The organism is Nocardia elegans NBRC 108235 (assembly GCF_001612845.1).
Classification (GTDB): domain Bacteria; phylum Actinomycetota; class Actinomycetes; order Mycobacteriales; family Mycobacteriaceae; genus Nocardia; species Nocardia nova.
In genome coordinates this window covers 57672-172468 of record NZ_BDBF01000002.1, presented here as the reverse complement: position 1 = coordinate 172468, position 114797 = coordinate 57672, and the positions used below count along the sequence as shown (strand labels likewise).

Annotated in this window: 107 protein-coding genes and 3 tRNA genes (1 of these 110 only partly in view); 58 read left to right on the top strand and 52 right to left on the bottom strand. The window is 67.9% G+C overall.

Annotated elements, in window-relative coordinates; translation table 11 throughout:
• Positions 1-517 carry the 5' end (the start) of an MFS transporter gene (locus NE2_RS37590; protein ID WP_084493714.1) on the bottom strand. The gene continues 662 nt to the left of window position 1, outside the view, so the window shows 517 of its 1179 coding nt (coding positions 1-517); it begins with the start codon at positions 515-517; the stop codon falls past the left edge of the window.
• Here NE2_RS37590 and NE2_RS02865 point away from each other — a divergent pair.
• Positions 461-1282, top strand: coding sequence for a class II glutamine amidotransferase (locus NE2_RS02865; protein WP_063023602.1), 822 nt, complete (start codon positions 461-463; stop codon positions 1280-1282). The genes NE2_RS37590 and NE2_RS02865 overlap by 57 nt on opposite strands.
• Before the next feature lie 135 nt (positions 1283-1417).
• Here NE2_RS02865 and NE2_RS02860 read toward each other — a convergent pair whose 3' ends face one another.
• From NE2_RS02860 to NE2_RS02850, 3 genes are all read right to left on the bottom strand, one after another.
• On the bottom strand, positions 1418-2569 hold the full coding sequence (locus NE2_RS02860) for a carboxylate-amine ligase (RefSeq protein WP_063023815.1): 1152 nt from the start codon (positions 2567-2569) through the stop codon (positions 1418-1420).
• A 667-nt stretch (positions 2570-3236) separates the two neighbouring features.
• Positions 3237-3309, bottom strand: a tRNA-Ala gene (locus NE2_RS02855).
• 89 nt (positions 3310-3398) lie between these two features.
• Positions 3399-4115 (bottom strand): uracil-DNA glycosylase, encoded by a 717-nt coding sequence (locus NE2_RS02850; RefSeq protein ID WP_063023813.1) that lies wholly within the window; start codon positions 4113-4115, stop codon positions 3399-3401.
• 460 nt (positions 4116-4575) lie between these two features.
• On the opposite strand from NE2_RS02850, the gene NE2_RS02845 reads away from it, so the two are divergent.
• From NE2_RS02845 to NE2_RS02820, 6 genes are all read left to right on the top strand, one after another.
• Entirely contained in the window at positions 4576-5019 is a 444-nt protein-coding gene (locus NE2_RS02845) for a GyrI-like domain-containing protein (RefSeq protein ID WP_030515188.1), read from the top strand.
• Positions 5016-5447: an effector binding domain-containing protein gene (locus NE2_RS02840; RefSeq protein ID WP_063023601.1), complete on the top strand. Its 432-nt coding sequence runs from the start codon at positions 5016-5018 to the stop codon at positions 5445-5447. Before NE2_RS02845 ends, NE2_RS02840 begins: the two co-directional genes overlap by 4 nt.
• 554 nt (positions 5448-6001) lie before the next feature.
• A complete protein-coding gene (locus NE2_RS02835) occupies positions 6002-7816 on the top strand; it encodes a putative bifunctional diguanylate cyclase/phosphodiesterase (protein WP_063023811.1) in 1815 nt (604 codons plus the stop codon).
• 9 nt (positions 7817-7825) lie between these two features.
• Positions 7826-8881, top strand: coding sequence for a GAF domain-containing protein (locus tag NE2_RS02830; RefSeq protein WP_063023599.1), 1056 nt, complete (start codon positions 7826-7828; stop codon positions 8879-8881).
• 98 nt (positions 8882-8979) lie between these two features.
• Positions 8980-10107, top strand: coding sequence for a glycosyltransferase (locus NE2_RS02825; protein WP_063023597.1), 1128 nt, complete (start codon positions 8980-8982; stop codon positions 10105-10107).
• Positions 10108-10191: 84 nt separating this feature from the next.
• Positions 10192-11088: an SDR family oxidoreductase gene (locus tag NE2_RS02820; protein WP_063023595.1), complete on the top strand. Its 897-nt coding sequence runs from the start codon at positions 10192-10194 to the stop codon at positions 11086-11088.
• Positions 11089-11095: 7 nt separating this feature from the next.
• Here the strand turns inward: NE2_RS02820 and soxR are convergent, their stop codons facing one another.
• A complete protein-coding gene (gene soxR / locus NE2_RS02815; RefSeq protein WP_084493711.1) occupies positions 11096-11665 on the bottom strand; it encodes a redox-sensitive transcriptional activator SoxR in 570 nt (189 codons plus the stop codon).
• Positions 11666-11812: 147 nt separating this feature from the next.
• Here soxR and arcA point away from each other — a divergent pair, with 147 nt between their 5' ends.
• Both arcA and NE2_RS02805 read left to right on the top strand, forming a co-directional pair.
• Positions 11813-13039 carry an arginine deiminase gene (gene arcA, locus NE2_RS02810; protein WP_051755928.1) on the top strand — a complete coding sequence of 409 codons (1227 nt, stop codon included), beginning with the start codon at positions 11813-11815 and terminating at the stop codon, positions 13037-13039.
• 6 nt (positions 13040-13045) lie between these two features.
• On the top strand, positions 13046-13411 hold the full coding sequence (locus tag NE2_RS02805) for a GntR family transcriptional regulator (protein WP_063023593.1): 366 nt from the start codon (positions 13046-13048) through the stop codon (positions 13409-13411).
• Positions 13412-13423: 12 nt separating this feature from the next.
• Here NE2_RS02805 and NE2_RS02800 read toward each other — a convergent pair whose 3' ends face one another.
• Positions 13424-15085, bottom strand: coding sequence for a dolichyl-phosphate-mannose--protein mannosyltransferase (locus NE2_RS02800; RefSeq protein ID WP_063023591.1), 1662 nt, complete (start codon positions 15083-15085; stop codon positions 13424-13426).
• 173 nt (positions 15086-15258) lie between these two features.
• On the opposite strand from NE2_RS02800, the gene rsmI reads away from it, so the two are divergent.
• Entirely contained in the window at positions 15259-16104 is an 846-nt protein-coding gene (rsmI, locus tag NE2_RS02795) for a 16S rRNA (cytidine(1402)-2'-O)-methyltransferase (RefSeq protein ID WP_063023589.1), read from the top strand.
• A gap of 76 nt (positions 16105-16180) precedes the next feature.
• On the opposite strand, the gene NE2_RS02790 is transcribed toward rsmI, so the two are convergent.
• Positions 16181-16828: a TetR/AcrR family transcriptional regulator gene (locus NE2_RS02790; RefSeq protein WP_063023587.1), complete on the bottom strand. Its 648-nt coding sequence runs from the start codon at positions 16826-16828 to the stop codon at positions 16181-16183.
• Between the two features lie 17 nt (positions 16829-16845).
• Complete coding sequence (gene metG / locus NE2_RS02785; protein ID WP_030515200.1) at positions 16846-18408, bottom strand: methionine--tRNA ligase; 1563 nt, start codon at positions 18406-18408, stop codon at positions 16846-16848.
• 113 nt (positions 18409-18521) lie between these two features.
• On the opposite strand from metG, the gene NE2_RS02780 reads away from it, so the two are divergent.
• On the top strand, positions 18522-19358 hold the full coding sequence (locus tag NE2_RS02780) for a TatD family hydrolase (protein WP_063023585.1): 837 nt from the start codon (positions 18522-18524) through the stop codon (positions 19356-19358).
• Between the two features lie 196 nt (positions 19359-19554).
• Positions 19555-20682 carry a resuscitation-promoting factor gene (locus NE2_RS02775; protein WP_030515202.1) on the top strand — a complete coding sequence of 376 codons (1128 nt, stop codon included), beginning with the start codon at positions 19555-19557 and terminating at the stop codon, positions 20680-20682.
• Here NE2_RS02775 and NE2_RS02770 read toward each other — a convergent pair whose 3' ends face one another.
• Positions 20683-21444, bottom strand: a complete 762-nt coding sequence (locus NE2_RS02770) for an SDR family NAD(P)-dependent oxidoreductase (RefSeq protein WP_063023809.1) — start codon at positions 21442-21444, stop codon at positions 20683-20685.
• 220 nt (positions 21445-21664) lie between these two features.
• Here NE2_RS02770 and NE2_RS02765 point away from each other — a divergent pair, with 220 nt between their 5' ends.
• The 5 genes from NE2_RS02765 (at position 21665) to NE2_RS02750 (ending at position 25666) form a co-directional block, all read left to right on the top strand.
• Positions 21665-22822, top strand: coding sequence for an alpha/beta fold hydrolase (locus NE2_RS02765; protein WP_063023583.1), 1158 nt, complete (start codon positions 21665-21667; stop codon positions 22820-22822).
• A 22-nt stretch (positions 22823-22844) separates the two neighbouring features.
• Positions 22845-23726 carry a 16S rRNA (adenine(1518)-N(6)/adenine(1519)-N(6))-dimethyltransferase RsmA gene (gene rsmA / locus NE2_RS02760; protein ID WP_063023581.1) on the top strand — a complete coding sequence of 294 codons (882 nt, stop codon included), beginning with the start codon at positions 22845-22847 and terminating at the stop codon, positions 23724-23726.
• Between the two features lie 99 nt (positions 23727-23825).
• Entirely contained in the window at positions 23826-24146 is a 321-nt protein-coding gene (locus NE2_RS34670; RefSeq protein WP_062995510.1) for a type VII secretion target, read from the top strand.
• Positions 24143-25309: an amidase domain-containing protein gene (locus NE2_RS02755; protein WP_063023579.1), complete on the top strand. Its 1167-nt coding sequence runs from the start codon at positions 24143-24145 to the stop codon at positions 25307-25309. Before NE2_RS34670 ends, NE2_RS02755 begins: the two co-directional genes overlap by 4 nt.
• Positions 25310-25351: 42 nt before the next feature.
• Positions 25352-25666 (top strand): hypothetical protein, encoded by a 315-nt coding sequence (locus tag NE2_RS02750; protein WP_063023576.1) that lies wholly within the window; start codon positions 25352-25354, stop codon positions 25664-25666.
• Here the strand turns inward: NE2_RS02750 and NE2_RS02745 are convergent.
• From NE2_RS02745 to NE2_RS02725, 5 genes are all read right to left on the bottom strand, one after another.
• Positions 25633-26334, bottom strand: a complete 702-nt coding sequence (locus tag NE2_RS02745) for a VOC family protein (protein WP_063023574.1) — start codon at positions 26332-26334, stop codon at positions 25633-25635. The two genes, NE2_RS02750 and NE2_RS02745, sit on opposite strands and share 34 nt — an antisense overlap.
• Before the next feature lie 99 nt (positions 26335-26433).
• Positions 26434-26841: a hypothetical protein gene (locus NE2_RS02740; RefSeq protein ID WP_063023573.1), complete on the bottom strand. Its 408-nt coding sequence runs from the start codon at positions 26839-26841 to the stop codon at positions 26434-26436.
• Positions 26842-26991: 150 nt separating this feature from the next.
• Positions 26992-29229: a heavy metal translocating P-type ATPase gene (locus NE2_RS02735; RefSeq protein WP_063023571.1), complete on the bottom strand. Its 2238-nt coding sequence runs from the start codon at positions 29227-29229 to the stop codon at positions 26992-26994.
• Positions 29226-30107 (bottom strand): DUF8832 domain-containing protein, encoded by an 882-nt coding sequence (locus NE2_RS02730; protein ID WP_063023569.1) that lies wholly within the window; start codon positions 30105-30107, stop codon positions 29226-29228. The genes NE2_RS02735 and NE2_RS02730 overlap by 4 nt, the downstream gene beginning before the upstream one ends.
• A complete protein-coding gene (locus NE2_RS02725; protein WP_030515214.1) occupies positions 30108-30314 on the bottom strand; it encodes a heavy-metal-associated domain-containing protein in 207 nt (68 codons plus the stop codon).
• Between the two features lie 285 nt (positions 30315-30599).
• On the opposite strand from NE2_RS02725, the gene NE2_RS02720 reads away from it, so the two are divergent.
• Positions 30600-31526, top strand: a complete 927-nt coding sequence (locus NE2_RS02720; protein WP_063023567.1) for a 4-(cytidine 5'-diphospho)-2-C-methyl-D-erythritol kinase — start codon at positions 30600-30602, stop codon at positions 31524-31526.
• 71 nt (positions 31527-31597) lie between these two features.
• Here NE2_RS02720 and NE2_RS02715 read toward each other — a convergent pair whose 3' ends face one another.
• The gene (locus tag NE2_RS02715) at positions 31598-32542 is read right to left on the bottom strand and encodes an LLM class flavin-dependent oxidoreductase (protein ID WP_228831343.1); all 945 of its coding nucleotides are present in this window, start codon (positions 32540-32542) and stop codon (positions 31598-31600) included.
• A 636-nt stretch (positions 32543-33178) separates the two neighbouring features.
• On the opposite strand from NE2_RS02715, the gene NE2_RS02710 reads away from it, so the two are divergent.
• Entirely contained in the window at positions 33179-34981 is a 1803-nt protein-coding gene (locus NE2_RS02710) for an ABC-F family ATP-binding cassette domain-containing protein (RefSeq protein WP_063023565.1), read from the top strand.
• A 79-nt stretch (positions 34982-35060) separates the two neighbouring features.
• On the opposite strand, the gene NE2_RS02705 is transcribed toward NE2_RS02710, so the two are convergent.
• Positions 35061-35999, bottom strand: a complete 939-nt coding sequence (locus NE2_RS02705) for an Abi-alpha family protein (RefSeq protein ID WP_233429632.1) — start codon at positions 35997-35999, stop codon at positions 35061-35063.
• Positions 35996-37318 (bottom strand): DUF445 domain-containing protein, encoded by a 1323-nt coding sequence (locus NE2_RS02700; protein WP_082856617.1) that lies wholly within the window; start codon positions 37316-37318, stop codon positions 35996-35998. Before NE2_RS02700 ends, NE2_RS02705 begins: the two co-directional genes overlap by 4 nt.
• A gap of 493 nt (positions 37319-37811) precedes the next feature.
• Here NE2_RS02700 and NE2_RS36855 point away from each other — a divergent pair, with 493 nt between their 5' ends.
• Both NE2_RS36855 and NE2_RS02690 read left to right on the top strand, forming a co-directional pair.
• Complete coding sequence (locus tag NE2_RS36855) at positions 37812-38684, top strand: DUF4393 domain-containing protein (protein WP_030515219.1); 873 nt, start codon at positions 37812-37814, stop codon at positions 38682-38684.
• A gap of 89 nt (positions 38685-38773) precedes the next feature.
• The gene (locus tag NE2_RS02690) at positions 38774-39334 is read left to right on the top strand and encodes a nuclear transport factor 2 family protein (protein ID WP_063023563.1); all 561 of its coding nucleotides are present in this window, start codon (positions 38774-38776) and stop codon (positions 39332-39334) included.
• Positions 39335-39360: 26 nt separating this feature from the next.
• Here the strand turns inward: NE2_RS02690 and NE2_RS02685 are convergent, their stop codons facing one another.
• Together NE2_RS02685 and NE2_RS02680 are read right to left on the bottom strand one after the other, a co-directional pair.
• On the bottom strand, positions 39361-40980 hold the full coding sequence (locus NE2_RS02685; protein ID WP_063023561.1) for a peptide chain release factor 3: 1620 nt from the start codon (positions 40978-40980) through the stop codon (positions 39361-39363).
• A gap of 137 nt (positions 40981-41117) precedes the next feature.
• A complete protein-coding gene (locus NE2_RS02680; RefSeq protein ID WP_063023559.1) occupies positions 41118-41498 on the bottom strand; it encodes a TetR-like C-terminal domain-containing protein in 381 nt (126 codons plus the stop codon).
• A gap of 49 nt (positions 41499-41547) precedes the next feature.
• On the opposite strand from NE2_RS02680, the gene NE2_RS02675 reads away from it, so the two are divergent.
• The 4 genes from NE2_RS02675 (at position 41548) to NE2_RS02660 (ending at position 44418) form a co-directional block, all read left to right on the top strand.
• A complete protein-coding gene (locus NE2_RS02675) occupies positions 41548-41784 on the top strand; it encodes a lysophospholipid acyltransferase family protein (RefSeq protein WP_084493709.1) in 237 nt (78 codons plus the stop codon).
• A 279-nt stretch (positions 41785-42063) separates the two neighbouring features.
• Complete coding sequence (locus NE2_RS02670) at positions 42064-42672, top strand: 50S ribosomal protein L25/general stress protein Ctc (protein ID WP_063023558.1); 609 nt, start codon at positions 42064-42066, stop codon at positions 42670-42672.
• A 35-nt stretch (positions 42673-42707) separates the two neighbouring features.
• Positions 42708-43286, top strand: coding sequence for an aminoacyl-tRNA hydrolase (pth, locus tag NE2_RS02665; RefSeq protein WP_063009329.1), 579 nt, complete (start codon positions 42708-42710; stop codon positions 43284-43286).
• A 25-nt stretch (positions 43287-43311) separates the two neighbouring features.
• Positions 43312-44418: an ADP-ribosylglycohydrolase family protein gene (locus NE2_RS02660; RefSeq protein WP_063023557.1), complete on the top strand. Its 1107-nt coding sequence runs from the start codon at positions 43312-43314 to the stop codon at positions 44416-44418.
• A gap of 3 nt (positions 44419-44421) precedes the next feature.
• Here NE2_RS02660 and NE2_RS02655 read toward each other — a convergent pair whose 3' ends face one another.
• The 3 genes from NE2_RS02655 to NE2_RS02645 all read right to left on the bottom strand — a co-directional run bounded on the left by NE2_RS02655 (position 44422) and on the right by NE2_RS02645 (position 47974).
• Entirely contained in the window at positions 44422-46068 is a 1647-nt protein-coding gene (locus NE2_RS02655; RefSeq protein WP_063023555.1) for a fatty acyl-AMP ligase, read from the bottom strand.
• Between the two features lie 148 nt (positions 46069-46216).
• Positions 46217-47404, bottom strand: a complete 1188-nt coding sequence (locus NE2_RS02650) for an aminotransferase class V-fold PLP-dependent enzyme (protein WP_063023553.1) — start codon at positions 47402-47404, stop codon at positions 46217-46219.
• Between the two features lie 18 nt (positions 47405-47422).
• A complete protein-coding gene (locus NE2_RS02645) occupies positions 47423-47974 on the bottom strand; it encodes a TetR/AcrR family transcriptional regulator (RefSeq protein WP_063023551.1) in 552 nt (183 codons plus the stop codon).
• 142 nt (positions 47975-48116) lie between these two features.
• Here NE2_RS02645 and NE2_RS02640 point away from each other — a divergent pair, with 142 nt between their 5' ends.
• From NE2_RS02640 to egtD, 5 genes are all read left to right on the top strand, one after another.
• On the top strand, positions 48117-49091 hold the full coding sequence (locus NE2_RS02640; protein ID WP_063023549.1) for a zinc-binding dehydrogenase: 975 nt from the start codon (positions 48117-48119) through the stop codon (positions 49089-49091).
• Between the two features lie 202 nt (positions 49092-49293).
• Positions 49294-50580: an ergothioneine biosynthesis glutamate--cysteine ligase EgtA gene (egtA, locus tag NE2_RS02635; RefSeq protein ID WP_063023547.1), complete on the top strand. Its 1287-nt coding sequence runs from the start codon at positions 49294-49296 to the stop codon at positions 50578-50580.
• Between the two features lie 70 nt (positions 50581-50650).
• Positions 50651-51988, top strand: a complete 1338-nt coding sequence (gene egtB / locus NE2_RS02630) for an ergothioneine biosynthesis protein EgtB (protein ID WP_063023545.1) — start codon at positions 50651-50653, stop codon at positions 51986-51988.
• Positions 51988-52833 (top strand): ergothioneine biosynthesis protein EgtC, encoded by an 846-nt coding sequence (egtC, locus tag NE2_RS02625; protein ID WP_063023543.1) that lies wholly within the window; start codon positions 51988-51990, stop codon positions 52831-52833. The genes egtB and egtC overlap by 1 nt, the downstream gene beginning before the upstream one ends.
• Positions 52830-53801, top strand: a complete 972-nt coding sequence (egtD, locus tag NE2_RS02620) for an L-histidine N(alpha)-methyltransferase (protein ID WP_063023541.1) — start codon at positions 52830-52832, stop codon at positions 53799-53801. The genes egtC and egtD overlap by 4 nt, the downstream gene beginning before the upstream one ends.
• Before the next feature lie 27 nt (positions 53802-53828).
• On the opposite strand, the gene NE2_RS02615 is transcribed toward egtD, so the two are convergent.
• From NE2_RS02615 to NE2_RS02595, 5 genes are all read right to left on the bottom strand, one after another.
• Entirely contained in the window at positions 53829-54464 is a 636-nt protein-coding gene (locus NE2_RS02615; RefSeq protein ID WP_063023539.1) for a DUF2461 domain-containing protein, read from the bottom strand.
• Between the two features lie 61 nt (positions 54465-54525).
• The gene (locus tag NE2_RS02610) at positions 54526-54840 is read right to left on the bottom strand and encodes a hypothetical protein (RefSeq protein WP_051043132.1); all 315 of its coding nucleotides are present in this window, start codon (positions 54838-54840) and stop codon (positions 54526-54528) included.
• Positions 54841-55110: 270 nt separating this feature from the next.
• Entirely contained in the window at positions 55111-56091 is a 981-nt protein-coding gene (locus NE2_RS02605; protein ID WP_030515237.1) for a ribose-phosphate diphosphokinase, read from the bottom strand.
• A complete protein-coding gene (glmU, locus tag NE2_RS02600) occupies positions 56088-57578 on the bottom strand; it encodes a bifunctional UDP-N-acetylglucosamine diphosphorylase/glucosamine-1-phosphate N-acetyltransferase GlmU (protein WP_063023537.1) in 1491 nt (496 codons plus the stop codon). Before glmU ends, NE2_RS02605 begins: the two co-directional genes overlap by 4 nt.
• Before the next feature lie 184 nt (positions 57579-57762).
• A tRNA-Gln gene (locus tag NE2_RS02595) sits at positions 57763-57833 on the bottom strand.
• 351 nt (positions 57834-58184) lie between these two features.
• On the opposite strand from NE2_RS02595, the gene NE2_RS02590 reads away from it, so the two are divergent.
• The 4 genes from NE2_RS02590 (at position 58185) to NE2_RS02575 (ending at position 64286) form a co-directional block, all read left to right on the top strand.
• Positions 58185-58799, top strand: coding sequence for a TetR/AcrR family transcriptional regulator (locus NE2_RS02590; protein WP_063023535.1), 615 nt, complete (start codon positions 58185-58187; stop codon positions 58797-58799).
• A 216-nt stretch (positions 58800-59015) separates the two neighbouring features.
• Positions 59016-59663, top strand: coding sequence for a TetR family transcriptional regulator (locus NE2_RS02585; protein ID WP_040721767.1), 648 nt, complete (start codon positions 59016-59018; stop codon positions 59661-59663).
• Positions 59664-59907: 244 nt separating this feature from the next.
• Positions 59908-63522 carry a transcription-repair coupling factor gene (mfd, locus tag NE2_RS02580; protein ID WP_106958575.1) on the top strand — a complete coding sequence of 1205 codons (3615 nt, stop codon included), beginning with the start codon at positions 59908-59910 and terminating at the stop codon, positions 63520-63522.
• A gap of 95 nt (positions 63523-63617) precedes the next feature.
• Positions 63618-64286 (top strand): nucleoside triphosphate pyrophosphohydrolase, encoded by a 669-nt coding sequence (locus tag NE2_RS02575; RefSeq protein ID WP_084493741.1) that lies wholly within the window; start codon positions 63618-63620, stop codon positions 64284-64286.
• Positions 64287-64320: 34 nt separating this feature from the next.
• Here the strand turns inward: NE2_RS02575 and NE2_RS02570 are convergent, their stop codons facing one another.
• The 7 genes from NE2_RS02570 to NE2_RS02540 form a co-directional block, all read right to left on the bottom strand.
• Positions 64321-64620 (bottom strand): MTH1187 family thiamine-binding protein, encoded by a 300-nt coding sequence (locus tag NE2_RS02570; RefSeq protein ID WP_036505153.1) that lies wholly within the window; start codon positions 64618-64620, stop codon positions 64321-64323.
• 5 nt (positions 64621-64625) lie between these two features.
• Complete coding sequence (locus NE2_RS02565) at positions 64626-65102, bottom strand: pyridoxamine 5'-phosphate oxidase family protein (RefSeq protein ID WP_030515243.1); 477 nt, start codon at positions 65100-65102, stop codon at positions 64626-64628.
• Positions 65103-65235: 133 nt separating this feature from the next.
• The gene (locus NE2_RS02560) at positions 65236-66630 is read right to left on the bottom strand and encodes an MATE family efflux transporter (RefSeq protein ID WP_063023533.1); all 1395 of its coding nucleotides are present in this window, start codon (positions 66628-66630) and stop codon (positions 65236-65238) included.
• 28 nt (positions 66631-66658) lie between these two features.
• Positions 66659-67705: a PLP-dependent cysteine synthase family protein gene (locus NE2_RS02555; RefSeq protein ID WP_063023531.1), complete on the bottom strand. Its 1047-nt coding sequence runs from the start codon at positions 67703-67705 to the stop codon at positions 66659-66661.
• Positions 67706-67740: 35 nt separating this feature from the next.
• The gene (locus NE2_RS02550) at positions 67741-69117 is read right to left on the bottom strand and encodes a type III PLP-dependent enzyme domain-containing protein (protein ID WP_218018548.1); all 1377 of its coding nucleotides are present in this window, start codon (positions 69115-69117) and stop codon (positions 67741-67743) included.
• Between the two features lie 187 nt (positions 69118-69304).
• Positions 69305-70294 (bottom strand): ornithine cyclodeaminase family protein, encoded by a 990-nt coding sequence (locus NE2_RS02545; RefSeq protein WP_174553901.1) that lies wholly within the window; start codon positions 70292-70294, stop codon positions 69305-69307.
• Between the two features lie 25 nt (positions 70295-70319).
• The gene (locus NE2_RS02540) at positions 70320-71417 is read right to left on the bottom strand and encodes a TauD/TfdA family dioxygenase (protein ID WP_063023529.1); all 1098 of its coding nucleotides are present in this window, start codon (positions 71415-71417) and stop codon (positions 70320-70322) included.
• 224 nt (positions 71418-71641) lie between these two features.
• Here NE2_RS02540 and NE2_RS02535 point away from each other — a divergent pair, with 224 nt between their 5' ends.
• The 7 genes from NE2_RS02535 to NE2_RS02505 all read left to right on the top strand — a co-directional run bounded on the left by NE2_RS02535 (position 71642) and on the right by NE2_RS02505 (position 77903).
• Positions 71642-72379, top strand: coding sequence for a lytic transglycosylase domain-containing protein (locus NE2_RS02535; protein WP_373862208.1), 738 nt, complete (start codon positions 71642-71644; stop codon positions 72377-72379).
• 221 nt (positions 72380-72600) lie between these two features.
• Complete coding sequence (gene eno / locus NE2_RS02530) at positions 72601-73890, top strand: phosphopyruvate hydratase (protein WP_063009361.1); 1290 nt, start codon at positions 72601-72603, stop codon at positions 73888-73890.
• Between the two features lie 126 nt (positions 73891-74016).
• On the top strand, positions 74017-74664 hold the full coding sequence (locus NE2_RS02525) for an FtsB family cell division protein (RefSeq protein ID WP_084493740.1): 648 nt from the start codon (positions 74017-74019) through the stop codon (positions 74662-74664).
• Positions 74661-75254 carry a DUF501 domain-containing protein gene (locus NE2_RS02520; RefSeq protein WP_084493707.1) on the top strand — a complete coding sequence of 198 codons (594 nt, stop codon included), beginning with the start codon at positions 74661-74663 and terminating at the stop codon, positions 75252-75254. Before NE2_RS02525 ends, NE2_RS02520 begins: the two co-directional genes overlap by 4 nt.
• Positions 75247-76194 (top strand): Ppx/GppA phosphatase family protein, encoded by a 948-nt coding sequence (locus tag NE2_RS02515; RefSeq protein WP_063023527.1) that lies wholly within the window; start codon positions 75247-75249, stop codon positions 76192-76194. The genes NE2_RS02520 and NE2_RS02515 overlap by 8 nt, the downstream gene beginning before the upstream one ends.
• A gap of 103 nt (positions 76195-76297) precedes the next feature.
• Entirely contained in the window at positions 76298-77773 is a 1476-nt protein-coding gene (locus NE2_RS02510) for a peptide MFS transporter (protein ID WP_063023525.1), read from the top strand.
• A 56-nt stretch (positions 77774-77829) separates the two neighbouring features.
• Positions 77830-77903 (top strand) — tRNA-Leu (locus NE2_RS02505).
• Between the two features lie 55 nt (positions 77904-77958).
• Here the strand turns inward: NE2_RS02505 and NE2_RS02500 are convergent.
• The gene (locus tag NE2_RS02500; protein WP_228817181.1) at positions 77959-78378 is read right to left on the bottom strand and encodes a hypothetical protein; all 420 of its coding nucleotides are present in this window, start codon (positions 78376-78378) and stop codon (positions 77959-77961) included.
• 625 nt (positions 78379-79003) lie between these two features.
• On the opposite strand from NE2_RS02500, the gene NE2_RS02490 reads away from it, so the two are divergent.
• From NE2_RS02490 to NE2_RS36165, 3 genes are all read left to right on the top strand, one after another.
• Positions 79004-79672: a TetR/AcrR family transcriptional regulator gene (locus NE2_RS02490; RefSeq protein WP_228817183.1), complete on the top strand. Its 669-nt coding sequence runs from the start codon at positions 79004-79006 to the stop codon at positions 79670-79672.
• Positions 79669-80172 (top strand): DUF5994 family protein, encoded by a 504-nt coding sequence (locus NE2_RS02485; protein ID WP_063023519.1) that lies wholly within the window; start codon positions 79669-79671, stop codon positions 80170-80172. Before NE2_RS02490 ends, NE2_RS02485 begins: the two co-directional genes overlap by 4 nt.
• A gap of 743 nt (positions 80173-80915) precedes the next feature.
• Positions 80916-81338, top strand: coding sequence for an endonuclease domain-containing protein (locus NE2_RS36165; protein WP_167356693.1), 423 nt, complete (start codon positions 80916-80918; stop codon positions 81336-81338).
• Between the two features lie 167 nt (positions 81339-81505).
• On the opposite strand, the gene NE2_RS02475 is transcribed toward NE2_RS36165, so the two are convergent.
• On the bottom strand, positions 81506-82081 hold the full coding sequence (locus NE2_RS02475; RefSeq protein WP_063023515.1) for a hypothetical protein: 576 nt from the start codon (positions 82079-82081) through the stop codon (positions 81506-81508).
• A 293-nt stretch (positions 82082-82374) separates the two neighbouring features.
• Between NE2_RS02475 and NE2_RS02470 the strand changes: the two genes are divergently transcribed.
• Positions 82375-83142 carry an alpha/beta fold hydrolase gene (locus NE2_RS02470; RefSeq protein ID WP_233429631.1) on the top strand — a complete coding sequence of 256 codons (768 nt, stop codon included), beginning with the start codon at positions 82375-82377 and terminating at the stop codon, positions 83140-83142.
• A gap of 241 nt (positions 83143-83383) precedes the next feature.
• Positions 83384-83764 (top strand): DoxX family protein, encoded by a 381-nt coding sequence (locus tag NE2_RS02465; RefSeq protein WP_063023511.1) that lies wholly within the window; start codon positions 83384-83386, stop codon positions 83762-83764.
• Between the two features lie 334 nt (positions 83765-84098).
• Here NE2_RS02465 and NE2_RS02460 read toward each other — a convergent pair whose 3' ends face one another.
• Positions 84099-85316 (bottom strand): acyl-CoA dehydrogenase family protein, encoded by a 1218-nt coding sequence (locus tag NE2_RS02460; RefSeq protein WP_063023510.1) that lies wholly within the window; start codon positions 85314-85316, stop codon positions 84099-84101.
• Positions 85317-85542: 226 nt separating this feature from the next.
• Here NE2_RS02460 and NE2_RS02455 point away from each other — a divergent pair, with 226 nt between their 5' ends.
• Positions 85543-86760, top strand: a complete 1218-nt coding sequence (locus NE2_RS02455; RefSeq protein WP_084493705.1) for a cytochrome P450 family protein — start codon at positions 85543-85545, stop codon at positions 86758-86760.
• Positions 86761-86811: 51 nt separating this feature from the next.
• On the opposite strand, the gene NE2_RS02450 is transcribed toward NE2_RS02455, so the two are convergent.
• The gene (locus NE2_RS02450) at positions 86812-88281 is read right to left on the bottom strand and encodes an MDR family MFS transporter (RefSeq protein WP_063023506.1); all 1470 of its coding nucleotides are present in this window, start codon (positions 88279-88281) and stop codon (positions 86812-86814) included.
• Positions 88282-88519: 238 nt separating this feature from the next.
• A complete protein-coding gene (locus NE2_RS02445) occupies positions 88520-89524 on the bottom strand; it encodes a phosphatase PAP2 family protein (protein WP_063909249.1) in 1005 nt (334 codons plus the stop codon).
• 269 nt (positions 89525-89793) lie between these two features.
• Here NE2_RS02445 and NE2_RS02440 point away from each other — a divergent pair, with 269 nt between their 5' ends.
• Complete coding sequence (locus NE2_RS02440) at positions 89794-90675, top strand: hypothetical protein (protein WP_063023503.1); 882 nt, start codon at positions 89794-89796, stop codon at positions 90673-90675.
• A 6-nt stretch (positions 90676-90681) separates the two neighbouring features.
• On the opposite strand, the gene NE2_RS02435 is transcribed toward NE2_RS02440, so the two are convergent.
• Positions 90682-91536 (bottom strand): DUF1266 domain-containing protein, encoded by an 855-nt coding sequence (locus tag NE2_RS02435; RefSeq protein WP_063909255.1) that lies wholly within the window; start codon positions 91534-91536, stop codon positions 90682-90684.
• A gap of 123 nt (positions 91537-91659) precedes the next feature.
• Here NE2_RS02435 and NE2_RS02430 point away from each other — a divergent pair, with 123 nt between their 5' ends.
• Complete coding sequence (locus NE2_RS02430) at positions 91660-92484, top strand: alpha/beta fold hydrolase (RefSeq protein ID WP_063023500.1); 825 nt, start codon at positions 91660-91662, stop codon at positions 92482-92484.
• A gap of 22 nt (positions 92485-92506) precedes the next feature.
• On the opposite strand, the gene NE2_RS02425 is transcribed toward NE2_RS02430, so the two are convergent.
• Positions 92507-93370, bottom strand: coding sequence for an N-acetyltransferase (locus NE2_RS02425; RefSeq protein ID WP_063023498.1), 864 nt, complete (start codon positions 93368-93370; stop codon positions 92507-92509).
• Positions 93371-93506: 136 nt separating this feature from the next.
• The gene (locus NE2_RS02420; protein WP_084493704.1) at positions 93507-94811 is read right to left on the bottom strand and encodes a glycosyltransferase 87 family protein; all 1305 of its coding nucleotides are present in this window, start codon (positions 94809-94811) and stop codon (positions 93507-93509) included.
• An 84-nt stretch (positions 94812-94895) separates the two neighbouring features.
• Here NE2_RS02420 and NE2_RS02415 point away from each other — a divergent pair, with 84 nt between their 5' ends.
• The 3 genes from NE2_RS02415 to NE2_RS02405 all read left to right on the top strand — a co-directional run bounded on the left by NE2_RS02415 (position 94896) and on the right by NE2_RS02405 (position 99032).
• The gene (locus NE2_RS02415) at positions 94896-96260 is read left to right on the top strand and encodes a purine-cytosine permease family protein (RefSeq protein WP_063023494.1); all 1365 of its coding nucleotides are present in this window, start codon (positions 94896-94898) and stop codon (positions 96258-96260) included.
• A 47-nt stretch (positions 96261-96307) separates the two neighbouring features.
• A complete protein-coding gene (locus tag NE2_RS02410) occupies positions 96308-97417 on the top strand; it encodes a phosphotransferase enzyme family protein (RefSeq protein ID WP_063023492.1) in 1110 nt (369 codons plus the stop codon).
• A gap of 88 nt (positions 97418-97505) precedes the next feature.
• Positions 97506-99032, top strand: coding sequence for an amino acid permease (locus NE2_RS02405; RefSeq protein ID WP_063023792.1), 1527 nt, complete (start codon positions 97506-97508; stop codon positions 99030-99032).
• On the opposite strand, the gene NE2_RS02400 is transcribed toward NE2_RS02405, so the two are convergent.
• The 3 genes from NE2_RS02400 to NE2_RS02390 are packed head-to-tail and all read right to left on the bottom strand — an operon-like array spanning position 98930 to position 102082.
• Positions 98930-99583, bottom strand: a complete 654-nt coding sequence (locus NE2_RS02400; RefSeq protein WP_063023490.1) for a hypothetical protein — start codon at positions 99581-99583, stop codon at positions 98930-98932. The genes NE2_RS02405 and NE2_RS02400 overlap by 103 nt on opposite strands.
• An 11-nt stretch (positions 99584-99594) precedes the next feature.
• Positions 99595-100830: a PucR family transcriptional regulator gene (locus NE2_RS02395; RefSeq protein WP_063023488.1), complete on the bottom strand. Its 1236-nt coding sequence runs from the start codon at positions 100828-100830 to the stop codon at positions 99595-99597.
• A 22-nt stretch (positions 100831-100852) separates the two neighbouring features.
• Positions 100853-102082 (bottom strand): PucR family transcriptional regulator, encoded by a 1230-nt coding sequence (locus NE2_RS02390; RefSeq protein WP_063023791.1) that lies wholly within the window; start codon positions 102080-102082, stop codon positions 100853-100855.
• 188 nt (positions 102083-102270) lie between these two features.
• On the opposite strand from NE2_RS02390, the gene NE2_RS35425 reads away from it, so the two are divergent.
• From NE2_RS35425 to NE2_RS02375, 3 genes are all read left to right on the top strand, one after another.
• Positions 102271-103401: an esterase/lipase family protein gene (locus NE2_RS35425; RefSeq protein ID WP_063023486.1), complete on the top strand. Its 1131-nt coding sequence runs from the start codon at positions 102271-102273 to the stop codon at positions 103399-103401.
• Positions 103398-104744: a lipase family protein gene (locus tag NE2_RS35420; protein WP_063909248.1), complete on the top strand. Its 1347-nt coding sequence runs from the start codon at positions 103398-103400 to the stop codon at positions 104742-104744. The genes NE2_RS35425 and NE2_RS35420 overlap by 4 nt, the downstream gene beginning before the upstream one ends.
• A gap of 201 nt (positions 104745-104945) precedes the next feature.
• On the top strand, positions 104946-105233 hold the full coding sequence (locus tag NE2_RS02375; protein WP_030518181.1) for a hypothetical protein: 288 nt from the start codon (positions 104946-104948) through the stop codon (positions 105231-105233).
• 131 nt (positions 105234-105364) lie between these two features.
• Here the strand turns inward: NE2_RS02375 and NE2_RS02370 are convergent, their stop codons facing one another.
• The 3 genes from NE2_RS02370 to NE2_RS02360 all read right to left on the bottom strand — a co-directional run bounded on the left by NE2_RS02370 (position 105365) and on the right by NE2_RS02360 (position 107280).
• Positions 105365-106006, bottom strand: coding sequence for a DUF305 domain-containing protein (locus NE2_RS02370; RefSeq protein WP_063023484.1), 642 nt, complete (start codon positions 106004-106006; stop codon positions 105365-105367).
• Between the two features lie 84 nt (positions 106007-106090).
• On the bottom strand, positions 106091-106636 hold the full coding sequence (locus NE2_RS02365) for a DUF6153 family protein (protein WP_146165385.1): 546 nt from the start codon (positions 106634-106636) through the stop codon (positions 106091-106093).
• 53 nt (positions 106637-106689) lie between these two features.
• Positions 106690-107280 carry an AMIN-like domain-containing (lipo)protein gene (locus tag NE2_RS02360; protein WP_063023480.1) on the bottom strand — a complete coding sequence of 197 codons (591 nt, stop codon included), beginning with the start codon at positions 107278-107280 and terminating at the stop codon, positions 106690-106692.
• Between the two features lie 72 nt (positions 107281-107352).
• Here NE2_RS02360 and NE2_RS02355 point away from each other — a divergent pair, with 72 nt between their 5' ends.
• A complete protein-coding gene (locus tag NE2_RS02355) occupies positions 107353-108504 on the top strand; it encodes a class I SAM-dependent methyltransferase (RefSeq protein ID WP_063023478.1) in 1152 nt (383 codons plus the stop codon).
• A 128-nt stretch (positions 108505-108632) separates the two neighbouring features.
• On the top strand, positions 108633-109484 hold the full coding sequence (locus NE2_RS02350) for a Bax inhibitor-1/YccA family protein (protein WP_063023476.1): 852 nt from the start codon (positions 108633-108635) through the stop codon (positions 109482-109484).
• Positions 109485-109591: 107 nt separating this feature from the next.
• Here the strand turns inward: NE2_RS02350 and NE2_RS02345 are convergent, their stop codons facing one another.
• From NE2_RS02345 to NE2_RS02330, 4 genes are all read right to left on the bottom strand, one after another.
• Positions 109592-109927: a DUF1330 domain-containing protein gene (locus tag NE2_RS02345; RefSeq protein WP_063023474.1), complete on the bottom strand. Its 336-nt coding sequence runs from the start codon at positions 109925-109927 to the stop codon at positions 109592-109594.
• Positions 109928-110214: 287 nt separating this feature from the next.
• Positions 110215-111435 carry an acetyl-CoA C-acetyltransferase gene (locus tag NE2_RS02340; protein WP_063023472.1) on the bottom strand — a complete coding sequence of 407 codons (1221 nt, stop codon included), beginning with the start codon at positions 111433-111435 and terminating at the stop codon, positions 110215-110217.
• Between the two features lie 78 nt (positions 111436-111513).
• Positions 111514-112386: an SGNH/GDSL hydrolase family protein gene (locus NE2_RS02335; RefSeq protein ID WP_063023470.1), complete on the bottom strand. Its 873-nt coding sequence runs from the start codon at positions 112384-112386 to the stop codon at positions 111514-111516.
• Between the two features lie 168 nt (positions 112387-112554).
• Positions 112555-113007 (bottom strand): hypothetical protein, encoded by a 453-nt coding sequence (locus NE2_RS02330; RefSeq protein ID WP_227462953.1) that lies wholly within the window; start codon positions 113005-113007, stop codon positions 112555-112557.
• 106 nt (positions 113008-113113) lie between these two features.
• Here NE2_RS02330 and NE2_RS02325 point away from each other — a divergent pair, with 106 nt between their 5' ends.
• Positions 113114-114508 (top strand): cystathionine beta-synthase, encoded by a 1395-nt coding sequence (locus NE2_RS02325; RefSeq protein WP_063023468.1) that lies wholly within the window; start codon positions 113114-113116, stop codon positions 114506-114508.
• Positions 114509-114797 lie beyond the last annotated feature (289 nt).

Sequence of the window (114797 nt, the reverse complement as noted above, 5' to 3'; positions counted from 1 at the left end):
GCACCAGCATCGCGAGCACGATCAGTATCGCGCTCCACCGTAAGTCGTTGTCGGCGGCGAGGATTCCGAGCACGAGTAGGACGAGTCCGGCTGCGGACAGGAGCTGGAGTGCTACCCGTGGACCGCTCGGGGTGTCGACCGTGCCGCGGGCGCTGAACGTCGACTCGGGTGGGGCCTGCGCCGACTTGTCACACGCGCGGTGGCCAGGCCGGTGAGTGCATTTGCGTGAATATCGCGGGCGCTCGAGTCGGCGTTGAGTGCGGGTGCCGCCGATGTGGCCGGCAAGCGCGGATTCTGGCGAACCGGCAGGACCGGCATTCCTGTTGCGAGGGCGGTAGCGCACGATTTGCGGTGAACGGCTCGAGAACGTCCCATTCCACTGGAGTAGGACGGTTATCCGGCGCCCGAGGGCTATCGCAGATGGTGTCGACTCTGTTTGAATCAATGTATGTGCCGGTGGATGGCGTACTGGGGTGAGCCGATCCTCGTCGAGGATTTGTTGTTCCGCCCTGAACATTCTCTGATCGATCAGAGTTTGCACTCTCGTCTGGGAGAGACGACCACTAATGGTGACGGTTTCGGTATCGGCTGGTACGGCGAGGGTGCCGAACCTGCGGTGTACAAGGGGATCGAGCCGGCCTGGAACGACAGGAATTTGCGGGAGATCGCCGGTCAGGTGCGCACGTCGAGGTTGCTCGCCCATGTGCGGGCTTCGACCGGGACCGCGGTCCAGCGCAGCAATTGCCATCCGTTCCGGCACGATCGATGGTTGTGGGTGCACAACGGCGCGCTGCGCGGCTTCCCTGAAATCAGGCGCGACTTGTTGATGGCAGTGGATCCGACGCTGTTCTCCGACATCGAGGGCTCAACGGACACCGAAGCTTTGTTCTACCTGGCCTTGACCTTCGGTCTGGCCGATGATCCACTCGGTGCCGTGGCTCGCGCGGTCGGTTTCGTCGAGGACGTCGGGCACGCGAACGGAGTTGAGCATCCGGTTCAAATGACAGTCGCGACGACCAACGGTGAAAGTCTGTGGGTTTTGCGTTATTCCAGCGAGCGCCGATCGCGGTCCCTGTTCTTCTCCACCCGGCTCTCCCAGTTGCGGGCATTGCACCCCGAAGTCGAGGTTTTGCGCGAACTGGGCGGTGAGACGCGCTTCGTGGTGTCGGAGCCGCTGCGCGATCTCGAGGGGGCGTGGAACGAAGTGCCGGAATCCTCGGTTGCGGTAGTGGGATCCGGCGCCGACGCGATCTGGCCCTTCTTGCCGATCTCACCTGTCTGAGGTCGACACAAGTGCCGATGAGCGTCTACGGCGCGGTTGCCGTTTCGCGTGGCTTCTCGCCCCACATCCCGGCATGAGCGGGTGCCGAATGCCGACGTCGAGGGCGGAGTCCGGCGATGGTGTGCAATCCGGCCGTCAGGCCGGCTGACGGTCCTCGGTGGCGGCGCACCCTTCGGCGGTCAATCGTGACATCTGTTTCAAGACCTGAGTGGGGCCTCCGAGGCGCAGTGCTTCGCGTTGTCGAACTGCGCCGTTGCCGTCCCGCAGAACTGCCGCCAGCGTGCCGCGCGTGAATTCGTAGTCGCCGGACTGTTCGAGAGCGGGGCGGATATGGGAGAGCAGGTGTGCAATGGAGGCCTGCTCGGGAACGGAATGCGCAGTTGCAGTGCGAAATTGCGGGCCGGACAAGCCGTCGCGGGCCGCGCGCCGGCATGCCGCCCGTAGGTGTGCCAGGTCGACTGGGTCGGAGGGCCGCCCGCTGTCTACTGCCGCGACGGAGGTGGTGACCAGTGCCCGGACGAGGCTCGCGAAGAGTGCCGTTTCCTCTACCGTGGCCGGAACGTCGCTGATGCGGATTTCGATCGTGGGCAGATGCGAGGACAAGCGCACATCCCAATAGACCATCGCTGTGTCGAGGATGTGGCCTTCCTCGGCAAGCTTGGTCACCGCGTCGTCGTATTCGGCGGCGGATCGCAGGTACGGGGGAGGTCCGGCGCTGGGCCATCGTGCCCACAGCAGGTGGCGCCAGCTGGCGTATCCGGTGTCGGCACCGCCTGTGATCGGGGAATTCGCCGTCAGCGCCAACAGGGCCGGCAGCCATGGCCGAAGGTGGTTGCTGACCTGCACCGCGACGTCGCGGTCGGGCACGCAGACATGGACGTGGCAACCGCAGATCACTTGCTCGGCCAGTTCGCCGAAATGCGCGGCCATGAGCCGGTACCTGGGTGTGTCGGTTATGCACCGGGTCGCCGGTCCCCAGATCGGCACACCGACCGCCAGTGCCAGCGCCCCTGCGCGTGCCGCCGCCCGCGTGACCGAGAGTCGAGCCCGCCGAAGTTCGCGGTGCAACTCCGGAATGCTTGCGCACACCGGCGTGCAGGTCTCGACCTGGCACTGAGATAGTTCCAGTTGCAGTGCGGCATCCGGGGAGCGCGCCGCGACGATGGTGTTGTTCAGCGAGGGGAGGCCGGTGGCCGGATCGACAAGAACGAATTCCTCTTCCACGCCGACGGTGAATGGGCGAATACTTTTGCCGTGCAATGGATCACGTGGCTCACTCGACACCATGGACGTCACGGCCACCTCCCGGGTTGTTGCTGGTCGAGGCATGCGCGCTCGCCGAATTCGCGCATCGTTCGGTGCCGACAGCTCGTATGTTGGTGGAACAATCTTTTCCTGATTCTCCGAGTGCGGTCTGTAATGCTACGAAGTTCGGTTGAATGGGTGGTTGAAATGAGTCTTGAAGCTATTTCTCCGATTCGTCGATCAGCATGACAGCCACGCTGGTCGAATTTTGTTTCCGGATCCAGAATGTGAGTTACATGAAGTTTACCGGAAAATTGCCCACTAAACATGGCGTTGGTGAAGGTCTTGTGGTTTCCTCATCGACCTCGACTCGACTCCATCCTGCCGGCGTTCGGAGGGCTGCCGGGCGCGCCGCGGGGTCGCCAGCGGTGCGGGGTGGACATCTCCAGGGCCGGTCGACGGCGTAGATGATGTTCGACAGGACGACACAGCCGTGCTCAGCGCCCTTGGAGTCGAGTCGGCCATGCCGCAATGCCACTACATGGCCCGCGGCCGCGCCCACGGGGCAGCTGCGGATGCGCCGGACCGAGCCGTCAGCGGACAGTTCTGACACACCACGCGCAGTGAATTAGTTGGGACTTTGTTGGAAGATCCGACCAACGAGGTAGGTATTCGGGCGGAGAAAACCCGCCCTGACCTGCGATCAAAGTGGAGCTAAGGGGAATCGAACCCCTGACCTTCTCGATGCGAACGAGACGCGCTACCAACTGCGCCATAGCCCCGTGGCTCGTTTCCGGGCCAACGGAGGAGAACTTTAGCAGGTGGGGGCCGGAGATTCCGAATCGGCTGGTCGATGTGGGGAAATGCGGGGTCAAGTGGGTTCGGGGGCCGGTGGGGTGAGGTGGAGGCCGGCGCTGGTGGCGGCTTCGCTGAGGACCGTGCGGAGCATGGCGGGGGTGAGGCGGCCGGTGAAGGTGTTCTGCTGGCTGACGTGGTAGCTGCCGAACAGTTCGAGGCGGTGACGGCCGGGCCGGGCGGGGTCGATCGAATAGTGGACGCCGTGGCCGAATCGGGGGCGGGGGCGGGGGACCTGCCAGCCGGCCGCGGTGAGGGCGGGCATGAGCGCCTGCCAGCCCCAGGCGCCGAGGACGACGACGGAACGGACAGTGGGGGCGAGTAATTCGAGTTCGTTGATCAGCCAGTGCCGGCAGCGGTCGCGTTCGTCGATGGTGGGTTTGTTGTCCGGGGGCGCGCAGTGTACGGGGGCGGTGATGCGGGTGCCGAGCAGCCGGAGACCGTCGTCGCGGCGGGTGGCGGTGGGCTGGGTGGCGGCGCCGATGGCGTAGAGGGAGGCGAAGAGCACGTCGCCGCTGCGGTCGCCGGTGAACATGCGGCCGGTGCGGTTTCCGCCGTGGGCGGCGGGGGCGAGGCCGACCAGCAACATGGCGGCGTCGGCGGGGCCGAAACCGGTGACCGGGCGGCCCCAGTAGGTTTCGTCGCGGAAGGCGGCCCGCTTCTCGCGGGCGACCTGTTCGCGCCAGACGACCAGTCGCGGGCAGGCGCGGCATTCGGTCAGTGCCGTATCCATGGCCTCGAGGTCGGGATAGTCGGCGGATGCCGCCGCGCCGGCGTTCGGTGGTTCGCTGTGGCTGGTGCGACGCGCCATCGGTCCTCCGTTCGGTCGATGCCCCTGCGAGTCTGCCCGTTCGGTGGCGGTCGTGTCACACCTACCGCTTCCGATAGCTGACCATTTGCTATCCCCGCCACGCCGTCCGGTATCTGCTGATTCGTGGCATGTGGGCGATTCGTTCGATCCGGCGCGAGGTGTTCGCGGTGGCGACGAGAATCCCCAATTGCCGGGACGGAAGCCGCTGTCGGTCGAAAAGCCGACAGGTCGCTGGTATCGAACCGGTCGGATGATCAGCTGTCCCGGCAGCAGACGTGCAGGTCCGTAGCTTTCGATGTTGATAGCATGGCGTTTCCAGCCGGACGGTCCGCCGCAGCACCGGTTGCGCGGCCCAACGCGATCACATCGAGAGAGTTCTTGCATGCAGTTCGAAATCGTCGAGCGGGACGAGACGTGGGTCGCCGGGCTACCGGTGCGCAGTCCGAAACGTGCCCTCGGAGAACTGCGCGATCGTGATCTCGAGGCCGCCTGGGCCGCAGTCCTGCATCAGGAACTGGGCGGCCCGCTGGCCTGCTCCTATACCGATTACGCCCACGATCTGGGCACGTTCAACACCCAGATCGTCGGCTACGAATGCCTCTCGTTCGACCGGGTGACGCGCGGGCATATCGTGTCCCGTCTGCCCGCCGGCGCCTATGCGCGTTTCTCCGCTGTCGGCAATTTTCCGCAGATCATGACCGACCTGTGGACCCAGATCGCCTACGCCGAGGAACACAATCAGATCAAACGCACCTTCACCGGGGATTTCGAATGCTATCCGCACGCGTACAAGATCGATCTGTACCTGGCGGTAGACCCCCGATGACGTATTCGATCGTGGTCCGTGACGCGGCCATCTACGGCGGTCTGGTGGTGCCGCGGGTCCGGCCGAGTTTCAAGGTCAGCAACAGCGAACTGATCGAATTCCTGCGGGACAGGCTGCGCGATCGTGAGATCGGCGGTCCGCTCCACACCGTGTACGTGCCCGACCCGGCCGGAAATTACAACGTGCTGGTCAGCTACGAATATCAGGCGCCGAAAGAGGTGCCGGTCGGCGATGTGATGATTCGCGTCCCGAAGGGCGTATATGCCCGATTCGAACCCAACGGTGATTATCACGATCCGGTCGAGGACGTCTGGGCTCAGGTCGACGACGCCACCGCGTCGGCCGAGATCACCCGCGCTTATCGCGAGGAGATCGAGGTGTGGCGTGGTCCCGACCGGCTGGAGTTGTTCATCTCAATTCTGGTGTGATTTTCGGTTGCCAACGGGTAACCAATTGGGAACCGGGCGGTCTTTTTGTTCTGTGCGGTGTATGACACCGACTGGATGACCTCGATCGATACCGCGCACCACGCTCAGGTTTCGGAAGATTTGCCGGACGTCTGGTCAATTCCGGAGGGATGACGGATACTTCCCTAGGTGGCCATACCCGACACCGGCGGTACCGCATGCCGAGCGGAGGTGGCCGAAAGATCGCGCCGCGCCGCGCAGCAACAGAGTAGGAACCGTATGACTGGGCTGGATGTCGCACCGGAGGCGCTGCGACGATATGGCTGCTGACCACCCTGTGCGACCCCGCCGAACGGGCCCCGCTGCGGCCCTCGGCGAATTCCCCGCCGCACCTCTCCGCGAACTCGCCGCGATTTCATCGCAATACGTCGATACACTAGCGTCGGTTCAGGGCGAATTCATCGACGCTCGGGGCGTGGACGTCCTTCCCTCGACATGCCGTGGATAGCGCGATCGGAGACAAGGTGCCTCGGCGAACACTCGACTCGTTGGTGACCCAGGTCGCCGCGGAGTTGATGGGTGTCGACGCCACGACGATGGTGGCGGCGACCGAACGAGTGCTGGCCAAACTGGTCGACTACTTCGACGTCGATTTCAGTTTCGTCCGCCATACCGACCGGGAACGCCGGGCGACGGTGCTGGTCGCCGAATGGCCGCAACGGCAGGACGTGCCCGACCCCGACCCGCTGCGTGTGGTGTATTTCGAGCAGGCCGATTCGGTGTTCCGAGCCGTCGAACACGCCACCGAGCCGATGATCGCCCGCCCGACTCCGGAATTCTCCGACTATCAGGAGACGATTCGCCGTTCCGGATTGAGCGATGTGACGACCGCGACCGTTCCGTTGGTGTCGCGCGGTGAGCCGACCGGACTGCTCGGATTCATGAAACGGGGCGACCGGGAGTGGAGCACCCGGGAGATCAACGTCCTGAAGGCGATCGCGGCGCTGCTGGCGCAACTGCAGGCGCGGGTGGTGGCCGAGGAACGGCTGCGCTACATCGCCCTGCACGACGACCTCACCGGACTGGCCAACCGTCGCGCCCTGCTCGAACATATGGAGGAGCGGCTGCGTCCGGGCAGTTCGGGACCGGTCGCCGCATTCTTCCTCGACCTCGATCGGCTCAAGGCGCTCAACGATTTTCTGGGGCATACCGCCGGCGACAATTTCATCCGCACGCTGTCGTCGCGGCTGAAGGAACACCTCGATCCGAACGATATGATCGCGCGGCTGGGTGGCGACGAATTCGTCATCGTGCCGGCCAAACCCGTGGACCCGGTCGCGGCCGAACTCGAGGCGACCCGGATTCAGCAGCTGATCACCCGCCGGGTGTCGGTCGGCGGGGAAACGGTGAGTCGCGGCGCGAGTGTCGGTGTGGCGCTGGGGATGCCGGGCGAGACCACCGTCGCGGATCTGTTGCGCCGCGCCGACCATGCGCTGCTGTCGGCGAAATCCGGCGGGGGCAACGGGGTAGCGGTGTTCACCGATGCCATGCGCGCGCAGTTCGAACTCCAGGACGATGTCGAGTTGAATCTGCGCGGCGCCGTCTCGGACGGTTCACTGCTGCTGCACTATCAGCCCGAGGTGGATCTGCGGACCGGGCGCATCGTGGCGCTGGAGGCGCTGGTGCGCTGGCAGCATCCCACCCGCGGGCTGCTGCCGCCCGGTGCGTTCGTCGGGGTGGCCGAGGCGACGAATCTGGCCGGTGAACTCGGTCGCTGGGTATTGCGCACGGCCCTGTCGCAATTCGCGAAATGGCGGCGCGCCGGGCTGGCCTCGAACGTGGTGATCCGGATCAACGTCTCGCCGGTGCAGTTGGTGAGCCTGGACTTCGTGGAATGCGTCGAGGATGTGCTGCGCCGGCACGGAATAGACGGCAGTTCGGTGTGCCTGGAGATCACCGAGCACGTCGTGGTCTCGGATCTGACCCGCACCCAGGTGACCCTGCGTGGACTCAAGCGCATGGGAGTGCAGATCGCGATCGACGATTTCGGCACCGGCTACAGTTCGCTGTCGCATCTCAAGGCGCTGCCGGTGGACGCGGTGAAGATCGACCGTGGTTTCGTGCAGCGGCTCGGCGCCAGTACCGACGATCTGGCGATTGTGAAATCCATTGTGGGACTTGCCGGTTCGTTCGGCCTCGGGGTGGTCGGTGAAGGGGTGGAGACGGCGGTGGCCGCTCGCACCCTGGTCGGCCTGGGCTGCTACCGGGCGCAGGGCTTCCTCATCGCGCGGCCGATGCCCGCCGACGAGGTCGAACGGCATCTGGCGGAGGGGCGGATCCCGCTCGACCTCGAACTCCCGCGGGTTTCCCGTGGGGCGCATCGGATCTGATTTTTCGGTATGGCAGGCGCCGAATCCGTGGGTTCGCCATGGCTCCTGGTGGAAACGCTCGCGCCCGCGAGTGGTCCGACCATCGTCGCCGACGGGTCGCGGGTCCGGGAATGGACGAGTCTGTCGCGCGCCGGGCGCTCGCTCGGGGCGGGTGCCTCCGCGCTGGCGGCCGTCACCGTCGATACCGCGGCAGCGGCCGTTCCGGCCGCGACGTCGGGGGCGGTCACGGCCGACGGCCGGATCGTGTTGTCGGAAGGCGGCTGGACCGCGATCGCGGTGCCGGTCTTCTGCTCGTTCGGGGCAGTGCACGGGGTGCAGCTGTGGGTCGGCGCCGAGGGACGCCAACCACCGCCGCGGCGCGCGGTCGCGGCATGGGACTGGGATTCCGATACCGAACTCGCCCATCACGGCCCCGGCCTGGAGGAACTCGCCTTCGCCCGCGCCCGCGACCAGGTGCGGGTGGTGCGCACGCCGCCGGAGGTGTTCGGTCGGATGGTGCGCTTCGACGAGCGGATGGCCTACACCGCGGTGGTGGCGGGCACGGACCCTGCCGGGCGCTGGCAGGGGGAGCTGGCGATTCGCGGTGACGACGAGATGGTGCGCAACTTTCAGCTGGTGATCCGGGTGCATCGCGAGGATCCGCATCTGGCCGGCGCGACCCGCACCGCGCATGTCACCCGGGCGCTGCTGCACGAGATCACCGACGTCAGCCCGCCGCGCCCGGATACCGATCTGGCGATCACCCGGGCGGTGTCGCGGTCGGCCGATGCCGGTGTCGGCTTCGTCGAACTGGCGATGGGGCTGGTGTACGAGTGGGTCAGTCCGCCGCCACCGCCGCTGGAACGGTGGAGCACCGAACGGCCGGTCGTGCATCCGGATGATCAGCGGGACTACCGGGCGGCGTTCGCGGCCGTATTCGCCGGCGAAATCGACTCCCCGGCAAGAAGACTCGTGTTTCGGCTGCGGTTCGAGGACACCGAATGGATTCCGGTGCGCGCCGAGCTGTCGCGCCTGGGGTCCGAGCGCGCGCACGGCATGATCCGGGTCCGGCCCGCCGCTGGGTGACGCGTGGTGACAGGGCGGTGCGGGCGGTTGGCGCATCCTTCGGCGAGCATTCATCCGGTGTTCGTCCCGCCGGTTCGCGGGGCGGGGACGATCGGCGCGTGCGCATCGCTCAGCTGGCGAACTTCTACGGGCCGCGTTCGGGCGGGCTTCGCACCGCACTGCATCATCTCGGCGCCGGATATGTGGCGGCCGGGCACGAGGTCGTGCTGATCGTGCCGGGCGCGCGCCAGGACGAGGAGGTCCTGCCCAACGGTGTGGTGCGGATGACCGTGCCGGCGTTGGGGATTCCGTGGACGGGCGGATATCGCGCGGCCGAACCCCGTCGAGTCGCCGATCTGCTGGCGGGCCTGGCGCCGGATGCGCTCGAGGTGTCGGACCGGCTGACGCTGCGCGGGTTCGGGCGGTGGGCCCGCCGCCGGGATATCGCGTCGGTGATGATCTCGCACGAGCGCCTCGACCGGTTGCTCGGCCAGGTGCTGCCCACCTCGGTCGCACGGCGGGCCGCCGACGTCGCCAATCGTCGCACCGCGGCCGATTACGACATGGTGGTCTGCACCACCGCGTTCGCCCGCGCGGAGTTCGACCGGATCGACGCTCCGAATGTCGCGCTCGTCCCGTTGGGTGTGGATCTGGAGCTGTTCGCGCCGCATCGCCACGATCGGGCCCTGCGCGCGCGGCTCGGGGGTTCGCATCTGGTGGTGCACTGCGGGCGGCTGTCGGTGGAGAAGCGGGTCGATCGCAGTATCGAGGCCGTGGATCAGCTGCGCCGGGGCGGGGTGAACGTGCGGCTGGTGGTCGCCGGAGACGGGCCGCGCCGCGACGCGCTGGTCCGGCAGGCGCGCGGTGTGGCCGCGCTGCCCGACGGGCGTCCGGGCGTGCATTTCGCCGGATTCATCGACGACCGAACGCATTTGGCGACCCTGCTGGCCAGTGCGGATATCTCGCTCGCACCCGGGCCGCATGAAACCTTCGGGCTGGCCGCGCTCGAGGCGCTGGCCGCCGGTACCCCGGTGGTGGCCAGTCGTTCCTCGGCGCTGGCCGACATCGTGACCGCCGAATGCGGGGCCGTGGCCGCCGATCACCCGTCGGCCTTCGCCGAGGCCGTCACCGATGTGCTGGCCCGTCCGGCAGCGCAGCGACGACGCGCCGCGCGCTCACGGGCCGAACAATTCCCGTGGCCGGTCGCGGTCGCCGGGATGCTGTCGGTATTGCGCGGATTGTCGTAGCCGTGACGTGCCCGTGCGGCCCGGTACGGATGCGGTGTGTCGGGGAACACGTATGCTCCAGGGCAACGGAGATAGTCAGTCCGGATGCCGGCACAGCACCGACATCACACCGCAGAGCATTCGAGGAACGGCGTGCGTGATCGCTTGAAGTCCGTGAGCGGCAAGAAGACTCTGGTCACCGGCGCGGCCAGCGGAATCGGTCGGGCGACCGCGATCGCCGCCGCCGCGCAGGGGGCCGAACTCGTCCTGACCGACATCGATGCCGCCGGACTCGCGGACACCGTCGAGGAGATCGGGCGCACCGGCGGCAAGGTGCTGGAATCGCGGGCTCTCGACATCAGCGAGTACGAGGCGGTCGCCGCCTTCGCCCGGGACGTGCACGCTCGGCACGGCAGCCTGGACGTGGTGATGAACGTGGCCGGCATCTCGGCCTGGGGCACGGTCGAGAATCTCGAGCACCGGCACTGGCGCTCGATGGTCGACGTGAACCTGATGGGCCCGATCCACGTCATCGAGAGTTTCGTGCCGGAGATGGTGCGCGCCGGTCGCGGCGGGGCGCTGGTCAACGTGTCCTCGGCGGCGGGGCTGCTGGCGTTCCCCTGGCATGCGGCCTACAGCGCCAGCAAGTACGGGTTGCGCGGCGTATCGGAGGTGCTGCGTTTCGATCTGGCCCGGCACGGGATCACGGTGCATCTGGTGGTGCCCGGCGCGGTGAACACCCATCTGGTGCAGACCGTCGAGATCGCCGGTGTGGACCGCGACGATCCGCGAATCCAGCGGTATGTGAAGCGTTTCCAGTCGCACGCGGCCTCGCCCGACCAGGCCGCGCGCGCCATCTTCCGCGGCATCGAGAAGAATCGCTTCCTCGTCTACACCTCGTTCGACGTGCGCTTCGGCTATTGGTGGGCGCGAAAGTTCGCCTGGCCCTACGAGTTCACGATGCGCCGCGCCAACGACCAGTTCAACCGCTTCCTGCGCTGAGCGGGACTCACCCGCACATCTTTTCGGCGCACCCCGTCACGGCGGCCTCCTCGGCCTCCTCGGCCACGTCCGCACGGCTCGCCGAGGTCGGGTTCTCGCATCCCTCGCCTTTCGTGCAGTCGATGCTCACATCCAGCGTGCGCGCGCCCGGGCCCTCGTCGCCGAGCCGGTCGTGATAGTTGACGATGCGGCAGCTGCCCAGTGACAGGCAGCCGCAGCCGATGCAGTCGGTGAGGCTGTTGCGCAGCCGGGTGAGCTGTTCGATGCGCTGATCGAGGTCGGTGCGCCACGTTACCGACAATCGTTCCCAATCCTTGCGATTGGGGGTGCGCCCCTCCGGTAGGGTGTCGAGAGCCTTGCGAATTTCGCTGAGCGGAATTCCGACGCGCTGCGAGATCCGGATGAATGCCACTCTGCGCAGCGTTTCCCGTGAGTACCTGCGCTGGTTTCCGCTGGTGCGGCGGCTGGCGATCAGGCCCTCGCGTTCGTAGAAATGCAGTGCCGACACCGCGACGCCGCTGCGTTCCGACAGTTGCCCGGGGGTGAGCTCCTTGGCTTGCCACGTCGTATGCTGCATACCTCAATGTTACTTCAGGTTTTTGGGGGCCGGGCGAGAACCGGGAACTTCGCCGCCGCGCAGCGGCCGATATCGTCGGGCGCCGGATCCGGCCCGGTCGGCGAACAATTCCGTGCCAACCCGGCGGCGGCCCATTACGGTCGGGATATGGGACCAGAGGCTGTGCCCCCGGCGCGACCGTTTTCCGTGACGACCGAGGTCGGGACGCTGCGCGCGGTACTGCTGCATCGCCCGGGCGATGAGCTGCGCCGACTCACGCCGCGCAACAACGATCAACTGTTGTTCGACGCCATCCCCTGGGTGGAGCGGGCTCAGCAGGAACACGAGATCTTCGCCGACGTGCTGCGCGGCCGCGGTGTCGAGGTGCTGTTGCTCGCCGATCTGCTCACCGAGACGCTCGCGGTCAGCGGCGCCGGACGCAGTATGGGCATCACCGCGGCCGTCGACGCCCGCCGCATCGGTTACGCCCTGGCCGAGGATCTGAAGACCTATCTGCGCGCGGTGCCCGCACCGGATCTGGCGCGAATACTCATGGCCGGCATGACCTTCGACGAATTGCCCTTCGAACCGGATGCCGCCTCACTGGTGCGGCGCATGCACCAGGGCACCGATTTCGTCATCGATCCGCTGCCGAATCTGCTGTTCACTCGCGATTCGTCGTTCTGGGTGGGGCCCAAGGTGGCCATCACCTCACTGGCGCTGCCGGCCCGCGCCCGCGAAACCTCGCTCACCGATCTGGTATACGCGTTCCATCCGCGCTTCCTCGGCGTGCGCCGCGCCTACGAATCGCACACCGCGCCGATGGAAGGCGGTGACGTCCTGCTGCTTTCGCCCGGTGTGGTCGCGATCGGAGTCGGGGAGCGCACCTCGCCGGCGGGTGCGGAAGCCCTGGCGCGCAGTCTCTTCGACGACGCCCTGGCCCATACCGTGCTGGTGGTGCCGATCGCGCAGAACCGGGCCACCATGCACCTGGACACGGTGTGCACCATGGTCGACCGCGATGCGGTGGTGATGTACCCCGGTGTGCAGAATTCGTTGCGCGCGTTCACCATTCGTGCCGACGGCGATTCGGTGCGGATGAGCGGGCCGGACCCGTTCCTGCCCGCCGCGGCCGAGGCGATGGGCATCGACAAACTCCGGGTCATCGACACCGGGCTGGACGGGGTGACCGCCGAACGGGAACAGTGGGACGACGGCAACAACACCCTCGCACTGGCGCCCGGGGTCGTGGTGGCCTATGAACGCAACGAGAATACGAATACACGGCTGGCCGACGCGGGCATCGAGGTGCTGACCATTCCGGGATCCGAACTGGGTTCCGGCCGGGGCGGGCCCCGCTGCCTGTCCTGCCCGCTGTCGCGTGACGAGGTGTGAAAGCCGATGCTGGATATCCCGGTCGACCATCAATCGACGGTGCCGCCGTACGAACAACTGCGGCTGGGCATCGTGGCCCGGGTGCAATCCGGCGAACTCACCGCCGGAACCAAGATTCCGACCGTGCGCGCGCTCGCCGCCCAACTCGGCTTGGCGCCGAACACCGTCGCACGCGCCTACCGCGAACTCGAACAGGACGGTGTGCTCGAGACCCGGGGCCGGCTCGGGTCGTTCATCGCCTCCTCCGGGGATCCGACTCGCGACGCGGCCGGTCGCGCGGCCACCGAATACGTTGCCGCGGTGCGCCGATTGGGTCTCGACGACGAGGCGGCGCTGCGCTACGTGCGGGCCGCGCTGGGCGAGACACCGTAGCCGGATCGAGCCTCAGCGCCAGCTGGGCAGCCAGAGGTGGTCGTGCCAGTTGCTCGGCGTGATCGGCAGGGCGGTGAGGATGGGCCACAGCCAGATGAAGTTGGCGATCACCAGACCCAGATACAGGCATACCAGGAGTAGTCCGAGGCTCCGGCGCTCGCCGGCCAACGCGAACCATCGTCCCGACCGGGCCCGCACGAGCGGTGCCGGGCCCAAGATGTCACCGAGCGTCAGGGCCAGACCCATCACCAGGAACGGCGCCATCGGAACCGCGTAGAAGTAGTACATCTGCCGGTCCAGGTCCGCGAACCACGGCAGCAGCCCGGCGCCGTAGCCGACCAGCATCGCCGCGTACCGCCAATCGCGCCGGGTCGCGGTGCGCCACAACGCCCAGGCGAGCATCGGCAGCGACAACCACCACATCGCCGGTGTGCCGATCAGCATCACGGCCTTCACGCAGACCGACTGCCCGCATCCGGTCACGCCGTTGTCGGCGTAGTAGTACAGCATCGGGCGCAGGCCCATCGGCCACGACCACGGCTTGGATTCCCACGGATGATGGTTACCGGCCGAATTGGTCAGGCTTTCATGAAATTTCAGCGATTCGGCCTGGTTGTGCCACAGCGAGCGCAACGCGTCCGGCACCCACGACCAGGTGCCGCCGGCGCCCACGGCATTGCCCACCGAATAGCGGTCGTAGCCGTCCTCGCTGGCGAACCAGCCCCAATAGGACGCCAGATAGACCAGCAGCGGAATCAGTACCAGCGCATACAGGGCAGGTCCGATATCGCGGACCGCCGTACCGACCCAGGGGCGCGGCACCCCGTAGGCCTTGCGCGCGGCCACATCGAAGCACACCGTCATCAGCCCGAAGAACAGGATGAAATACAGGCCCGACCATTTGGTTCCGCACGACAATCCCAGCAGCAGACCGGCTCCGAACCGCCACCATCGCACCCCCAGTCGCGGGCCGAAGGCGCTGAATGCGATGGCGGCGCTCCCGGTGCCCTCCGTGGTTACGCGTGCTGCCGCCTGCGGGCCCGCCGCTCGCGCCGCGGGCGCTATTCGACCCTCGGCGTCGGCCCGGGCGAGGCGCGCCCGCATCTCGTCGCGGTCGACGATCAGGCAGCCGAAGGCGCCGACGACGAAGACCGCCTGGAAGATGTCGAGCATGCCGATGCGCGAGGACACGAACGTCACCCCGTCGGCGATCAACAACACGCCCGCGATCGCGCCGATCAGCGTGGACCGGGCCATCCGCCGGGTGATGCGGATGACCAGCAGGACCAGCAGCGACCCGAAGACCGCCGCGGTGAAGCGCCAGCCCCAGCTGGTGTAGCCGAATATCGCTTCGCCCAGCGCGATCATCTGCTTACCGACCGGCGGATGGACCACCAGCCCGTAGGCCGGGTTGTCCTCGACCCCGCCCCCGGTGAGTATCTGCCAGGCCTGCGGTGCGTAATGCTTCTCGTCGAAGACCGGGGTGCCGGCGTCGGTCGGGTAGTTCAACATGGTGAACCGGGTGACCGCGGCGACCGCCGTCAGGAATATGGTGACCAGCCAGCCCCGGGCCCGGTCGGTCGGTCCGAAATCGGGTGCGGGGCGCAGCGGCGCCGGACTGGACAAGGCCGGGCCCGCGCCGATCGCCGGTCGCGTATCGGTCAGCTGGGTCACGCTCCGATCGTATGCGGTGTGCGGCGGTGGGTAGCGCGGCGGTGAGCCGACTCGCACGGCGCACCTGCGGACTCGGGCGCGGTCCGGTCCCCGGGTAGCGTTTGCCCGGACCGGGCGCGGGTGCGTGGTGGCGGCCGGCCCGGACGGGCCGGGCGGCGATGGAAAGGACGGCGATGGGCGAGCACGGCGGGCGGTTGGTGCTGGCGGCGACGCCGATGGGCGATATCGGTGACGCGTCGCAGCGGCTGCGCGACGCCCTGGCGAGCGCGGACGTCGTGGCCGCCGAGGACACGCGCCGGACCCGGACCCTGGCCAAGGCGCTCGAGGTGGAGATCACCGGACGCGTGGTGAGTTTCTACGATCACGTCGAGGCCGCGCGAATCCCGTTGCTGCTGGACGAGATCGAGTCCGGGAAGACAGTCCTGCTGGTCACCGATGCGGGGATGCCCTCGGTCAGCGACCCCGGCTACCGGATGGTCGCGGCATGTATCGAACGGGATCTTCCGGTGACGTGCCTGCCCGGCCCTTCAGCCGTCACCACCGCGCTGGCCTTGTCCGGATTGCCGATGGAACGGTTCTGCTTCGACGGCTTCGCCCCGCGAAAGTCCGGGCAGCGCAAGCAGTGGCTCGCGACCCTGGTCACCGAGCCGCGCGCGGTGGTGTTCTTCGAGGCCCCGCACCGGCTCGCCGACTGTCTGGCCGATGCGGCGGAGGTCCTCGGCCCCGAACGCCGGGCCGCGGTGTGCCGGGAGCTGACCAAGACCTACGAGGAGGTCGTGCGCGGCGGACTCGGTGAGCTGGCGGCATGGGCCGTCGAGGGTGCGCGCGGAGAGATCACGGTGGTGGTCGAAGGGGCGCAACCGGTTTCGGCCGACCCGGTCGATCTGGTGGACGAGGTGGAAGAACTGGTCGCCGACGGAATTCGCCTCAAGGACGCGTGCGCACAGGTCGCCGCGCGTGCGGGCGGGGTGTCGCGCCGCGAACTCTACGATGCGGTCCTGGCCGCCCGCGCGGAATAGTCCCGGGTCGCCCGGTTGCCGCGGTTCGGTGGCACCGTCGGCGCCGTGCCCGGCGCGGAAACAGAAGCCTCGCTCGCTACGCGTGCACCGGTGCCGGCGCCAACCCCAGCGCGGCGTTGGCGAATTCGATGAAGGTGGGCGCTAATTCGGGTACGCGCTGTGCGCCGTCGCGGACCAGGACACGGCGGGTGCGCTCGCCGATGGCATCGGGCACCAGCGCGATCAGCTCGTCCGACAGTTCCGGTATCGCGGGGTCGGCGGCGCGGGCCTTGTCGTGATATTTCCGGTACATGGTCGCGAACCGGTCCAGCGCCATGTCCCGGAAGTCGGTGCTCGCTTCGCCGACCAACAGAGATTCCACCAGGATCAGCCGCGCGAAATCCGGTTCGGACGCGATCACCGCGCAGAACGTGGTGATCACGGTGGCGATGCGGCAGCGCGGATCGGCATCCCGGGGCAGTTGTGCCAGTTCGTCGACGATCCGGGCGCGGATCATCTCCATACCCGTGTGGACAGCCTCGACGAAGCAATGCTCTTTGTTGCCGAAGTGTTCGTAGAAGGTGCTTCGCGATACGTGGGCACGGGCGACGATATCGGTGAGTGTCGTCGCGGAAAAGCCACGGGCGCCGACACATTCGACCATCGCGCCGATGAGTCGGCCCCGGGGGGTGCCGAGCGCCTGTGCGCGAACGCTGCGGTGGCGCTCGGCGAATTCCGCATCCATAACCAGGCTCCGGTCGCCTACTTCGGTTCGATGTACTTCGGGAACACCGGCTCCGGCGCGGGTAGGGCCAGTCCGGCCTCGATCGGCGTGGCGATATCGGCGAAGGTGCGCGCGGTCTGGCCGAGTTGGTCCAGAATCCGCCCGGCCGAACCCGGGATCACCGGCTGCACCAGGATCGACACGATCCGCAGCACCTCGAGGGTTACGTACAGCACGGTCGCCTCGCGGGCCACGTCTTCGGGCGTGCCCGATTTGGCCAGCGCCCACGGCTGCTGTGCGGAGAAGTACTTGTTCGTCTCGCCGAGGGTCAGCCAGATCGCCTCGAGCGCCAGATGTAGTTGCTGGCCGTCGAATTCGGTGCGGCAGCGCTCCAGCAAGCCGTTCGCGCGATCGAGCAGCTCCCGGTCGGCCTCGGTGAATTCGCCGGGAGTCGGGACGGTCGAATCGAAGTCGCGCGCCACCATCTTCAGGCTGCGCTGCACCAGATTGCCGTATTCATTGGCCAGGTCGGTGTTGATCCGCCCGACGATGGCGTCGTGGCTGTAGGAACCGTCCTGGCCGTAGGAGATTTCGCGCAGCAGGAAGAACCGCACCGCGTCGAGGCCGTACTGGTCGACCAGCGCCAGCGGGTCCACCACATTGCCGACCGATTTCGACATCTTCTCGCCCTTGTTGAACAAGAAGCCGTGCACGAAAACGCGTTTCGGCAATTCGATACCCGCCGACATCAGGAAGGCCGGCCAGTAGACGGTGTGGAACCGGGTGATGTCCTTGCCGATGATGTGCACATTCGCCGGCCAGAACCGTTGGAAGGCGGCCGAATCGGTATTCGGGAATCCGACACCGGTCAGATAGTTGGTGAGCGCGTCCACCCAGACGTACATCACATGCGCCGGATCACCGGGCACCGGCACACCCCAGTCGAAGGTGGTCCGCGAAATCGACAGATCCTTCAGGCCGGCCTTCACGTAGCTGACGATTTCGTTGCGCCGGGTGGCGGGCAGAATGAAATCCGGTGTGTTCTCGTACAGTTCGAGCAGCCGGTCCTGATATTTCGACAACCGGAAGAAGTAGTTCGACTCCTCGGTCCATTCCACCGGGGTCCGGGTTTCGGTCGCCAGTCGCGTCCCGTCCTCGGTGACGGTGGTCTCCTCCTCGGTGTAGAAGGCCTCGTCGCGCACCGAGTACCAGCCCGAATAGGTGTCGAGGTAGATATCGCCGTTGGCCTGCATGCGCTCCCAGATCGCGATGCTGGCGGCGAGATGATCCTCGTCGGTGGTGCGGATGAATCGGTCGTAGGAAATGTCGAGCGCCTTGTCCATGCGTTCGAACACATCCGAATTGCGCGCGGCGTATTCCTCCACGGAGACGCCGGCGGCGCGCGCGGCCTGCTGCACCTTCTGGCCGTGCTCGTCGGTGCCGGTCATGAAGAACACGTCGTAGCCGTCGAGCCGCTTGAACCGGGCCAGTGTATCGGTGGAGATGTACTCGTAGGCATGGCCGATATGCGGCGCGCCGTTGGGGTAGGCGATCGCCGTGGTGATGTAGAAGGCCGGTGACGTGCGTTCGGGTGCGCTCATGGTGTGTCCACTCTAATCCGCCGCCGATAATCCCTCGCGTCGATATCCCGTCGTCCACTCCTCGCTCCCGCCGGGTTCACCTGCCGTCGGTGCGGTGTGTCTAATCTGGTCCGATGCCCGGTAAACGACCCGCACCCGAGCCGCCCGAACCGCTGTCGCCGTTGATCGACGCGCACACTCACCTCGATGCCTGCGGCGCCGAGGACGCGGAATCGGTTGCCGCCATGGTGGATCGGGCAGCCGCGGTCGGTGTCGGCCGGGTGGTGACCATCGCCGACGACCTGGATGCCGCCCGCTTCGCCGTCGACGCCGCGCACTGGGATCCGCGTGTGTACGCCGCGGTCGCACTGCATCCGACCCGGGCGAACGCCCTGGACGATGCCGCCCGCGCCGAACTGGAGAAGCTGGCCGCCGACCCCCGCGTGGTCGCCGTCGGCGAGACCGGGCTCGACTACTACTGGCCCGGCAAACTCGACGGCTGTGCCGATATCGAGGATCAGGTGGAGGGCTTCCGCTGGCATATCGACCTCGCGAAACGGCTGGGGAAGCCGTTGATGATCCACAACCGCGAGGCCGATCACGACGTGCTGGCGGTCCTGCTGGACGAGGGTGCGCCGGACACGGTGATCTTCCACTGCTTCTCTTCCGACGCCAATATGGCGCTGGCTTGTGTGGCCGAGGGGTATCTGCTCAGCTTCTCCGGGACGGTGAGTTTCAGGAACGCGCACGAATTGCGCGAGGCCGCGAAGCTGGTGCCGGACGAGCAGATCCTGGTGGAGACCGATGCGCCGTTCCTGACGCCGCACCCGTTCCGGGGCGCGCCGAACGAGCCGTACTGCCTGCCTTACACCGTGCGCGCCCTGGCCGAACTGCGCGAACAGGATCCGGCTGTACTGGCCGAGATCACGACCGCCAATGCCGAGCGGGTCTACCGGCTGCCGCGGGGCTGAGGCCGCACGCGTGCGGTGCGTCACATAACTCGCGACCGGAATGCGAGGTGTGCTCCAGTTCACTTACGATTGCGCGGTCGTGATATTTCCGGATCGTCGATATCGAATCGTGATGTGGAAATCCCCTGTTCCACGGCATGTAGTTGCCAGGGACTGACCCCCTCGTTATCGTATTGTGACCATGCCGGAGTTTCGGATATCCGCTCTCCAGCGGATCAACACGTCGCGCTCGCCGCTGCTCTACGCGGCGATCGCCGCGATGCTGATCACCCTGATCATCGGGGCGAGTCTGGCGATCGTCAGCCGCAAGACCGTCATCCTGGTCGTCGACGGTCAGCGCACGACCGTCACCACCATGGCCGCGAGTGTGAAGGGTGTGCTCAAGGCCGGCGGCTACAAGCTGGCCGGTAAGGACTCGGTGTCGCCGTCCGGTGATGCCGACGTCGTCAACGGTGCGACCATCACGCTCAATCGCGCCCGGCAGCTCTCGCTGACCTTCGACGGCAAGACCAAACAGGTGTGGACCACCGCGTACACCGTCGCCGACGCACTGACTCAACTGCAGCTGCCCGGCGACGTTTTCGTCTCGCCCTCGCGTCCCACCCCGCTGCCGCTGCAGGGCGCCGCGCTGGCCGTCACCAGCCCGCGCACGGTGCAGCTGTCCGACAACGGTGAACCGATGAGCTACGTGCGGCTGGCGGCACCGACGGTCGGGGAGCTGCTGCAGGTACAGGGCGTACCGCTGACCGGCGAGGACACCGTGGAGCCGGTGGCCGTCACCCCGCTGCACGACGGTATGAAGATCACCGTCACCCGCAAGCACACCGAGAAGGTCACCGAACGCGAACCCCTCGACCCGACCGAGAACGTCATCGAGGACACCGACCTCAACATGAGCCGGACCGTCGTCGAGAATCCCGGCAAGGCCGGGGTGCAGGACGTCACCTACGCCGTCTCGATCGTCAACGGCAAGGAAACCTCGCGTGAGGCCGTCGGGCATACCGTCGTCGTCCCCGCCCAGCCCAAGACCGTCCGCAAGGGCGCCAAGCCCGGCACCGAAGTTCCGCCCGTGCGCGACGGCGCGGTCTGGGACGCGCTGGCCAAATGTGAATCCGGTGGCAACTGGGCCATCAATACCGGCAACGGGTATTTCGGCGGTATCCAGTTCGACCAGAGCACCTGGTCGCGGCAGGGCGGGCTGAAGTACGCCGAGCGGCCGGATCTCGCCACCCGGGAAGAGCAGATCGCCATCGCCGAGGTGACGCGGGCCCGGCAGGGCTGGGGTGCCTGGCCCGCGTGCACGAGTCGCTTGGGGATCAGCTAGTCACATCAGGGCGCCGCCGTCGACGCGGATCTCCGAGCCGGTGATGTAGCGGCCGTCCTCGGAGGCGACCATGGCGACCACGCCGGCGACGTCGGCGGGTTCGCCCAGGGCGCCGCCGTTGAGCCAGCCGGTCAGGCGGGAGAAGAGGTTCCAGTCGGCGTCTTCGGGGGTTTGCAGATTGTTGGTGATTCCGCTGGTGATTCCGCCCGGGACGATGTTCACCGCGCGCAGGCCCTTCTGTGAGTACTCCAGCGCGACCGCATGGGTCATCGCGTTCACCCCGCCCTTGGAGGCGGCGTAGGCGGCCATATACGGATTCGCGCCGAGTGCCGCGGTGGAGGAGAAGTTCACGATCACCGGATGTTCGGACTGCAGCAGCGTCGGGATGGCCGCCTGCATCATCAGGAAGGTGCCGGTGAGGTTGATGCCGATCACCTGATTCCAGCTGTCGAACGCCATCTCGTGGGTATGCGCGGTACGCATGATCCCGGCCGCGTTGACCAGCACGTCCAATCCGCCGAGATGGTCGACGGCCGCGGCGACGGCCGGGCGCACCGATTCCGGGTCGGCCACGTCGACGGTGACCGTATGGAGCCGCTCGCGATCCGCGCCCACCTCCGCCACGGTCTCCTTCAGTCCGGGCTCGGAAATGTCGGCGCCCACCACATGCGCTCCCTCGGCGAGCATGCGCACCACGATGCCCCGCCCGATGCCCGAGCCCGCCCCGGTCACCACCACCCGTCGTCCCTCGTGCCTGCGCATCATTGCGGCCGTCCTCTCCTGCTGCTTCGGGTGCGGTGAGACCTGATGTGCCACCGCCTGTTCCGCGAGTACACCGAAACTAGAACGTGTATCAATTGACGTCAACGCTCCGCGACGCCCCGGCCTGGGGATTTCCGGACCGTGCGGTGTGTGCACCGTAAAATCAGCAGATCCCAGATGATGTGAGGTGTCCATGCGGTTGTCGAAATGTTCGGCTCGGATGCGGCGGCCGCTCGTGGCCGCGGCCCTGTTCACCGCGTTGGCGGCCGGCTCGGCCGTCGCGGTGCCGGACGCCATCGCCGAGCCGGCCGGAACGACGATGTCGGTCACCGCGCAGCCGGACGGCTGGCACGGTATGACCGGGGCGGCGCTACTCGACTATCGGACGACGACCTCGCGCGGTGAGCCCGTCCCCGCCAGCGGTGCGGTGTTCCTTCCGCCGGGCGAACCGCCCGCGGGTGGCTGGCCGGTGGTGGCCTACGACCACGGCACGAGCGGGCTCGGCATGGGATGCAGCGGCATCTCGAATCCGGGTACCGCGCCCTACCCGTCCGGCCGGGCCAAGGAAGACCGCATCCTGCAGTACTTCCAGTCCAAGGGATTCGCGGTGGTCGCGCCGGACTATCTCGGGCTGGGCGCGTTCGACACCGGTCCACATCCGTATCTGGAACGGCAGTCCGAGGCGACCGCGACCATCGACCTGCTGCGGGCAGCGCGTGCGACCTATCCGCAGCTGTCGCGCACCTGGATCGCCGTCGGTGCGTCGCAGGGCGGTCAGGCCGCGCTGGGTACGGGTCATCTCCAGCAGAGCTATGCGCCCGACCTGGACTTCCGCGGGACCATCGCGGTCGACCCCGAATCGGATCTGGAGCACGTTCTGCCCATCGCCGGGCCGTGGGTGCCGAATATTCCGGAGATCGGCGACGGCAGCACCGCCTTCATCGCGGGAGTGCTCGTCGGAATGCGGGAAACCAGGCCCGATATCGACGTCGACAGCTATCTGAGCCCGCGTGGGCGCCAACTGCTCGACAGCATCGGCACCCTGTGCCTGGACGGGATGATCGCGCAGGTCAACGGCGCATCGCTGGGCGATCTGCTGTCGCGGCCGCTGGGCGACCCGCGGTTCACTGCCGCGCTCACCGACTATCTGGCCGTGCCCACGAACGGCTACGACGCTCCGATCCTGTTGCTGCTCAACGCCACCGACCGCACCGTGCCCTCGCCGCTGCACGCCGCGCTGGCCGCCCAGTTGGCCGCGAACGGCGTGGACGCGCAATCGGTGGTCGGCACCGGGCAGCACTGCGACCTGAATCCGCAGATGTGGGCGGCGATCGACGCGTTCGTCGCGCGGGTGCAGTCCACGCCGTACCGGCCCTAGCCGCACTGATACCTTGTCGGGCGTGTCCGAACCTGTGAGCGAAGCCCGTGGCCTGGCCGAACTGCTCGGCCCCGCCGAAGTGCGGGTGCTGGCGGAACGGTTCGGCGTGCGCCCGACCAAACAGCTCGGACAGAACTTCGTGCACGACGCCAACACCGTGCGGCGGATCGTCGCCACGGCCGGCGTCGGACGCGACGACGTGGTACTCGAGGTCGGCCCCGGGCTGGGCTCGCTGACGCTGGCACTGCTCGACGTCGTGGACCGGGTCGTCGCGGTGGAACTGGATCCGGTTCTCGCACAGCATCTTCCGGAAACCGTATCCGATCGCGCCGCCGGACTCGCCGACCGGCTGACCGTGGTGCCCGGCGATGCGCTGCGCGTATCGGCCACCGATATCCCCGGTGAGCCGACGGCGCTGGTCGCGAACCTGCCCTACAACGTAGCGGTACCCGTGCTCCTGCATCTGCTCGCCGAATTGCCCAGTATCCGAACGGCTTTGGTGATGGTGCAGGCCGAGGTGGCCGACCGGCTCTCCGCCGAACCCGGCTCCCGCATCTACGGCGTCCCGAGCGTGAAGGCCGGGTTCTTCGGCGCCGTCCGCCGCGCGGGAGCCGTCGGCCGCCAGGTGTTCTGGCCGGTTCCGCAGGTGGAGTCGGGACTGGTCCGCATCGAGCGCTACACCGACCCACCGTGGTCGCTCGACACCGCCCACCGCGAGCGCGTGTTCGCCGTGGTCGATGCCGCTTTCGCCCAGCGCCGCAAGACATTACGCGCCGCCCTGGCAGGGTGGGCGGGATCACCCGCCGAGGCGGAGCGGCGATTGGTCGCGGCGGGAATCGCGCCTACCGCGCGGGGGGAAACCCTCGACACGGCAGCCTTCGTGCGCCTCGCCGAGCAGGGGTGATCAGCTCGCAGCGGACTGCGAGGGCGTCTAGCGCACGGGGCCGCCACCCTTCGGCGGTGCTAGATTCAGCCGGTTCGATACTCACGAAGGGGGCGGGTCATGGATGTCGACCCGGAAAGCCTGCGTCAAGCCGCAGGTAAGATCAACAAGGTCGCTGACGACGTCGACAACTGGTGTCGTTTGGGCGGCAACGCAGCGGCCGCTCACCTCACAGGCCTCACCGCTGCGTCTTTGCTCGACTCGGCAGACAATGCCAGCCGGCAGGCGAAGGCTGTCCTCCAAGCTCGGATGCGGGAAATTTCTCTGGTACTGAGCATTTCGGCAACCGAATACAGTGATACGGACACCGATATCGCTGCGCGTCTGAGCCAACTCGGCGATCTCAATTCCGGAGATCCACACGCTGGAGCCCAGCGATGAGCCAGCCTGGCGAGCCGACGCTTCCCACGCGGGATCAGGTCACCTCCTGGGATATCGAAGGCCTTCAGGCCGTCGCCGCCAACGCCGCCGCTATTGCTGATTCGATCAAGGCGGCATCGGACACCGTCCACACCACGATCCACGATGATCTGCATTGGTCGGGTGACGCCAAGAACGCAGCCGACGATCGGGCAGATCGCGAACAGCGCGAAATGCGTGCGGTGGCGACCGCGTACTACGACCTGGAAGACGTGTACAAGAAGGTCTACCAAGCGATCGAATACCCGGTGGCACAAATCAAGTCGTTGGTGCGGCTGTACGAGGTGGAGCCCGTCGTGATCGGAAACGACGCAGCGTGGACCGTTCACAATATGGCCGACGAGGATGACGCTGCCGAGATCAGCCGGACTCTCGTGGGATACGCGACCACGATCGCGAATGCCGATGCGCAGTGGAAGCCGAAGATCGAAGCCGCGATCGACGAGATCCGCAAGATGGTTCCTCTGGCCAATTCGCAGGACGCAGCGATTGCGGGCGGAGGCCTCTCACCGGAACGGGCAGCAGCCGTCGCCTACGCGAATCAATGGGCGCTGGGACGTAATCCGGAGTATGACAACCACGGCGACGCCGACTGCACGAACTTCGTTTCGCAGTGTTTGCGTGCCGGTGGGTTCAAGGACGAAGGCGACGGTGGGGTGCCGTACATGCACCACGACGAATCCGGCCGGTGGTACTACAACCACCACGACGATATGCCTGATGACAATTCGTATTCATGGAGCGGCGCCCCTAATCTCCACGACTATCTTCTGCGAAACAATCCGGCACCGGGCACACCCAGTGGCACGGAGGTGCAGACCGGCACCATCGATTCGACAACCTCGCAGGCCGACCCGCTGGCGCTCAGTCATGCCGGTTTGAAGCCGGGCGACATCGTCCAGTACGAGCTGAGTAGTGGCGAACACTCGGGACAGATCAACCACACCGTCATATATGTGGGACAGAAGCCTGTCACTTTGCCCAACGGTCAAACGGTGATGGCCGATGTCGTCGACTACCACTCGCACGAGAACAAGCAGGTCGCCTGGTCGTTGCAGCAGGGCGATTGGACGTCGTTCCCGGTCAAATATCACATGATCAAAGTCAACTATCCCGGAGACTGAAGGCGAATCGGTATGCGTCGGAAATTGGTGTTTGCTGTCTGCGTGGCCGTCGTCGTCCTCGGTGCGGTGGACTTCTATTACTCCACGGTCCGGTACGAGGCGTGGACATGGATGTTCACGCCTCCGCCTCGTATCGACGGCACCGACTACGGTCGCGTTGCCGCGCCGGCCGACAGCGCCGAGCTCGACAAACTGCGGAACAGGTACGGAAAACCGCACGACAGCGGGCGCCGGTGGCCGCTTCCGTTCCGGATCGAGGAATCATCGCGGCATTGTGATTCCGAACCGTGGGTGTTGTACGTGCACGGATTCGACGGCAAGGTCTATCCGTACGTATTGAATTCAGGGTGTGTCTGAGCGCACTGGACGACGGCTTCGTCGGTCAGAGCGATCTTTTCGCTGTGGCCGGCGGATTCGATGCGGACCGATACCGGTCCGGTGGCGGGGACGTCTTCCTCTGTGGGGAACCAGATTCGGCCGGAACGGGCCAGGATGAGCAGCCCGTCGTGGCTGCCGATCGGGGCGAATTCGGATAGTTGTGGCGGGAAGGGTGGGAGTTCGAAGGCCTCGGCGAGGTGGCGTACGGCCTGGTGGACGTCGGGCACGCCGATGCCGACCTCGCTGATCGACAACAGGTGCGGGGTTTGGTCCGGGCTGCCCGGTGCCGCTCGATCGGCCTTGCGCGCAATCAGTTCCAGCAGAATTCCGTCCGGCCCCCGGAAATACAGCGATCGAGAATCCCATCCTTCCGGGCCGTCGATGATGTCGGAACCGCCGACCGTGAGCAATTCGGTCCGCTGCCGCAACCAACGACGGGCGAGGTCGAAGTCGTGTGGCGAGATGCCGAACGCGAGATGGTGCACGCCGTCGAAGACAGCGCCCGCGGTCACCCTCAATCTGCTGGAGCCGATCTCGACGACAACACCATCAGGCTGCGCGATGACCGGAAGCTCGAGCACGTCGCGATAGAACTCCGCCGTGGCGGCGAAATGTGTTGTGGTGAGCTCGACTTCGAGGATCTTCATCGCGGCGCCCTTCGGTGGGATACGGTCGCCTCCGACGCTAAAACCTGAACCGCGGTTAACGTCAAGGTCAGGCAGCGGACCCGGGCAAAGGTGTGGTGGTCACATGCGGCTCGGATCGTGTGGGCGAGAGTCCGCGGTCGGTGTGCGGGTCGGCAAGTCTTGTGACGGGGGTGCCGGCGCGGCGGTGGCGGCGGGGTTGTCGCTCGGCGGGGTGAACGGGATCGGCAGCGGTATCGGAGGAGTGGCGGGGCGGTGGCGGGTGATCAGGACCGAGTAGGCGCAGAGGGACGCCATCACGGTGAATCCGCCGCTGACCAGGATGTTCTTATTCATCGAATTGCCGCTGACGAAGGGCGTGCCGATGGCGAGGAGTATCGATCCCACCGCACACAGTGCCAGGCTCGCCCGGAAGACCTGCTGTCTGTGGTCGTCGAGGGCGCGTGCGAGAAACATCGCGGCGATGCTGACGAACCAGATCACCAAACCGATCCCGAACAGGATGCTCATGTGGTCCCTGCCTTGTCCTCGTGCGCGGCCGGTCGCTGGGAAACAGGCCGACGCGACAGCGCATTCTTCTCTTCGGACGGAAAGTATGGCGGACCGGGGCGGGAACGCCGAATGTCCCGTCCGATCGGACGGGACATTCGGCGGATTCGTTCAGTGGAAGCGCCGCAGGCGCAGGCTGTTGCTCACCACGAACACACTCGACAGGGCCATGGCCGCACCCGCGAGCATCGGGTTGAGCAGTCCGGCCGCCGCCAGCGGAATCGCCGCCACGTTGTAACCGAACGCCCAGAACAGGTTGCCCTTGATGGTGCGCGAGGTGGCCCGGGAGAGCCGGATGGCCGTGCCGACCGTCCGCAGATCGCCGCGGACGAGCGTGATGTCGCCGGCCTCGATCGCCACGTCGGTGCCGGTGCCCATCGCCAGGCCCAGGTCGGCCTGGGCGAGGGCGGCCGCGTCGTTGACGCCGTCGCCGACCATCGCGACGACCTTGCCCTGATCCTGCAGGCGCTTCACCACGTCGAGTTTGTCGGCGGGCAGCACCTCGGCGATCACCTCGTCGATGCCGACCTGATCGGCGACCGTGCGCGCGGTCGCGGCATTGTCACCGGTCAACAGCACCGGCGTCAGTCCCAGCGACCGCATGTCCGCGATGGCCTCGGCGCTCGAGGCCTTGATCGCATCGGCGATGACCAGCACACCGCGCGCCTGCCCGTCCCAGGCCACCACGATCACGGTGCGCCCGGCGGTCTCGGCTTCGGACTTGGCCTGCGCCAACGACTCCGGCAGCGGGATCGACCAATCCGCGAGCAGTTCGGTGCGGCCGATCACGACCGCGCGCTCACCGACCAGACCCTGCACGCCCTTACCGCCGTGGCTCACGAACTGCTGCACCGGCTCCTCGGCCAGACCCTGTTCGGCGGCGCCACGCACCACCGCCCGGGCCACCGGGTGTTCGGATCCGTGTTCCACCGCCGCGGCGACGGCCAGCAGCTCGTCGCGATCCTGGCCCTCGGCGGGGATGACCTCGGCCAGCGACATGGTGCCGGTCGTAACCGTTCCGGTCTTGTCCAGCACGACGGTGTCGATGCGCCGGGTCGATTCCAGCACCTGTGGCCCCTTGATCAGGACGCCGAGCTGGGCGCCCCGGCCGGTGCCGACCAGCAGTGCGGTGGGTGTGGCCAGGCCGAGCGCGCACGGGCAGGCGATGATCAGCACCGCGACCGCCGCACCGAAGGCCACCGCCACCGCGGCGCCGCTGCCGAGCCAGAAGCCCAGTGTGGCAACCGAAATCGCGATCACGATCGGGACGAACACGCCGGCGACACGGTCGGCCAGCCGCTGCACGGGCGCCTTGCCGTTCTGCGCCTCCTCCACCAGTGCGGCCATCTGCGCCAGCTGGGTGTCGGCGCCGACGCGGGTGGCCCGCACGGTCAGCACCCCGCCGGCGTTGACGGTCGCGCCGATCACCGGATCGCCCGGGCCCGCCTCGACCGGCACCGATTCACCGGTCAGCATGCTCATGTCGATAGCCGAATTGCCGTCGGTGACCACACCGTCGGTGGCGACCTTCTCACCCGGACGCACCAGGAACAGATCGTCGACGCGCAACTCCGACACCGGAATTCGGTGTTCGACGCCGTCGCGCAGTACCGCCACATCCTTGGCGCCGAGTTCCAGCAGCGCCCGCAGTGCCGAACCGGCCCGCTCCTTGGCACGGGTCTCGAAATACCGCCCGGCCAGGATGAAGACGATCACACCGGCCGCGACCTCGAAGTAGATGTTCGACGCCGACGCGGAGCGCTCGACCGCGAAGCTGAAGCCGTGCTTCATACCCGGCATCCCGGCATCGCCGAAGAACAGCGCGTACACCGACCACGAGTAGGCCGCCAGGGTGCCCAGCGAGATCAGGGTGTCCATGGTGGCGGTGGCGTGCCGGGCGTTGATCCACGCGGCGCGATGGAAGGCGGCGCCGCCCCAGAACACGACGGGCGTGGCCAGCGTCAGCGAAAGCCATTGCCAGTTCCGGAATTGCAGCGCCGGAATCATCGCCAGAGCGATGACCGGAAGCGCCAGCGCGAGGCTCACCAGCAGCCGATTCCGCAGTTGCCGTAGCGGCGAATCGGTGGAAACCTCTTCGGCCGCAGCGGTTTGCGCGGGACGCGTGTCGTGGACGGTGGCGGTGTAGCCGGTGTCGACGACACGTTCGATGAGTTGATCCGGCGTCACCGTTTCGGGGAAGCTGACCTTCGCCTTCTCGGTGGCGTAGTTGACCGTGGCGGTGACGCCCTCGATCCGGTTCAGTTTCTTCTCGATGCGTGCGGCGCAGGAGGCGCAGGTCATGCCACCGATATCCAGCTCGACGGAGCGCTCTGTCGTGGGCGCGCTCATTGGTGACCTCCTCCGTGCTCTCCGTTGTTGTGCTCGTTGTCGTGGTGCCCGCTCTGCTGCCCGGCTACCGCCTCGGCGGTGAATTCCGCCGTGTGAACCGCGCCGCCGTGGGCGAAGTCCAGATAGAGCCGGAAGGCGCCGGTACTGGGCGCTTGGGCGTGGAAGGCGACCCGCGGCCCGGCGGGTGTCGAGCCGACCTCTCCTTCGGGATGAACATGAAGGTAGGACAGATCGTTCCCGCGCAGTGCGACCAGATGCCCGTAGGCACCCAGATAGGGTTGCAGATCGGTGACCGGCCGCCCGTCGCGGGTGACGGTGAATCCCACCTCGCCGCCGCCGGTCGAGAGATCGCCGTCCATGCGAACCTGGTAGCCGTCGACGGTGGTGGTGCGTGAGACCGGCGGCAGGGGCCGATCGGCGGTCGCGCCGGTCACGGTGACGGTGCGGCTGAGCACCAGTTCATCCGGCGCCGCCGCGGGCCGGGAATCGGCGAAGATGCGATAGGTGCCCGGCTGGGCCCACGTCCAATCGATCGACCAGGTGCCGGTGGCGTCGCGGACCGGGTGCACGTGCCGGTATTCGGTGGTATCGGAGCGGACGGCGATCAGATGCAGGTCCCGCTCGTGCAGATCGGTGTACTGGGTGACCGGTGCGCCGTCGGGGCCGGTGATCCGGAATCGGAGGGTGCCGGGGGTGTGGGGTTCGGTAGGTGCGCTCACCTCGGAGAGGGTGTATCCCTCCTGGGTGGCCTGAAGTCCGGTGCCGTGGCCGGCGGCCGGCTCGGCCGGATCGCCCACCAGGGCGCCGATGCCGAGCGCGGCCCCGAACAACACGACCAGTCCGCCGCCGAATGCCGCGAACTTCAGTCTGTCGTTCATTCAGCTCGCCACCTGATATCCCGCCTCGTCGACGGCGGCGACGACCTCGGCGTCCGTCAGCGGTGCGGCGGATTCGACCTGGACGCGGCCGGAGGCGAGGTCTACGTCGACGCTGGTGACGCCGTCGATCTTGCCGATCTCCTTCTGCACCGACGCCACGCAGTGGCCGCAGGTCATCCCGGTGACGGTGTAGGTGCTGGTAGCCATGATCGCTTCCTTCGCTCGCTCTTATACGGTGAGGGGGTATCCCCTGACATCACTGAACATACCCCCCATGGGTACCTGACGCAAGGGGGACGACGGGGAATTTCGTCCGCCGTGGCGCGCATCTCCGGCGACACCCGTCTGCGCAGGTAATCGGCCTGGCGTTGGCCGGAAATTCGGCGTCGGCCGCCTGTCATGGCGGCCGGTGTCCGGCGAGTCCCCAGCTGCGGGAGCCCCGCGTCGCGCGGCAAACCGACCGTTTGCCGCGCGGACGGATAACCTAGCCCCGTGCTGTCTGTAGTACCCAGTTCCGTGGTCGTCCGCGCCCCCTCCAAGGTGAACCTTCATCTAGGGGTCGATGACCTGCGTAGCGACGGATACCACGAACTGACCACGGTCTTCCAGGCGCTGTCGCTGGCCGACGATGTGCGGATCGCTCCGGCCGGATCGCTGGCCGTGACCGTGCACGGGGAGGGCGCCGCCCAGGTGCCCACCGATCGCACGAACCTGGTGTGGCAGGCCGCCGTCCGGCTCGGACATCTGGCCGGCCGCGCTCCGCTGGTGGAGATCGAGATCGAGAAGGGTATTCCGGTGGCCGGGGGGATGGCCGGCGGCAGCGCGGATGCCGCCGCGACGCTGGTGGGGCTCAACGAATTGTGGGGGCTGGAGATGTCGCGCGACGAGTTGGCCGAGGTCGCGGCCGAACTCGGCAGCGATGTGCCCTTCGCGCTGCACGGCGGCACCGCACTGGGCCGCGGCCGTGGCGAGAAACTGCTCCCGGTGTTGTCGCGCAACACTTTTCACTGGGTGCTGGCATTGGCGAAGGAGGGGCTGTCGACGCCGAAGGTGTTCGGCGAACTGGACCGGTTGCGCGAGAACGGCGATCCGCCGCGCCTCGGCGACCCGCAGGAATTGCTGCAGGCCTTGGCCTCCGGCGACCCCACCCAGCTCGCGCCCTTGCTCGGCAACGATCTGCAGGCCGCCGCCCTGTCGCTGAATCCGGCCCTGCGCCGCACCCTGCGTGCCGGCGTCGAGGCGGGCGCCCTCGCCGGAATCGTCTCCGGCTCGGGGCCCACCTGTGCCTTCCTGTGCGGTAGCGAGGACGATGCGGTGGAGGTCTCGGCCGAACTCTCCGGCGCCGGGGTGTGCCGCAGCGTCCGCACCGCGACCGGTCCGGTGCCCGGTGCGCGTGTGCTGGCCGACGGGCGTCACTGACCGGACGTGACGAGCCGGCGCCGATCGGCTCGAGTGCGGGTCGGCGCCGGCCGGTAGCTACGTACGACCGTTCAGCTGAGGGTGTCGGCGAGGCGGTCGACCTGTTCCGGGTCTCGCCCGTAGCAGTAGAAGATCACTTCGTCGGCGCCCAGATCGGCGAATTGCTTTGTGACCGTGCGGATCTGCTCCGGTGTGGTGAGCATGCCCTCGACCATGTTCGCGCCGTAGTCGCTGAAGGCGTAGTACGCCGACATGGCGGCGCGGGCGTCGTCGATGACGTGCCGCGGACCCAGGGCCACGTTGACCTGCGCGACGATGCGCGGTGAACCCGGGCGATCGTATTCGCGCCAGAACCGCCGCACGGTGTCGAACAGGCCCGGCGCCCACGAGGGTGCGGCCGCGGCGAGGAATCCGCCGCCCCAGCGTGCGACGCGTTCCAGCGCGGCGGGCTGGAATCCGCCGAACAGCAGTTCCGGACCGCCGGAGGTGTGCGGCAGCGGGCCGATCGCGGCGCAACTCTCGCTGTAGGGTTCACCGGACCACAGCCGGCGCATCGTCGTGATCTGCTCGTCCAATCGCTTTCCGCGCGTGCGCAATTGCGTCCCGGACGCTTCATGGTCGTCGGCGCGGCCGCCGACACCGAGCCCCAGGGTGAATCGGCCGCCCGAGAGCCGGTCGAGGGTGGCGACCTGTTTCGCGAGCAACGCGGTCTCCCGCAGTGGTGCGAGGAGCACTTCGGTCTGCAATCGGATCCGCTGCGTCGCACCGGCCAGATGCGCAAGTGTCACAAGGGGTTCCGGATTGTCGTAGACCAGTCGATCGAGCAGCCCGAGGGTGGAGAACGGGCCCGATTCGGCCCGCTCGGCCCATGCGACGAGTGACTGGGGGTCGGCGATCGGCAGCCCGATGCCGACCTTCACACCGTGGGCTGTGCGCGGTGCTTCCGGCTGCCCGGAACTGTCGCCTGCACGGTCGCCGGACGACGAGGTGGCGATGGCAGATGACGAGTCGGTCATGAGAATCCTCCGAATGTGGGGTCGACAAATCAGCGCCGCCCACTCCGCGCCCTCACGAGGCGGGGCTCCCGCACTACGGCCATACTTCTGGAGAGCCCATTTGGATTGCCCGCAGAGTACCTATGCCTCAACCTTTTTCGCAACCGCGATCCATGTGGAGCCACGCGGTACCACTGCGGTTCGGTCCGTCGCAGAGGAGGTAAACGGCCGCATTGGGGTGGCTACGGGTTAACGCGAAGCCGAGATCTGCGTGCATGTGGTGACCGCGCCGGCGCCGGCGTGCGTGGCCTCGAAGTCGGCGTACGCGTGTGGCTGGGGGACCGGTCTGCGTGGGGCTCCGAGATCGGCATGCTGGTGTAGCCGGAGGCCGACCCGTGCGTGCGGTCCGCGTCTCCCGCGAGTTCCACGGAACGCACCACCGGTGGTCGCCGTCAGGGCGGCGTATTCGGAGAGCGCGGGCTCGGGCCCGGTTCACCCGCGCCGGAAGTGCGCACCCTCGTGCCGTAATCTTCACGGGTGAAGCCGACGGGCGTGGTCCCGCCGCTGCGGGAGCGCAGCCGGCGCGCGCGACGCGGCCGGATCCGCCGAGCTCGTGGCACACCCGGAGGCCCGCCATACTCGGAGAGGACTGACCCCTTGGCGAATCTGATCAATCTGGAGCAGGTCCACAAGAGCTTCGGAATCACCCCGCTGCTGGACAACGTGTCCCTCGGCGTGCAGGAGGGTGAGCGGATCGGGGTCGTCGGTCTCAACGGCGGGGGTAAGACCACACTGCTCGAGGTGCTGACCGGGCTCGAGCAGCCCGACAGCGGGCGGGTGAGCCGGATCAACGGCCTGCGCATGGCGGTGGTGACTCAGCGCGGTGTGCTGCCGGAAGGGGCCACCGTCGGCGAGGTGGTGCTGGCCGGGCTCGCCGAGGACGCGCGCACGGACGGTGTCGCCGAACACGAGTGGGCCGCCAACCCGCGCATCCGCAGCGTGCTCGACGGTATCGGCATCGCGGATCTGGGCATGGACACCTCGGTCGCGAATCTGTCCGGTGGCGAGCGTCGCCGTGTGGCGCTGGCCGCCGCGTTGGTGCGCGAACTGGATCTGCTGGTCCTCGACGAGCCCACCAACCACCTCGACGTCGAGGGTGTGCAGTGGCTGGCCGAACATCTGCTGGCGCGCCGCAGCGCACTCGTGGTGGTCACCCACGATCGCTGGTTCCTCGACACCGTCGCCACCCGCACCTGGGAAGTGGTGGGCGGCAAGGTCGAAAGCTATGAAGGCGGCTACAACGACTGGATCTTCGCCCGCGCCGAGCGGGCCCGCCAGGCCGATGCCACCGAGGCGCGCCGCCGCAATCTGGCCCGCAAGGAATTGGCCTGGCTGCGTCGCGGACCGCAGGCTCGCACCTCGAAGCCGCGCTACCGGGTCGAGGCCGCCGAGGCCCTGATCGCCGATGTGCCGCCGCCGCGCGACACCGTGCAGCTGGCCTCCTTCGCACGGAAACGCCTGGGCCGCGTGGTGATCGAACTCGAGGACGCCACCCTCACCACCCCCGACGGCCGCGAATTGGTGCGCGATCTGACCTGGCGGTTGGCGCCGGGAGAGCGGGTCGGCTTGGTGGGTGTGAACGGATCGGGCAAGACCACCCTGTTGCGCGCTCTCGCCGGTGACGCGGAACCGGCGGCCGGTAAGCGGATTCAGGGCCAGACCGTCCGGATCGGCTGGCTGCGGCAGGAACTCGACGATCTGCCCACCGATATGCGGGTGCTGGAAGCGGTGTCCGATGTCGCCGAGCGAACCTGGCTGGGAGACAAGGAGATCAGCGCCGGGCAGCTCGCCGAACGGCTCGGATTCACACCGGCCAAACAGCGCACTCCGGTCGGTGACCTGTCCGGCGGTGAGCGCCGCCGCCTGCAACTGACCCGCATCCTGATGAGTGAGCCGAACGTGCTGCTGCTCGACGAGCCCACCAACGACCTCGACATCGACACCCTGCAGCAACTCGAGGACCTGCTCGACGGCTGGCCCGGGACCCTGGTCGTGATCAGCCACGACCGGTATCTGATCGAGCGCATCAGCGACTCCACCTGGGCGCTGTTCGGCGACGGCAAGCTCACCAACCTGCCCGGCGGGATCGAGGAGTACCTGCGTCGCCGCGCGACACTCGCCGACACCGCACGCCGCCCCTCCGGAACCTCCGCGCCGACCGAAACATCCGCTCCCGCAACCGATTCCGCCGCCTACCGCGCCGCGCGCAAGGAGTTCGGCCGGCTGGAGCGGACCCTGGAGAAACTCGGCGAGCGGGAGGAACGCCTGCACACCGCACTGGCCGAAGCCGCCACCGATCCGGAGAAGCTGGTGAGCCTCGGCGCGGAACTGAAGCAGGTGCAGGCCGAGAAGGAATCGACCGAGATGCGCTGGTTGGAACTCGCCGAAGAGGTCGGCTGAGCCGGAGGTGCCTGCGCCCGCGCAGCCGGAACCGGTTCGTCGTAAGGCGGCCGGGACGAGCGGCCACGGCGTGGCAACCTCAGAGCGCGTGGCCCAGTGGTGGCACCGGCAGGCATGCAGAGGTGAAATCCGTGCCGAACGAGGTGAGCGCGATGCTGCGGTAGGCGACCTTGGTGCCGAACCCGCGCTTGAGCAACCGCCGCACCTCGGGCTGTGATTCGAGCAGCTGATAGCGGGCCGGGTTGTCCAGCTGATCGCCGTCGATGGTGATGAGTCCGAGGCGGCGCAGATTGGTCAGATAGGTGATCGCCCGGTCGGGGAAGCGCAGCGCCGCGGTCTCGCCGATCAGCGACATGCCGACCTCGATGCGCTGGGTGCCCGAACTCAACGGCCGCCCGGTGCGGATGTCGAGCGCCGGCTGCGGGCCGTCGAGGTAGAGGAAGCGCAGGATCCGGGCCTCGTCGGGAGCCAGTTCGGCGAGGATGCGCGCGAATGCCGGATGGTCGCTGTCCTCGCAGTGCACATCGGCTGAGCGGCGCAGCAGTTCGGCGCCGCGGTCGCGCAGGCTCGGCGCCGAGCCCGCGGGGGCGCCCGCGGGTGCGGCATCGATGCCGAGCGCCCGTCGCACCGAGTCGCGAACCTGCTCGCCGGCCTCGGAGAGCACATGCCGCGGCGGCTGTCCGGACATGCTGCCGCGCACCACCGTGGCCGTCACCCCTGCCGCGGTGCCCAGGCCCCAGGCCGCGGCCTCGGTCACCGCGGAGAGCGCCACCCGCACCACACCGGTCGTGGTGCGTACGGGACCCGCCCAGCCCGGGCGGGCATCCTCGGGCAGCATCAATTCGGCCGACCGGCGCGCGACGAGGTCGGTGGAGCGGGCGTCCGGGTCGGGGAAGACCGTCTCGATCTCGGTCGCACCGGTACCGGCCGCCGCGTCGGCGCCGGATTCGGCCACCACCTCGGCGTATTCGATCGAAAACTCGGCGCCGTCACCGGTTTCCGGCGCGGATCCGCTCACAGCCATACGTTCGCTACTTCCGTTCCGAAGATCAGAAGATGAGCGTAACCGGCGATGAGCCCCAGCACACCGCCATGGACGAACAAAAGCCACTCGTCCTGTTTGATCGCCGCGCGCAGCATGTCGACGAAGTCCGGCGGTTTCAGCGCCGCCATCTGCTTGGCGATGTACTGGCTGACCTGCCGGCTCTGCTGGGCGTTGAATCCGGGATCGGCGAAGGCGGCCGGTGCCAGCGATTTGGCCTCGTCGGTGAAGCGGTTCTGCAGGGTCGCGTAGTCGCGACTGCCGATCACGAACTTCAGCGCCCCGCGCATCGGCCCGAGCGCGCGGTCGGTGGCCGGGCGCAAGGTGTCCTCGAGCACCTGCATGGTGCGGTCCGAGCGCGGGCCGTTCAGCAGTTCGTCACCGACATTGGCGATCGTGATGATCTGGGTGGCCACCAATTCGGCATAGCCCTCGGTGATTTCGGGCTGTCGCTTGATCAGCAGACCCTGCCGCCACGGGCACCACCACTTCGGATAGGCGGGTTCGAAGATCATGTTGAGCCCGATCCAGTTGACCACCCAGCCGATGATCACACCGCCGACCGGCAGCACCACCAGCGGCGACCAATGCGTCAGATGCAGCACCGCGACGAGCACCAGACCCATCGGCGCGCCGAAATAGAAGCCGAAGTTCTGCATGAACCGCAACTCCTTGGCGCCCAGCACCTGAAATACGGTGTTGAGCAACTGCGGCCGCGATTGGAAATATCGGATCACCATCTGTTTGACATCGAGCAGTTGTTCGATGTTCGACCCGAGTTCGTCGGTCAGTTCCTTGAGGATATCCGGAAGTTGTTCCCGGACCCGCTCGTGTACCAACTCCCGGACCTGCGCGGGCAGGTTGTACCAGAGCTGTGGATGTTCCCGGCGGGCAATCTCCTCGACGATGTCGCGGATCTGCGACTGCGCCATATCGGTCAGATGCGCGGCCAGTTCATCGGGCTCTAGTTCGCGATAGAAGTCGGCGACGCTGCCGAGTTTCGAGAGCCCTTTGTCGACCGCGATCGAGGCCATCTTGTCCGCGCGCGAGGGCACGATTCCCTGCCAGCCCATGCGGCCGTCGTACTGCAGCAGCGGCAGCACCTGAATGCGCTTGGGAAGATAGGGGAACAACCATTTCAGACCCGGTACCCGAAACCCGTGAAAGCGTAGCGGCTTGAACAGCATCAGGATGCCGGTCCAGTTGGTGATATAGCCGATGACACCCGTGAAGAGGGGGATCGTGATCAGTTCCAGCAAAATCGTCGGGTGAAAACCCAGCAAACTATCCAGCACGACACCCTCCTGCCGACCCCTTACCGGTGACCGCCGTCACACCGGCACTACAACGTACCCCGTCGGCCAGGCGAACCTTACTGTGAATTCCGGAAACGGGTCCAATTGCGACCGGAGCGACGCGGCCGGAGACGCAGCGAGCGTAACCACGGAGGTCGCCGCGGAGGTCGCCATGCAATTCCGCGACTGTAGCGACGCGGCCGGAGGCGGCAGCCTGCGTAACCACGGAGGTCGCCGCGGAAGTCGCCATCCAATTCGGGTTGGAAGCCGCTACACGGTAGCGTATCGGCGGAGACTTCGATCACATCGTGCGATCGGAATGTCGCACCGGACAGCGGCAGCCGCAAGAATGACCGGAACCACATTGATGCCGCTATCGCTGTGCGGGTGTCGGCGCTCATGGCCGAGAGCCGCCGAACATGGCCGGTGGCCTTCGGGGTGCGGTAAGAATATGTGAGCGGATTCGTTCACCTGGCGATATTCGGAGAATGACGTGACAGACGACAGGACCGGACAGGATGTGGTCCGACCCGGTTCCCGCGCTGTGGAACGCAGCTCGGACGTGGAGAAGCGGCAGATCAGCAACGAAGCCCGCATGATCCGCGGCGTCTTCCGGGCTGCCGGCCTGGCAGCCGGGACCGCGGTCCGCGGCGGCCAATGGGCCGTCGGCACCGGTCTCGAGGTCACCAAGCAGATCGCCCAGGCCGCGCTGGACGGCGAATCCTCCACCGAGATCGCCGAACGCACCGGAGCCGCTCTGCAGTCCGTCGCCCGCAGCGTCCTCGGCGTCACCGAGGGGTCGGTGCGCGAGATCGTCAGCTACGTCCCCACCAACGGCCAGGCGCCCGGCCCGTCGACCGGCGGGCTGGTCCGCTCCTCGACCCTGGTCGATCTGCGCCGCCGCGGCGACAATCTGCTCGCGCGCTCGGCCGATGTGTACTTCACCGAGGAAGTCCATCCGGCCTACGACCGCATTCTCGATCAGCTGTCCTCGGACGAGGCGCGGATTCTGCGGTTCATGGCCATCAACGGCCCGCAGCCCTCGGTCGACGTGCGCACCAACCGGCCGCTGGGGATCGGTTCCGAGCTGGTCGCGGGAGATCTGACCTCGGTGCCGGAGCAGGCCGGCGTGCGGTATCCGGACCGGTCGCGGTTGTATCTGATCAACCTGAACCGGCTCGGTCTGCTGACCACTTCCGACGATCCGGTGGTGTTGAGCCGTTATATGGTGCTCGAGGTCCAGCCGATCGTGGAATCGGCGCTCAAGCAGGCCGGCCGGGTGCCCAAGATCGTGCGAAAGAGCTTGCGCCTCACCGAATTCGGCGAGGACTTCTGCAAGACCTGCTTCACCATCAACGGGTCCTGACCCGCGGCCGCCGGTCAACGCTGTGTAGCGATACGATACAGATTTTCCGATCTGCGCAGATTCGCCGGATCCGGTGGGATTGTTGAGGTATGGATTCCGATGCCGTCTCCGCGATCAGCCGGCTGAAGTTCCGGTACCTGAGAGCACTCGACACCAAATCGTGGGAAGACTTCGCCGACACGATGATCCCGGAGGCGACGGCGACCTACAGCGAGTACCTGCAGTTCGAGTCGCGTGATGCGTTCCTGGCGTTCATGCGCAATACCCTCGGGCCCCACGTCATCACCGAACATCGGTGCGACCATCCCGAGATCGATATCGACGGCGATTCGGCGACCGGCACCTGGTACCTGGCCGACACCGTGCTCATTCCCGGTCACAACATGCTGCTGCGCGGGGCCGCGTTCTACAACGACCGGTATGTGCGCTGCGACGACGGCCATTGGCGTATCGCCCACACCGGATACGAGCGGACCTACGAGGTGGTGCTGTCGCTGTCGGACCTGCCGAGTCTGCGGCTGACCGCCGGCCGGTGGGGCGTGATCACCGGTGAACCGGGTTCGGTGCCCGATATCCCGGCCGTGGTGTCGAATATCGAAGACACGCCGGGCGGGTCGGTCGAGGAAGAACCGGACGAGGCGATCGGCTGAGTTTTCGGCGTGGTCCGACCACGCGGTCAGTCCGCGGTCGCGACGAGGGGTTCCAGCGTCAGCTCAGGCATTTCCTTCTCGATGTACTGCAGCCGCCACTTGTCGCTGAACAAGGCCAGGATCACGCCGTCGGTGCGGGTGAAGACCTCGACGCCGCGCTGGCGGTCCAGCTCCGGCGAGGAGGCGGCGTCGGTGCGCCGGGCCAGCTGATAGGGCAGGAAGTCCAGCTGCGTTTCGACGTTGAATTCGGCCTGCATGCGGGCGGTGACCACCTCGAACTGCATCGGGCCGACCGCCGCCAGCACAGGAGAGGCGTCGCCGCGCAGATCGTTGCGCAGCACCTGCACCACGCCCTCGGAGTCGAGCTGATCGATGGCCTTGCGGAACTGCTTGTACTTGCCGGCGCTACGCGCGCGCAGGGTGGCGAAATGTTCCGGCGCGAAGGACGGAATCGGCGGGAACTCCACCTTCTTGTCCACGAACAGCGTGTGCCCGGGGGCGAGGGCGGTCGCGTTGACCAGACCGACCACATCGCCGGGGTAGGCGGTGTCGACGGTGGCGCGTTCGCGGCCGAAGACGGTGAGCGCGTATTTGGTCGCGAACGGGCGTCCGGTCTGGGCGTGCGTGACGACCATGCCGCGCTCGAATTCTCCGGAAACGATGCGCATGAACGCCAGCCGGTCGCGATGCGCGGCGTCCATACCGGCCTGCACCTTGAAGACGACGGCGCTGAACGGGTCGGCCGGCTGCCGCGGTGCGCCGTCGACGTCGGCGCGCGGGCCGGGCGGCGGGGCCAGTGCCACCAGGGTGTCGAGCAGTTGGCGCACCCCGAAGTTCAGCATCGCCGAGGCGTAGATGACCGGTGAGGTCTGCCCGGCGAGGAACAGTTCCTGATCGTGGTCCTGGCCGGTGGCCGAGAGCAGCTCGCTCTCCTCGGCCGCGGTCTCCCACGGTTCACCCTCGCGGGCGGCGGCCTGCTCGGGCGAATACGACTCCTCCGGCGCGATGGTCGCGCCACCCGCGGTCCGGGTGAAGTGGATGTATTCGGTGGCGGCGCCCTCGGGACCGCGGCGCAGCAGGCCGCGGAAATCACCCGCGATGCCGACCGGCAGGAACAGCGGCGTGGGGGTCAGGCCGATCCGCTCGCTGATCTCGTCGAGCAGTTCCAGCGGTGCCCGGCCCGGGCGGTCCCACTTGTTGATCACGGTGATCACGGGGATGCCGCGGTGGCGGCAGACCTGGAACAGTTTGAGCGTCTGCGGCTCCAGGCCCTTGGCGGCATCGATGAGCATGACTGCGGCGTCGACGGCCGTCAGCACCCGGTAGGTGTCCTCGGAGAAATCGGAGTGGCCGGGCGTGTCGACCAGATTGATCACGCACTCGCCGTACTCGAACTGCAGCGCCGTCGAGCTGACGGAAATACCGCGCGCCTTCTCCATTTCCATCCAGTCGGAAACGGTGGATTTCCGCCCGGATTTTCCGTGGATGGCGCCGGCCTCGGAAATCATCTTCGCGTGCAGGGCCAGGGCCTCGGTGAGCGTCGATTTACCCGCGTCCGGATGGGAGATCACCGCGAAGGTGCGCCGCCGTTCCGCCTCCTGCGCCACCCGCCCGGATGTGGTCGTGCTGGCTGAGGGGGAATTCACCGATCGGCTCCTCTTCGCGGGACAGGGCAAAGCATCAGAATACGGGAACAGGCCCGTCCGGCCCGCGCCGGGCGGCGAGTGCCGTGGGGAAAGCCGCCGGTCAGGGCCGGTGTGCTGGGCATCCGGCAGGTGCCAGGTCAGTCGGCCAGGTGTTGGGCGACCGTTCGCAGCGCCAGCCGGTTCGGATCGATGCCCGGCGCGATCAGTTCCACGCTCCCATTCGCGACCAGCGTCGCGATGCCGTGCAGATTCGTCCACAGTCCGAAGGCACGTTCTTCCGCACGGTCCGGCACGCAACCGGCGACCAGATCCGCCCACGACCGATAGATCGGAATCGTCTTGCGGCGCAGGTTCTCTCCGGATCCCTGCAGCAGATCGTGGCGGAACATGGGGGTGAACATCTCGGGCCGCTGCGCCGCGAAGTCGATGTACTCACCCGCCATGCGGTCGATCCGCACCCGCGGAATCTCGTTGTCGTGCACCGCGAAACGCGCGCCGAGATCGGCGAACCCGCGCACCGCGACCGCGGCCAGCAGGGTCTACTCCATCGTCGAAGGGTGTGCGCATGTGGTACCGGTCGTGCCGGTGGCATTGAGCGGCACCGATCGGGTGAATCGGCGTGGGCGGCGGCTGCTGCGCTTCGGCAAGGTTCGCATCGTCTTCGGTGCGCCTCGCACTTTTCCGCCTGTCGATCGCGCAGCGGTGCGTACCGCCACCGACGAGCCCATGGTGGAATTGGCGATGCGTTCCGGCCGCCGCTACGTGGATTGCTACGCCGCGCACTTCCGCGCCGGATCCGCCTGAACCGGCCCGGACCGAGGATGGACCGGTGTCCGGTTCGGCGTGCAATACCGCATCGGGGTGCTGCGCGGAAGCGTTTTCCGCTACATGCTATTGTTCTCAGGTTGTCTCGGCGAGGGTGTCGCACCCAGTGCACACCGTGATCGACGCGGCTCGGCTTCCGGCCGTTGTCGTGCGGTCATCGCCCGACGAGCAGACCCTTTCGTCAGGGCCGTCCGAATCAGGACAGTACCTGGCCAGCACACCGTCCGCCCCGGAAAGCCGTAGGAGAGTATTTCAGTCATGTCCGACGTCAGCGTCCTCGCAGCTCAGACCCGCACCGAATTCGGCAAGGGCGCCGCGCGCCGCACCCGTCGCGACGGCAACGTTCCCGCCGTCCTGTACGGCCACGGCGAGGCGCCGAAGCACCTGGCGGTCAACGCCCAGGCCTTCGCCGCGATCCTGCGTGAGCACGGCACCAATGCCGTCCTGAACCTCGAGATCGACGGCAAGAAGCAGCTGGCCATGACCAAGTCGGTGGTCGTCCACCCGATTCGCCGCTACATCGAGCACGCCGACCTGCTGATCGTCAAGCGTGGCGAGAAGGTCGTCGTCGACGTGCCGGTCGCGCTGGCCGGCGATGCGGGCCCGGGCACCCTGGTCACCCAGGAGGCCACCACCGTGTCGATCGAGGTCGACGCGCTGAACGTGCCCGAGTCCATCGAGGTCTCGATCGAGGGCGCCGAGGCCGGCACCCAGATCACCGCCGGTCAGATCGAGCTGCCGAAGGGCGCTGCCCTGTCCGGTGACCCGGAGGCCCTGATCGTCAACATCATCGTCGCTCCGGCCGCCGAGGCCGTCGAGGGCGAGGGTGCGGGCGAGGCCGAGGGTGAGGTCGAGAGCGCCGAATAATTCGGTCGCTCAACGGATTTCGATGACGGAATCTGATGACGGAATCTACTGCCCCCGCGCTCGTGGTGGGCTTGGGTAATCCCGGGCCCGAATACGAGCGCACCAGGCACAATGCCGGTTTCCTGGTCGCCGATGTGCTCGCCGAGCGCATCGGCGGCCGGTTCACCGTGCACAAGAAGTCGGGCGCCGATCTGCTCGAGGCCCGGCTCGACGGGCGCAAGATACTGCTGGCCAAGCCGCGTACCTACATGAACCTGTCCGGCCGCCCCGTCGCGGCGCTGGCCCGGTTCTTCTCGGTTCCGCCCACCGAGGTCATCGTCGTGCACGACGAACTGGATCTGCCCTTCGGCAGCATCCGGCTCAAACGCGGCGGCGGCGAAGGCGGTCACAACGGGCTGCGTTCGATCTCGAATGCCCTGTCCACCAAGGACTATCTGCGGGTCCGGTTCGGTGTGGGCCGCCCGCCCGGCCGGCAGGATCCGGCCGATTTCGTACTCAAACCGTTCTCCGCGCCCGAACGTAAGGAGGTTCCGGTGCTGGTCGAACAGACCGCCGACGCGGTGGAGTTGCTGTTGCGGGTGGGGCTGGAAACCGCCCAGAACCAACTGCATTGAGTGATCTCTGCGAAGATCGGTGGCCGTGCAGGACTACACGACGATTTTCGATCGGTATCGGGGCACGCTACTGGGCGGGGCGGTCGGCGATGCGCTGGGCTGGCCGATCGAATTCCTGAAGCTGGAACAGATCCGGGATCGGTTCGGTCCCGACGGGCTCACCGGATTCGCCCCGGCGGCAGACGAATCCGCGCCCAGGCAGATCACCGACGACACCCAGATGACGCTGTTCACCGCCGAGGGGCTGTTGCGGTGCGCGCCGGGCGCGGATCCGGCGCCCGCTCTGCGCGGCGCCTATCTGCGCTGGCTGCGGACCCAACGCGAACACGCGCCCGACGCACGCCCCGACGGCTGGCTGGCGAGTCTGTCGTATCTGTACGCGGTGCGCGCACCGGGCAACGCGTGTATGGGCGGGCTGAACCGGCAGGCGCGGAGCTATCGCGAACCCCATCCCTTCGGCGTCCCGGGTCCGGTGAACGAGGACTCCAAGGGTTGCGGGACGGTCATGCGGTCCGCCCCGTTCGGATTGGCCGCCCTCGGACCCGAGGCCGCCTTCCAGGCGTCGGCGCGGTGTGCCCAGCTCACCCACGGCCATCCCACCGGATATCTGGCCGCCGGCGCCTTCGCCGCGCTGATCGACCGGCTCGTCAACGGCGCCGATCTGCGAACCGCGGTGCAGGACACCACGAGTCAGGTGGAGGCGGTCGCCGGCGGTGCGGAAACCGCCGCCGCCCTGCGCAAGGCCGTGGCCATTGCGGACGCGGGACCCGCCACCTCCGAAGGGGTCGAACAGGTCGGTGCGGGCTGGGTGGCCGAGGAATGCCTGGCCATCGGCGTCTACTGCGCGTTGGACGCCGAGCGGACCGGGGACCTGCGCCGCGCATTCCTGTTGTCGGTCAACCACTCCGGCGACTCCGACTCCACCGGTTCCGCGGCCGGCAACATCCTCGGAGCCCGTCACGGCCTCGACGCGCTACCGCTGGATTGGTGCGGTGCGGTCGAGGGCCGCGACGATCTGGCCCGCGTCGCCGACGATCTGGTCGCCGCCTTCGTGTACCGCGACCGGACCCCGCTCGGCGACCGCTATCCGCTGGACGCCTCGGAAGATCCGGTACCGCAGCAACTATCGTGACGATCAGTTCAGGTGCGCCGCGGTGGCCGAGCGGCGCAGCTTCCCCGAGGACGTCTTCGGCAGCGCTCCCGGGCCCAGGACGGTGACGCTGCGCGGGCGGGCGCCGACCGCGCTGAAGACCTCGTGCACGACCTCGTGCTCGATCCGGCGCACCACCTCGGGATCCTGGAAGTCGTTGCTCTCCACCACGACCGCGAAACTCTCGCGCTTCTGCCCGGCGTCCAGGCGCACCGCGACCGCGTTGCCCGGCCGCACGCCGGCGACGCGCAGTGCGGCGCGTTCGATATCGGTCGGGAAGATGTTGCGCCCGCCCATGATGATCACGTCCTTGATCCGGCCGCAGACCACCACCGAACCGTCCTCGGTCACATAGCCGATATCGCCGGTGTCGAGCCAGCCCTCGGCGTCGCGCGCGGGCCGGAAACCGTCGACGGTCACATAGCCCGCGGTGACCGCGGGTCCGCGCACCTCGAGCACACCCACGGTTCGGGTCGGCAACGGCCGGTGCTCGTCGTCGACCACCCGGATCTCCAGATTGTCCACCGGCCGGCCGAGCAGAGGCAGGCGGCGCAGATTGCCGTGGTGGGCCGGCGCGTCCGTCACCGGAATCGCCTTGCCGAGCGCTTCGAGCAGATCCGCGTCGACGAGGTCGACGACCTGCCCGACGCCCGGATCCGGAATCGACACCGCCAGTGTCGTTTCGGCCATGCCGTACACCGGTGTGAGCGCGGACGCGCTGAGCCCGAAGCGTTTCCCGGCCGCGGCCAGGGCCTCCATGGTGTCGGGATCGACCGGTTCGGCGCCGTTCCACATGTACCGGACACTGCTCAGATCCACGCTGCCGTCCTCGGCGCGCGCCAAGCGGCGGGTCAGCAGCGAATAGGCGAAATTGGGTGCGGCGGTGACCGTTCCGCGGTACTTCGAGATCAGTTCGGCCCACAGGATCGGCCGCCGCAGGAAGTCCATCGGCGTCACACAGACCACCTCGGCGCCCAATTGCATCGGCACGCTGAGGAATCCGACCATGCCCATATCGTGGAACAGCGGCAGCCAGCTGACCATCACGTCCTGATCGAGCTGGAACTTCACCCGGTCGAACATGGCGTAGGCGTTGACATAGAAGTTCTCGTGCGTGATCCGCACCGCCTTCGGCGATCCGGTGGAACCGGATGTCAACTGCTGCAGGGCGATATCGGATTCCTCGGTCGGCACCGGATCGGTATCGGATCCGGCGGCCAGGTCGTCGGTCAGGACCACCGTGATACCGCGTTCGGCCAGCAGCGGCGCCGCCACCTCGAACGGCGCGCCCAGCACCACCGCGCGGGCCTCGATCATCCGCAGCACCGTCTCGGTGTCGCGGGCCCACAATTGCAGATCCGTGCGCGGCGTCGGCTGATGCAGCATGGTGATCGACGCCCCGCGCATCCAGATCGCCTGGCAGGCCGGCGCGATATCGGCGGGCATACCCGCCAGCACACCGACGGCGTCGCCGTGCTCGATCCCGGCCGCCGCGAGCCCGCCCGCCATTCGTCGCGCGAGGCGGTGGATCTCGTCCCACCCCCGGCGTAGCGGCGCCTCCGGCTCCCCGGTGATCAGCCCCCGGCGGGAACGTTGTGCGGTCGCGAACATTTCCTCGGTGAACCGGCTCACCCTCGAACTCCCGTCTCCACCCGACCGGCGGTCGGCACATCTGCACTATCTCGGTGCGCGGGCGCGGCGTTAGCCGGCGCCGGAGCGTGATCGTTTCAGCGTCGCACTACGAATAACACGATGAAAATCGGAACTCGGTTCGGCCGCCTCAGCCCGCGAGGCGGTCGACGGCCTCGAGGAAGCGATCGAGCTCCTCGACGGTGACGAAGCAATGCGGCGAGGCACGCACGACGGACTCGAGCCGCCGCGCGGACATGTCGAGCAGCGTCGAGCTACGGTAGCTGACCGTCACCGTGATGTCTGCGGCACGCAGGCTCTCGCGCACCTCGTTCGGATCGACACCGTCGACGGTGAACGAGACGATGCCGGAATGTTCGGTTCCCAGGTCCCGCACCGTGACTCCCCGGATCGACGGCAGATTCTCGCGCAGATGCCGCGCCTTGGCGGCCACGTCGGCGAAAACGTTCTCCGGCCCCAGATCCAGTAGATACCGCACCGCCGCGCCGAGGCCCAGTCGCGCCGCCACGTCGCATTCCCAGAATTCGAAGCGGCTCGCGTCGGGAGCCACGCGGTACTCCTGGGGTCCGGTCCACGCGGCGCTGTGCAGATCGAGGCGGCTGGGTTCGAGTTCGCGGCAGACGTCGGGGTGGACGTAGAGGAAGCCGGTGCCGCGCGGGCCGCGCAACCACTTGCGGCCGGTGGCCGACATCGCGTCGACGCCCAGCTCCGCGACATCGATATCGATCTGACCGGCGGATTGGCAGGCGTCCAGCAGTACCAGCGCACCGACGCGATGGGCGATGCGGGTGGCCTCGGCAACCGGGTTGACCAGGCCGCCGTTGGTGGGAGCGTGCAGTAGCGAGACGATCTTCACGCGGTCGTCGAGCATGGCGTCGAGGGCCACCAGGTCGATCTGCCCGGTGTCGTCGCTGGGAATCGTCTCGACGGTCGCCCCCGCCACCCGCGCCCGCTGCAGGGCCGCGATCACATTGCTGGCGTAGTCCGAACCCGAGACCAGAATGCGATCGTCCGGCCGCAGCGGTACGGCGTAGAAGAAATCCGACCAGGAACGCGAGGCACTGTCGCTCAGGGCGATCGCCGCGGCGTCGGTGTTGATCAACGACGCGATCGCGGTCTTGACCGCCGCCAGATCGTCGAGCCGTTCCGAGGCGGCGCGATATCCGCCGATCTCGGCCTCCCGCCGCAGATGCGCGACGACGGTATCGACGACGACGCGCGGGGGTAGTGAGGACCCCGCGCTGTCGAGGAAGACCGGCGGCGGTCCGGCGGTGTCGTAGGCGGGGATATCGGCGCGCAGGCGGTCGCTATCGAGCACCCTGTCGACGGTAGGCCATCACCAACCACCGCTGCCGGACGCCGTCCCGAGAACGGCCCGGATCAGGCGCGCGGACTCCGCGGCCATCTGTTCCGGCGGACACGGCCGGCCGTTGTCGAGCCACCACACGATCGACTGGACGAACATCGCCCCGACGATGCCGGGCACGAAATCCGTCGCGGACTGTCCGGGGAGATGTGCACTGGACATGGCCGCGAGGGTGGTGCGCATGCGGTCGGTGAACCACGGACTTCCCTTGCGGCCCAGCAATGCCGCGTACAGGCGGTGATAGCGGTCGATATGGGCGAAGAAGCCGGCCCAGCGCTGTTCGGGCGAGCGCTCGGCGTCCGGATCGCCGGCGGTCATCTCCGCCATCGCCTCGTCGAAGATCTGCTCGACGAGTTCGTATTTGTCGCGATAGTTGCGGTAGAACGCGGCCCTGCTGACCATCGCGCGCGTGGTGAGTTCCCCGACCGTGATCCGGTCGAAGCCCCGCTCTTCGATCGCCTCGATCAACGCCTGCCGCAGAAGGGTGCGAGTGCGCACGACGCGCACGTTCTGCTGAGACATTTTCGGCTCCTTGTCTGTTTCGGGACAGATCCGCCGAGATGAATCTTGTCGTGACACGGGAAGTTTCGGAGGCTGGACAGTGTGTTCGGAACGAGACAGGTTGTCTCGCCGAAACCCTACCTGCGAAACGAGAGAAGATGCCATGCGTGCTGTACGGGTGACGGAGTTCGGCGATCCCGAGGTGCTGGTTCCGGCGGAAGCCGCGGAACCGGAACCCGCTGCCGGGCAGGTCCTGGTGGAGGTCGAACGGGCCGGTGTGGCCTTCGGCGACGTGATCGTGCGATCCGGCCGGTATCCGCTACCGCTGCCGTGGATCCCCGGGCTGGAGGTCGGCGGGCGGGTCGTCGGCCTCGGTGCCGGCGTCGATCCGGCGCTGCTCGGCCGGACGGTGGTGGCGACGACGGTCGGCCAGGCGGGCGGATACGCCGAACTGGCCCTGGCCCCGGCGGCATATACCTTCCCGGTACCGGACGGTCTGCATCCGGAGGTCGCGCTCACCGTGTTCCAATCCGGCGCGGTGGCGCGCGGCCTGCTCGCGGCGATGGCGGTGCGGCCCGCGGAGACGGTGCTGGTCACCGCGGCCGCGGGCCGGATCGGTTCGATGCTGGTACAGACCGCGAAGGCGGCGGGCGCGCGGGTGATCGGCGTGTCGAGTGCCGCGAAGACGGCCGCCGTCGCGGAATTCGGCGCCGATCACGCCTTGGATTACGGGTCCGGGGACTGGGCCGAGGGGGTGCGCGCGCTCACCGGCGGCCGGGGCGTGGACGTCGTGCTCGACGCGGTCGGCGGCGCGGTCGCCGCGCAGGCCCTCGCGGCGGCCGCCGACGGTGCGGGCCGGATCGGCCTGTACGGCTTCGCCTCCGGCGACTGGGCGGCCCTCGACGCCCTCGGCGTGGCCCGGCGGGGACTGACGGTGACCGGTGCGCTCGGCGTCGTCATCCGCAAGTCGGATGCCGAACAGCGGGCGGACGCCGAGCAGGCCCTCGCCGCGGCGGTGCGCGGTGAACTCGTGCCCCGGATCCACGCCCGGCTGCCGCTCGCGGCGGCCGCGGCCGCCCATCGGGAAGTGGAACAGCGGCGTTCGGTGGGGGCGGTGGTGCTGGTGGTACGGCCGTGACCGGCATGTTCACCATTTCGACGGATTTTGTGTCGGTGCGCGCGGCTACCCTGGTTCGAGCGACGGAAGAACCGGGCGCGGTCTCTCGTTGCACTGCTACACGCAATACCGGCACCCGGTCGATGCGGCACTGTCGCCGACATGGGCTCAGGGTGAGCGGAACGCGGTGGGTGATCCCCCGCAGGCTCGAGCGGAGGTTGGCATGGCGGTAACGGTAGACAAGGCGCCGGCCGGGTTGGGTGCCGGTTTGTCTTCGCGCGCCGCGGCGGAGGCATATGTGGGAGGTGTCTGTTTCAAACAGGGCCCACCCGCGTTGATCGGTGCCGAACTGGAGTGGCTCACCGCTCGCGGGGAGCTGTCGGCGCCGGATTCGCGTCCGCGTTTGTCGATACTCGCGGATGCGTTGGGTCCTTATGCCCCGCAGTCTATTTCGCCCGATTCGCCCGCCAAAGTACTTCCCGGTGGCAGCCGGATCACCATCGAACCCGGTGGTCAGATCGAACTGTCCAGCGCCCCCTTCGCCGATGCCGCGCAACTCTGCGCCCGGCTGCTCGAGGATTCTCGCTTTCTCTCCGGCCTGCTCGAAACCCGATCCATCCGAACGTATTCCGCCGCCGCCGATGCCGGCCGGCGGGCCCGCCGGGTGCTTCGCCTGCCGCGTTATCGCGCGATGGAACGGGCCTTCGCGGGCGTGGGCCCGTACGGCAAGCTGATGATGTGCAATACCGCCGCCACGCAGGTCAGCGTGGACGCGGGTGCCGATCCCGCCGAGATCGCGGCCCGCTGGAACGCGCTGTACGCGGTCGGCCCGGCCCTGGTGGCGGCGTTCGCCTGTTCGCCGAGTCTGCACGGGGCTCCCACCGGCGTTTGGGCGTCGCAGCGGATGCGCACCTGGCTGCGGCTCGATCACACCCGCACCCGGCCGCCGGTGCGGAGCTGGGCCGATCCGCTCACCGAGTACGGCCGCTGGGCGCTGGACACCCCGTTGCTCTGCGTGCGGCGTGGCCCGGCCGAGGCGGATTGGACGGCGCCGCCGGGCGCGACCTTCGCCGATTGGCTGTGCGGTGCGCTCGACGACGAGATCGGCCGCCGCCCGGAGGTCGAGGATCTCGACTACCACCTGACCACGGTCTTTCCCCCGGTGCGGGCGGCCGGACATCTCGAGGTCCGCTATCTGGACGCACAGCCGGGTGATCAGTGGTCGGTGCCGATCCACGTCGTCGACGCGCTGATGTCGGCGCCGGCGGTCGTCGCGGAGGCCACCGCGCTGGCCGAGCCGGTCGCCGACGAATGGGCCTCGGCCGCCCGCTGCGGCCTGGCCGATCCCGAGATCCGTTCCGTCGCAGTCGAATTGCTGAGTCTCGCCGCCGAACACGCCCGCAGCGACGAGGCGGCCGAGCAGGTGTGGGCCGCGGTGCGGCGATGTCGCAGCGGGCGCATTCCGGACGGGGAGGTTGCCCGCTGCGCACCCGCCGAGACGGCCGAATGAGTACGACCGGCGGCGCGCATCTCGCTGCGGTGCGACGAGGCCGCCGGGCACGACCCTTGGGAGAGCACTGATGACCGTTCACACCGGAACCGATCACGCCGCGACCGAGCGATTACGCACACAGATCGCGGAGGTCCTGACCCGCGCCCGCGCCCGCACGACGGTGCTGACCGAGGCGGTCGACGAGGCCGAGCTGGTTGCCCAGCATTCGCCGCTGATGAGCCCGCTGGTGTGGGATCTGGCGCATATCGGCAACCAGGAGGAACTGTGGCTGGTCCGCGATGTCGGCGGGCGTGAGCCGGTGCGGGCCGATATCGACCACCTCTACGACGCCTTCCGGCACGCCCGCGCCGACCGTCCGGCGCTGCCGCTGCTGGATCCGGTGCAGGCACGCGGATACGTGGGCACCGTGCGGGACAAGGTGCTCGACGTCCTGAATTCCAGTCCGCTGCGGGGAAACCGTCTGGTGGACAGGGGTTTCGCCTTCGGCATGATCGCCCAGCACGAGCAACAGCACGACGAGACCATGCTGGCCACCCATCAGCTGCGCGCGGGCGTCGCGGTGCTGACGGCCGCGCCCGCGCCGGCCGCGCGCGTCGCGGTCGGCGACGAAGTCGTCATTCCCGCAGGCGAATTCACCATGGGCACCTCGTCGGACCCGTGGGCACTCGACAACGAGCGTCCCGAACATCGCGTCCAGCTGCCCGGATTCGCGATCGACGCGGCGCCGGTGACGAATGCGCAGTATCTGGCGTTCATCGACGACGGCGGCTATCGGCGGCCCGAGCTGTGGTCGGAGCGTGGCTGGGCCCATCGCGTGGAGGCCGATCTGGCCGCACCTCAGTTCTGGGAGCGAGACAGCGACAATCGCTGGTGGCGACGAGTTTTCGGCACCCTGTCGCCGGTGCGCCCGCAGCAGCCGGTGGTGCACGTGTGCTGGTTCGAGGCCGAGGCCTACGCCAACTGGGCCGGGAAGCGATTGCCCACCGAGGCCGAATGGGAGAAGGCCGCGCGATTCGATCCGGCCACCGGGCGGTCGCGGCGATATCCGTGGGGCGACGCCGAACCCGACGAGACCACCGCCAATCTGGGGCAGCGCCATCTGGAACCGGCCGATGTCGGCGCGTACCCGGCCGGTGCGTCACCGTCCGGGGTGCATCAGTTGATCGGCGACGTCTGGGAGTGGACCGCCTCGGGTTTCGAGCCGTATCCCGGATTCGCCGCGTTCCCGTACCGCGAATATTCCGAGGTGTTCTTCGGCGGTGACTACCGCGTCCTGCGCGGCGGATCCTTCGGCACCGACCCGGTCGCCTGCCGCAGCACCTTCCGCAACTGGGACCACCCGATCCGCCGTCAGATCTTCTCCGGCTTCCGCCTCGCCCGCGACCTGCGACCGGACGAGCGCTGATGTGCCGACATCTCGGCTATCTGGGACCGCCGGCTCCGGTCGGTGAACTGCTCACCCGTGGCACGCATTCGCTGCGCACCCAGTCGTGGGCGCCCGACGATATGCGCCACGGGGGAACCGTCAACGCCGACGGTTTCGGAGTCGCGTGGTGGACCGGGGCAGGAACCGCGAGCCGCTATCGCAACCCCGCGCCGATCTGGACCGACCCCGCGGTCGAGGAGGTGCTGCCGCAGCTGTCCTCGCCCGCGGTGCTGGCCGCGGTGCGTTCGGCCACGGTCGGTATGCCGGTGGAGCGAACGGCCTGTGCTCCGTTCACCGACGGCGGATGGGCGTTCAGCCACAACGGCGTGATCCAGAACTGGCGCACGGCATTGCCCGCGGTGGCAACGCGATTCGGGTCGCCGGATCTGCTGGATGCCGAATCCGCGACCGATTCGGCCGCGCTCTGGGTGGTGCTGCGCGCCGCCTTGGACGGAATCGGCGCGATGTCCTCGACCTTCGCAGGCCGGAGCGCGTCCGACGCCCGGCTCCGGGCGGTCGCCGCCGCGATGTCGGCGACGGTTCGCGCCGTACTGGCGCAGGCGCCGAGCGCTCGGCTGAACCTGTTGCTCGGGGACGGCGAAACACTTTGGGCCACAACCGTTCACCATTCGCTGTCGGTGCTCGTCGCCGACGATTTCGCGGTGGTGTCCTCCGAACCGTACGACGACGACCCGCGCTGGCAGGCGATTACCGACCGGCAACTGCTGACGGTGCGGCCCGGCCTTCTCGTGGTCGAGCCGCTGGACGCGGCACAACCTGTTCTCTCCGCAGGACCTGATGAATCCGAAAGGGCCCGTACATGATCGAACCGACGCTGGACATCCACCTCACCGACGACGATCTCGACGCAGCCCTGCGATCGGACGCTCGGACCGGACTCACCACGAATCCGAAAACGCTGCCGCCGAAGTGGTTCTACGACGCGCGCGGCAGCGAACTGTTCGAAGCGATCACCGAACTGCCGGAGTACTACCCGACCCGCACCGAGCGCGCGTTACTGGAGCGGGTGGTCGGCGAGATCGCGCGCACCGCTCAGGCCGAGGTACTGGTGGAGCTGGGCGCCGGCTCGGCCGCCAAGACACGCCTGCTGCTCTCGGCGCTGTTGTCCGAGGGGCCGCTGAAGACCTATGTGCCGCAGGATGTGTCGGTGTCGGCGCTGCGCGGTGCCGCCGAGCAGATTAGCACCGAGTTCCCGAATCTCGCGGTGCACGGGGTGGTCAGCGATTTCACCCGAACCCTGCACAATCTTCCGCGCGGCGGTCGCCGCATGATCGCCTTCCTGGGCGGCACCATCGGCAATCTGGTCCCGCAGGAGCGGGCCGAATTCCTGGCCGGTATTCAGCAGGTGCTCGAGCCGGGTGAGCAACTGCTGCTGGGGGCCGGCCTGGTCACCGATCCGGTCGTGCTGGTGCCCGCCTACGACGACGCCGCGGGAGTGACGGCCGAATTCAACCGAAACGTTTTGCACGTGTTGAACTCTCGATTGCATGCCGACTTCGACCCGGACGCCTTCGCTCATATCGCCCACTGGGACGCGGAGAACGAATGGATCGAGATGCGGTTGGCGGCAACCCGGGATATGACGGTCACGGTCGCCGACCTCGACCTGGTCGTGGACTTCGCCCAGGGTGAGCAGATGCGCACCGAGATCTCGGCCAAGTTCCGCATCGACGGACTCGGCCGGGAGCTGGACAGCGCCGGATTCGCCACCGAACAGGTGTGGACGGATCCGGACGACCGATTCGCCCTGGTCCTCGCCGAACGACGCTGATCGCCCGGCGCGGGTTCTGCGCCGAGGTCAGTTGCCGACGACCGCGGCCAGCCACTCGACGACCGGCCGCAGATCTTCCCAGGCGGCTCGGACTTCGGTCGCGGCGCGCGGTGTTTCCAGCCAGGGCGGTGCGCCGAAGTCCTTGTGGATCACGAGGGATTTGTGGCGCAGCAGGTCGATGCGCGGATGGTCGGCGGGGAAACCCTTGGGACGGGTCTTCAGTTGCTCCCCGCCGATCACATAGCCGACTGCCGCCAAACCGGCCAGCAGTCCCTGCAATTCGTAGCCGCGCACCTCGTCGTCGATGGTGGTGCGCAGCCGCGCGAGCTGCTCGGGCGTGGGCGCGTACACCCCACCGGCCACATACAGCCCGGGCGCGCCGATCTGGACGTACCACCCCGCTCCCGGGGCGGTACGGACCACCGCGCCCTGATGGTCCTTGTAGGGCGCCTTGTTCTTGGAGAACCGCACGTCGCGATACGGCCGGAAGATCTTCGCCGGTCCGAAGTCGTTCTCCAGTTCCGTGGTGAGCGCGATCATCGGCGCCCGCACGGACTGTTCGTAGACGTGTTTGTTGGCGGTCCAGAAAGCCTTCGAGTTGTCGGCTTCCAAATCCTCGTAGAAGTCGAGCCCGGCGAACGGGAACCCCGCGAATCCGCTCATACCGCCAACTTAGCGATCGCCGCGGACATGTTCCGCGGCGCCCGCTCCGACCGGCCGCCGCTCAGTCGCCCGGCTCGTCGACCACCTCGATGGCGGCGACTTCGGCGGGCCGCTCGTCCTCGTCGCGCAATTCCTGACGATGCCGGCGGCGGGTCCATTCCTGGTCGAGTTCGCTGCGAATCCCCAGGCGGCCGTCGTCGTCGTTCTCGTGATACCTGATTTCCAGGTCGTCGGGCGGATCGTCGATGTAGCGCTGATATTCGCGGATCTCGTCGGCCTGTTCATCGTCACCGAGGTCGTAATCCAGGTCTTCGCGCTCGTCATCGCCCATCTCGAACACCTCGTCCATCAACGGGTAAGTGTCGTCGTCGGCCATCCGTCGCCTACCTCTCTCGCAGGCCCGGCACACCCTCAACATTCGCGGTGCACCCTACAACCAACGCTACCGCTGATCCCGAAAGAAGAGGAGAGAACAATCCCCAGAACAAATCAGTCGCCCCGACGGATAGTCACCCGACGGAACGACTGATTTCACAAGAACATGGGTAACTCCCCGGGCACGCCCAAAAACCGACACGCACCCAAGGCGAGACCGACTGCCAACGCAACCGCAACCCCACGGCACGCTGAATACGCGGAGAGGCGGTTAGGCGGAGCCGTTGAACAGGCCGGTGACCGACCCGTTCTCGAAGACCTCGCGGATCGTCCGCGCCAGCAGCGGGGCGATCGACAGCACGGTCAGCGAGGGGAACTTCTTGTCCTCGGTGATCGGCAGGGTGTTGGTGACGATGACCTCCTTGGCGCCGCAGGAGGCCAGGCGCTCCGCCGCAGGGGAGGACAGCACGCCGTGGGTGGCGGCGATGACCACATCGCCGGCCCCGGCCTCGCGCAGCACGCGCACGGCCTCGGCGATGGTGCCACCGGTGTCGATCATGTCGTCGATCAGGATGCAGGTGCGGCCCGCGACGTCACCGACGGGACGATGCGACTTGACCTGGTTCGGCACCAGCGGGTCGCGGGTCTTGTGGATGAACGCCACCGGCGCGCCACCGAGCGCGTCGGCCCACTTCTCGGCCACCTTCACGCGACCGGCGTCGGGGGAGACGATGGTGACGTTCTCGGTGCTGTAGTGGTTGCGCACGTACTCCGACAGCTGGACCAGCGCGTGCATGTGGTCGACCGGGCCGTCGAAGAAGCCCTGGATCTGATCGGTGTGCAGGTCGACGGTGATGATGCGGTCCGCGCCGGCGGTCTTGAGCAGATCGGCGACCAGGCGGGCGGAGATGGGCTCGCGGCCGCGGTGCTTCTTGTCCTGGCGGGCGTAGGGGTAGAACGGCAGGACGGCGGTGATCCGCTTGGCCGAACCGCGCTTGAGCGCATCGATCATGATGAGCTGTTCCATCAGCCACTGGTTCAGCGGAGCCGGAAAGCTTTGCAGCACAAAGGCATCCGAGCCGCGTACCGATTCTTCGAAGCGAACGAAGATCTCGCCGTTGGCGAACTCGCGGGCGGTTTGCGGCGTGATCGCGACGTCGAGTTCCTTCGCGACCTGCTCGGCCAGCTCGGGGTGAGCGCGCCCCGAGAACAGCATCAGGTTCTTCTGGTTATCGGTGGAGAACGCGGTCACTCTGTGTTGCCATCCTTTTGCTCGGTTGCCTGACTCGCTCTGTCATCGGCCGCGATCGCCTCCGCCGCCGCCTGCGCCGCGGCCGTCCCGGGACGATACCGCTGCACCCAGCCCTCAATGTTCTTCTGCGCTCCGCCGGACACCGCCAGCGCTCCCGGCGGAACGTTTCTACGCAGCACAGTACCCGCTGCCGAATATGCGCCATCGCCCACGGTCACCGGCGCCACGAACATCGTGTCGCTGCCCGTGCGCACATGCGAACCCACGACGGTGTGGTGTTTCTTCACCCCGTCGTAGTTGACGAACACGCTCGATGCGCCGATGTTGCTGTATTCGCCGATCGTGGCGTCGCCGACGTAGGTCAGATGCGGGACCTTCGAATGCGCGCCGATCGAGGCGTTCTTGGTCTCTACGAATGCGCCGATCTTGCCGGACTCACCGACGATCGTCCCCGGTCGCAAATAGGCAAACGGCCCGATTGTGGCGGCGGCGGCGATGGTCGCGCCCTCGCCGTGGGTCCGGACCACCTTCGCGCCCTCACCGACGAGCACATCGGTCAGGGTGGAATCGGGGCCGACCTCGGCATCCTCGCCGATCACGGTATTGCCGAGCAGTTGCACGCCGGGGCGCAGCACCGCGTCGCGGCCGATGCGCACACTCGCATCCACCCAGGTGGTGGCCGGATCGATGACGGTGACTCCGGCGCGCATATGGCGCTCGAGGATGTAGCGGTTCAGCGTGCGGGCGGCCTGAGCCATCTGCACCCGGTCGTTGACTCCGGTGACCTTGGCGGCGTCGACCAGACGCGCGCCGTGCACCGGATTACCGGCCTCGCGCGCCAGCTTCAGGACATCGGTCAGATACAGCTCGTGCTGGGCGTTGGCGGTCGTCAGGCGGCTGATCATCGTCCGCAGCACGGCGACGTCGAAAACGTAGACGCCGGAATTGACTTCGTTGATCGCCGCCTGCTCCGGCGTGGCATCGGCGTGTTCGACGATCTCGAGCACGCCGCCGTCGGCGTCGCGCACGATCCGGCCGTACCCGTTCGGATCCTCCGGAACGAAGGTCAAAACCGTGACCGCGGAACGCGGTTGATAACTGCGATGCTCGTCCAGCAGGGCCGAGAGGGTGTGCCCGTCGAGCAGCGGCACATCGGCGGAGGTCACCAGCAGGTCGCCGGTGAAGTCCGCGGGCAGCGCCGTCAGGGCGCACTGCACCGCGTGCCCGGTGCCCAGCTGCTGTTCCTGCACCGCGGAGGTGATCTCGCGACCCAGTTCTGCCGCAACGGAATTCACCGCGGCGCCGACCTGTTCGCGGTCGTGGCCGATCACCGTGATCAGGGCGGTGGGGTCGATCTCGTTCGCCGCGTGCAGGGCGTGCTCGAGCATGCTGCGCCCGGCGAGCGAATGCAGCACTTTCGGTGTCTTGGACCGCATTCGAGTTCCGGCACCGGCGGCGAGAACGACGACGGCGGTCTGCTGTGGCATGGATCTCCCTCGGCTGCCTGTCATCGTGCTGGTACGCGCTGTCTTTGCCTGCGCCGGACCTTCGCAGATCCGGTCTGCGGCGGGCCCGGCGGCTGGCCGTCCGCCCACACCCTAGTCCACCCGGGCCCGGGCCCCGGCTCGGGGCTTCACTCGATATTCACGCAGGTCACAGCCCCATCGCCAGCTCCGCCGCCAGGACTCGAACCTGAACTAACTGAACCAAAATCAGTGGTGCTGCCATTACACTACGGCGGATCGTCGCACCGATGAACCCTGCGGGTCCACCGCTACGCACGGCATGCGCGCAATATCCTCGCACGTTTCCCCGCATCTCCGCGAATTGCGGGCAGATTTTCCCGCGCGTGGTCGCGGGTCTGCGAGATGGCCCGGTCGCGGTCGGGTAAATTTGCACAACGCAACATCTGATTTCGAAAGCACATGGGTAACTCGTCGGGCACGCCCTGACCGCAGGTACGCTGCCGACCGCCGGTCCGGCTGAGAAATCTCCAGGTACCTACGACCGGCAAGATTCCCGGAGAGGCGGGGGAGAGAGGCGGGGGAGCAGCGATGACTTCCGGTGATGCGGCGCGGGCGCCGCGCCCGCGGATGACCGGAACGCAGCGGCGCCAGCAGTTGATCGAGATCGGACGGGCGCTGTTCGCCGAACGCGGATACGACGCCACCTCCATCGAGGAGATCGCCCAGCGCGCTCAAGTCTCCAAACCCGTTGTGTACGAACACTTCGGCGGTAAGGAAGGGCTCTACGCGGTCGTCGTCGACCGCGAGATGTCGACGCTGCTGGACATGATCACCTCGTCGCTGACCCAGAACCGCTCCCGCGTCCGGCTGGAACAGGTCGCCCTGGCGCTGCTGACCTATATCGAGGAGCGCACCGACGGTTTCCGGATCCTGATGCGCGATCAGCCCGCCTCGGCCGCCGCCGGCACCTATTCCAGCCTGCTGAACGAGGCGGTCAATCAGGTCGCGCACATCCTCGCCGGCGATTTCGAACGCCGCGGCTTCGACACCAGTCTCGCCACCCTCTACGCGCAAGCCCTGGTCGGCATGGTCGCCACCGCGGCCACCTGGTGGCTCGACGAGCGGCAGCCGTCCAAAGAGGTGGTCGCCGCGCATCTGGTCAACCTGTGCTGGAACGGGCTCACCCACCTCGAGGCCGATCCGCAGCTGGCCTCCGAATGGCCGAGCGCGACACCCGGCTGACCGGCGGTGGCGATGCCGGGGGGTAATAGGGGACCGAACTGGACGGTTAGCCCATTGTTTGCGAAGGAGACTGGTCTTAATGCTCGATTCCGCTGGCGACGGCCGGTCGGATGGTACGGTTCACCCATCCTTCAAGTGCTGTTCGAGCTGTGATGTCGGTCAACTTCGGGATATCGGTCTACTTCAGGATGGCTGGTTTGAGGACAGGCGGATCTGATGGCTAGGCAAGCGCGTGCGGAAATCACCCGCGATTCGGTGCTGGCAGGCGCGGCCGACGTCTTTCTGCGACTCGGTTACGCGAATGCGAGCCTCAGCGAGATCATCTCGCAATCCAACGTCACCAAGGGCGCACTGTACTTCCACTTCGGATCCAAGGAAGAACTCGCGCGCGCCGTAGTCGACCAGGGCAACGAACGACTGCGCGGCGCCTGCCAGGGCTTCTTCGACCCGCGCGTGCCCGCGCTCGAAGCCGCCATCGGCATCACCTACGTCGTCGCCGACCTCACCATGAACGATCCGATGGTGGGCGCGATGCTCAAACTGACGCACCAGATCGGCGACTATCGCGGCGCCTCGGGCGAGAACATCACCAAGACCTGGGGTGAAACCCAGATACTGCTCGCCGAGCGGGCCATCGCCCAGGGCGACCTCAAACCCGACCTCGACCCCGAAACCATCGGCCTTCTCCTGCAGGAGATGACCGCCGGAGTCCACATCACCGCCGTCGGCACCGAATCCATCGACCAGATGGCGGTGCGCATGGAACGCATGTGGTACTTCCTGCTGCCCTCGATCGTGCCGGACGAGAAGGTGGCGTACTTCCGGGAATTCGCGGCGCGGAGGCTGCGTCGCTACGTGCCGTAATCGGTCGCGACGTCAGACGACGGTACCTGTGAACGCCGGAGCCCACATTTGCGAGATGTGCGCCCGAGTGGTTCTCGGCCGCCTCGATTTTGGACTGACGGAGCGAGGGAGCGCAGCGACTGAGCGGAGGAGGGAAAAACGAGGCCTGAGGGCCGAGAACCCCGCCGGAGCGAAGCGGAGGCCGAAAACATAGACTCGGTTGGTCGCTCTGAAATCGCCGATCTGTGCAGCGGGAGTTTCTTTCATGCCGAGCCATCGCCCACCTCTTGCGGGACTGGCCGAGGTGGCCGGTGCCGATGCCGCGCTGAGCCAGGTTCGGGAGTTGATCGGGCGCTCCTCGGTGCAACTGGTCGCGCCGTCGGCGATCCGGCCGTTCGTGGCGGCGACCGTCGCGGCCGCGCGGCCGCTGGTGGTGGTGACCGCTACCGGGCGGGAGGCCGACGATCTGACCGTCGAGCTGAGCGAGATCATCGGCGATCGGGTCGCGCTGTTCCCGTCCTGGGAGACGCTGCCGCACGAACGATTGTCGCCCAGCGCCGATACCGTGGGCCGGCGGTTGCAGGTGCTGCGGCGGCTGGCGCATCCGGAGGATCCGGGCCATCCGGAACCGCTGCAGGTGGTGGTGACCACGGTCCGGTCGCTCATGCAGCCGATGGCCCCCGGACTGGGCGAGATCGAACCCATCGTGCTGCGCGTCGGCGCCGAATTCGATTTCGACGAATTGACCACGCGGCTCGTCGAATTCGCCTACGAGCGCGCCGATATGGTCGGCAAGCGTGGCGAATTCGCGGTCCGCGGCGGCATTCTCGACATCTTCCCGCCCACCGCCGATCACCCGGTGCGCGTGGAATTCTGGGGCGACGAGATCAGTGAACTGCGCGCGTTCTCGGTCGCCGATCAGCGTTCGCTCACCGAGGTCGAGGTGGATCTCGTTGTGGCGCAGCCCTGCCGGGAACTGTTGCTGACCGAGGACCTGCGCGAGTCCGCGGCGAAGGTGGCCGCGGACAACCCGGCCGACGCGGCGCTGGTCGAAATGCTGGAGAAGCTGGCGCAGGGCATCCCCGTGGAGGGCATGGAGGCGCTGCTGCCGGTGCTGCGGCCGGGCGAGCTCCAGTTGCTCACCGATGTGGTGCCGACGCAGTCGCATGTGCTGCTGTGCGATCCGGAGAAGATCCGCACCCGCGCCGCCGATCTGGTCCGCACCGGACAGGAATTCCTCGAGGCGTCGTGGACGGCCGCCTCCTTCGGCGGTTCGGCCCCGTTGGGCGCGCACGGTCTGGATCTGGCGTCCTCGGCGTATCGCGGCCTGGATGTCGTGCGGGCCGGTGCCGAGTCGCGCGGATTGCCGTGGTGGACGCTGAGCCCGCTGGCCGCAGACGATCCCGCGGAGATCGTGCTGCCGGTGCTGTCGGCCCCGGCGGCGCGCGGCTCGGAGGAACTGGTCGCGACCGTCTTCGCCTCGCTACGCGCGCACGTGACCACCGGTGGGTGCGCGGTGATCGTGGTCGCGGGACACGGTACGGCGCAACGCATTCAGGAACGTCTCGCCGATGCCGAGGTTCCGGCCGCGGCGCTCGAGCCGGGCGCCGAACCGGTGCGCGGGCTGGTCGGTGTGCTGTGCGGTTCGCTGCACGACGGCATCGTGTTCGACGACGCGAAACTGGTCGTCATCGCCGAATCCGATCTGACCGGCAACCGCGTCACCGCGCCCGGCGAGGGGAAGAAGCTCCCCGCCCGCCGTCGCAATCAGGTCGATCCGCTGGCGTTGAGTTCCGGCGATATGGTCGTGCACGATCAGCACGGCATCGGCCGGTTCGTGGAGATGATCGAACGCACCGTCGGCGGCGCGCGGCGCGAATACCTGGTGATCGAATACGCGCCCAGCAAGCGCGGCCAGCCCGGCGACCGGTTGTACGTCCCGATGGACTCGCTGGATCAGCTCTCCCGCTACGTGGGCGGGGAGATGCCGAGTCTGTCCAAACTCGGCGGATCCGACTGGGCGAATACGAAACGCAAGGCGCGCAAGGCCGTTCGCGAGATCGCCACCGAACTCGTGCAGTTGTACGCCGCGCGGCAGGCCGCGCCCGGCCACGCGTTCGCCCCCGATACGCCGTGGCAGCAGGAGATGGAGGACGCGTTCGCGTTCACCGAGACCCACGACCAGCTCACCGCTATCGCCGAGGTGAAGGCCGATATGGAGCGCCCGGTCCCGATGGACCGGGTGATCTGCGGCGACGTCGGCTACGGCAAGACCGAGATCGCGGTGCGCGCGGCGTTCAAGGCCGTTCAGGACGGTAAGCAGGTCGCCGTACTGGTGCCGACAACGCTGCTGGCACAGCAACATCTGCAGACCTTCACCGAACGCGTCGCCGGATTCCCGGTCACGGTGAAGGGCCTGTCCCGCTTCACCGATCCGGCGGAATCGCGCGAGGTGATCGACGGTATGGCCACCGGTGAGGTCGACATCGTGGTCGGCACGCACCGGCTGCTGCAGACCGGTCTGCGGTGGAAGGAACTCGGCCTCGTGATCATCGACGAGGAGCAGCGGTTCGGCGTCGAGCACAAGGAACACATCAAGGCGCTGCGCACCCACGTCGACGTGCTGACCATGTCGGCCACGCCGATTCCGCGCACCCTGGAGATGAGCCTGGCCGGGATTCGCGAGATGTCGACCATCCTCACCCCGCCCGAGGAGCGCCACCCCGTCCTCACCTACGTCGGCGGCTACAACGACAAACAGGTGGCCGCTGCCGTGCGCCGCGAACTGCTGCGCGACGGCCAGGTCTTCTACGTGCACAACCGCGTCTCCTCGATCGACAAGGCCGCCAAGCGAATTCGCGATCTGGTGCCCGAGGCGCGGGTCGCGGTGGCACACGGCCAGATGAACGAGGACACGCTGGAGAAGACCGTGCAGGGCTTCTGGGAGCGCGAGTTCGACGTGCTGGTGTGCACCACGATCATCGAAACCGGTCTGGACATCTCCAACGCCAATACGCTGATCGTCGAACGGGCCGACACCCTGGGACTTTCGCAGCTGCACCAGCTGCGCGGCCGGGTCGGGCGCAGCCGGGAACGCGGATACGCCTACTTCCTGTACCCGGCCGAGAAGCCGCTCACCGAAATGGCGTACGACCGCCTGGCCACCATCTCGCAGAACTCCGATCTCGGCGCGGGTATGGCCGTGGCGATGAAGGACCTCGAAATCCGCGGCGCCGGAAACGTTCTCGGCGCCGAACAGTCCGGACATGTCGCAGGGGTCGGCTTCGATCTCTACGTGCGCCTGGTCGGTGAGGCGGTGGAGGCCTATCGCGCCGCCGCCGACGGCCGGCCGATCACGACCGAGGAAGAGGTCAAGGAGGTGCGGATCGACCTGCCGGTGGATGCGCACATTCCGCCCGACTACATCGCCAGCGACCGGCTACGGCTGGAGGCCTACCGCAAACTTGCTGCGGCACAGGACGATTCGGCGCTCGCGGCCGTGGTGGAGGAGCTCGTCGACCGGTACGGCCCGCTGCCGGTGGAGGTCGGCCGGTTGGTGTCGGTCGCCAAGTTGCGACTGCTGTGCCGCGAGTACGGCATCCAGGAGGTCGGTGTCACGGGCACCACGTTGAAGGTGTCGCCGCTGCAGCTGCCCGATTCGAAGCAGATGCGGCTCAAGCGGCTGTATCCGAGTGCGAACTACCGGCCCACCACGGGCATCGTGCAGTTGCCGCTGCCGCGGGTGGAGGACAGCGTCGGCGCGGCGCGGGTGCGTGATGTGCAGTTGTTGCAGTTCGTCGCCGATCTGCTGCTGGCGCTCGACGGCAAGCCGAAGGGCATGGTCGACCTCGCGATGGGCGCGGAGGTCGCGGTCGGGTGAGCGAGGACCAGGGCGAGCGCCCGTCGGGCGGAACCGGCGACGCCGCGGCTGATTCCGCACGGGTCGCGCACGGCCTGACCGAGGCGGTCGAGGTCATGGACCGGCTGTGGGATTTCGGTGGTTGGGAGGTCACCCAGACCCACGACTCGCTGCGGCCGTATCTGCTGGAGGAGACCTACGAACTCCTCGACGCCATCCAGCACGGCGACGCCGAGACCATCAAGGAGGAACTCGGCGATCTGCTGCTGCAGGTGCTGTTCCATTCCCGGATCGCGCAGGCCGCAGGCGAATTCACGGTCGACGATGTGGCCGCGGCGTTGGTCGCGAAACTGGTGCACCGCAGTCCGCATCTGTCGGATCCGGTCGTGGACGCCGGTGCGGATGTGGCCGCGAAGGTCGCCGCCCAGGAAAGGGCCTGGGAGGAACGTAAACTCACCGAGAAGGCGCGCCGCTCCTGCCTGGACGGGATCGCGATGGCGCAACCCGCGCTGGCGCTGGCGGAGAAGGTTCGCTCGCGCAGCGCGAAGGCGGGATTACCCGAGGATCTGGTCCCGGAGGAGCTGCGGACGATTCATCTGGGCGGACCCGAAAGTGCCGAGGAGCGGCTCCGCAAGGCCACGTTGGACTTCGCGGCGCGAATCCGGGCCGCCGAGGACGCGGCCGAGCGGACCCGCGGCGTACGCGGGCCGCTGCGTCCCGACGAGTGGCGCGCCCACTGGGAAACCTTCGCCGACTCGCTGGGGGACCGGCAGCGCCACGGGTGAGATCGCGGCGGCGCTGCTCGTTCGTGTCGGGTGGTCAGGAGCCTTCCGCGAGATAGCGTTCGACGGTCTCGACCTTCGAGGTCAACGCGCCGGTGACTCCAGGACGAATATCGGCCTTGATCACCAGGCTGCAGCGCGGCGCGACCGCGAGGACGGCGTCGGAGGCCTGCTTGATGACCCCCATCACCTCGTCCCATTCCCCCTCGAGCGTGGTGAACATGGCGTTGGTTTCGTTCGGCAGCCCGCTGGCGCGGACGATGCGGACGGCTTCGGCTACGGCGCGGCCCACATCGGCGCCGGTGCCGAGCGGGGTGACCGAGAAGGCGGCGATCATGGGCGTCAATTCTTCGCGTCGACCATCTGCTGCAGGGTGGCGACACGCGAGCGGAGGTATTCGAGTTCCGGTTCGTCGAGAACCGTGCGCTGGATGCCCGCCTCGACCTCGAACGCGCCCTGGCGGTGGTCGTCGATCACCTCGACATCGATGGCGACGGCCACATAGTCCTCGGCGCCGGGCATCGGATCGGCGATCACCCGCGCGCGACCGCGGGCGCACAGTGCCACATTGCCGCCGCCGAGGATCAGCAGCGCGACGTCGGGACGTTTGCGCAGCCGGGCCAGCGACCCACGATCGAACTTGAGGCTCAACAGGATTCGCCGATCGTCGGCGCGCACCGGCCAGCTCACGGGAATCGCGTGCGGCGACGGATCGGTGGTCACCAGGACGGCGATGGTGTCCAGCGGCCAGGTGGGCAGGATGTCCAGTTCGGGATGCTCGGTCGCGGGCTGCTGACGTTCTCCGGCACTGGCTACCATCTCGTCACCTCACGGTCGGCTCACGCGGCGGCATCGGCCGCGACTGGCACCCCAGTGTAAACCGTTGTGCCGCTTACTTGCTGGGGTGCGAGCCGCCGAGGTGAACCGCACTGGTGGTAGGGGTGCGTACGGATCAGTTGAGGCTGTCGGCCAATTGGCGGGGTTCGGCGACCTCGCGGTGATGCAGCAGCGAGAAGTATCGCCGCAGCATCAGTACGGCCGTCGCGGCCAGGCCCGCGGTCAGCCCCCACCACACGCCGCTCGCGCCCAGGCCCAGTGGGAAGGCGAGCAGCAATGCGGTCGGCAGTCCGACGATCCAATAACCCACCAGCGACAACCGGAATCCGGCCCGGGTGTCCTCGAGCCCGCGCAGCAGGCCGTTGCCGATGTTCTGCGCGGCGTCGAAGAACTGCAGGACGACGGCGATCAGCAGCAGGCTGTGCGCGAGCTCGACGGAGGCGCCGTCGCGGCCGGTGAGGAACGGACGCAGCACCAGATCGGGCGCCGCGACGTACAGGACGCCGACCACGGCGGCCACCACGGCCGCCTGCCGCAACACCAGCCCGGCCAGGTTCTGGGCGCGGCGGAACTCGTCGCGGGCCACGGCCCGGCTGACCAGGATCGAGACCCCGTGCGAGAGTCCCACCGCGACCTGGAACACGATGTAGACGAGCTGATACACCACGTTGTGCGCGGCCAGCGCCGCCGGGCCGAGCGTGCCCATCGCGAGGGCCAGCACCGAGAACATGCCGGCCTCGGAGCCGTAGGTGAGGGCGATCGGCGCGCCGAGCCGCAGTTCCGCGGTGACCGTTCGCCGGCGTACCGGCCACATCCGCATCGGCAGCGTCGGCCCCAGCGCGGCGTCGCGGCGCACCATCACCCAGAACACCGCGAAGGTGACGAGGAAGACGACCGAGGACGCCACGCCGACGCCGGTCAGTCCCAGGGCGGGCAGTCCGGCCCAGCCGTGGATCAGCGCCAGCGCGACCACCGCGTTCAAGGCCACCGAGCCGAGCGTCACCACCAGCAGTGCCTGTGGCTTTTGCATGCCGACGGTGTACTGGCGCAACACCTGGAACCACAGGCAGGGCAGCAGGCCGGGGGCGAGCGCCACCATCATCGGCCGGGCCGCGGCCAGCACCGCCTCGGCCTGGCCGAGCCACTGCAGCGACCAGCCCAGGCCGACCAGGATGAGACCGCCGAGCAACCCCGCCGCGGTCGCGATGAGGAAGCTCGATCGGACCACATCGCGGATCTCGGGCTCGGGGTCGCGGTGCTGCTTCTCGGCCCGGCTCACCACGGTTGCCACCTGATTGCCACTGGCGGTGATCAACCCGACGCACATGGTGCGGATCTGGTTGAACAACACCAGCGCCAGCCCGCCGGCCGCCACCTGGTCGACGCCGAGGCTGCCCATCAACGCGATATTGGTGGTCGAGATCGCGACCTGGGCCAGTTGGGTCAGCGCGATGGGCGTCGCGAGTGCCGTCAGCCGGCGTCCGTCGCCGCGGGGTGTGGCGGCGGTCATGCCCGAACCTCCCGGGCATCGCCCGGATTCATCGAGCCCCCACGAGATTTCGTGCTTCGGAGGCGGCCGGGGCTCCGGGGGCGTAGCGGTCCAGCAGTTCGGTGACCGCGTGCTCGGCGGTGCGATCGAGCAGATCGCGATCGCTCATCCATTCGTCGTCGAAGACCGTGTCGAGGTACTTCTCGCCGCCGTCGCAGACGATGGTGACGATCGTCGAACCCGGTTCGAATTCCTCGAGCCGTTGCAGTGCCACGTACACCGAGCCGCCCGCCGATCCGCCGATGAGCAGACCGGAACGCTGCGCGACCGCGCGGGCGGTGGCGAAGGCGTCCACGTCCGAGACGGTGACTCCCTCGTCCAGCAGCGAATAGTCCACGGCCGTCCCGACGGTCGCGCCGGGCGGGGTGCCGGTGCCGGACTGCCAGTACGGTCCGCCCGGCCCGCCGAAGGCGATCGATCCGACCGGTTCCACCCCGATCACCCGCGCGGGATGGCCCAGGTCGCGCAGCCGCCGCGCGGTGCCGAACAGCGATCCGCCGGTGCCGACCGCGGACAGCAGGATGTCGACATGTTCGAGATCGGCCAGCAACTCCTCGGCGACGGCGTAGTAGCCGACCGGATTGGCCTCGTTGTTGTGCTGTTCGGTGAAGTAGGCGTCCGGCCGTGCGGCCGCCATCGCCTCGGCCAGGTCCTCCCGGGCGGAGGTGGCCAGGCTGTCGTCGCCCTCGGCGGCGACGTAGACGAGATCGGCACCCATGGCTCGCATCGCGCGCAGTTTGTCCTTACAGGCGTGGTGGTCCACGACGGCGGTGAATCGATAGCCGCGTTCGGCCGCGACCACCGCCAGTCCCAGTCCGGTATTCCCGGATGTCGACTCGATAATATGTCCGCCATCTCTCAGCAAACCCCGTCGTTCGGCATCGAGCACCATTTCGCGGGCCATCCGGATCTTCGCCGCGCCGGTCGGATTGCACTGTTCGAGCTTCAGTAGCAACCGGGTGCCGCCGTCGGTGACGGCCAACTCGAACAGGGGAGTGTTTCCGATCAGGTCCGTCACGCGCGTGACGATGGGCATGCGAGTCTCCTCGGGAGTGTGGTGGGGAAACGGGGCTATCGTTCGAGCGCCCAGCGCAGCCCCGGCGGCTGCGCGGGATCCGCGTCCGGGCTGCTCGACAGCAGCACCTTCGGCGGGATGGGGAGATCGTGGAACGACGATTCGTTCGAATCCATCTGATATCCGGCGGTATTCGGGTAGACGAGCAGATCGCCGACCACGGCCGGACGCGGCAGCGGAATGCGCCGCCAGCTCAGCATGTCCGATTCCAGGCAGGTCGCGGCGCCGACGCAGGCCGGAGTTACCGCACCCGGCCGCATCGGCCACAGCACCGGGTCGGGCAGATATTCGCTGTCGAACCATTGCTCGGACAGGCTCAGGCTGGTGCCGTCGACGGTGAGCAGCTGGTAGGGAATCGACTGTGCCGTGCGAGTTTTGACGCCCTGAACGCGGAACACGGTGCTGCCTGCGCGGTCCAGCAGTGCGCGCCCCGGCTCGACGGCGAGCCGAATGGCATGGGCGCGCAGAACTTTCGCCAGATCGCCGTGGTCGAGTACGGCCGCCAGCGCGGCCGATCCGGCGGGGCGCTGATGGTAGGGGTAATACGAATCGAACGTCTTGTCCGCGTGGAACCAGTGCGGACCGTGTGCCTCGGTGAAGGCGCGCCAGGCCGTGTCCGGCAGGTACTCGACGCCGAATCCGCCGCCGAGGGAAATGGTGGTGGCCGGATGTCCGAGGGCGCGGGCGTGCCGGCATCGGTCGACCAGCGCGGCCGCCAATTCCGCACGGGCGATCGGGTCGTAGCCGGAGAGGTGAAAGCTGAACCCCTCCACCCGGATCGGGGCTGGATCGCTGCGGTGCAGCACCGTGTCGAGCTCGAGGTCGGTCATGCCGAATCGGCTGGTCGAATCCGGCGGGAGTACCCGCAGCAGCACGCGGGCGGTGGCGCCGAGGTCGGTGAGCCGGGCGAGTTCGCCGGGGTCGTCGACGGCGATCAGGGCGCCGTGCCGGGTGGCCAGCCACAGCAGCTCATCGGATTTGGCCGGTCCGGTCACCACCAGATCATGACCCCGGATGCCGTTCGCCAGAGCCGAACTCAGCTCGCCGACGCTGGCGACATCGACGCCGGCGCCGTGTTCGGCGCACACCCGCACCACGGCTCCGGACTTGTTCGCCTTCTTGCCGTAGTAGATCGCGCCGTCCACCCCGTGGCGCCGGAACTGCTCGCGGAAGCCGTCGATATTTACACCCACTCGCTCCGGGTACAGCACGTGGAACGGGCCGCCGATCGCGTAGGCGATGTCGTCGAGCAGATGGGCGTCGGCCAGCAGTCGGCGCTCCCACTCGTCCCGGTGAGCGGGGAGGGGCGGCGCCGTGATCGAAGTAGAGGTCAACGTATCGTTGGGCGCCTGCGTACTCCGGCTCGCGGTCACCGCGTCGTCTCCGAGGCCGACGACCGCTTCGAGTCACCGAAAGTTGTTCGCGCAGGGGGCATACCCCATGGGCGCGCTCGCCGCGGTGTCGCCGGTCGGCCCGCACGTGGTGTAGCGGGCGGCTGGATCGTCGTCCGGTTCGCGGTCGGCCGGGACGAACGCGTAGCGCCAGGGGAGTGCGTCCCGGTCAGTCCCACAGCGGCACCTCCGTGCCTCGGCCCTCGGCGATGGCGCGTTCGGCCAGCGCGTGCGCGACGGCGATATCGGTGAGGACCAGGCCGCTGTTGTAGACGAACAGACGTTCGTCGGCACTGGTGCGCGCGGTCGCGCGGCGGCCCAGAATAGCGGGCAGTTCGGCGTCGACCGAGCGCAGCCGCCCGTCCGGTCCCGCCATGTCGGTGCCGGTCAGCGCCATCTGTTCGGCGCTGGTGGCCACCACGCGGTCGGCGTCGGTGAGCGTCGACGGCGCCAGTCCGTAACCGACCAGCACGGCCACCGAACCCGGTGCCAGATCATCGGATTCGAGGGCGACCTGCGTCCCGGGCCCGGCGGTCGCGAGCACCACATCGGCCGTCGCCGCCGCGCCGCGCGGATCGTCGACCACATCGAGATCCAGGTGCGGCGCGTGCGCGCGCAGGTGGGTGCCCACCGCTTCCAGCCCCTCGGGATGGGTGCCGTACACCATCAGCCGGTTCAACTGCGGATTCGCGGCGAGCAAGTGCGGCAGGGCGTTTCGGCCCTGGGTGCCGGTGCCGATCAGCAGCACGCTGCGCGCACCCGGCCGCACCGTCTCGCGAACCAGCAGCGCCGACACCGCCGGTGTGCGCAACGCGCCGACCCGCGCGCAGTCCATCATCGCGATCGGGGTGCCGGTCGCGTCGTCGTAGAGGGTGATGGTGGTGTAGTAGCGCTTGGTGCTGCGGTCGTGGCTCGGATCGAATTTGTACGAGGTCTTCATCGCGACCACCCGGCGGCGGCCGTCGCGCCCGAGCATCGCGTACGCCACCGACCAGCCGTCCGGATGCGCCACACTGAGCTTGCGCGGGTTGTCCGAATCACCCTGTGCCAGGGCCAGATAGGCGTCCTCGACGGCGCGCACCACCTCGTTGGGCGCGATCGGGACATCGGCGAGATCGCTGCGGCTGAGTACGCGCAACGGGGTGGGGCGGCTGCTCACTGCGTTCCTCGGTTCACTGGTCGGTTCATCGGGGCGAGATATTCGGTGCCGCACAGAGATTCGGCGCGAACGGCCGCACCGTTCGCTGTCCGTATCCGCTTTCGCCGGACTCGGCCGGTGCGCGGCGGCGTGCCAGCCGGATGTTGACCCGCTTGAGCCAGCGGTCGGTCCCGTCGTATCGGGGCGTGAACGGAACCCGGCCGTGCACGACGACATCATTGTCCATCAGCAGCAACTCCCCCGGCTCCAACACCGCACGGTGACAGACTCGTTCCAATTCGGTGCCGAGATGGGCGTAGGCGCAACGGTATTCGGCCCCCGCGTCGTCGAGCGGGGTGTAGGCGGGGTCGTAGCGCAGGGTCGGTCCGCCGTCACCGGCGGCGACGGTGGCCACGGGGGCGGGGCGGTGCTCGCCGAAATCCTCGCCGTAGGAGACGTCGGGCAGGATCGGCAGTGTCGGTTCGGCGAGCAGCCGACGCCCGTCCGCATCCAGATTCACCTGGCGGACCGAGGAGATGGTGGTACCCACCCGATCGGGATTGCGCAGACAGCCGAGCAACAGCAGATGTGCGCGCTCGGGGTGGAAAGCGTCCTCGGTGTGCGGGCTCAGGAGCGTGGTGCTGCTGGCGCCGGACTGTTCGTGTTCGTGGCCGGGTGTGGGCAGGATGTTGTTGACCAGCCGCCCACCCTGCTGGCCCTGCCAGCCGAAGGGTTCGCCGGCGCAGCGGGCGAGCAGCAACAGGGCGATATCCAGGCGAAACGACTCCGGGCACGCCGGTTCGGCGGCATGGGTCCAGTCGGGCGGCGTCGGGCCGAGCTCGTCGTCACGCACCGGCAGGCGACTGATGATCGCCGCACCGGCGGGGGTGTCGGGCGGTCGCAGGGCGGTGCGCACCGCGGCCGGAAGTTCGGCGGCGCGGGCGTCCACGAGCCGGATCAGTGCCGGATCGGAGAGGGTGCGGCGGATCGGCGCGGAACCACCGGGTGTGCGGTGGAGTGTGATCGCGATCTCTTCGGCCGAACAGAACACGGCCGCCGCGGCTTCGGGGGCGAGCGTACGGCGGTCGATCGGTTCGGTTTCTTCGTGTTGGGGTGTCTTACGTTCGCGGAGAACGTTTTTCACCAGGAGTTCCCTTCCTCGCAATGGGGATGAAGCAGGTGGTGAAGACTCGGAATGCGAAGTTAGTCGCTCCGTTGATCTTAAGCAAGGCTTACCTAAAGTGCGCCATTGAACATAGCGTTTCGATATGAGCGGCGGCGGGGAGAGGTAGCTGATCGTATGCCGGGCCGGGTCGAGTGCGCCGTCACGGTGCGTGCCATCCGCGCGCGAATCTGGATGATGGAAACGTGCGTTCGACCATCCCCGGATTCCGGCCCCTCGCGTTCGCCGCCGCCGCGGCGGTCGCGCTGCTGTCCGGATGTGCGGGAACCGACAACCTGCCCCCGATTCCGGACGGAATTCCGCCCGGTGCGGGCGCCCCGGTTCCGCCGATCGACCTCGATGCGCCCGGTCGCAGTGCCGAACAGTTGCGTGGCTGGGCGCAAGCACAGTCGGACGCGCTCGGCATCCCCACGGTCGCGCTCGAGGCGTACGGATACGCGGCCGAGGTCATGGCTCGTTCGCGTCCCGACTGCGGAATCGGCTGGACCACGATCGCGGGCATCGCGCGGGTGGAGAGCAAGCACGGCCGCCACGGCGGTTCCGAGCTGGATGCCGACGGCGAGGTCCGCCCGCCGATCCGCGGCATCCCCTTGGACGGATCACCCGGTGTCGCAAGGATTCTCGACGACGCGGCCACCGCACGCGCCGGCGCCCCGGTCTACGTGCGCGCCGAGGGGCCGTTCCAATTCCTGCCCGAAACCTGGCAGCACTGGGGTGTGGACGCCAACGGGGACGGCCGCGCGGATCCGGACAGCATCGATGACGCCTCGCTGACCGCCGCGCGCTACCTGTGCGCCAGCGGCGGCGATCTCCGCACCGCGGAGGGCTGGCAGAAGGCGGTGCTGACCTACAACCAGTCCGCTACCTATATGGCGACCGTGCGGACGAAGGCGGCGGCATACAGCGTCGGCCGCCGCGCTTGAGCGCCGCGCGCCGGCCTGACGCTGGTGCGGCGCGGACCTTCGAACCCGGCGGCTACTCCTTGCATGCGTGAACGACCGGGACCGCGTGCCCACCGGTGTCGTGCGGTCCGGGCCGTACCCATTAGGCTCGCAAGCGCACGGGCCCGCCGTGCGACCTGCTCATGGACGGCGGTGGGCAGGGCCCCTGAATTGATTGCCAGCAGCCGAAGGAGTGTCGTTTCGTGGCCATCATCGAACAGGTCGGAGCTCGCGAGATCCTGGATTCACGCGGTAACCCCACCGTCGAGGTCGAGATCGCTCTCGACGACGGCACGCTGACCCGCGCGGCGGTGCCGTCCGGTGCCTCCACCGGCGAGCACGAGGCCGTGGAGCTGCGCGACGGCGGCGACCGCTACGGCGGCAAGGGTGTCCGCAAGGCCGTCGAGGGCGTGCTGGACGAGATCGCACCGGCCGTGATCGGCCTGGACGCGGTCGAGCAGCGCACCGTCGACCAGGTGCTGCTTGATCTGGACGGCACCCCGGACAAGTCCCGCCTGGGCGCCAACGCCCTGCTGGGTGTATCGCTGGCGGTGGCCCGCGCGGCCGCCGAATCCTCGGGCCTGGAACTGTTCCGCTACCTGGGCGGGCCGAACGCGCATGTGCTGCCGGTGCCCATGATGAACATCCTCAACGGTGGCGCCCACGCCGACACCAGTGTCGACGTGCAGGAATTCATGATCGCCCCGATCGGCGCGCCCACCTTCCGTGAGGCGCTGCGCTGGGGTGCGGAGGTCTACCACGCCCTCAAGGCCGAGCTGAAGTCCAAGGGCCTGTCCACCGGGCTCGGCGACGAGGGCGGTTTCGCCCCGGATCTGGCCGGCGGCACCCGCGAGGCGCTGGACCTGATCGCCTCGGCGATCGGCAAGGCCGGCTACAACCTCGGCAGCGATGTCGCGCTGGCTCTCGATGTGGCCGCGACCGAGTTCTACACCGCCGGAACGGGCTACAAGTTCGAGGGCACCGAGCGCACCGCAGAGCAGATGGCCGAGTTCTACAACGACCTGCTGGGCGCGTACCCGCTGGTCTCGATCGAGGACCCGCTGTCGGAGGACGACTGGGACGGCTGGGTCGCGCTGACCGACCTGATCGGCGACAAGATCCAGCTCGTCGGTGACGACCTGTTCGTCACCAACCCGGAGCGGCTCGAGGACGGCATCGCCAAGGGCGCCGCCAACGCGCTGCTGGTGAAGGTCAACCAGATCGGCACCCTCACCGAGACGCTGGACGCGGTCGAGCTGGCCCACCGCAACGGCTACAAGTCCATGATGAGCCACCGCTCGGGCGAGACCGAGGACACCACCATCGCCGATCTGGCGGTCGCGGTCGGCAGCGGTCAGATCAAGACCGGTGCTCCCGCCCGCAGCGAACGCGTCGCCAAGTACAACCAGCTGCTGCGCATCGAGGACGCGCTCGGTGATTCGGCTCGCTACGCCGGTGACGTCGCATTCCCCCGGTTCGTCTTCGAGGGGTAGTAGCCTCGACAACGGGTGTGGCGTGCGGGGCCGGTCGATACCGCGGCCGGTCACCGCGCGAAACCGTTGCGCTGTGCGGTCGAATCGCAGCGCCGCTATGGAGGCAGGCGATTTCGAGGTGTGGGGATGACGGAGCGACGGGCGCGCGGCACCAGTCCGGCAGGACGCGGTGACCGCCGCTCGACGCGCTCGCCCCGCCCCGAACGAGCCGCGAACGGCTCCACGCGCACGTCCGCCGGCAAACGGGCCGCGCAACGACGTTCCGCCGGCGCGAAATCCGAACCGCGCACCACGCGCGCGAAGTCGAAGAAGTCCGAGGATCGCCACGATCACCGGATTCTGGGGCTGTCCACCGGGCGCGCGGTCATCTTGGCGGCGGTGCTGTGCGCGCTCGCGCTGACCCTCGCCGTGCCGATGCGCACCTATTTCAGCCAGCGTTCGGAATCGGTGCAATTGGCCGAACAGCGCCGCGATCTGGAAAACGATCTGACCCGGTTGCGCGACCGCCGCGCGCAACAGCAAGACCCCGCCTACATCCGCTCCGAGGCGCGCGACCGGCTGCGGCTGGTGATGCCCGGCGACACCGCCTACATCGTGCAGGTGCCCGGTATCGAGCAGCCCGCGGTGCCGGTGCCGACGAGCCAGGCGCGCCGCCCCGATCCCTGGTACACCCAGCTGTGGCGCAGTATGTCCGAGCCGCAGTCCACCACCGAGGCGCCGCCACCGCCACCACCCCCGCCGCCACCACCCCCGCCCGAAGGAGAACCCCGTTGACCGACCCCGCTACGCCCGAGCCCTCGTCCGGCGAGGCGCGTGCCGAGCGGGGTGCGCCCGCCGCGGCGGATCTCGAGATCGTGGCCCGCCAGCTCGGCCGGGAGCCACGCGGGGTGCTCGCGATCGCCTATCGCACGCCCGACGGCCAACCGGCGGTCGTGAAGACCGCGCCGCGCCTGCCCGACGGCACCCCGTTCCCCACGCTCTACTACCTCACCGATCCGCGCCTGACCGCCGAGGCGAGCCGGCAGGAGGCCGCCGGGCTGATGCGCGGGATGACCGAGCGCCTGGCCGCCGACCCGGAACTGGCCGCCGCCTACCGCGTCGCGCACGAGAGCTACCTGTCCGAACGCGACGAAATCGAGTCGCTGGGAACGGATTTCAGCGGCGGTGGGATGCCCGAGCGGGTCAAATGCCTGCACGTGCTGATCGCGCACGCACTGGCCAAGGGCCCGGGGCTGAATCCGCTCGGCGACGAGGCGGTCGCGCTCGCGGCCGATACCGGACTGCGCGGCACGGCGATTCCGCAGGACTGGCCGAAATACGAGCAGTATCAACCGAATACCGATGCGGGAGACAGCGATGAGTGACCGGGTTGCCGCCGTCGACTGCGGCACCAATTCCATCCGGCTCCTGATCGCCGATGTCGGCGCGGACGGCCACCTCACCGACGTGCACCGCGAAATGCGGATCGTGCGACTCGGCAAGGGTGTCGACGCCACGGGGGAACTGAATCCGGAGGCGATCGAACGCACCCGCGTCGCCCTGCACGATTATGTCGACCGCATGGTCGACGCCGGGGTGAGCCGGGTGCGCATGGTCGCCACCAGCGCCACCCGCGACGCGCGCAATCGCGACGATTTCTTCACCATGACCGGGGTGGAACTGGGCCGCGCCGTGCCGGGCGCCCAGGCCGAGGTGATCACCGGCGACGAGGAGGCGCGGCTCTCGTTCGCGGGCGCGGTCGGCGAATTGTCCAGTGCGGAAGGGCCGTTCGTGGTCGTCGATCTCGGTGGCGGGTCCACCGAGGTGGTGCTCGGCGACAGTTCCGGCGTGCAGGAGGCCTACTCGGCCGACATCGGCTGTGTGCGGATCACCGAACGCTGCCTGCACGGTAATCCGCCGACCGGCGAGGAGGTCGCTTCCGCGCGATTCATCGCCTCACAGCAGCTGGCCCAGGCCTTCGGCGTGGTTCCGGTCGAACGCGCCCGCACCTGGGTCGGTGTGGCCGGCACCATGACCACGATCGCCGCGGTCGCGCTGGACCTGCCCGAATACGATTCGGATCGGGTGCATCTGACCCGTCTCACGTTCGATCAGCTCCGCGCGGTCTGTCACCGCCTGATCGGGATGAACCACGACGAACGCGCCGCTCTCGGTCCCATGCATCCGGGCCGAGTCGACGTGATCGGCGGCGGTGCGGTGATTACCGAGGTGCTGGCCGACGAGCTGGCGCGCCGGGCGGGGATCTCCGAGCTGATCGTGAGCGAGCACGACATCCTCGACGGGATCGCGCTGTCGATCGCCTGAGGGGGCGGCGCGGGGGCAGCACCGCTGAGGGGCGGTCCGCGACATCCCGCGTGATCGGCGTTTTGGGCGAGCGGCGTCCCCCGTTGCTGGACAATTGCGTCTCATGAGCAGGGTGGAACCCGTCCCGGGAGAGCAGGCGTCGCCGGAGACACGCACGATATTCGGCCATCCCATCGGGCTGGTCAATTTGTTCGGAGTGGAGCTGTGGGAACGGTTTTCGTTCTACGGCATGCTCACCATCCTCGGGTACTACCTGTACTACTCGCTGACCGAGGGCGGGCTGGGGCTGGAGAAATCCACCGCGACGGGCATCGTCGGCGCGTACGGCGGGCTGGTGTATCTGTCGACCGTGCTCGGCGGCTGGCTGGCCGACCGGGTGCTCGGGATGGAGCGGACCGTCTTCTACGGCGGCGTGGTCGTGATGGCCGGGCATATCGCGCTGGCGGTGCTGCCGGGATTGACCGGGGTGGGTGTGGGGTTGGTGCTCGTCGCGCTCGGTTCCGGGGCGTTGAAGGCCAACGCGTCCTCACTGCTGGGCACGCTCTACGAGAAGGGTGACCCGCGTGCCGACGGCGGTTTCACGCTGTTCTATCTCGGCGTGAATCTGGGCGCGTTCGTCGGCCCGCTGATCACCGGGCTGCTGCAGACCCACCTCGGATTCCATTACGGATTCGGGGCGGCGGCGGTCGGCATGGCGCTCGGACTCACCCAGTACGTGATCTTCCGGCGCAATCTGGGTACCCACGGGCGGGAAGTGCCGAACCCGTTGCCGCGCAGCCAGATCGGGAAGGTGATCGCCTTCGTGCTGGTCCTCGGGGTGGTGGTCGCCATCGCGATGTGGACCGGGCTGGTCCGGTTGTCGAATCTGTCGTGGGTAACCACCGGCGTGATCGCGGCGGTATCGATACTCTATTTCGGATTGATGTTGACCAGTCCGAAAGTGGTTGCGGTGGAACGAGTCCGAGTGCGGGCCTTCATACCGCTGTTCATCGCCAACGCGGTGTTCTGGTCGCTGTTCCAGCAGATCTTCACGGTGCTGGCCGTCTACTCCGACGAGCGGATGAACTGGACGCTGTTCGGCTGGACCGCACCGGCGAGCTGGATCGGCTCGGAGGAACCGATCTGGGTCATCGTGCTGTCGCCCTTGTTCGCGCTGATGTGGACCCGCCTGGGCACCAGAGCCCCCACCACGCCCCGAAAGTTCGCCTACGGCGTGATGGGGATGGGCGCATCGTTCCTCCTGTTCGTCCCCCTGGCCGGCTTCGAGGACAAAACCGTTCCCGCCCTGCTCGTCTTCGTGATCCTGGCCGGCTTCGCCGTCTCCGAACTGCTGCTGTCCCCGATCGGCCTCGCGGTTACCACTCAGCTCGCCCCCGAGGCCTTCCGAGCCCAGATGATGGCCCTTTACTTCTTCTCCGTCGGCATCGGCACCTCGATGTCCGGCGTCCTGTCCGAGTTCTACGACACCAGCCACGAAGTCGCCTACTTCGGCATCACCGGCCTGGTCGCGATCGCAGTGGGAATCGTCGTTTACTTCCTAGCCCCGCAGGTCAGCCGCTTGATGGAAGGCGTGCACTGAGCAAATCCCCGGACAATTCCGAGACGGACGTACGACTTAGGTACGCTATCCCAGCCGCCCCCGTAGCCCAATTGGCAGAGGCAGCGGACTTAAAATCCGCACAGTGTCGGTTCGAATCCGACCGGGGGCACCGAGAAGGTGCAGGTGGATAGGGTTCGTGGCCTGCGAATCGGGTGCGGCGGCGGTCAGTGAACCGCCGGGCGGCGTCCGAACATCCTTCCCATACCGCGCCGGGGGGCCGAGGTCCGGTGGCCGGGGGCGCGTTGCTCGGTGACCTCGGCGGGTTCGGTTGTCGCGCTGGTTGTGCCGGTGTGGCTGTAGTAAACGGGTGTTTCCGGCCGGGTGGAATGGAGTTCGTCGCGGGCGGCGCGTCCGCGACGGGCGGTGCGGCGGGCGCCGGCGAGTAGCAGGCCCAGTCCGGCGAGCGCGACGGCGCCGACGACCATGCCGTAGAGGAACAGCACGCCGGTGGATCCGGTGACGTGATAGCCGAATGCCGCGAAGTCGTCGGTCAGGACATGGCCGTTGCCGCTGTTGGCGAATACTCCTACGACACCGATGATTACGGCGGCGACCAGAACGACGAGTCCGAAGATGACGATCATGACGATTCCTCGAATCGGTTGGTTTGCCCGGTGGTGTGCGGTTGTTCGAGCCGATCACGCCAACTGGGGTGGGTGCGGATATGTCTCGAGCCACCGGCGTTTTCGTTCAGATCGCGGCTGATCGCCGTATCTTCGCGCCGTGCGGGGTTCGGTCGGCGATCCGAATGATGTGCATTGCAGCGCCGCCGATCGACGACGGCCGTAACGACCGCTCCGATCGCTATACCGGCGAGCAGGGGCAGGACGATGATCATCGCTTCGCGCTGCGGATGCTGTTGTCGTGCCGCGTCATTCGACGCTCCTGTCTCGGCCGCAGTGGGCCGATTCTGCGAATCAGTCGACGATGTGTCCTCAGCGCGGTCACATGCGTTGTATCGCTGACTCTTTCGTTCCACTGGCGGTATGTTCCGGGGCGTGGTGCGCAGTCCGTGTCGTCGTCCAGGGGATCATCGACCGTCATCGCCGGCGATGGCGTGCCCATCGAACGGCCGAAGTCGGTCGGTCGACTCCAGCCTAGACCCTTCTACAACGTCAGTCTACGGCGTAGACTTACAGCGTAGGGGGGGTCCGATGAAAGCCGGCGAATCCGATGAACGACCCGCGAGCAGGCCCCTCCGAGCGCCCGATGACCCGCGCCACGATCCTGGCCGCCGCCCTCGAGATCGTCGACCGCGACAGCGCCGGCCGGCTTTCGATGCGCCGCCTCGGCCAGGCTCTCGACCGTGATCCGATGGTGCTGTACCGCCACACCGCCTCCAAAGCGGCACTCCTCGACGGCGTCACCGAGGTCGTGCTCGACCAACTGGTCGTCGACACCGACGATCCCGACTGGCGGCACCAAATCCGCGCTGTCGCACGTGATTTCCGGCGCTTGGCCGTGGCGCACCCCAACGTGGTACCGCTTTTGGTCACCAGGCCGCTGGTGACCCCCTTCGGGCTGCGCCCCCTGGGCAGTCTCCGGCCCCTGGAACATATTCTGGAGCTGCTCGCCCGAGCCGAATTCAGTGGTGCGGACGCCTTGCGTATCTCTCGCGCCCTGTTCGGATTTCTCTACGGTCACCTGCTGGACGAGTTCCAGGAGCTCATCGAGAAGCCCGGCGAAGCCACCGACCTGCTGCGGATCGGGCTGCAACGCCTACCGCCTGCCGAGTTCCCGCGGCTTCGCGGCGTCGCCTCGGACCTGGCCTCCTACGACGGTGGCACCGAGCTCGAACGGGGCCTCGACATTCTGCTCACCGGCCTCGCGGCCATTGCACCGGTCGCGCCGCGACCGAGATCGGAGAATCGACAATGATGCTGCAATCCACCTCGACCCAGCCGCCGCGCCGCCCACCGCTGCGCCTGCGATACACGATCGACGCAGACGAATCCCGCGGCCTGGACGGGGCATGGTGGCCGTACGGGGACGATCTCGTAGCCGAACTTCCGGCTCTGCTGGCGACGTTCGAACCCGGATTCGGCGCGATCTATCGCATGGTCTACTGCCTCGGCGAATGGTCCAACGCGCCGAAGGCGTTCAATACCGCGGAGCATCGAGTGCGGCTCGACGGCTATCGGCACCGCACGGCGCATACGATCGGCTTGCTGGGAAGCGGGGGTCGGGCCATCGCGTTGCTGATCGTCCCGCCCCGCACGAACGGCGAACTCGCCCGCGCCGCCATGAGCGCGGCCGCAGACCCGACCTGCACCGCGACCGTCGCCGACCTCGTGGCGATGACCGCACGTAGCGGTGACGCGGAAACCGATGTCCGCGAGCAGCGCTGGGAATCCGAGGGAGGCGCCGGAAGGTACTGAGGTCGTGACGGACGCGCGTCGGCGCGGCCCCTCCAGGTCTTCACTCATTGCCGCTGTCCCCCTCGGCTATTCAGGCAGCTCCGGAACCAGCTGCCCGGCCACCTCTGTGAGTTTTCCGCAAGGGTCTGCGATGGGGAGTGTCGTTGCCGGGCCAACCGAGCAATGTGATCTGCACGATCCCTTGCTTGTTCGGAAAAATGATGTCGCACTTCAGATCTCGCGTGGTGCCATTGACTCGGAACTGTTGACCGCTTCGACCGGCGACGGTCACGGGCGCGAAATCTGTGTTTTCGGGTTGGCCTTGTCTAGATATCGCCGCACTGATTCCCCTGGATCGCCGGCCGGACACAGATCGGTCCGAGCTATATGACGCACACCGCCGCCAGGCGGTTCCCCCACCGGATGAGCGAGGAGACGAACGGCCTGATCGAGGTCCCGTCTGTGAGCGATTGCGGCCGGCGCAGCGGCCCGCTGTTCCCAGCTTGCGGCGAGGTCGGCGAGCTTGTGAGGCGGTGTTGAGTCATCGCACCGCGGCGTGGCTGTGGGATATGTTGCCGGAACCCGAATCGGTCGAAGCGACTGTGCCCCGGGGCCGGTATCGAGCTACACCCGCGTGGCTTCGGTTGAGCCGCCGCGAATTACGATCCGATTCGATCGATGAGGTCTGGGGGCTACCCGTAACCACCCGGGCTCGCACGTTGCTCGATTGTGTGCCGATCCTGCCGGACGCCGAGGCGGGCCGCATGGTCGACAATCATGCCCGCGCGGTGGCACCCGCGTTGTCGGGCCTGACCACCGGCCAGTACGGCTCGCCGCATTTGCGCGCGCAATTGCGTTGCGCCGCATTCGATGCCGCCTCGGAGCCGGAACGGTTGTTCGCTCGCGCGCTGGCACGGCGCGGTCTTCATCTGCTGCCGAATCAGCCGATCGGACAGTACGTCGGTGACCTCGTCGATGAACGGTCGCGAACGATCATCGAGATCGACGGTCGTGAATTCCACAGTGATTCCCTGACGTTCCGTCGCGATCGGCGGCGTCAGAACGCGCTGTTGGACGCCGGGTGGTTCGTGTTGCGATATGCCGCCGCCGATGTGAACAGGTACCTCGATGCATGCGTCGAGGAGGCCGCGCAGGTGATTCGACGCAGACGCAGAAGCCGCAGATAGGAGCGTCCACCGCACTACGCCTGCGGCTCGTTGGTGCGCCGGAACGCGCTGACGATCCGCGGCGCCGTGCAAGATCTCTGCGTCCGCACCCGAGCGCGCGACTCCCCACGTATCCGGGGTGTCGGCTGCGGATACGTGGGCGAGGGTGTGGCCGCTGTCGCGGACGATCATCCGGCGACAAGCGAAGTCGAACGTCCCTTCCAGGCCAGCAGTCCGGCCTGGACGATGAAGAACACGCCTCCGCCCGTCGCGTATACCGACAGTACGTCCAGCCTCGGTGCCTCACCGAGGGATTGGCCGATGTAGAACAGTCCGACCAGGAACGACAAGCCGCCGGCGATGAGCATCGGCCACTGTTTGCCCAGCTCGGCGCCGCGACGGTACAGGCCGACGGCGACCTGGGCCGCACCGGACAGGACCGCCCATGCGCCGAAGGTGGCGAGGGTTGCGGCGGCGCCGCCGGTGATGGCGGCGGTCCCGGCCGCGACGGCGGCCAGCGTGCTCAGGGTGGCATTGAAGGCGGTGACGCGGCGTTCGGGGCCGGCGTCGGTCGCCTTGTAGTCGATCAGCGAGGAAACGGCGTCGAGCAACGGATAGGCGACCAGGAGGCCGACGGCGAGGGCGTCGAGGGTTTCGTGTGCTGTGGCGAAGACGGCCGCCCATGCGACGGCGAGTACGCCGCGGCCGAGGTACAGCCGAATCAGGGCGGCGCGTTCGGTTTTCGTGACGGCAAGGGTGCTCATCGGATTCTCCTCAGTTGGGAACGAACAGAACTTCACTGTCGTCCGAGGATCCGGTCGCGACATCCGTCGCATGACGCTGATGACGACGTAATCGCTCGCGTCGGCTCCGATTACGTCGCCGGCAGCGTCATATGACGGATGCCTGGCGACGGGCGCGCCTCGCACAGTGGATCCCGTATCCGCACCACTTGTTCGAAGGGCGAAATCACATGGTCGTAGTCGGACGTGGCCGCACGCGGCGGCGCGTTGTCCGGACGGTTTCGGCAGTCGCGGCGGTTGCCGTCGCGGGGAGCGTGGCCGTCGCCTGTGCTGCCGAAACGACATCCCAGGCCGGTCCCGGCGAGGATGCGCCGAAGCCGACGATCGTGCTGGAGCACGGCGCGTTCGCGGACGCGTCCAGTTGGGGCGGTGTCATCGAGAAGTTGCGCAGTGACCATTATCCGGTTGTCGCCGCGGCGAATCCGCTGCGCGGGCCCGCCGCGGACGCCACCGGTTTGCGTGGCTTGATCAGCCATATCAACGGGCCGGTGATCCTGGTCGGACACTCCTACGGTGGTTCGGTGATCAGCGCGGCGGGTGCCGGGAACGATCAGGTCAAGGGCCTGGTCTATGTGGCGGCGTTCCTGCCGGCGCCGGGGGAGACAGCACTCGGGCTGACGAATCAGTTCCCGGGCTCCACTTTGCCGGGCACAGTGAATCCGGTGCCGGTCACGAACAACGACGGCAGCCCCGGCACCGACCTCTACATCCAGCAGGACAAGTTCCGCGACCAGTTCGCCGCCGACGTCGCCCCGGACCGCGCCGCCCTGATGGCGGCGACGCAGCGGCCGATCGCACAGTCCGCGCTCGAGGAGAAGGCCACGGTCGCCGCATGGACCGAGAAGCCCAGCTGGGATGTGATCACGACCGCGGACAAGAACATCCCGGTCGCGGCGCAGCGGTTCATGGCCGAACGCGCCCACGCCCACGTCACCGAGATAGCCGCATCGCATTCCGTCGCGGTCTCGCACCCCGATGTGGTGGCCGGGGTGATCGAACAGGCTGCTCGCGACTCTCATTGAGCGACGGTTCGACCAGGCAGCCGGGAGCCGTCTCGGCTGCCTGGACCCGAACCCGCTTCTCGCCGGAGTCGCTGAAGATCGGCCCGGCGAGCCTGATCATGGCCCCTAGGACCACTGCGGGTCTCCCGCGATGCGCAGCGCAGAACACCCGGCCGCTCGGGTCCGGATCCACTCTATCGCATATCGTACGAGAACGATATAATTGGGAAATCATATTAGTTCTCGACCGAGCGAGGCTCCGATGTTCGTCGCCTATCTGACCGTCATGCTCGTCACCATCGCCGCCAACACCTTCTCCGGGGTCGCCGCCGTCACCAGATTCGCCCCGGTCATGGCTACGTTGGCGCCCGCGATGGAGACCGCCGGAATCCCGCAGTCGTGGCTCACCTTCCCGATCGGAACCTTGAAACTCGCCGGTGCGGCCGGGCTGCTGCTGGGTGTGCTCGGGGTGCCGTACGTAGGTACGGCCGCCGCGATCGGCCTGGTGCTCTACTTCGTCTGCGCGGCCTATACCCACATCCGCGTCGCCGACTATGCGCAGACCTTCTATCTGGCCGCGGGACTGTTCCTGCCCCTGGCCGTCGCCTGCCTGGTGTTGCAGCTCGCGGACCAGCGCATCTGACGCGGAGGGCCGGCCCACGCGGACCGGACCCGTGGCCCGCCGGCGAACTGATCGTGCAAACCGCGCCCGATCGGGCGGTTTTCGGGCTGTTGCAGAATGTGCCGAAGGCTCGATAGTGACGTCACATCAGGTGACCAAACGACCTTCCTCGGGACGCGATATTGCCTCTGCCGCCCAGCTGGACCTGTGACCCAAGTCATGGCGGAAACCCGCTCGCATTCTGCAACAGCCCGTTTTCTCGCATTCTCGCCGAGGTTTGCACGAAAAGTCCTGCGCCGAAGCCGGGCGCTACCGATCCCAGGCCCCTGCCGGTGGTGCGGCAGGGGCCCGCGGGTCACGCGTTCAACAGGCCCTTCGCGATGTGTGTGACCTGGATTTCGTTGCTGCCGGCGTAGATCATCAGCGACTTCGCGTCGCGGGCAAGCTGTTCCACCTTGTACTCGGACATGTAGCCGTTGCCGCCGAACAGCTGGACGGCCTCCATGGCGACCTCGGTGGCGGCGCGGGAGGAGTAGAGCTTCATGGCGGACGCTTCGGCGAGGGAGACGGATTCGCCGGCGGCGGTGCGTTCGATGGCGTTGAAGACCATGTTCTGCACGTTGATCCGGGCCACTTCGATTTCGGCGAGCTTGAGCTGGATGAGCTGGAAGTGGCCGATCTCCTTACCCCACAGCGTGCGCGATTTCGCGTAATCGACACAGAGCCGGTGACATTCGTTGATGATGCCCAGCGCCAGGGAGGCGATGCCGATGCGTTCGGCCGCGAAGGATTCCTTGGCGCTGTCCTTGCCGTCGCCCTTGGCGGGGTTCTCGGTTTCGCCGAGCAGGCGGTCGGGGGTCAGGCGGACGTTGTCGAAGACCAATTCGCCGGTGGGGGACGAATTCATGCCCATCTTCTTGAACGGCGCGCTCTGCACGAAACCGGGCATGCCCTTGTCGAGGACGAACGTCAGCACCTTGCGGTCGCGGCGATCGGTGCCGTCCTCCTCGTCGAGTTTGGCGTAGACGACGGTCACGTCGGCGTACGGACCGTTGGTGATGAAGGTCTTGCGGCCGTTGAGGATGTAGTCCTCGCCGTCGCGGCGAACGTAGGACTTCATACCGCCGAATGCGTCGGAGCCGGAATCGGGTTCGGTGATCGCCCAGGCGCCGACCTTCTCGAACGTCACCAGCTCCGGCAGCCAGCGCTTCTTCTGCGCGAGGGTGCCGCGGCTGCGAATGGTGCCGACGGCCAGGCCGAGGCTCACGCCCATCGACGCGACGAGGCCCAGGCTCACTCCGGCCAGCTCGCTGTTGAGGATGACGCCCATACTGCCGGATCCGCTGAAACCGCCGGACTTCCCCGGCATGCCGGCTTCCTCGCGGGCCAGCGATTTCGCCAGCCCCTCGCGCGCCATCTCGTCGAGGCCGAAGGTGGCATACAGCTTGCGGATGATGTCGAACGGCGGCAATGCCCCGCTCTCGAGCCGGTCGACATGCGGTTCGATCTCCTTCTTGATGAAGCCGCGCACGGCGTCGCGAAGCATCAGATCTTCGTCGGACCACTTGTACATGTCGTCAACTCCCGAGTATCGCCGGAACGGTCGCCTCGAATATAGAACACGTTCTAATTCGGAAGCGCCGCCGCGTCGTCGCGCGCGACCCGAGCCGAGGGAATCGACTCTCCCCACCAGTGGTGCTCGACCGGCTCCCGCGGCACCGCGATTCTGAGATGATCTCGCGGGCAACAGGTCTCATCCCTCGCGTGCGCAGGCACGTCGACAGTCGAAGGGTTCCGTGATGACGAACCGACCTGCTTTTCCCGATGCGAACGAACGTCCCCTCGATACCTGCCTCCGCCTACGCAAGACCGCTCCGGTGGTCGAAGTCGATTTCCCAGGCGGGGTTCCGGCCTACCTCGCGCTCTCCCACCGGGCGGTCGAGGAGATCCTCGCCGGCGACAACAAGACCTTCGCCCGGGATCCGAAACACTGGCCCGCCCTCTACGACGGCTCGATCCCCGAGGACTGGCCGTTCCGGGCGATCGTGCAGGGCGATCATCTGTCGACCAAGGACGGTGCGGACCATCGACGACTGCGTGGCCTGGTCGGGAAGGGTTTCACTCCGGCTCGGGTCCGGGATCTGGAGCCGCGGATCCAGGCGATCATCGACGGCCTGCTCGACGGTGTGGCGGCCGCGGGGGATACGGTCGATTTGGTGCCGGCGTTCTGCGACGCGCTGCCGATGGCGGTGATCAGCGAGCTGTTCGGCGTACCGGAATCGGAGCGGGCGCAGCTGCGGCAGTGGACGCTGACCTCACTGTCACAGGAGATTTCGGCCGAGGAGGCGTTCTCGACGCAGGTGGCGCTGCGCGGCTATCTCTACGAGTTGGTCGAGCGCAAACAGCGCGAGCCCGGTGACGATCTGACCTCCGATCTGGTCCGCGCGCGGGACGAGGGCGATCGGCTCACCACGGACGAACTGGTCGCCATTCTGTGGCTGATGTTGATCGCCGGCCACGAAACCACCGTCTACCTGCTCGGGAACGCGGTCGTCGCGCTGGGACGGCATCCCGACCAGCTGGCCCTGGTGAAGGCGGAGGATCGGTGGGCCGACGTCGTGGAGGAAACGCTGCGTTACCGGCACTCGGTGATGATGACGAGTTTCCGATTCACGCTGCAGGACGTGACGATCGACGGGGTTCCGATTCCGAAGGGGAACGCGGTCGGCGTCGTCTACCAAGCCACCGGAGTGGACACCGCGCAGCACGGCGAGACCGCCGACGAATTCGACATCACCCGCCCGCCGCGGCCGCACCTCGGATTCGGGCACGGACCGCGCTACTGCATCGGCGCACCGCTGGCCCGGCTGGAGGGCCGGCTCGGGCTGACGAGCCTGTACCGGCGGTTCCCGGACCTGACGCTCGCCGTGGATCCCGCCGAAATCCCTTATACGCCTTCGTTCTTCACCGTCGGGCCGGTGTCGATACCGGTTCGTCCCGGCGCCGATCGCGGCTGAACACGCCAACGCCCGCGAGACCGGTTGTCTCGCGGGCGTTTCGGTTCGTAATCAGCCGCGCACCATCTCGGTGTCCTCGACGTCCTCGGAGTCGAGGACGACCGCCTCCGAGGAGGCCGAGCGGTTGGGCAACAGCACCGCCATCACGATGACGATCAGCGCCAGGCCGGCGGATATCCCGAAGGCCAGCCGCATACCCGACAGATGGGCGACGAGCGGTGCGATCCCGCGATCGGTGAGGGTGGTGGCGCGGGCGGTCATCACCGTGACCACCAGGGCGGTGCCGAAGGCCGCGGCCACCTGCTGCAGGGTGCCGAGCATCGAGCTGCCGTGCGAGTACAGATGCTGCGGCAGCGCGCCGAGACCGAGGGTGAAGACCGGGGTGAAGGCCGCGGCCAGCGACACCATCAGCAGGATGTGCAGCGCCAGCAACTGCCAGTACGGCATGGTCAGCGAGATGCGGGTGAAGCCGGCCAGGGCCGCCGCGATGCCGATCGCGCCGGGAATCACCAGCATGCGCCCGCCGAAACGGTCGAACAGCCGCCCGATCGTCGGCCCCAGCAGACCCATCGCCAACCCGCCCGGCATCACCAGCAGACCGGTTTCCAGCGGTGACAGCGACCGCAGGTTCTGCAGGTACAGCGGCAGCAGGATCATCGAGCCCATCATCGCCAGGAAGGCCACCGCCATCAGCACGAGTGCCTTGGTGTAGGTGCCGGACAACAGGATTCGCAGATCGAGCAGGGGAGACCCGGTGCGCTGGAGGTGGATCTGGCGGGCGGCGAACACCGCGATGAAGGCCACGCCGGCGGCGACGATCAGCGCCGGGATCACGATGTTGCCCACCTCGAACCGGCTGAGGCCGTAGACCAGGCTGCCGAAGCCGAGGGCCGCGAAAACGACACTGGCCCAATCGATCGCGCCACTCTCGGGTTCGCCGACGTTCTCCAGTTTCCGCAGGCCGAAGAAGGTCACCGCACCGGCGATGGGCAGCACCAGCAGGAAAAGCCAACGCCAGGAACCGATCTGGAGTACCAGGCCGGAGATGACCGGACCCATGGCCGGAGCGACCGAGATGGCGAGGGTGACGTTACCCATGACACGGCCGCGATCATGTTCGGGCACCACGGTCATCAGGGTCGTCATGAGCAGCGGCATCATCACCGCGGTGCCGCCGGCCTGTACGACGCGACCGACGAGCAGCACCGCGAACGACGGCGCCGCGGCCGACAACAGGGTGCCGGCGAGGAAGACGCCCATCGCGAGCGCATAGGCGCGGCGGGTGGTGACGCGCTGCAGGAACCATCCGGTGACGGGGATGACGGCCGCCATGGTGAGCATGAACGCGGTCGACACCCACTGCGCGGACCGCTCGGTGACGTGCAGATCGGTCATCAGGCGTGGGATCGCGTTGATCATGATGGTCTCGTTGAGGATCACCACGAAGGTCGCGAGGACCAGCAGCCGGATCACCACGGGGGTTCTTCGTCCAGCCGGGCGATGGACTGGTTCGGCGGGCATGTGTACCTCCGGGTGTTGCGACGCAGAATGTCCGACCGACGTCGAGCCACCCTCTGTGCCTCGAACGCCACACCAGACCTGACGACCGTGACCCACTCAACTCATCGGTGCCGCGCAAGTATTCCGGTGAACCGGACACGTGAGCACGTGGTTTTTCGCGCCGAACCGCACTGATAGCCGCGAGAAACGACTGCTCACCTGCGCCTGTTCCGTGGGGCGCGGAGGGGAGAGACGCTCGTCACACCGTGGTGGCCGGGGCCGCGGGCACCATGGCCTCCGACCCGTCACCCCGGCCGGCCGCGGGCAGCGGACCGAACAGTGCCCGGCCCGCCCGCCAGTTCTCCCACATGCGCGTGATCAGAATCGTGAACGCCGTGTACACGCCGCCGAGCAGCACATCGAAGGCCCAGTGCTCGCCGCCGTAGACGAGGGTGAAGCCCATCGCGCACGGATAGATCACCAGGATCGCCCGCGGCCACCAGTGGCGCGTCAGCGGCCACAGCGTCGCGGCCACCAGTACCGAGAACGCCGTGTGGAGCGAGGGCACGGCGGCGACGTAGTTGCCGTGGTCCTCGAGCCATTGCGCGCTCACGTTGGGATCGACCACGCCGAGCCCGAAACCGGATATGCGCCGCACGTGTTCCGGGATGGCTCCTTCGCGCCCCGCGTACCAGGGCGGCGCCGCGGGCACCAGCACATAGGTGACCAGCGCGAGATACGACAGCAGCAGAATCCGGCGCATATACCGGACCCACAGCGGCCGGGAGTACACGTAGAAGATCGCGGCGACCGCCCAGGGCAGGATGAAATGCGTCGTGTAGACCACGCCGATGATCGGCGTCCACGAGGGCTGGCCGTCGCCGGCCAGATGGTCCTGCAACCAGATCGTCGGCAGGGTGCCGCCGAACATCCAGCGATCGGCGGTGACCAGTTCGTGCATGCGCAGCGGCATGCCGAGTTTGTCGGCGAGGTCGCGGGTGTAGTCGTAGACCATGAGCGCCGCGATCAGCGGCAGCCAGTCGGTCAGTACCCGGATGTGCTGGCGCCAGGGCCGGTCGATGGTGAAGGCGAGAACGCCGCCGATCATCCACGCGGCTTCCTGCACGCGGCCACCGGGTAGTGCTCCGGTGATCAAGGCCGCGACCAGTGCGGCCAGGTAGGCGAACCGCACGGCGTAGCGGATCAGCCGCCGTTGGCTGGTCGGCTCCGCGATTTCGGTGGTCTCCGGCTGTACACCGAGCATTCGGCCAGTGTGCCACCCACATTCACGGGCCGGACACATCCATCCGGTTCGCGTGTCGGGGTGACGTCGTGTTCCGGAGTAGCACATACGCACGTCTCATCGCCGCACTCAGCACGGGTAGCGCCGCCGTGGCGACCGCCACCGGACTCGCGAGCATGTTCGCCGGAAACCTCCGACCGGCGTTCGCCGGATACCCGGAACGGCGGGGGTCTCTCGGTAGAATCCGTCCCCGATGAGGTCTCACCGGGTCGGATGGGGAGGATGCGGCAGTGCTGGAGGTGTGGGGGCGTCGGACCGCGGTCAGATATGCCGGCGGGCGGATCACCACCACGCCACTGGGCGTCGACGACGATGTCGCCATGGATGTGCGGGTCTGCGATCTGCGTGACGCCTGCCTCGCCGAGGCCGACAGCGGTGACCTGCTGATCCTGCTGTATTTCCGGGCTCCGGACTATGTGATCAAAGGTGTTGCCACCCGGCGCAATCCGGCGACGATCTTCCTCGAACCCGAGGTGTTCACGCAGGCCGCCACACTGGTCCGCGCGATCGGCGACGATCTGCTCGAGATGCGGCGCATCGTGCGGCAGCGGCCGAATCTGACCCCGCCCCGGCCGGTTCCGGGGCAGTACGGCCCGATCCGCCCCGACGTGTCGCGTGCGGCCGAGCGGATGCGCACCCCGGAAATGTGCGCGCGGGAGCTGGCGGCCCTGCACGCCTACGCTCGCCCGGACGAGTACGTCCTCGAATGCGCACCGTGCGGGCATCGCGGGGCGCCGGGGCTGGTGGTGATCACCACCCTGCGGCTGCTGTTCGTATCGGCCGGGGCCACCTACGAATTCCCGGTGGCCGCGCTGGATCGCACCGATGTGGCCGCGCCGCCCGGATCGGTGGCGACGCTGCGCGTTTCGGACGGCAACACAGATCTGGAATTCGTCTCCACCGAGGCCGAGGATCTGCTGCGCGTCGACGGCGCCGTGCGGCTGGCCTGCGAGATCGAACATGTCGACGGTTCCATCGTGATGGCGCGTCCGTCGTCGCTGGACCTGTTCGGCGAATGGCAGTTGCTGGTGGAGCGGCGCAAACTCGGCATGGTCGACACCGAGCAGTTCAAATGGGAGGGCATCGGCATTCTGCGCGCGATGCCGCAGTAACCGCCGTCAGTGGAACGGGGAGAGGCCGAATACCGGCGCGCCCGGATGCAGCGCCACCCGCCGCCACGGACTCGACGGGCGCATCAGCAGGCCGCGGATCATCCAGCGGCGTTCGTCGACCTGCTCCTTGGCCGCGGCGAGGTCCTGGGTGGCCGCCCAGAAGATGGCGCCGGTGAGGAAGCCGGCCGCGAACTGCCGCCAATTGCGGTAGTGCTGCTGGGCTTTGGCGAGCGCGCGGCCCAGCAGCGTCCACGCCTCGTCCTCGTCCAGATATCCGGCGGTGTGCGCGGCGCGGGCGATGAAGACGATGCGCGAGAGGTCCCAGGCGGTGGCATCGGTGTTCAGCGGTTGCGGTAGCCGGTCGACGATGCCGAATTTGATGGCCTGCAACCAGGCGTCGTAATCGCGGTCGATGCCGTTGACGCCACGGTAGCCGCGCACCTCGGAGACGGTGTGCAGGAATTCGCGGTGGCTGTCGGCGAGCCCGGTGCGGTCGACGCGGGTGGTGTCCTGGGCGGCCGCGGTCGCCAGCGGATGCACCATCGCGAACAGCGGTGCGTGCATCCCGCTCAGCAACCGGCCGATGGTGTCGCGCGCATCCTCGGCGTTGTCGACGCCCCACGATTCGTGCAGGCCCTCGATGGTGGATTCGCGCCGGGTCTCCGAACTTCCGGGGTGTTCCGGCTGGAAGGCGAGGGTGTCGTTGTAGGAGCTCCAGCTGCGGCCGTAGTACGCCCCGATCGCCAGCGCCCGGATGCGATCCTCGCCGATCGCGACACCCGACCATTTGTCCGAGCCGGGATCGAAATCCGAACTCGGAAATCCGCTGACGCGCGGAAGTCCGTGCGGTCCGGCGACCATGGTCACCACTGCACCCCCTCGCCCGTGAATACTGTCCGTGCGAGCCTACCGACCGGCCCCGCCGGAGCTCGCGAACCCATCGCGTACTTTCGAACCGAACCCCGGCCCGCGAAGGAGTAGGACATGCAGACCGTGACGTCGCAGGACGGCACCACCATCGCCTTCGACCGGATCGGTTCCGGCAGTGCGGGAACCGTCGTGCTGATCAGCGGCGCATTCGGTTATCGGCAGGTCCCCAACACCGTCGAGTTGGCGCGGGCGCTGGCCGAGAACTACGGCCTGCGCGTGCTCAACTACGACCGGCGCGGGCGCGGCGACAGCGCGGACTCGCCGGGGGTCTACGACAGCGCCGACGAGATCGCCGATATCCGCGCGCTGGTCGAGGCCGAGGGCGGATCGGCCGCCCTGTTCGGCTGGGGCTCGGGCGCGATCCTGGCGCTGCTGGCCGCGCGCTCGGGCGCGATCACGGGAATCACCGACGTGGTCGCGTTCGAACCGCCGTTCGTGGTCGACCCGAAGGATCACGTGCCGCCCAAGGACGCGGAGGAGAAATTGCGCGAGCGCATCGCGGCAGGCAAGCGCAGCGGTGCGGTCCGGTACTACATGACCAAGGTGATGGGTGTTCCGGGACTGGTCGTCGCGGTCATGCGGATGTCGTCGGTGTGGAAGAAGCTGGTCGCCACCGCCGATTCGACGGCCCACGATTTCGCTGTGCTGAAACCGTTTTCGCGCGGTGAGACCATCCAGCCGGAAGACTGGGCCGCGCTCACGGCGCCGACCCTGCTGCTGATCGGCGATCGTTCCGCCCCCGCGCTCACCAAGGGGGCCAAGAAGATGGCCGAGGTGCTCCCGAATGCCGAATTGCGGGAACTGCCCGGCGTGAGCAACGATCCGGTCGCCGCCGAACTGGCCCCGGCGATCGGTGAATTCCTCACGCGCACACGGTGATCAGCGCGGCCACGACGACCGGCTAGGGGATGCTGGCGGGTGCCCGCACGACCCGCCCGCCCAGGCGTTCGGTCACCTCGAAACCCTGCTCGCGGAACCAGCGCGCCAGGATCGGGACCGCCGAATCGTCGTCGCGGAACGTGGGGACCAGCTGCGCGACGATATGCATGCCGTGGGCGTCGGCGGTGCGGCACAGATGGCGCAGCGTCGCGGTGCCCAGGCCCATCCGGCGCAGCGGCGGAATCACATCGATGTGATCGAGTTTGACGGTGCTGGCATAGATTTCGAACTGAACCGCGACCGGGCCCTGATCTCCGGCCAGCGTCGCCGGATCCGCCGGCACCGGGCGCACCTCGCCGGGCAGGTGCACGATGAGCCGGCGTCGCGCCTCGTCGTCGGGCGCCATGCGGACAGCTTGCACCACGCGATCGGTGATATCGCTGACGGCCGTGCGGTCACCGTCGGCGGCGAGCGGACGGATATCGGTGGTCCTGCGCGCCGTGTCGCGCAGGGTGCGCACCCAATGCGGATCGGCTTTGCCGTAGCGCTCGGCGAGCTGACCGATGGTGTGCTCGAGTCCGAAACAGCCGCCGAAGGTTCCGGTGTCGCCGCCCGACAGCACGCCCCACCGATGATCGTCGGCCCCGACGCAATGTCGCGCCAGTTCGGCGCGGATCTCGTCGCGGCGGCGTTCGGCCTGATCGACCGCCGCGCCGGGCAGAATGCGCAGCCAGCGTTTCCATCCGTCGAGATTGGCGCGGATCCGGCTACCGGCGAGATCGGCGCAAGCCTGCTGGTAGTTGCTCCAGGCTTGCTCCCGTCGCTGGATCAGCTGCCGATCCGGGCGGGTGCGATCACCGTCCGCGGTCGGCGTGTTGTCGTCCATATTTATCTACGGTACGACGGAAGTGCAGGGTGACCGGGGTGTTGGGAAATCGCCGGTGGTGTGTCGCCGACGCCGGGTGGCAGGCGGCCGAGGATGCCCCGGAGATTTACCGATCGATTGCGCCCGGCGTGTCGGCTCAGGACTCGGTGGGCACCTTGGTGCGCAGCGAACGCAACGACGCGGGCAGCAGCGGTTCTGCCGTCGTGGGCCGCGGTGCGGTGACGACATACAGGGCGACCAGCAGCACGCTCAGCCACACATAGGTGTCGCCGACCAGATGCTGCCACGGCGTCCAGGCCAGTTCGCGGTTGTTGTCGCCGGGTTCCCAGTTCTGCGGGCCGATGGTGAACACGACCGCGGTCGCGATGATGATCGCGTACCAGATCATCGCCGACCTGCGCGGCAGCCGAGTCGCGACGCCGACGGCGGCCAGCAGGCCCGGCGCGATCCAGACCCAGTGGTGCGACCACGAAATCGGCGAAACCAGCAGGGTGAAGACGGCATTGAACGCGAGGGCCAGCGCCGGATCGGCGACCGCGCGCCGCATCGCCGCCACCACCAGCACCAGCAGCGCCAGACTCAGCAGCGCCCACAGGGCGGTGAAGGCCGGTTCGGGGACCTGGAAGCGTGACAGCACGCCCTGAATCGACTGATTGGTCCGGAAAGCCGACCCGCTGAGGCCCGAGACATTGCCCATCCCGCCGAACCAGTACTTCACCGATTCGTGCGGCATCAGGGCGAACGCGATGCCGGTGGCGACGGCGCCGGTGAGCGCCGCGGTGAGCGCCGAACGGTAGTCGCGGCGAACCAGGAAATAGAGGACGAAGGCGGCCGGGGTCAGTTTGATCGCTGCGGCGATGCCGACCAGGACGCCGCGCGGCCAGCGGGTGCGTTTGGGCAGGCAGTCGGCGGCGACCAGCACCATCAGCAGCAGATTGACCTGCCCGAAATCCAGTGTCGAATGCACCGGTTCCAGCAGCATGCCCAGCGGAATCGCGCAGGCGCTCGCCCACAGCACCACCTCGGTGCCGCCGCTGCCCCAGACCCGGCGGGCCACCAGATAGAGCGTGATCGCCAGCGCCAGCGTGGAAACCACGAAGAAACTGATCGCCGCGGCATTCCACGGCAGCAGTGCGAACGGGCCGAGCGCCACCGCGGCGAAGGGCGGATAGATGAACGGCAGACTGATCCCGAGTGTGGTTTTCGGCAGACTGCCGTACATATCGGCGCCGTCCCACATCGCCTGCACGCCCAGGCGATACACCTGGAGGTCGATGAATTCGCGCTTGATCGGCTGCAGTGGCCAGCTGGGCCGCAACAGCCAGAACACGCTCAGGGCGACCAGCAGTACCGGAACCAGCCAGACGAGCCGACCGATGCGGTGGGCTCCCGGCATGCGAGGTCCCGACAGCGGCCGGGCGGATGTGGAGACGCTAACCATCCGGGACGAGGTTACCGACTGCGGGCGCCGGAGCGAAGCTGGGGGCGAATTTCCACCGGCGGCACCCGATAGCATGAATTCGCTATGACGACTCTGCCCGAGCAGCCGGGAGACCGCTCGGCCGAGGCCCCGCTGCTGCTGACGAACGCTCCGCCGCGCACCCTGTCGTTCGGTGATCAGGCCGCGTTCTGGGCCAACCTGGGCGTGAGCCTGATCGGCTTCACCGGAGCCTTCTACGTGCTGCAACCGGCCGGCCATCCCCAGTTGCCGGTCACCGCGGCCGTCCTCGCCACCGCGGTGGGAACCGTGCTGGGCACCGCGATGGTGGCGGCCGCCGGCGCGGTGGGCGCGCGCACCGGCGCGCCGGCGATGGCGAACTTCCGCGGACTGTTCGGCACCCGGCTGTCGTATGTGCCGACCGTCGCCAACATCGTGCAGTGCATCGGGTGGGGAGTGTTCGAGCTGACCGTGATCGCGGGCGGGGTCGCGGCGCTCACCCACGGGAATCTGCCGCACGGTGCGGTGATCGTCGGGGCCGGTGCGTTGTGTACGGCGATGGCGATCTGGCCGTTGAACGTGCTGCGTATTCTGCGCAAGTACGTGACGGTGGCGGTGGCGGTGGCCATGGGCTGGTTCACGATTCAGTTCCTGCGCCAACCGCTGCCGCCGGCGACCGGCACGTCGTGGAGCGGATTCTTCCCCGGCGTCGATACCGCGCTGGCCGTGGCGGTGTCGTTCGTCCCGCTGGCCGCCGACTACACCCGCCACGCCCACGGCGCTCGCGCCGCCACCGGGGCCACGATGGCCGGCTATTCGATCGCGCAGACCTGGTGCTATCTGCTCGGCATCGTCGCGCTGCTGCAGGCCGGCGGTGATCCGGACCGGATCTTCGACACCTTCCTCGGCGTCGCGGCCGGATGGCTGTTCTTCGCGGTGCTCGTGCTGCGGGAATCGGATCAGTCGTTCGCCAATGTGTATTCCACCGCGATGTCGCTGCAGAATCTGCTGCCGCGCGTGGACCGGCGCTTCCTGGCCGCGGCGGTGGGTGCGCTCGCTACCGTGCTGGCGCTGGGGGTGCACGACTTCACCGGTTTCTCGAATTTCCTGCTGCTGATCGGATCGGTGTTCGTCCCGCTGTGCGCGGTGCTGGTGGTCGACTTCTTCCTCGGTCGCGGCCGTCGTGGGTGGGATCTGTCCGAGAACGCTCCCGCCCGCCCGCTCCTGCTGGTGCCGTGGCTGCTGGGCTTCGTCGTGTACCAGGTGCTCAATCCGGGATCGGTGGATTGGTGGGCGCCGATCTGGCTGCGGGCACAGGACCTCGTCGGTGTGCATCCCGGCTGGTGGTCCTCCGCCTCGCTGTACTCGTTCCTGGCCGCGGCCGCCTGCACCGGTGTGCTGGCCCGTCTCGAACGGCTGCCCGCCCGGCCCGAGCCGGAGCGAACGTCCTGAGCCGGGCGGGAGACGAGTCCGCGGAGAAGGACGATCAGGTCTTCGCGATGGGCGAAAGTGGGTCGGCCGCACCGGCGTTCTCCCCGCTGACTCCCGGCGAGCTGGGAGATCTGTTCGCCGAGCCCGGCGCGACACCCGTGATCGAATGGCGCAGCCGGCGGCCGTTGTCGTCCACGGCCCGGGTGCGGCTGGGCGACGGAACGCGAGTCGTGGTCAAGCGGATGCCTTCGGCGCTGCGCGATCCCGGGACCCTCGCCCCCGAACACGCCTTCATGAATCATCTTCGCGCACAAGGCATTCCGATTCCTCGGGTGCGGGCGACGGAGCGCTGCGAGTTCACCTACGAAATCCAGGAACTCGGGGCAGGCGAGGACCGGTACCGCGACGATTTCTCGTGGAGCCCCTATCACTCGGCCGACGATGCGGCCGCGGCCGGAACGATGCTCGCGCGCCTGCACCTCGCCGCGGTGGGATTCGAGGCACCGGAGCGCCCGCCGCATCCGTTGCTGGCCGGGCTGTGCACTGATCCGGTCGCGGCCGTCGACCGCTACGTCGCCGCTCGCCCGGAGGTCGGCCGCTTCCTGGCCGCTGAGCGATATCCGGACGCGGTGCGGTCGCAGGCCGGACCGCCGGTGGATCCACCGGGCGCGACGGATGCCCCCGCATCCGAACTCGCCGCCGCGGTCGCGACCTTGCCCGCGCTGTGGACGCACAACGATTGGCACGGCACGAATCTGCTCTGGTCGGACGGCGAGGTCACCGCCGTCCTGGATTTCGGCCTGGCGAACCGGACCGTGGCCGTCTTCGATCTCGCCACCGCGATCGAACGCTTCGCTGTCGACTGGCTCTCGATCGCCGCGGGCGGCCCGGCCCGGGTGCAGGCCGGGCAACTGGCCGCGTTCCTGCGGGGTTACTGCGAGATCAGGCCGCTGCATCGGGTGGAGCGCGAGGTTCTGCCCGACCTCTTCCCGCTCGTGCACATCGTCTACGAATTGTCCGAAATCGATTACTTTCTCACGATTCCGCCTCGTCGGCAGGTGCGCAATGCCCGGATCGCTTACCGTAACTACTTTCTCGGTCGCTCGGTTTGGGCCGCATCGGCCGAGGGCAAGGCCTTCACGACCATGTTGCGACGACTGACTGCCGAGTGCTGTTAGGTTGCTGTCTGCGGGTCACGGGGGATCGGTGACAACGGAGGAGACGGGTGTGGCTGAGCCGACGCCAACGCAGAACACGGCCGGATCGGTGCCGAACCCCCGGTGGGGTGGTCTGCTGCGAACCAAATCGGTCGAACAATCGATCCGGGATACCGATGAGCCCGATTCCAAACTCCGCAAGGATCTGACCGCCTGGGATCTGACCGTCTTCGGTGTCGCCGTGGTGGTCGGCGCGGGCATCTTCACGCTGACCGCGCGCACGGCCGGCAATGTGGCGGGGCCATCGGTCTCGCTGGCCTTCGTCTTCGCCGCCGTCGCCTGCGGTCTCACCGCCCTGTGCTACGCCGAATTCGCCTCCACAGTCCCCGTCGCGGGCAGTGCCTACACCTTCTCGTACGCGACCTTCGGCGAGCTGGCGGCGTGGATCATCGGCTGGGACCTGATCCTCGAATTCGCCCTCGCCGCATCGGTTGTCGCGAAGGGATGGTCGCAGTATCTGGGTGAGGTGATGGGCTCGCTGTCACCGATCGTGCACATCGGCTCCGTCGCATTCGATTGGGGCGCAGCCCTGTTGATCGTCATCCTGATGGTGCTGCTCGCGGTCGGCACCAAGGTGTCCTCCCGGGTGTCGGCGATCGCCGTCGCGATCAAACTGTCGGTGATCGCGGTCGTCATCGTGGTCGGGTTGACCTATTTCAAGGCCTCCAACCTGACGCCGTACATCCCGCCGTCGCAGCCGAGCGATGCGGGTGAGGGCCTGCACCAGTCGCTGTTCTCGTGGCTGACCGGGGCCGGTAACAGCACTTTCGGCTGGTACGGACTGCTGGCCGCGGCGAGTCTGGTGTTCTTCGCGTTCATCGGCTTCGACGTGGTGGCCACCACCGCGGAGGAGACCAAGAATCCGCAGCGCAACGTGCCGCGCGGCATTCTGGGTTCGCTGCTGATCGTGACGATCCTCTACGTCGCGGTCACCATCGTGCTGACCGGCATGGTGCCCTACACCGCGCTGTCCGGGAACGACGCCACTCTCGCCACCGCCTTCGGCCTGCACGGGGTGACCTGGGCGAAGAACATCATCTCCGTCGGCGCCCTGGCCGGTCTGACGACGGTGGTCATGGTGCTGTACCTGGGCCAGACCCGCGTGCTGTTCGCGATGGCGCGCGACGGCCTGCTTCCGCGCCGCCTGGCCCGCACCGGCCGTTTCGGCACGCCGGTGACGCTCACCGCCGGCGTGGGTGCGGTGTGTGCGGTGCTGGCCGGCTTCGTGCAGTTCGGCACGCTGGAGGAAATGGTCAACATCGGCACGCTGTTCGCGTTCGTGCTGGTGTCGGTCGGCGTGCTGATCCTGCGGCGCACCCGCCCCGATCTGCCGCGTGGATTCCGGGTGCCGCTGGTGCCGCTGATCCCGATTCTCGGTGTGCTGGCGTGCCTGTGGCTGATGTTGAATCTGTCGGTGGAGACCTGGCTGCGATTCCTGATCTGGATGGTGATCGGGTTGGTCGTCTATTTCACCTACGGTGTGCGGCATTCGGTGCTGCGCTCGACACCGATCTCCGACACTCCCGCGGCGGCGTCCGAGGGCCGGGCTACCGAGGGCCGAGCTACCGAAGGCTGAGTTTCCGAAGGCTGGTCATCCGGAGGCTGGGCACCCGCATACGCCGCGAAGGCCAGGGCGCGGGCTCGATCGAGCTGGTCGATCACCACCTCCCAGGCCGGGTGCCCGGCATCCGGCGCGTCCAGCAGATCGCGATGGATACGCAGCAGCGTGCGGGTGGCCTCGGCGGTATGCGCGGCCGCCTGCAGCGCGGGGGCCGACGGCACGGTGGTGAAGTGCAGTCCCGCGATCCGATGGGCGAGCCAATACGCCTCGAAATGCGCCTGGGCGCAATGCTCCTCGCGTTGTTCCCGATCGTCGGTGGCGTAAGTCGCGGTACCCGGCCCGGCGGCGCGGGCTCGTTCCTCGAGTGCGGTGAGATCGGGAGCGCCGGTCAGGGAGTGGCGTAGATCATCGCCCATCATCCGGTACAGCAAACCGGCGAGCAGGGCGTGTTCGACCGCTGCCGAATCGGTTCCGGACATTTCCGAAATACGGGCTTGCTCGGCGGCTTCGTCGGTATCGGCGCGGAGCACCGCCAGCGCGGCCCGCAATTGCGCAGTGGTAGCCATCGCGAGACAGGCTACCTCCTAGCAAACGTTTTGCCCATACCGTCCGGCGAATGGTCCGCGAGGTCCGCCACGGGCGGTCCCTCGGCGTCCCGATACGTGCGCGCGACCAGTGCGGCGCGCAGATACCAGAGGCCGCTCGGCTGCGAGGGATCCAGTCCGGTGAGCTGACCGATCCGTTTGAGCCGATAGTCGACGGTATTGGTGTGCACCTGCAACTGCCTGGCGGTGCGGCGGCGGGACAGGCCCGTGGCCATGTGCCGCCGCAGGGTCTCGAGCAGATCCGGGTGGTCGTCGAGGGGATCCAGCAGTGTCCCCAGCCGTTCCAAACCCGGTCCGGGACGGGTCAATTGATATTCCATCGCCAGATCCGCGAAGCGGTACAGCCCGGGCGGGCTGGCCAGCCGCAGCACGGTGTCGAGCAGTTCGTGCACGCGGTCGGCGGCCGCGGAGATCTCCTCGGTGGGCGTCGCGAGCGCGGTGGCGGTGAGCCCGACCTGCGCCGCCTCGGACAGTTCGGCGATCAGCTCGTCGAGTTCGTCCTCGCCGAACATCGCCTCCGGGACCAGGATCGTGCCGCCGTCCACGCTGAGTAACGACAGCACCCGCCCGCCGCTGCGATTGGCGAGTGCGGTCTGCAACCGGCGCAGTTTGCGGCGCGCCACCACTTTCCCGTCCACGTTGGGATGGGATTCGTCGGGGTGCGGCGGGATGCTCATCGCCACCACGACATACGCGGGTTCGATCTCGATCCCGCTCGCCCGGGCCATCGTCGAGGTGGGGTGCCCGGCCAGCAGCGCCGAGACCAGCGTGTGCACCGCGGTGTGGTGTTCGGTGACCGCGGCCTGATGTTCGCGCACATAGGCGAGCGCGACCGCGGGGGTGATGGTGTCGAGAATCCGCAGCAGCAGCTGCGCCGGATTCTCGGGCCGCTGCTTCGGATCGGTCTGGGTGAGCAGCAGATCGAAGGCCAGCCGGAATCCCTCGTGCACCGCGTGGTGGACGGTATCGATCGGAATGCCCTCGCGTGCCCAGTTCGCGGCCGCGCGCTGCAGGCGCCCGACCTTCTCGTCCGGCTCCCGGCCCTCGAGGATGTCGACGGTCAGTTCCAGGCAGACCCTGGTCACCGCGGTGATGTCGCCGTGCAGGGCGTCGCCGGGCAGTGTGGAGCACGGTGCCACGTGTTCGGCGAAATGCCCGACCAGTTGGCGGGAGAGCACCCGGACGTCGTGGCGGGGGCGGGCGTTCATCGTCGTACTACCTTCTCACTGCTCAGGAGGCGACCGGCCGGGCGGGCGCCGGACGCAATCGATGGGCGACCAGCGCCGCGGACAGCAATCGCGATCCGTTCGGATCGCTCGGGTCGACGCCGGTGAGTTTTTCTATGCGACGCAGCCGATAGCTGAAAGTGTTGGGGTGGATGTGGATTTCGGCGGCGGCGGCCTTGCGGTCGGAGCCGTGGCGCAGATGCGCGTCGAGCGTCTCGATGAGATGCGGTGCCCGGCGCAGCGGTTCGATCCGTTCGGCCAGCCGGTCACGAGCCACCCCGGGCCGCGTGAGCTGATATTCCAGCAGCAGATCGTCGAGTCGGTACACCCCGGTCGGCCGCCCCGACATGCGTGCCAGCTGGGCCACCTCCGCGGCCTGATGCGCCGCTTCCGGCACGGATTCGCGCCTGGTGCACGCGGTTTCGGCGACGAGAACATCGGCGCCGAACTGTTCGGCGAGTTCGGTGGCCAACTCCGCGCCGGCGCTCTCCGGCCACTCGCGAACGCCGGGGAGCAGCACGACCGCGGTGTCCCCGTCGAATGTGTGCAGCGCGGTCGGCCCCGCCACCCGATCCAGAACGCGCTGCAGGATGCGGATGCGGCGGCGGACAACGAGATTCGCGGCCGCGGCGGGTTGCGGATCGGTGCGCACCTGGACGACCAGCACCGAATACCGTTCGGCCAGCGCGGTATCGGCGCGCGCCGCCTGCTCCTCGGCGGGCTGTCCGCCCACCAGCGCCGCGCACAGGGCGCGCTTGGCCTCCCGTTCCGGATGGTAGATCGAGTGTTCGACCGCCGCATAGCCCTCGACCGTGATCAGGTTGATGTGCATGAGCAATTCGAGTGTGCGCGAACCGAACTCGATCAGCTGGTCGACATCCGCGGGCTCACTCAGCGCCACCGCCTCCTGCAGTACCTGCTGGGCGGAGCGGTGGACCGCCTCCATCAGCAGCGGCAGCGGCAGCCGATCCTCCGCATGCCGCTCGATCACCGGTTGCACGAAGGCGGCGACCTCGTCACGGGTGAATTCCCGCCGCTGCGCCATGGCGCGCAGGAAGGCGTGCGCGCATCCGTAGATGGCCGGAAGCACTTCGACGAAATGGTCCGCGGGCAGATCGGCGGCCGATGCGGAGGTACCCAGGCCGGAGGCCAGGACGCGTTCGGCGAACTGCGGCAGGCGCTCGAGGATGCGCACGGCGAGACTCGAGGGTGCGGAATTCACGGCAACCGGCATGCGCCGATTGTCGCGGGCCACAGGGATTGCGGCAAGAGGTCGCGGCGCCGCGGCCGGAATTCGTTTCCGGCGACAAATCCCGCCACCGGATCTGGGTATCCGAGTGCAGTGACTTTCCCGCCGCTGCCGATGAGGCTGAATGTGGGCCGCCGAAAACGATTTCCGGTGTGCCGGCAGGGAAGGTAGCAATGAAGCTTCGACATCGAATCCCGGCGCTCGCCGCGCTGATCTGCGTGGCCGTCATCGGCTCCGGAACCGCGACCGCGGCGCCGCCGGACGCCCCGGAAACGCAGCTGGCCGATCTGATCGCCGCGGGTCTGCATCCCGCCGCGGACGGCGATGTGCCGCGGCCGATCCTGGACACCGGCAGCAGTTCCGGTTCCGGCGGCCGGGTCGGCAGCCACGCGAGCGACGCGGTGGGGGAAGGTCCCGAAACGACCTCCTACCTGGCCGCATTCGGATACGGGCTCACGCATCCGGATGCCGCCCCGCCGGGCGCGAATCGCTGGGATTGTGTGCCGAGCGCCGACCATCCGAAGCCGATCGTGCTGGTGCACGGCACCTGGCTCAACGCCTACGACAGTTTCGCTTATATGGCGCCGAAACTCGCGCGGGCGGGCTTTTGTATTTTCGCTTTCAATTACGGACGGTCCGGTCTTCTCGACGGCGGTGGTCTCGGTGCGGTACTTCCCGGACGTTATGCGGTCGGGCCGATCGAGGATTCGGCGCGGCAACTGGCGGCCTTCGTCGACCGGGTTCGGGCTACCACACATTCCGATCGCGTCGACATCGTCGCGCATTCCCAGGGGGCGCCGGTAGCCGATCAATATCTGAAATTCGACGGCGGCGCCGAAAAGGTCGGACAGCTGGTCAGTTTCGGCGGCACCCATCACGGAACGACATTGCTGGGCATGGCCACGCTGGGGCGGATCATCACGAATCTGGGTATCGATATCCTCGGCTTCTACCGTCCGCTGGTCGGCCCCGCGAATATTCAGCAGGCCGTCGGCTCGCCGTTTCTGAACCAGCTCAACCTCGCCGGCGACACCGTGCCCGGCGTGGCGTACACCGTGGTGGCCTCCCGCTACGACGAGGTGATGAATCCGGTGGAACTGGCCCTTCTGCGTGCCGGTCCGGATGCCGCGGTCGACGACATCACCCTGCAGGACGGCTGCGAACAGGATCTGTCCGATCACCTGACGATGATGTATTCCCCGCGGGCGCTCTCGATCGCGCTGCACGCGCTCGATCCGCAGCGGTATCCGACACTGAGCTGCAGCTTCAACCCGTGGCTGGTCGGCGGCGGGGGTGGATTGTGAGCGGCCGGCGGTCGCGGCCGCCGCGGCCGGACGCCGACCCCTTCCATCGGGCGCCGGAAGGTTTCGAGGCGCAGCCGGCGGGCGCCATCCTGCGCAGCCGGGTCGTGGAGCTGGCGGCCTTCGGTGTCGTGCCACTGCGAATGTCGGCCTGGCAGCTGCTCTATCGCACCAGCGACCTGAACGGGACGGCCGAGGCGGCGGTGACCACGGTGCTGCTGCCCCGGGACTGTGCGCCCGGGCGGCCGCTGATCTCCTTCCACTGCGCGATCGATGCCGTTGCACCGCAGTGCTTTCCGTCCTACGCGCTGCGGCGCGGCGCCCGGGCGATCGGAGCGATTCCGCAGCTCGAACTTCCCTTGATCGCGGCGGCGCTGGATCGGGGGTGGGTGGTCTCGGTGCCCGACCACGGCGGTAGTGAGGGCCGATTCGGGGTGGCGCGGGAGCCGGGACACCGCGCGCTCGACGGTATCCGGGCGGCGCTGAATTTCGTTCCGCTGGGCTTGAATTCGGGTACACCGATCGCCCTGTGGGGATACTCCGGCGGCGGCCTCGCCACCGCCTGGGCGGCCGAGCTCGCGGAAACCCATGCACCCGAACTGAATATCGTCGGCGCCGTGGCCGGCTCACCGGTCGGGGATCCCGGGGCGGCGTTCGAGCGCCTGAACGGCACGGTATTCGCCGGATTCGCCATGGTCTTCACGGCGGGGCTGCGTCGCGGCTATCCGGATCTGGATACCGCACTGCGGGCGGCGCTGCAGCCTCGCTATCTGGCGATGCTGGCCGAAGCCGAAGTGTCGGCGACCTTTCCGCTGCTGGCCCGGCTCGCCCGCCGCGACGTCGGGCGCTACGCCGCGGGCGGACTGCCCGGTCTGCTGGATACCGCGGCACTGCGCACGGTTCTCGCCGACATCCTCCCCGGCCGCCGGGCGCCGCGCATGCCCATGTTGATCGTGCAGGGTGTCCACGACGAGGTGATCGCCGTCGACGACGTCGATGCCCTCGTGCGGCGCTACGAAGCGGCCGGGGCGGATATCGGCTATCTGCGTGACCGGCTCAGCGCGCATCTGCCGCTGGAATTCCTGGCCATCCCGGTGATGGTCGACTGGCTCGCCGACCGGTTCGCCGGACGGCCGACGACTCCCGGGACGCGCACGGTGTGGTCGGTGGCGGGGACCCGGCGCGCGCTGGCGGGGCACCGGCGACTGGCCGCGTTGAGCGTGCGGTTGCTGACCGGGCGTCCGATCCGGGGTGCGGCGCCGGACGACCCGGCCGACGGTGTCGAGCTCGGTGCGGCTCGCTCCCGGCCCGCCTCGGTCGCGCGGAGCGGCCGGTCGCGACCATGATCGTCGGCGGACCGGTCAGTTGACCTGGAACCGCAGGTAGCGGCCGCTTTCGCGAATGCGGTGTGTCCGGCTGCGGGCGAGGCGGCCGGTGCGGTTCAATTGGATCTGTTTGACGAGTTGTCACTGCATGCTCTGCGCTCCAACCGGCATCACCTCAGTACCGGCATCACCTCAGCATCCGAGAGGACAACGAACGTGAGCATGGTTCTCGCCGTACACGATATGTACACCACCGTGCTGGCTCAGGTCGGCAACCCCACGCCGGAAACTCCGCCGGCCGCGGACAAACTGCTGAAGCTGGTCCGCTACTTCACCTGGTTCGTCCTGCTGTCCGGCGTCACCGCCATCACCTACGGCGGCGGCCGCTTCGCCTGGGAGAAGTGGAACGGCGGCGGGCTGGAGTCGCCGAAGATGGTGGCCGGCGCGATGATCGGCGGTGGCGTCGCGACCAGTGCGGGCACCATCATGAACGCCGTCATCGGCAGCTGACCGCCCCACCCACGCGGGCGTGCCGGATAGCCGGCACACCCGCATGCGTGTGGTTCCCGAGCTCGTCCGCGAGCCACCGTCGACCCCGCGAGCCGAACGGCCGGTGAGCCGAACGGCGCGACCGCGGGCGATCAGTTCTGCCCGAGCATCCCGCGCATCTGCTGAATCTCGGCCTGCTGTGCGGTGAGAATGTTGTGCGCCAGCGCCTTCGCGTCGGCATTCGTGCCGTCGGCGAGCTCGGTATTCGCCATATCCACCGCGCCCTGATGGTGCGCGATCATCATCTGCAGCCACATCCGGTCGAAATCGGCGCCGGAGGCGTCGCGCAGCTGGGTCATCTGCTCGGACGTCATCACGCCGTTCATCGGATGGTTCATGGTCGCCTGCGGAGCCGGCTTGCCGAAACTGCGCAACAGCGCGGCGAACTGCTCCATCTCCGGGGCCTGCGCCTTCTCCACATTCGCGGCCAGGGTGATCAATTCCTGATTCTGCGACCGGCCGGGCACCAGCTTCGCCATCTCCACCGCCTGCGCGTGATGCGGATACATCATCGTCAGGAAGCTGACGTCGGCGTCGTTGTAGTCGGTGCGGGTCGCGGTGGACGGTGCGCTGTTGTGATTCATCCCGGGCATGTCGGCCATCGGCGAATGCGACGACGTTGCCGAGGGCGAGGGGTTCGAATCGCCGGAGTTGTCGCTGCTGCAACCGGCGAGGATCAGGGCGGCCGCGGCGAGTGCGGCGGCCGGCAGCATGCGGAGACGAGAAGTGAACATGATTGTGCTCCTGGGGAATTGCGATGGGCGAGGACCTGTCGTGCCGGTATCCGCGCGCGTTCGCACGCCGATCCGGCGGGCCGGTCAGATCCGCAGAATCGCCAATTCGGCCAGGGAGAGCACCGTCCACGGAGGTGGTCGCGTGCGGCGGCGCAGCTCGAAGCGCGCGAGGCGCCCGGCGCCGAGAATCCGAGCGGCGCCGAGCCAGGCGATCACCGCCAGGCCGAGGACCAGCGCAAGGGTCACCAGCACGAAAACGCAGGCGTGCATGCCGGCGTGGGTGGTGCAGCCGTCACAGCCGGAACCGTCGGCTACCGCGGGGGTGCGCATCGGCGCGGCCTGCGATCGGTCCGCGGCCGGGGCTTGCTCGTTTCGGGCGGCCGCCGCCGCGACTCCTCCCGGCGCTGTGACCGCCGGGAAGTGGCTGCCGTGCGGTATCGGCGAAATGCCCGGGGCGGCAAGCGTATTCGCGGCAGCAGGCGAAGATACCGCCGGCTCGGCGGCGGCGCCCATCGCGTGCCCGGTGGAGAAGACCACCGCGTGCATGACGGCGACGCCGATCAGCAGGGTCAGCACACCGAGCACCCGGACGAATCCGGGCGCGCGACGGAGGCGACCCATGGCGAGCACGGCCCCATTCTACGCATCCCTCGGTTACCCCCGGGCGGTATGGGTGGCGAAGATCATCCGGTCGCGATGTCCACGACCAATCGCACGGGCCGGTCCAGCGCGGTCACCGAGAACGGCGGCCGGTCGGCGTTCACGCCGATGAACGATTGTGTGGTGCCTTCGTAATCCTGGGCCCCGTAGACACCGGCGATGCCCGGCGCGCTCGGATCGGTGGCCGGGTTCGGGCCGCTGTAGGGCGCCACCCCGCTGTCCCACGGATAGGCGGTGCCCAGGATCTGCACCTCGAGGATGGAGGTGCCGGCGATCTGCAGTTCCCGGCCGCTGCCGTTCTGCACCGCGCGATCGGTGTACCGCACATTCCATCCGGGCGCCCCGCCGGTGCCGCCGAACTGGTACACCACCCGGTCGTAACCGTCGTGGTGGCCGATGCGCACATCGGTCACGGTGAGCCGGGTGTCGGTGGCCGGGTCGGCCTGCTGCGGTGAGGTTCCCGAGGGCGGCGCCTGATCGGGTTCCGTGGTCGCCGTGACCGCCCCTGTCGCGGACGGCATCGACGTTCCAGTGGCCGGAGTGGAGTCGCCATCCGAGCAACCCGCCAGCAGTACGAGCCCGGCGACCATCGTCAATGCCAGCCTGTTACGCATGGGACCGATGGTATGCCGTCGGGTGCCAGGGGTCGTGGTGACGACACGGCAACGGTCTAGCACACTGTAGGAATGCTGGAGGTCGACGACATACTGAGCCGATTGCGGCGCTATCCGGATGTGGAAGCGGTGAACCTCTACGCCGTCGACGCGGCGGACCGACTGATCCTCGACACGGCCGCGGATGTGCTCGCGGCGGCCGGACCGGGGCGGGTCGCGGTGATCGACGACTGTTACGGCGCACTGACTCTCGGCGCGGCGGCCGCTCACGATGTGCGCGACATCCGCGTCCACCAGGATCTGCTGACCGGTGAACAGGCGCTGGCCAACAATGCCCGCGCGATGGATCTGGCCGACCGCTACACCTCGCACGATCTCGGCCCGGAACTGCTCGCGGGGGTCGACGTCGTGCTGTTGCGATTACCTCGCATGCTGTCCGGGCTCGCCGAGATCGCCGAGACGATCGCGCGATACGCCGATCCGGAGGTCACCGTGATCGCCGGCGGGCGCGACAAGTATCTGACGCCGGCGATGAACGACGTACTGGCGGAATACTTTTCGAGTGTGCAGGCCAGTCGGGGCCGGCAGAAGTCGCGGACGATCACGGCGACCGGGCCGAAAACGCCGGGAGCGCCGCAGTTTCCGCTGCGTGACCACCTCGACGAACTCGCCCTGCAGGTGGTGGCGCATGGTGCGGCCTTCTCCGGGCCGCGGCTCGATATCGGCACCCGCTTCCTGCTCGAACACCTCGATCGGATGAAACCCGACGCCCGCGAGGCGATCGATCTCGGTTGTGGCACCGGCATACTCGCCACAGCCCTGGCCAAGGCACGCCCGCACATCACGGTGGTCGGAACCGATCAGTCCGCGGCCGCGGTCGCCTCGGCCCGGGCCACCGCCGCCGCGAACGACGTCGGCGATCGGGTGACCGTGGTCCGCGACGACGCGATGGCGGCGGTGGGCGACCACAGCGCCGATCTGGTGTTGTGCAACCCCCCTTTCCACGTCGGCGCCGCGGTGCACACCGGATCGGCGATCAAGATGTTCTCCGAAACCGGGCGGGTACTGCGCCCGGGCGGGGAGCTGTGGACCGTATACAACAGCCATCTCAACTATCGCGGCGTCATGGACCGCTTGGTCGGCAAGACCGATGTGGTCGGGCGTAATCGCAAATTCACCGTGACTCGGTCCGTGTGTGGCCTGCACACCGCCCGGCGGGAGTAGATTACGGGCAGTACAGTCTGATATGTCCGATTTGATGTCCGGTTCGGGAACTTGCTCCCGGAGCGGATCGTTGGATACTCAGACGGACACGACGGACGTGGACCGCTACTTCGGAAAGGCACGGGACCTTGCGCACCACAAGTAACCCGATCTTCAAAAATTTGCCGCAACAACAGGGCGGTGGATACGCGGGATTCGGTTCGGCGGCAGCGGGCGCCGGGCAGTTCGCGCAGTACGGACAGCAGAGCCAGTACGGTGTCCAGCAGCCGTATCAGCAGGCGCCGGCCACCCGGCCGATGACGATCGACGATGTCGTCACCAAGACCGGCATCACCCTCGGCGTGGTCACCATCGCCGCGATCATCGCCTACGGTGCGACCGCGGCCAACCACGCGCTGGCCCCGCTGTTCGTGATCGTCGGTGGGCTGGTCGGCTTCGTGCTGGTCATGGTCGCCACCTTCGGCCGCAAGCAGGACAACAAGGCCATCGTGCTGAGCTACGCGGCCGCCGAAGGCTTCTTCCTGGGCGCGCTGTCGTTCATGTTCACCAATGTGGAATTCGGTGGCGTCGGTGGCGGCGGTCTGATCGCCCAGGCGGTTCTGGGCACCTTCGGTGTGTTCTTCGGCATGCTCGTGGTCTACAAGACCGGAGCCATCCGGGTCACCCCGCGCTTCACCCGCATGCTCGTCGGCGCCATGATCGGTGTGATCGTCCTCATGCTGGGCAACCTGATCGCCGCCTTCTTCACTCCCGGCGGCTTCGGCCTGCGCGACGGCGGCACCGTGGCGATCATCTTCAGCCTGGTCTGCATCGCGATCGCGGCCTTCAGCTTCCTGCTCGACTTCGACGCCGCCGACCAGCTGATCCGCGCCGGTGCGCCGGAGAAGGCCGCGTGGGGCGTCGCCCTGGGCCTGACCGTCACCCTGGTCTGGCTGTACCTGGAGATCCTGCGCCTGCTGAGTTATCTGCAGAACGACTGATCCCGCGCCCGAACACCGACGAGGTGGCTGCCACACCGGCAGCCACCTCTTCGCGTTTCGGGGGTGTCGGAAATCTCCGCGTGCGGGCCCGAGCGCCGCGGCGACATTCAGGCGAGCAGTTCGGCAGGGAGCACATCGGTGGCGACGTGGTCGTCACCGCAGTAATCGGCCAGAACCGCGACTCCGCCCGCGTTGTTCAGTCGCAGCGGCAGGATCTCCAGATATTCCGGCGAGGCGTACCAGGCTTGTGCCGCCTCGTAATCCGGAAATTCGATGACGATCGCGACGGCATCCGTGGGCCCTTCGGCGACCAGCTGCCGGCCGCCGTGCACGATGAACTTCCCGCCGAACGGCGCCAGCGTCCCGTCGATCCGGCGCAGATACTCCACGATCTCGGCGTTGACATCCACATCGTGCAGGTGGGCCACAGCGTAGGCAGGCATCTCGAACTCCTCGAACCGAGTTGTGTTGACGCCATTGATATTTCCGCGCCACCGTAGTGAAGTCGATTACCCGCCGGGTAATGAGTGCCTCCCTCGACCCGCCGCCCCGCAACGACAATCGACCGGCTCCCCACCTCTTCGGTGCGGAACCGGCCGACTGATTTCGCGAGCACATGGGTAACTCGTCGGGCACGCCCAGACCCCGACGAGGCACCCACCCGCCGCCCCGCAGCGCGGATCTCGCGGCACTCACCCGTCCGCTGAAGGCGCGGAGAGGCGGGACAGTCTCAGCTCAGGCGCTCGATGACCATGGCCATGCCCTGGCCACCGCCGACACACATGGTCTCCAGACCGAACTGCTTGTCGTGGGTCTGCAGGTTGTTGATCAGGGTGGCGGTGATGCGGGCGCCGGTCATGCCGAACGGGTGGCCGAGGGCGATGGCGCCGCCGGAGACGTTCAGCTTGTCCAGGTCCATGTTCAGCTCACGAGCCGAGCCCAGCACCTGCACGGCGAAGGCCTCGTTGATCTCGTAGAGGTCGATGTCGTCGATGGTCTTGCCGGCGATCTTCAGCGCCTTGCGCACGGCCTCGATCGGGCCCAGGCCCATGATCTCCGGCGACAGACCCGACACACCGGTGGACACGATGCGCGCCAGCGGGGTCAGGCCCAGCTCCTTGGCCTTGGTGTCGCTCATGATGACCAGCGCGGCCGCACCGTCGTTGAGCGGGCAGGCGTTACCGGCGGTGATGGTGCCATCGGGACGGAAGACCGGCTTGAGCTGCGAGATCTTCTCGTAGGTGGTGCCGGGGCGCGGGCCGTCGTCGGTGGAGACGACGGTGCCGTCGGGCAGCGTCACCGGGGTGATCTCACGCTCGAAGAAGCCGGCCTTGATGGCCTCCTCGGCGCGGTTCTGCGACCGCACGCCCCAGTGGTCCTGCTCCTCGCGGGAGATGCCGGTGAACTGGGCGACGTTCTCGGCGGTCTGGCCCATCGCGATGTAGATGTCGGGGAGATCGCCACCCTCGCGCGGGTCGGCCCAGCCGTCGGAGCCGCCCTCGGCGCGCTTGGCGGTGCGGGCCTCGGCCTCGGCGAACTTCTCGTTGTGGGTGTCCGGCCAGCCGTCGGAGGTGCCCTTCGGGAACCGCGACACGGTCTCGACACCGGCGGAGATGAACACATCGCCCTCACCGGCCTTGATGGCGTGCAGCGCCATCCGGGTGGTCTGCAGCGACGACGAGCAGTACCGGTTCAGAGTCACGCCGGGCAGGAAGTCGTAGCCGAGCTGAGTGGCGACCACCTTGGCCATGTTGAATCCGGCCTCGCCGCCGGGCTGTCCGCAGCCGAGCATCAGATCGTCGATGTCGGCGGGGTTCAGCGCCGGAACCTTGTCCAGGGCGGCGCGGACCATCTGGGTCGCGAGGTCGTCGGGACGCATGGTCACCAGCGAACCCTTGCCTGCGCGGCCGATGGGGGAGCGGGCGAACGAAACGATGACGGCCTCTGGCATGAGGACTCCTTATATCGAGGTCGCCGAATCGGTCAGCCGACCGTTTCGGTACAGGGGTACGACAATTCAACCCCGAATCTACGTCGCCGCCGTGTGGCTCGGAACACCCGGTCGGGACTGATCCCGTTCATCGAGTTCGCGCAGCAGTGCCGGGAGCAGATGCCGGGCCGCCAACGCGTAGCCGGCGGGCGAGGGATGGAAGCCGTCGGCGGAGAAGAGCACCTCCGGGGTGCTACGGAAGTCGTGGCCGAGCAGATCGCCCATCGCGACGGGGGTGCCACCGGCCGAACGGACCGCACCGACCTGGGCTCGGGCCAGCCGCGCGCTCCAGCGGTGCACGACCGTGCTCAACGGCTGCGGGATCGCGGCCACGGTGCCGAGATCCGGGCAGGTGCCCACCACGACGACGGCGCCCGCCTCGTGCAGGCGTCCGACCGCGTGCCGCAGCCGCTGCGCCGAACGCCAGATCGAATGTTTTTTGGTGACGTCGTTGGCGCCGACCAGGATCACGGCGGCGTCCGGCGGCGGGCCCGCGATGAACATGGCGTCGACCTGTCCGGCCAGCCCCTTCGAGGTGGCTCCGGATATCGCCTTGGTACTCAAGCGAATTCGCCATCCGGTGGCATCGGCCAGACCGCGGGCCACCAGGACGCCGGGTACCTGTTCGGCGTCGGCGCAGCCCACTCCGGCGGCGGTCGAATCGCCGAAGATCATCAGATGCAGGTCGAACGGCACAGCCGCGCGCCACGGTTGCGGGGCCACGCACTCGCGGGTGTACACCCCGTCGGCCTCCGGAGGCTTGGAGGTGTCGCGGCCGATCACGGTGCGCGCCGCGCGGGCCTGTGACATCAGCAGGCGGTAGGTCGCCCAGCCCGCGGTGCCCGCCCCCGAGCCGACCGCCACCCCGGCGGCCGCGCTCGCCGCGACGGTTCGCCACGTCCTGGAAGCCACCCGCCAACCTCCCGTCTCACATCCGACCTGTCACCGACCGGACCCTCCGCGGCGGGCTCGGCGCCCGCGACGGTGCGAATCCGGTGCGGCCGCAGGGGCGCTCCCGGTCCGGTCCTACCGATTATGCGGCGCGTGCGACGCGCCGACCAGGGACGGGGCCGAGGCGGGTCAGAAAACGTCGAATGCGCCGTGTGCGGGAATGTTGAGGTTGTTGGTGGTGACCGTGACCTCGATATGACCCGGTCCGGTGTTCTGGAACTCCGCGTACAGGATGCTGCCGTAGATACCGGAGACGACGTTCAACCGGTACTCGCCGGCCGCCCCGGTGTTGGTGTTGCGCCACGCGACCGTGGTGTCGACGTTGCACAGCGGGGCCAGCGGATACTGTCCCGGGCCCACACCCTGGATCGCCAGGGCCTGGACGTTGAACACCGCCCGCCCCGGCCAGTCGGGACTGGTATCGACCCAGGTCCGGATATTGCCCCCGCACAATCCGCCGTAGAACACACTCGGCGTTTGGGGGAATTCGACGGTCTGTGCGCTGGCCGAGGCGGACGCGATGGTGGTCACGGCCCCGACGGTCGCGGCCACGACTGCGGCGGCGCGAGCTGTCTTCGGCATCCTCACGCCCCGCATACTAACCGCAGCGCTATCGCCTCGCTGGATCGAACGCAGCGCTCGCCGTACCAAACGCAAGTCGTCCGTCCGGCTCTGCGACGATGTAGCTATGCGTATCGCGAACCACGTCGTCGACCTGATCGGAAATACCCCGCTCGTTCGGTTGAACTCTGTGGTGGGCCCGAACTCCGGGGTGGTGGCCGCGAAGATCGAATATCTCAACCCGGGCGGCAGCTCCAAGGACCGCATCGCGGTGAAGATGATCGACGCCGCCGAGGAGCAGGGATTGCTGAAGCCGGGCGGGACCATCGTGGAGCCGACCTCCGGCAACACGGGGGTGGGGCTGGCCCTGGTCGCCCAGCAGCGCGGTTACAAATGCGTCTTCGTCTGCCCGGACAAGGTCAGCGAGGACAAGCGCAACGTGTTGCGCGCCTACGGCGCCGAGGTGGTCGTCTGCCCGACCGCGGTGCCGCCGGAGCATCCGGACAGCTACTACAGCGTCTCGGACCGCCTCACCCGTGAGATCCCGGGTGCGTGGAAGCCCGATCAGTACTCCAACCCGGGCGGCCCGGCCAGCCACTACGAGACCACCGGTCCCGAGATCTGGCGCGACACCGAGGGCACGGTCACCCATTTCGTGGCCGGTGTGGGCACCGGCGGCACCATCACGGGTGCGGGCCGGTATCTGAAAGAGGTGTCCGGCGGCAAGGTCAAGGTCATCGGCGCCGATCCGGAGGGGTCGGTCTATTCCGGCGGCACCGGCCGGCCCTATCTGGTCGAGGGCGTCGGCGAGGATTTTTGGCCCTCGGCCTACGACCCGTCGGTGCCCGACGAGATCATCGCCGTCTCCGACGCCGACAGCTTCGAGATGACCCGCCGCCTCGCGCGCGAGGAGGGGCTGCTGGTGGGCGGTTCCTGCGGTATGGCGGTGGTCGCGGCGCTGCGGGTGGCCGAGCGCGATCCGGACGCGGTCGTGGTGGTGCTGCTGCCCGACGGTGGCCGCGGTTACCTGTCGAAGATCTTCAACGACAACTGGATGAGCTCCTACGGCTTCCTGCAGACTCGGCTCGACGGCAGCACCACCGAGCCGACGGTCGGCGACGTCCTGCGCGGCAAGTCCGGCGCGCTGCCGGATCTGGTGCACACCCATCCGCAGGAGACGCTGCGCGACGCGATCGAGATCCTGCGCGAATACGGGGTCTCGCAAATGCCGGTGGTCGGCGCCGAACCGCCCGTGATGGCCGGCGAGGTGGCCGGCAGCGTCACCGAGCGCGATCTGCTGTCGGCGGTATTCGAGGGCCGGGCGCATCTGACCGATCCGGTGTCGAAGCATATGAGCCCGTCGTTCCCGCTGATCGGGTCCGGCGAGCCGGTGTCGTCTGCGACCAAGGCGCTGGAATCCACCGATGCGCTGATGGTCGTCGAGGACGGCAAGCCGATCGGCGTCATCACCCGCCATGATCTGCTCGGTTTCCTCAGCGGGGCGGGGCTGCCCACACACTGATCCCGTTCGGCAGCCAACTGCAGAGTCGCACAACAGCACAGTTCGCCACGATCACCCGGCCGCGCACGCGAGCCGGGTGATCGCGTTTCCACGTGCCCCGGGGCGCCGGCGCCAGATCTGCCGGCCGTTACCGTGCGGCGCCGCCCGCAGACTCCCTCCGAGGCAACCGATCGATCCGCAAACCTTGGCTATCGACTGCATCACGGCGGGGGTTACCGAGCGTTATCGATCGTTACCGAACAGTTGCCGAAGGCGCGAAAAAGCGGACAAAACACCCCCAAACGCAACG

Coding starts and splice junctions, on each gene's coding strand:
- NE2_RS02670 (WP_063023558.1), top strand. CDS start 42,064: ATGTCCGACGTCAGCGTCCTCGCAGCTCAGACCCGCACCGAATTCGGC.
- NE2_RS02860 (WP_063023815.1), bottom strand. CDS start 2,569: ATGGTGTCGAGTGAGCCACGTGATCCATTGCACGGCAAAAGTATTCGC.
- NE2_RS02525 (WP_084493740.1), top strand. CDS start 74,017: ATGACGGAGCGACGGGCGCGCGGCACCAGTCCGGCAGGACGCGGTGAC.
- rsmI (WP_063023589.1), top strand. CDS start 15,259: ATGGGCGAGCACGGCGGGCGGTTGGTGCTGGCGGCGACGCCGATGGGC.
- NE2_RS02395 (WP_063023488.1), bottom strand. CDS start 100,830: ATGAACGCCCGCCCCCGCCACGACGTCCGGGTGCTCTCCCGCCAACTG.
- NE2_RS02755 (WP_063023579.1), top strand. CDS start 24,143: ATGAGCCAGCCTGGCGAGCCGACGCTTCCCACGCGGGATCAGGTCACC.
- NE2_RS02355 (WP_063023478.1), top strand. CDS start 107,353: ATGCTGGAGGTCGACGACATACTGAGCCGATTGCGGCGCTATCCGGAT.
- NE2_RS02360 (WP_063023480.1), bottom strand. CDS start 107,280: ATGCGTAACAGGCTGGCATTGACGATGGTCGCCGGGCTCGTACTGCTG.
- NE2_RS02835 (WP_063023811.1), top strand. CDS start 6,002: ATGGGTGTCGACGCCACGACGATGGTGGCGGCGACCGAACGAGTGCTG.
- NE2_RS02425 (WP_063023498.1), bottom strand. CDS start 93,370: ATGGACGACAACACGCCGACCGCGGACGGTGATCGCACCCGCCCGGAT.
- NE2_RS02805 (WP_063023593.1), top strand. CDS start 13,046: ATGCTGGATATCCCGGTCGACCATCAATCGACGGTGCCGCCGTACGAA.
- NE2_RS02690 (WP_063023563.1), top strand. CDS start 38,774: ATGGATTCCGATGCCGTCTCCGCGATCAGCCGGCTGAAGTTCCGGTAC.
- NE2_RS02330 (WP_227462953.1), bottom strand. CDS start 113,007: ATGCCGAAGACAGCTCGCGCCGCCGCAGTCGTGGCCGCGACCGTCGGG.
- NE2_RS35425 (WP_063023486.1), top strand. CDS start 102,271: ATGAAGCTTCGACATCGAATCCCGGCGCTCGCCGCGCTGATCTGCGTG.
- NE2_RS02730 (WP_063023569.1), bottom strand. CDS start 30,107: ATGAACGACAGACTGAAGTTCGCGGCATTCGGCGGCGGACTGGTCGTG.
- NE2_RS02515 (WP_063023527.1), top strand. CDS start 75,247: ATGAGTGACCGGGTTGCCGCCGTCGACTGCGGCACCAATTCCATCCGG.
- pth (WP_063009329.1), top strand. CDS start 42,708: ATGACGGAATCTACTGCCCCCGCGCTCGTGGTGGGCTTGGGTAATCCC.
- NE2_RS02725 (WP_030515214.1), bottom strand. CDS start 30,314: ATGGCTACCAGCACCTACACCGTCACCGGGATGACCTGCGGCCACTGC.
- NE2_RS02445 (WP_063909249.1), bottom strand. CDS start 89,524: ATGCTCGGTGTACAGCCGGAGACCACCGAAATCGCGGAGCCGACCAGC.
- NE2_RS02500 (WP_228817181.1), bottom strand. CDS start 78,378: ATGATCGTCATCTTCGGACTCGTCGTTCTGGTCGCCGCCGTAATCATC.
- NE2_RS02640 (WP_063023549.1), top strand. CDS start 48,117: ATGCGTGCTGTACGGGTGACGGAGTTCGGCGATCCCGAGGTGCTGGTT.
- NE2_RS02465 (WP_063023511.1), top strand. CDS start 83,384: ATGTTCGTCGCCTATCTGACCGTCATGCTCGTCACCATCGCCGCCAAC.
- NE2_RS02345 (WP_063023474.1), bottom strand. CDS start 109,927: ATGCCTGCCTACGCTGTGGCCCACCTGCACGATGTGGATGTCAACGCC.
- NE2_RS02400 (WP_063023490.1), bottom strand. CDS start 99,583: ATGGCTACCACTGCGCAATTGCGGGCCGCGCTGGCGGTGCTCCGCGCC.
- glmU (WP_063023537.1), bottom strand. CDS start 57,578: ATGCCACAGCAGACCGCCGTCGTCGTTCTCGCCGCCGGTGCCGGAACT.
- NE2_RS02820 (WP_063023595.1), top strand. CDS start 10,192: ATGCCGGCACAGCACCGACATCACACCGCAGAGCATTCGAGGAACGGC.
- NE2_RS02450 (WP_063023506.1), bottom strand. CDS start 88,281: ATGCCCGCCGAACCAGTCCATCGCCCGGCTGGACGAAGAACCCCCGTG.
- arcA (WP_051755928.1), top strand. CDS start 11,813: ATGGGACCAGAGGCTGTGCCCCCGGCGCGACCGTTTTCCGTGACGACC.
- NE2_RS02590 (WP_063023535.1), top strand. CDS start 58,185: ATGACCGGAACGCAGCGGCGCCAGCAGTTGATCGAGATCGGACGGGCG.
- NE2_RS02645 (WP_063023551.1), bottom strand. CDS start 47,974: ATGTCTCAGCAGAACGTGCGCGTCGTGCGCACTCGCACCCTTCTGCGG.
- NE2_RS02840 (WP_063023601.1), top strand. CDS start 5,016: ATGACGTATTCGATCGTGGTCCGTGACGCGGCCATCTACGGCGGTCTG.
- NE2_RS02475 (WP_063023515.1), bottom strand. CDS start 82,081: ATGAGCACCCTTGCCGTCACGAAAACCGAACGCGCCGCCCTGATTCGG.
- NE2_RS02790 (WP_063023587.1), bottom strand. CDS start 16,828: ATGGATGCGGAATTCGCCGAGCGCCACCGCAGCGTTCGCGCACAGGCG.
- NE2_RS02610 (WP_051043132.1), bottom strand. CDS start 54,840: ATGGCCGACGACGACACTTACCCGTTGATGGACGAGGTGTTCGAGATG.
- NE2_RS02420 (WP_084493704.1), bottom strand. CDS start 94,811: ATGGTTAGCGTCTCCACATCCGCCCGGCCGCTGTCGGGACCTCGCATG.
- soxR (WP_084493711.1), bottom strand. CDS start 11,665: ATGCAGCATACGACGTGGCAAGCCAAGGAGCTCACCCCCGGGCAACTG.
- NE2_RS02455 (WP_084493705.1), top strand. CDS start 85,543: ATGACGAACCGACCTGCTTTTCCCGATGCGAACGAACGTCCCCTCGAT.
- egtC (WP_063023543.1), top strand. CDS start 51,988: ATGTGCCGACATCTCGGCTATCTGGGACCGCCGGCTCCGGTCGGTGAA.
- NE2_RS02435 (WP_063909255.1), bottom strand. CDS start 91,536: ATGGTCGCCGGACCGCACGGACTTCCGCGCGTCAGCGGATTTCCGAGT.
- NE2_RS02615 (WP_063023539.1), bottom strand. CDS start 54,464: ATGAGCGGATTCGCGGGGTTCCCGTTCGCCGGGCTCGACTTCTACGAG.
- NE2_RS02375 (WP_030518181.1), top strand. CDS start 104,946: ATGGTTCTCGCCGTACACGATATGTACACCACCGTGCTGGCTCAGGTC.
- NE2_RS02765 (WP_063023583.1), top strand. CDS start 21,665: ATGCGGCGGCCGCTCGTGGCCGCGGCCCTGTTCACCGCGTTGGCGGCC.
- NE2_RS02560 (WP_063023533.1), bottom strand. CDS start 66,630: ATGACCGCCGCCACACCCCGCGGCGACGGACGCCGGCTGACGGCACTC.
- NE2_RS02780 (WP_063023585.1), top strand. CDS start 18,522: ATGCCCGGTAAACGACCCGCACCCGAGCCGCCCGAACCGCTGTCGCCG.
- egtD (WP_063023541.1), top strand. CDS start 52,830: ATGATCGAACCGACGCTGGACATCCACCTCACCGACGACGATCTCGAC.
- NE2_RS02460 (WP_063023510.1), bottom strand. CDS start 85,316: ATGTACAAGTGGTCCGACGAAGATCTGATGCTTCGCGACGCCGTGCGC.
- mfd (WP_106958575.1), top strand. CDS start 59,908: ATGCCGAGCCATCGCCCACCTCTTGCGGGACTGGCCGAGGTGGCCGGT.
- NE2_RS02745 (WP_063023574.1), bottom strand. CDS start 26,334: ATGAAGATCCTCGAAGTCGAGCTCACCACAACACATTTCGCCGCCACG.
- NE2_RS02390 (WP_063023791.1), bottom strand. CDS start 102,082: ATGCCGGTTGCCGTGAATTCCGCACCCTCGAGTCTCGCCGTGCGCATC.
- NE2_RS02555 (WP_063023531.1), bottom strand. CDS start 67,705: ATGCCCATCGTCACGCGCGTGACGGACCTGATCGGAAACACTCCCCTG.
- NE2_RS02430 (WP_063023500.1), top strand. CDS start 91,660: ATGCAGACCGTGACGTCGCAGGACGGCACCACCATCGCCTTCGACCGG.
- NE2_RS02510 (WP_063023525.1), top strand. CDS start 76,298: ATGAGCAGGGTGGAACCCGTCCCGGGAGAGCAGGCGTCGCCGGAGACA.
- metG (WP_030515200.1), bottom strand. CDS start 18,408: ATGAGCGCACCCGAACGCACGTCACCGGCCTTCTACATCACCACGGCG.
- NE2_RS02570 (WP_036505153.1), bottom strand. CDS start 64,620: ATGATCGCCGCCTTCTCGGTCACCCCGCTCGGCACCGGCGCCGATGTG.
- NE2_RS02575 (WP_084493741.1), top strand. CDS start 63,618: ATGGACCGGCTGTGGGATTTCGGTGGTTGGGAGGTCACCCAGACCCAC.
- NE2_RS02865 (WP_063023602.1), top strand. CDS start 461: ATGGCGTACTGGGGTGAGCCGATCCTCGTCGAGGATTTGTTGTTCCGC.
- NE2_RS02740 (WP_063023573.1), bottom strand. CDS start 26,841: ATGAGCATCCTGTTCGGGATCGGTTTGGTGATCTGGTTCGTCAGCATC.
- NE2_RS02585 (WP_040721767.1), top strand. CDS start 59,016: ATGGCTAGGCAAGCGCGTGCGGAAATCACCCGCGATTCGGTGCTGGCA.
- NE2_RS02830 (WP_063023599.1), top strand. CDS start 7,826: ATGGCAGGCGCCGAATCCGTGGGTTCGCCATGGCTCCTGGTGGAAACG.
- NE2_RS02415 (WP_063023494.1), top strand. CDS start 94,896: ATGACGACTCTGCCCGAGCAGCCGGGAGACCGCTCGGCCGAGGCCCCG.
- NE2_RS34670 (WP_062995510.1), top strand. CDS start 23,826: ATGGATGTCGACCCGGAAAGCCTGCGTCAAGCCGCAGGTAAGATCAAC.
- NE2_RS02485 (WP_063023519.1), top strand. CDS start 79,669: ATGATGCTGCAATCCACCTCGACCCAGCCGCCGCGCCGCCCACCGCTG.
- NE2_RS02770 (WP_063023809.1), bottom strand. CDS start 21,444: ATGCGCAGGCACGAGGGACGACGGGTGGTGGTGACCGGGGCGGGCTCG.
- egtA (WP_063023547.1), top strand. CDS start 49,294: ATGGCGGTAACGGTAGACAAGGCGCCGGCCGGGTTGGGTGCCGGTTTG.
- NE2_RS02410 (WP_063023492.1), top strand. CDS start 96,308: ATGGGCGAAAGTGGGTCGGCCGCACCGGCGTTCTCCCCGCTGACTCCC.
- NE2_RS02565 (WP_030515243.1), bottom strand. CDS start 65,102: ATGGTAGCCAGTGCCGGAGAACGTCAGCAGCCCGCGACCGAGCATCCC.
- egtB (WP_063023545.1), top strand. CDS start 50,651: ATGACCGTTCACACCGGAACCGATCACGCCGCGACCGAGCGATTACGC.
- NE2_RS02340 (WP_063023472.1), bottom strand. CDS start 111,435: ATGCCAGAGGCCGTCATCGTTTCGTTCGCCCGCTCCCCCATCGGCCGC.
- NE2_RS02850 (WP_063023813.1), bottom strand. CDS start 4,115: ATGGATACGGCACTGACCGAATGCCGCGCCTGCCCGCGACTGGTCGTC.
- NE2_RS02715 (WP_228831343.1), bottom strand. CDS start 32,542: ATGACCGACTCGTCATCTGCCATCGCCACCTCGTCGTCCGGCGACCGT.
- NE2_RS02370 (WP_063023484.1), bottom strand. CDS start 106,006: ATGTTCACTTCTCGTCTCCGCATGCTGCCGGCCGCCGCACTCGCCGCG.
- NE2_RS02735 (WP_063023571.1), bottom strand. CDS start 29,229: ATGAGCGCGCCCACGACAGAGCGCTCCGTCGAGCTGGATATCGGTGGC.
- NE2_RS36165 (WP_167356693.1), top strand. CDS start 80,916: ATGGTCGACAATCATGCCCGCGCGGTGGCACCCGCGTTGTCGGGCCTG.
- NE2_RS02490 (WP_228817183.1), top strand. CDS start 79,004: ATGACCCGCGCCACGATCCTGGCCGCCGCCCTCGAGATCGTCGACCGC.
- NE2_RS02845 (WP_030515188.1), top strand. CDS start 4,576: ATGCAGTTCGAAATCGTCGAGCGGGACGAGACGTGGGTCGCCGGGCTA.
- NE2_RS02325 (WP_063023468.1), top strand. CDS start 113,114: ATGCGTATCGCGAACCACGTCGTCGACCTGATCGGAAATACCCCGCTC.